The sequence below is a fragment of the Azospirillum sp. FG154 genome (genome assembly GCF_057809575.1).
In genome coordinates, this window is record NZ_JBMDKF010000001.1 from 168,151 (window position 1) to 279,832 (window position 111,682).

The 111,682-nt window shown below is 66.9% G+C and carries 109 protein-coding genes and 2 tRNA genes (2 of these 111 running past the window's edge); 52 read left to right on the forward strand and 59 right to left on the reverse strand.

Annotation, left to right across the window (positions count from 1 at the left end; translation table 11 throughout):
- The 3 genes in view from ptsP to ACODS4_RS00820 are tightly spaced (at most 41 nt apart) and all read right to left on the reverse strand, a layout consistent with a single transcriptional unit that may run on beyond the window.
- Positions 1-754, reverse strand: the start of a protein-coding gene (gene ptsP, locus ACODS4_RS00810; RefSeq protein WP_488859787.1) for a phosphoenolpyruvate--protein phosphotransferase. 1,514 nt of this gene lie to the left of the window's left edge; 754 of the gene's 2,268 nt are visible here — the first part of the coding sequence; the start codon lies at positions 752-754; its stop codon lies off the left edge, out of view.
- Positions 755-795: 41 nt separating this feature from the next.
- A complete protein-coding gene (locus ACODS4_RS00815; protein ID WP_488859788.1) occupies positions 796-1,899 on the reverse strand; it encodes an NAD(P)H-dependent flavin oxidoreductase in 1,104 nt (367 codons plus the stop codon).
- 37 nt (positions 1,900-1,936) lie between these two features.
- A complete protein-coding gene (locus ACODS4_RS00820; protein ID WP_488859789.1) occupies positions 1,937-3,172 on the reverse strand; it encodes an aspartate kinase in 1,236 nt (411 codons plus the stop codon).
- Positions 3,173-3,351: 179 nt separating this feature from the next.
- Here ACODS4_RS00820 and ubiG point away from each other — a divergent pair, with 179 nt between their 5' ends.
- Positions 3,352-4,170 carry a bifunctional 2-polyprenyl-6-hydroxyphenol methylase/3-demethylubiquinol 3-O-methyltransferase UbiG gene (ubiG, locus tag ACODS4_RS00825; protein ID WP_488859790.1) on the forward strand — a complete coding sequence of 273 codons (819 nt, stop codon included), beginning with the start codon at positions 3,352-3,354 and terminating at the stop codon, positions 4,168-4,170.
- Between the two features lie 480 nt (positions 4,171-4,650).
- Complete coding sequence (locus ACODS4_RS00830) at positions 4,651-6,339, forward strand: hypothetical protein (protein WP_488859791.1); 1,689 nt, start codon at positions 4,651-4,653, stop codon at positions 6,337-6,339.
- A gap of 18 nt (positions 6,340-6,357) precedes the next feature.
- Here ACODS4_RS00830 and ACODS4_RS00835 read toward each other — a convergent pair whose 3' ends face one another.
- Positions 6,358-7,269, reverse strand: coding sequence for a LysR substrate-binding domain-containing protein (locus ACODS4_RS00835; protein ID WP_488859792.1), 912 nt, complete (start codon positions 7,267-7,269; stop codon positions 6,358-6,360).
- Between the two features lie 134 nt (positions 7,270-7,403).
- Here ACODS4_RS00835 and ACODS4_RS00840 point away from each other — a divergent pair, with 134 nt between their 5' ends.
- Positions 7,404-8,258, forward strand: a complete 855-nt coding sequence (locus ACODS4_RS00840; RefSeq protein WP_488859793.1) for a dienelactone hydrolase family protein — start codon at positions 7,404-7,406, stop codon at positions 8,256-8,258.
- A 13-nt stretch (positions 8,259-8,271) separates the two neighbouring features.
- Here the strand turns inward: ACODS4_RS00840 and ACODS4_RS00845 are convergent, their stop codons facing one another.
- The 10 genes from ACODS4_RS00845 to ACODS4_RS00890 all read right to left on the reverse strand — a co-directional run bounded on the left by ACODS4_RS00845 (position 8,272) and on the right by ACODS4_RS00890 (position 16,276).
- Positions 8,272-8,817, reverse strand: a complete 546-nt coding sequence (locus ACODS4_RS00845; RefSeq protein ID WP_488859794.1) for a Uma2 family endonuclease — start codon at positions 8,815-8,817, stop codon at positions 8,272-8,274.
- Between the two features lie 109 nt (positions 8,818-8,926).
- Positions 8,927-9,385, reverse strand: a complete 459-nt coding sequence (gene ptsN / locus ACODS4_RS00850) for a PTS IIA-like nitrogen regulatory protein PtsN (RefSeq protein ID WP_119828840.1) — start codon at positions 9,383-9,385, stop codon at positions 8,927-8,929.
- 31 nt (positions 9,386-9,416) lie between these two features.
- Positions 9,417-10,004 (reverse strand): ribosome hibernation-promoting factor, HPF/YfiA family, encoded by a 588-nt coding sequence (gene hpf / locus ACODS4_RS00855; RefSeq protein WP_488859795.1) that lies wholly within the window; start codon positions 10,002-10,004, stop codon positions 9,417-9,419.
- Positions 10,005-10,130: 126 nt separating this feature from the next.
- Positions 10,131-11,765, reverse strand: coding sequence for an RNA polymerase factor sigma-54 (gene rpoN / locus ACODS4_RS00860; protein WP_488859796.1), 1,635 nt, complete (start codon positions 11,763-11,765; stop codon positions 10,131-10,133).
- 17 nt (positions 11,766-11,782) lie between these two features.
- The gene (gene lptB / locus ACODS4_RS00865) at positions 11,783-12,547 is read right to left on the reverse strand and encodes an LPS export ABC transporter ATP-binding protein (RefSeq protein WP_119828838.1); all 765 of its coding nucleotides are present in this window, start codon (positions 12,545-12,547) and stop codon (positions 11,783-11,785) included.
- Positions 12,544-13,464: an LptA/OstA family protein gene (locus ACODS4_RS00870; RefSeq protein ID WP_488860306.1), complete on the reverse strand. Its 921-nt coding sequence runs from the start codon at positions 13,462-13,464 to the stop codon at positions 12,544-12,546. The genes lptB and ACODS4_RS00870 overlap by 4 nt, the downstream gene beginning before the upstream one ends.
- Positions 13,464-14,156, reverse strand: a complete 693-nt coding sequence (gene lptC / locus ACODS4_RS00875) for an LPS export ABC transporter periplasmic protein LptC (protein ID WP_488859797.1) — start codon at positions 14,154-14,156, stop codon at positions 13,464-13,466. The genes ACODS4_RS00870 and lptC overlap by 1 nt, the downstream gene beginning before the upstream one ends.
- A gap of 25 nt (positions 14,157-14,181) precedes the next feature.
- Positions 14,182-15,273 (reverse strand): KpsF/GutQ family sugar-phosphate isomerase, encoded by a 1,092-nt coding sequence (locus ACODS4_RS00880; RefSeq protein WP_488859798.1) that lies wholly within the window; start codon positions 15,271-15,273, stop codon positions 14,182-14,184.
- A gap of 171 nt (positions 15,274-15,444) precedes the next feature.
- Positions 15,445-16,071, reverse strand: coding sequence for a ribonuclease D (locus ACODS4_RS00885; RefSeq protein ID WP_488859799.1), 627 nt, complete (start codon positions 16,069-16,071; stop codon positions 15,445-15,447).
- A gap of 118 nt (positions 16,072-16,189) precedes the next feature.
- Positions 16,190-16,276 (reverse strand) — tRNA-Leu (locus ACODS4_RS00890).
- A gap of 298 nt (positions 16,277-16,574) precedes the next feature.
- On the opposite strand from ACODS4_RS00890, the gene ACODS4_RS00895 reads away from it, so the two are divergent.
- A complete protein-coding gene (locus tag ACODS4_RS00895) occupies positions 16,575-17,546 on the forward strand; it encodes a complex I NDUFA9 subunit family protein (RefSeq protein ID WP_488859800.1) in 972 nt (323 codons plus the stop codon).
- An 86-nt stretch (positions 17,547-17,632) separates the two neighbouring features.
- On the opposite strand, the gene ACODS4_RS00900 is transcribed toward ACODS4_RS00895, so the two are convergent.
- Positions 17,633-18,433, reverse strand: a complete 801-nt coding sequence (locus tag ACODS4_RS00900; RefSeq protein ID WP_488859802.1) for an undecaprenyl-diphosphate phosphatase — start codon at positions 18,431-18,433, stop codon at positions 17,633-17,635.
- 374 nt (positions 18,434-18,807) lie between these two features.
- Here ACODS4_RS00900 and ACODS4_RS00905 point away from each other — a divergent pair, with 374 nt between their 5' ends.
- The 9 genes from ACODS4_RS00905 (at position 18,808) to htpG (ending at position 31,924) form a co-directional block, all read left to right on the forward strand.
- Positions 18,808-20,271, forward strand: coding sequence for an NAD(P)-dependent oxidoreductase (locus tag ACODS4_RS00905; protein ID WP_488859804.1), 1,464 nt, complete (start codon positions 18,808-18,810; stop codon positions 20,269-20,271).
- A gap of 7 nt (positions 20,272-20,278) precedes the next feature.
- The gene (locus ACODS4_RS00910) at positions 20,279-20,539 is read left to right on the forward strand and encodes a DUF4160 domain-containing protein (RefSeq protein ID WP_298377639.1); all 261 of its coding nucleotides are present in this window, start codon (positions 20,279-20,281) and stop codon (positions 20,537-20,539) included.
- A gap of 2 nt (positions 20,540-20,541) precedes the next feature.
- Positions 20,542-20,826, forward strand: coding sequence for a DUF2442 domain-containing protein (locus tag ACODS4_RS00915; protein WP_298377642.1), 285 nt, complete (start codon positions 20,542-20,544; stop codon positions 20,824-20,826).
- A 122-nt stretch (positions 20,827-20,948) separates the two neighbouring features.
- Positions 20,949-25,496, forward strand: a complete 4,548-nt coding sequence (gltB, locus tag ACODS4_RS00920) for a glutamate synthase large subunit (RefSeq protein WP_488859806.1) — start codon at positions 20,949-20,951, stop codon at positions 25,494-25,496.
- Between the two features lie 179 nt (positions 25,497-25,675).
- A complete protein-coding gene (locus ACODS4_RS00925; RefSeq protein WP_488859808.1) occupies positions 25,676-26,128 on the forward strand; it encodes a GNAT family N-acetyltransferase in 453 nt (150 codons plus the stop codon).
- A 78-nt stretch (positions 26,129-26,206) separates the two neighbouring features.
- A complete protein-coding gene (locus ACODS4_RS00930; protein WP_488859810.1) occupies positions 26,207-26,875 on the forward strand; it encodes a glutathione S-transferase family protein in 669 nt (222 codons plus the stop codon).
- 33 nt (positions 26,876-26,908) lie between these two features.
- Positions 26,909-28,135: an acyltransferase family protein gene (locus ACODS4_RS00935; protein WP_488859812.1), complete on the forward strand. Its 1,227-nt coding sequence runs from the start codon at positions 26,909-26,911 to the stop codon at positions 28,133-28,135.
- Positions 28,136-28,255: 120 nt separating this feature from the next.
- Positions 28,256-29,887, forward strand: coding sequence for a hypothetical protein (locus ACODS4_RS00940; protein ID WP_488859813.1), 1,632 nt, complete (start codon positions 28,256-28,258; stop codon positions 29,885-29,887).
- A 156-nt stretch (positions 29,888-30,043) separates the two neighbouring features.
- Positions 30,044-31,924 carry a molecular chaperone HtpG gene (gene htpG / locus ACODS4_RS00945; protein WP_488859815.1) on the forward strand — a complete coding sequence of 627 codons (1,881 nt, stop codon included), beginning with the start codon at positions 30,044-30,046 and terminating at the stop codon, positions 31,922-31,924.
- 53 nt (positions 31,925-31,977) lie between these two features.
- Here htpG and ACODS4_RS00950 read toward each other — a convergent pair whose 3' ends face one another.
- Positions 31,978-33,180 (reverse strand): sensor histidine kinase, encoded by a 1,203-nt coding sequence (locus tag ACODS4_RS00950; protein WP_488859817.1) that lies wholly within the window; start codon positions 33,178-33,180, stop codon positions 31,978-31,980.
- A gap of 289 nt (positions 33,181-33,469) precedes the next feature.
- Here ACODS4_RS00950 and ACODS4_RS00955 point away from each other — a divergent pair, with 289 nt between their 5' ends.
- The 3 genes from ACODS4_RS00955 to ACODS4_RS00965 all read left to right on the forward strand — a co-directional run bounded on the left by ACODS4_RS00955 (position 33,470) and on the right by ACODS4_RS00965 (position 35,108).
- On the forward strand, positions 33,470-33,904 hold the full coding sequence (locus ACODS4_RS00955) for a Fur family transcriptional regulator (RefSeq protein ID WP_488859819.1): 435 nt from the start codon (positions 33,470-33,472) through the stop codon (positions 33,902-33,904).
- 49 nt (positions 33,905-33,953) lie between these two features.
- Positions 33,954-34,649 carry an HAD family hydrolase gene (locus tag ACODS4_RS00960; protein ID WP_488859821.1) on the forward strand — a complete coding sequence of 232 codons (696 nt, stop codon included), beginning with the start codon at positions 33,954-33,956 and terminating at the stop codon, positions 34,647-34,649.
- Positions 34,650-34,712: 63 nt separating this feature from the next.
- Complete coding sequence (locus ACODS4_RS00965; protein WP_488859822.1) at positions 34,713-35,108, forward strand: response regulator; 396 nt, start codon at positions 34,713-34,715, stop codon at positions 35,106-35,108.
- A 3-nt stretch (positions 35,109-35,111) separates the two neighbouring features.
- Here the strand turns inward: ACODS4_RS00965 and sigJ are convergent, their stop codons facing one another.
- The 8 genes from sigJ to ACODS4_RS01005 form a co-directional block, all read right to left on the reverse strand.
- Positions 35,112-36,011: an RNA polymerase sigma factor SigJ gene (gene sigJ, locus ACODS4_RS00970; RefSeq protein WP_488859824.1), complete on the reverse strand. Its 900-nt coding sequence runs from the start codon at positions 36,009-36,011 to the stop codon at positions 35,112-35,114.
- A complete protein-coding gene (locus ACODS4_RS00975; protein ID WP_488859826.1) occupies positions 36,008-36,454 on the reverse strand; it encodes a carboxymuconolactone decarboxylase family protein in 447 nt (148 codons plus the stop codon). Before ACODS4_RS00975 ends, sigJ begins: the two co-directional genes overlap by 4 nt.
- A gap of 92 nt (positions 36,455-36,546) precedes the next feature.
- Positions 36,547-36,816, reverse strand: a complete 270-nt coding sequence (locus tag ACODS4_RS00980; RefSeq protein WP_488859828.1) for a hypothetical protein — start codon at positions 36,814-36,816, stop codon at positions 36,547-36,549.
- Positions 36,817-36,822: 6 nt separating this feature from the next.
- Positions 36,823-37,305: a hypothetical protein gene (locus ACODS4_RS00985; protein WP_488859830.1), complete on the reverse strand. Its 483-nt coding sequence runs from the start codon at positions 37,303-37,305 to the stop codon at positions 36,823-36,825.
- A gap of 31 nt (positions 37,306-37,336) precedes the next feature.
- Positions 37,337-38,125: a HesA/MoeB/ThiF family protein gene (locus ACODS4_RS00990; protein ID WP_488859832.1), complete on the reverse strand. Its 789-nt coding sequence runs from the start codon at positions 38,123-38,125 to the stop codon at positions 37,337-37,339.
- 69 nt (positions 38,126-38,194) lie between these two features.
- Positions 38,195-38,974 (reverse strand): hypothetical protein, encoded by a 780-nt coding sequence (locus ACODS4_RS00995; RefSeq protein WP_488859834.1) that lies wholly within the window; start codon positions 38,972-38,974, stop codon positions 38,195-38,197.
- A 233-nt stretch (positions 38,975-39,207) separates the two neighbouring features.
- Positions 39,208-40,167, reverse strand: coding sequence for a cysteine synthase A (cysK, locus tag ACODS4_RS01000; protein WP_488859836.1), 960 nt, complete (start codon positions 40,165-40,167; stop codon positions 39,208-39,210).
- 76 nt (positions 40,168-40,243) lie between these two features.
- A complete protein-coding gene (locus ACODS4_RS01005; RefSeq protein ID WP_085557233.1) occupies positions 40,244-40,699 on the reverse strand; it encodes an RrF2 family transcriptional regulator in 456 nt (151 codons plus the stop codon).
- A 324-nt stretch (positions 40,700-41,023) separates the two neighbouring features.
- On the opposite strand from ACODS4_RS01005, the gene ACODS4_RS01010 reads away from it, so the two are divergent.
- The gene (locus ACODS4_RS01010) at positions 41,024-41,965 is read left to right on the forward strand and encodes a pseudouridine-5'-phosphate glycosidase (protein ID WP_488859838.1); all 942 of its coding nucleotides are present in this window, start codon (positions 41,024-41,026) and stop codon (positions 41,963-41,965) included.
- Positions 41,966-42,067: 102 nt separating this feature from the next.
- A complete protein-coding gene (locus tag ACODS4_RS01015; RefSeq protein ID WP_488859840.1) occupies positions 42,068-42,436 on the forward strand; it encodes a hypothetical protein in 369 nt (122 codons plus the stop codon).
- Between the two features lie 85 nt (positions 42,437-42,521).
- On the opposite strand, the gene ACODS4_RS01020 is transcribed toward ACODS4_RS01015, so the two are convergent.
- The 12 genes from ACODS4_RS01020 to ACODS4_RS01075 all read right to left on the reverse strand — a co-directional run bounded on the left by ACODS4_RS01020 (position 42,522) and on the right by ACODS4_RS01075 (position 52,555).
- Positions 42,522-43,037 carry an invasion associated locus B family protein gene (locus ACODS4_RS01020; RefSeq protein ID WP_488859842.1) on the reverse strand — a complete coding sequence of 172 codons (516 nt, stop codon included), beginning with the start codon at positions 43,035-43,037 and terminating at the stop codon, positions 42,522-42,524.
- 95 nt (positions 43,038-43,132) lie between these two features.
- Entirely contained in the window at positions 43,133-43,990 is an 858-nt protein-coding gene (locus tag ACODS4_RS01025; RefSeq protein WP_488859844.1) for a pirin family protein, read from the reverse strand.
- A 146-nt stretch (positions 43,991-44,136) separates the two neighbouring features.
- Positions 44,137-44,787: a uracil phosphoribosyltransferase gene (gene upp, locus ACODS4_RS01030; protein WP_488859846.1), complete on the reverse strand. Its 651-nt coding sequence runs from the start codon at positions 44,785-44,787 to the stop codon at positions 44,137-44,139.
- A gap of 84 nt (positions 44,788-44,871) precedes the next feature.
- Complete coding sequence (locus tag ACODS4_RS01035; protein WP_488859848.1) at positions 44,872-45,783, reverse strand: diguanylate cyclase; 912 nt, start codon at positions 45,781-45,783, stop codon at positions 44,872-44,874.
- Between the two features lie 43 nt (positions 45,784-45,826).
- Positions 45,827-46,324, reverse strand: coding sequence for a DUF2165 family protein (locus ACODS4_RS01040; RefSeq protein WP_488859850.1), 498 nt, complete (start codon positions 46,322-46,324; stop codon positions 45,827-45,829).
- A 1-nt stretch (position 46,325) separates the two neighbouring features.
- Positions 46,326-46,970 carry a phosphoribosylanthranilate isomerase gene (locus ACODS4_RS01045; RefSeq protein ID WP_488859851.1) on the reverse strand — a complete coding sequence of 215 codons (645 nt, stop codon included), beginning with the start codon at positions 46,968-46,970 and terminating at the stop codon, positions 46,326-46,328.
- Positions 46,967-47,710 (reverse strand): orotidine-5'-phosphate decarboxylase, encoded by a 744-nt coding sequence (pyrF, locus tag ACODS4_RS01050; RefSeq protein WP_488859853.1) that lies wholly within the window; start codon positions 47,708-47,710, stop codon positions 46,967-46,969. The genes ACODS4_RS01045 and pyrF overlap by 4 nt, the downstream gene beginning before the upstream one ends.
- A gap of 339 nt (positions 47,711-48,049) precedes the next feature.
- Positions 48,050-49,006 (reverse strand): bifunctional Delta(1)-pyrroline-2-carboxylate/Delta(1)-piperideine-2-carboxylate reductase, encoded by a 957-nt coding sequence (gene lhpI, locus ACODS4_RS01055; protein WP_488859855.1) that lies wholly within the window; start codon positions 49,004-49,006, stop codon positions 48,050-48,052.
- A gap of 75 nt (positions 49,007-49,081) precedes the next feature.
- Positions 49,082-49,468, reverse strand: coding sequence for a lipopolysaccharide assembly protein LapA domain-containing protein (locus ACODS4_RS01060; RefSeq protein WP_488859856.1), 387 nt, complete (start codon positions 49,466-49,468; stop codon positions 49,082-49,084).
- A gap of 65 nt (positions 49,469-49,533) precedes the next feature.
- Positions 49,534-49,815, reverse strand: coding sequence for an integration host factor subunit beta (gene ihfB, locus ACODS4_RS01065; protein WP_119828808.1), 282 nt, complete (start codon positions 49,813-49,815; stop codon positions 49,534-49,536).
- Positions 49,816-50,302: 487 nt separating this feature from the next.
- Complete coding sequence (locus ACODS4_RS01070; RefSeq protein ID WP_488859858.1) at positions 50,303-51,583, reverse strand: pentapeptide repeat-containing protein; 1,281 nt, start codon at positions 51,581-51,583, stop codon at positions 50,303-50,305.
- Between the two features lie 6 nt (positions 51,584-51,589).
- Complete coding sequence (locus ACODS4_RS01075; protein ID WP_488859860.1) at positions 51,590-52,555, reverse strand: hypothetical protein; 966 nt, start codon at positions 52,553-52,555, stop codon at positions 51,590-51,592.
- A 247-nt stretch (positions 52,556-52,802) separates the two neighbouring features.
- Between ACODS4_RS01075 and ACODS4_RS01080 the strand changes: the two genes are divergently transcribed.
- Positions 52,803-53,909, forward strand: a complete 1,107-nt coding sequence (locus ACODS4_RS01080) for a Do family serine endopeptidase (protein WP_488859862.1) — start codon at positions 52,803-52,805, stop codon at positions 53,907-53,909.
- Between the two features lie 19 nt (positions 53,910-53,928).
- A complete protein-coding gene (locus ACODS4_RS01085) occupies positions 53,929-54,675 on the forward strand; it encodes a hypothetical protein (RefSeq protein ID WP_488859863.1) in 747 nt (248 codons plus the stop codon).
- Between the two features lie 17 nt (positions 54,676-54,692).
- Here the strand turns inward: ACODS4_RS01085 and ACODS4_RS01090 are convergent, their stop codons facing one another.
- Positions 54,693-54,959, reverse strand: a complete 267-nt coding sequence (locus ACODS4_RS01090) for a YMGG-like glycine zipper-containing protein (RefSeq protein ID WP_488859865.1) — start codon at positions 54,957-54,959, stop codon at positions 54,693-54,695.
- A 175-nt stretch (positions 54,960-55,134) separates the two neighbouring features.
- Positions 55,135-55,263 (reverse strand): hypothetical protein, encoded by a 129-nt coding sequence (locus ACODS4_RS01095; protein WP_488859867.1) that lies wholly within the window; start codon positions 55,261-55,263, stop codon positions 55,135-55,137.
- On the opposite strand from ACODS4_RS01095, the gene ACODS4_RS01100 reads away from it, so the two are divergent.
- Complete coding sequence (locus ACODS4_RS01100) at positions 55,262-55,642, forward strand: hypothetical protein (protein ID WP_488859869.1); 381 nt, start codon at positions 55,262-55,264, stop codon at positions 55,640-55,642. The two genes, ACODS4_RS01095 and ACODS4_RS01100, sit on opposite strands and share 2 nt — an antisense overlap.
- A gap of 205 nt (positions 55,643-55,847) precedes the next feature.
- A complete protein-coding gene (locus ACODS4_RS01105; RefSeq protein ID WP_488859871.1) occupies positions 55,848-56,057 on the forward strand; it encodes a hypothetical protein in 210 nt (69 codons plus the stop codon).
- 3 nt (positions 56,058-56,060) lie between these two features.
- On the opposite strand, the gene mtnA is transcribed toward ACODS4_RS01105, so the two are convergent.
- A complete protein-coding gene (gene mtnA, locus ACODS4_RS01110) occupies positions 56,061-57,152 on the reverse strand; it encodes an S-methyl-5-thioribose-1-phosphate isomerase (protein WP_488859873.1) in 1,092 nt (363 codons plus the stop codon).
- 215 nt (positions 57,153-57,367) lie between these two features.
- Here mtnA and ACODS4_RS01115 point away from each other — a divergent pair, with 215 nt between their 5' ends.
- From ACODS4_RS01115 to ACODS4_RS01130, 4 genes are read left to right on the forward strand one after another with little or no spacing between them, the layout of a single operon-like run.
- Positions 57,368-58,372 (forward strand): ABC transporter permease, encoded by a 1,005-nt coding sequence (locus tag ACODS4_RS01115; protein WP_488859874.1) that lies wholly within the window; start codon positions 57,368-57,370, stop codon positions 58,370-58,372.
- Positions 58,373-58,385: 13 nt separating this feature from the next.
- Complete coding sequence (gene nikC, locus ACODS4_RS01120) at positions 58,386-59,294, forward strand: nickel transporter permease (RefSeq protein WP_488859876.1); 909 nt, start codon at positions 58,386-58,388, stop codon at positions 59,292-59,294.
- A 4-nt stretch (positions 59,295-59,298) separates the two neighbouring features.
- Positions 59,299-60,180 carry an ABC transporter ATP-binding protein gene (locus ACODS4_RS01125; RefSeq protein ID WP_488859878.1) on the forward strand — a complete coding sequence of 294 codons (882 nt, stop codon included), beginning with the start codon at positions 59,299-59,301 and terminating at the stop codon, positions 60,178-60,180.
- Complete coding sequence (locus ACODS4_RS01130) at positions 60,177-60,953, forward strand: ABC transporter ATP-binding protein (RefSeq protein ID WP_488859880.1); 777 nt, start codon at positions 60,177-60,179, stop codon at positions 60,951-60,953. The genes ACODS4_RS01125 and ACODS4_RS01130 overlap by 4 nt, the downstream gene beginning before the upstream one ends.
- Before the next feature lie 4 nt (positions 60,954-60,957).
- Here ACODS4_RS01130 and ACODS4_RS01135 read toward each other — a convergent pair whose 3' ends face one another.
- On the reverse strand, positions 60,958-62,190 hold the full coding sequence (locus tag ACODS4_RS01135; protein WP_488859882.1) for an MFS transporter: 1,233 nt from the start codon (positions 62,188-62,190) through the stop codon (positions 60,958-60,960).
- A gap of 91 nt (positions 62,191-62,281) precedes the next feature.
- On the opposite strand from ACODS4_RS01135, the gene ACODS4_RS01140 reads away from it, so the two are divergent.
- A complete protein-coding gene (locus ACODS4_RS01140) occupies positions 62,282-63,211 on the forward strand; it encodes a LysR family transcriptional regulator (RefSeq protein ID WP_488859884.1) in 930 nt (309 codons plus the stop codon).
- Here ACODS4_RS01140 and ACODS4_RS01145 read toward each other — a convergent pair.
- From ACODS4_RS01145 to ACODS4_RS01175, 7 genes are all read right to left on the reverse strand, one after another.
- Positions 63,186-65,006, reverse strand: a complete 1,821-nt coding sequence (locus ACODS4_RS01145; protein ID WP_488859886.1) for a bifunctional diguanylate cyclase/phosphodiesterase — start codon at positions 65,004-65,006, stop codon at positions 63,186-63,188. The genes ACODS4_RS01140 and ACODS4_RS01145 overlap by 26 nt on opposite strands.
- Before the next feature lie 441 nt (positions 65,007-65,447).
- A complete protein-coding gene (locus ACODS4_RS01150) occupies positions 65,448-66,338 on the reverse strand; it encodes a glucosamine kinase nucleotide-binding domain-containing protein (RefSeq protein WP_488859888.1) in 891 nt (296 codons plus the stop codon).
- Positions 66,339-66,367: 29 nt separating this feature from the next.
- Positions 66,368-67,225 (reverse strand): D-hexose-6-phosphate mutarotase, encoded by an 858-nt coding sequence (locus ACODS4_RS01155; RefSeq protein ID WP_488859890.1) that lies wholly within the window; start codon positions 67,223-67,225, stop codon positions 66,368-66,370.
- A gap of 36 nt (positions 67,226-67,261) precedes the next feature.
- Positions 67,262-68,362: an ABC transporter ATP-binding protein gene (locus tag ACODS4_RS01160; protein ID WP_488859891.1), complete on the reverse strand. Its 1,101-nt coding sequence runs from the start codon at positions 68,360-68,362 to the stop codon at positions 67,262-67,264.
- 33 nt (positions 68,363-68,395) lie between these two features.
- Positions 68,396-69,241, reverse strand: a complete 846-nt coding sequence (locus ACODS4_RS01165) for a carbohydrate ABC transporter permease (RefSeq protein WP_119828792.1) — start codon at positions 69,239-69,241, stop codon at positions 68,396-68,398.
- An 11-nt stretch (positions 69,242-69,252) separates the two neighbouring features.
- A complete protein-coding gene (locus ACODS4_RS01170; RefSeq protein WP_488859893.1) occupies positions 69,253-70,182 on the reverse strand; it encodes a carbohydrate ABC transporter permease in 930 nt (309 codons plus the stop codon).
- A gap of 73 nt (positions 70,183-70,255) precedes the next feature.
- Positions 70,256-71,518 (reverse strand): ABC transporter substrate-binding protein, encoded by a 1,263-nt coding sequence (locus tag ACODS4_RS01175; protein WP_488859895.1) that lies wholly within the window; start codon positions 71,516-71,518, stop codon positions 70,256-70,258.
- A 364-nt stretch (positions 71,519-71,882) separates the two neighbouring features.
- On the opposite strand from ACODS4_RS01175, the gene ACODS4_RS01180 reads away from it, so the two are divergent.
- The 7 genes from ACODS4_RS01180 (at position 71,883) to ACODS4_RS01210 (ending at position 80,630) form a co-directional block, all read left to right on the forward strand.
- Entirely contained in the window at positions 71,883-72,767 is an 885-nt protein-coding gene (locus ACODS4_RS01180) for an N-acetylmuramic acid 6-phosphate etherase (protein ID WP_488859897.1), read from the forward strand.
- Positions 72,768-72,854: 87 nt separating this feature from the next.
- Complete coding sequence (locus ACODS4_RS01185; RefSeq protein ID WP_488859899.1) at positions 72,855-73,688, forward strand: GntR family transcriptional regulator; 834 nt, start codon at positions 72,855-72,857, stop codon at positions 73,686-73,688.
- Positions 73,685-74,731, forward strand: coding sequence for an SIS domain-containing protein (locus ACODS4_RS01190; RefSeq protein WP_488859901.1), 1,047 nt, complete (start codon positions 73,685-73,687; stop codon positions 74,729-74,731). The genes ACODS4_RS01185 and ACODS4_RS01190 overlap by 4 nt, the downstream gene beginning before the upstream one ends.
- A complete protein-coding gene (gene nagA / locus ACODS4_RS01195; RefSeq protein ID WP_488859903.1) occupies positions 74,731-75,903 on the forward strand; it encodes an N-acetylglucosamine-6-phosphate deacetylase in 1,173 nt (390 codons plus the stop codon). The genes ACODS4_RS01190 and nagA overlap by 1 nt, the downstream gene beginning before the upstream one ends.
- Positions 75,904-75,999: 96 nt before the next feature.
- Entirely contained in the window at positions 76,000-77,691 is a 1,692-nt protein-coding gene (locus ACODS4_RS01200) for a methyl-accepting chemotaxis protein (protein ID WP_488859905.1), read from the forward strand.
- 160 nt (positions 77,692-77,851) lie between these two features.
- Complete coding sequence (zwf, locus tag ACODS4_RS01205) at positions 77,852-79,342, forward strand: glucose-6-phosphate dehydrogenase (RefSeq protein WP_488859907.1); 1,491 nt, start codon at positions 77,852-77,854, stop codon at positions 79,340-79,342.
- A gap of 136 nt (positions 79,343-79,478) precedes the next feature.
- A complete protein-coding gene (locus ACODS4_RS01210) occupies positions 79,479-80,630 on the forward strand; it encodes a porin (RefSeq protein WP_488859909.1) in 1,152 nt (383 codons plus the stop codon).
- Between the two features lie 260 nt (positions 80,631-80,890).
- Here the strand turns inward: ACODS4_RS01210 and ACODS4_RS01215 are convergent, their stop codons facing one another.
- Positions 80,891-81,148, reverse strand: coding sequence for a hypothetical protein (locus ACODS4_RS01215; RefSeq protein WP_488859910.1), 258 nt, complete (start codon positions 81,146-81,148; stop codon positions 80,891-80,893).
- A 201-nt stretch (positions 81,149-81,349) separates the two neighbouring features.
- Between ACODS4_RS01215 and ACODS4_RS01220 the strand changes: the two genes are divergently transcribed.
- On the forward strand, positions 81,350-82,366 hold the full coding sequence (locus tag ACODS4_RS01220; protein WP_488859912.1) for a zinc-binding alcohol dehydrogenase family protein: 1,017 nt from the start codon (positions 81,350-81,352) through the stop codon (positions 82,364-82,366).
- Here ACODS4_RS01220 and ACODS4_RS01225 read toward each other — a convergent pair.
- Complete coding sequence (locus ACODS4_RS01225) at positions 82,363-83,292, reverse strand: LysR substrate-binding domain-containing protein (protein WP_488859914.1); 930 nt, start codon at positions 83,290-83,292, stop codon at positions 82,363-82,365. The genes ACODS4_RS01220 and ACODS4_RS01225 overlap by 4 nt on opposite strands.
- Before the next feature lie 132 nt (positions 83,293-83,424).
- Here ACODS4_RS01225 and ACODS4_RS01230 point away from each other — a divergent pair, with 132 nt between their 5' ends.
- Both ACODS4_RS01230 and ACODS4_RS01235 read left to right on the forward strand, forming a co-directional pair.
- Positions 83,425-83,943, forward strand: coding sequence for a substrate-binding domain-containing protein (locus ACODS4_RS01230; protein ID WP_488859916.1), 519 nt, complete (start codon positions 83,425-83,427; stop codon positions 83,941-83,943).
- 141 nt (positions 83,944-84,084) lie between these two features.
- Positions 84,085-86,625: an EAL domain-containing protein gene (locus tag ACODS4_RS01235; RefSeq protein ID WP_488859918.1), complete on the forward strand. Its 2,541-nt coding sequence runs from the start codon at positions 84,085-84,087 to the stop codon at positions 86,623-86,625.
- A gap of 19 nt (positions 86,626-86,644) precedes the next feature.
- Here ACODS4_RS01235 and ACODS4_RS01240 read toward each other — a convergent pair whose 3' ends face one another.
- The 3 genes from ACODS4_RS01240 to ACODS4_RS01250 form a co-directional block, all read right to left on the reverse strand.
- Entirely contained in the window at positions 86,645-88,213 is a 1,569-nt protein-coding gene (locus ACODS4_RS01240; protein ID WP_488859920.1) for a helicase HerA domain-containing protein, read from the reverse strand.
- Between the two features lie 160 nt (positions 88,214-88,373).
- The gene (locus tag ACODS4_RS01245; RefSeq protein WP_488859922.1) at positions 88,374-90,863 is read right to left on the reverse strand and encodes an ATP-binding protein; all 2,490 of its coding nucleotides are present in this window, start codon (positions 90,861-90,863) and stop codon (positions 88,374-88,376) included.
- Between the two features lie 183 nt (positions 90,864-91,046).
- A complete protein-coding gene (locus tag ACODS4_RS01250; protein ID WP_488859923.1) occupies positions 91,047-91,904 on the reverse strand; it encodes a phosphate/phosphite/phosphonate ABC transporter substrate-binding protein in 858 nt (285 codons plus the stop codon).
- A 343-nt stretch (positions 91,905-92,247) separates the two neighbouring features.
- Here ACODS4_RS01250 and ACODS4_RS01255 point away from each other — a divergent pair, with 343 nt between their 5' ends.
- A complete protein-coding gene (locus ACODS4_RS01255; protein ID WP_488859925.1) occupies positions 92,248-92,526 on the forward strand; it encodes a LysR family transcriptional regulator in 279 nt (92 codons plus the stop codon).
- Here the strand turns inward: ACODS4_RS01255 and ACODS4_RS01260 are convergent.
- Both ACODS4_RS01260 and ACODS4_RS01265 read right to left on the reverse strand, forming a co-directional pair.
- Positions 92,499-92,657: a DUF6538 domain-containing protein gene (locus ACODS4_RS01260; RefSeq protein ID WP_488860308.1), complete on the reverse strand. Its 159-nt coding sequence runs from the start codon at positions 92,655-92,657 to the stop codon at positions 92,499-92,501. The genes ACODS4_RS01255 and ACODS4_RS01260 overlap by 28 nt on opposite strands.
- A 31-nt stretch (positions 92,658-92,688) precedes the next feature.
- Positions 92,689-92,764: transfer RNA gene (locus tag ACODS4_RS01265), tRNA-Ala, on the reverse strand.
- Positions 92,765-93,218: 454 nt separating this feature from the next.
- Here ACODS4_RS01265 and ACODS4_RS01270 point away from each other — a divergent pair.
- The 5 genes from ACODS4_RS01270 to modD are packed head-to-tail and all read left to right on the forward strand — an operon-like array spanning position 93,219 to position 96,614.
- The gene (locus ACODS4_RS01270; RefSeq protein ID WP_488859926.1) at positions 93,219-93,503 is read left to right on the forward strand and encodes a YggT family protein; all 285 of its coding nucleotides are present in this window, start codon (positions 93,219-93,221) and stop codon (positions 93,501-93,503) included.
- Positions 93,503-93,826, forward strand: a complete 324-nt coding sequence (locus ACODS4_RS01275; RefSeq protein WP_488859928.1) for a DUF167 family protein — start codon at positions 93,503-93,505, stop codon at positions 93,824-93,826. Before ACODS4_RS01270 ends, ACODS4_RS01275 begins: the two co-directional genes overlap by 1 nt.
- A 14-nt stretch (positions 93,827-93,840) precedes the next feature.
- Positions 93,841-94,746, forward strand: coding sequence for a bifunctional methylenetetrahydrofolate dehydrogenase/methenyltetrahydrofolate cyclohydrolase FolD (gene folD / locus ACODS4_RS01280; RefSeq protein WP_488859930.1), 906 nt, complete (start codon positions 93,841-93,843; stop codon positions 94,744-94,746).
- Positions 94,743-95,735, forward strand: a complete 993-nt coding sequence (locus ACODS4_RS01285) for a magnesium transporter CorA family protein (protein ID WP_488859932.1) — start codon at positions 94,743-94,745, stop codon at positions 95,733-95,735. Before folD ends, ACODS4_RS01285 begins: the two co-directional genes overlap by 4 nt.
- Positions 95,736-95,786: 51 nt before the next feature.
- On the forward strand, positions 95,787-96,614 hold the full coding sequence (modD, locus tag ACODS4_RS01290; protein WP_488859934.1) for a ModD protein: 828 nt from the start codon (positions 95,787-95,789) through the stop codon (positions 96,612-96,614).
- Between the two features lie 137 nt (positions 96,615-96,751).
- Here modD and ACODS4_RS01295 read toward each other — a convergent pair whose 3' ends face one another.
- Entirely contained in the window at positions 96,752-98,569 is a 1,818-nt protein-coding gene (locus ACODS4_RS01295; RefSeq protein WP_488859936.1) for an extracellular solute-binding protein, read from the reverse strand.
- 149 nt (positions 98,570-98,718) lie between these two features.
- Here ACODS4_RS01295 and ppa point away from each other — a divergent pair, with 149 nt between their 5' ends.
- On the forward strand, positions 98,719-99,276 hold the full coding sequence (gene ppa, locus ACODS4_RS01300; RefSeq protein ID WP_488859938.1) for an inorganic diphosphatase: 558 nt from the start codon (positions 98,719-98,721) through the stop codon (positions 99,274-99,276).
- A gap of 91 nt (positions 99,277-99,367) precedes the next feature.
- Here the strand turns inward: ppa and ACODS4_RS01305 are convergent, their stop codons facing one another.
- Positions 99,368-100,930 (reverse strand): adenosine deaminase family protein, encoded by a 1,563-nt coding sequence (locus tag ACODS4_RS01305; protein ID WP_488859940.1) that lies wholly within the window; start codon positions 100,928-100,930, stop codon positions 99,368-99,370.
- A gap of 208 nt (positions 100,931-101,138) precedes the next feature.
- Here ACODS4_RS01305 and ACODS4_RS01310 point away from each other — a divergent pair, with 208 nt between their 5' ends.
- The 4 genes from ACODS4_RS01310 (at position 101,139) to ACODS4_RS01325 (ending at position 104,769) form a co-directional block, all read left to right on the forward strand.
- On the forward strand, positions 101,139-102,776 hold the full coding sequence (locus ACODS4_RS01310; RefSeq protein ID WP_488859942.1) for a tetratricopeptide repeat protein: 1,638 nt from the start codon (positions 101,139-101,141) through the stop codon (positions 102,774-102,776).
- 95 nt (positions 102,777-102,871) lie between these two features.
- Positions 102,872-103,153: a hypothetical protein gene (locus ACODS4_RS01315; protein WP_488859943.1), complete on the forward strand. Its 282-nt coding sequence runs from the start codon at positions 102,872-102,874 to the stop codon at positions 103,151-103,153.
- On the forward strand, positions 103,150-104,478 hold the full coding sequence (locus ACODS4_RS01320) for an MFS transporter (RefSeq protein WP_488859945.1): 1,329 nt from the start codon (positions 103,150-103,152) through the stop codon (positions 104,476-104,478). The genes ACODS4_RS01315 and ACODS4_RS01320 overlap by 4 nt, the downstream gene beginning before the upstream one ends.
- 72 nt (positions 104,479-104,550) lie before the next feature.
- Complete coding sequence (locus ACODS4_RS01325; protein ID WP_488859947.1) at positions 104,551-104,769, forward strand: hypothetical protein; 219 nt, start codon at positions 104,551-104,553, stop codon at positions 104,767-104,769.
- Positions 104,770-104,793: 24 nt separating this feature from the next.
- Here the strand turns inward: ACODS4_RS01325 and ACODS4_RS01330 are convergent, their stop codons facing one another.
- Positions 104,794-105,762 (reverse strand): SDR family NAD(P)-dependent oxidoreductase, encoded by a 969-nt coding sequence (locus ACODS4_RS01330; RefSeq protein WP_488859949.1) that lies wholly within the window; start codon positions 105,760-105,762, stop codon positions 104,794-104,796.
- Positions 105,763-105,861: 99 nt separating this feature from the next.
- On the opposite strand from ACODS4_RS01330, the gene ACODS4_RS01335 reads away from it, so the two are divergent.
- Entirely contained in the window at positions 105,862-106,773 is a 912-nt protein-coding gene (locus tag ACODS4_RS01335) for a LysR family transcriptional regulator (RefSeq protein WP_488859950.1), read from the forward strand.
- Between the two features lie 150 nt (positions 106,774-106,923).
- On the opposite strand, the gene ACODS4_RS01340 is transcribed toward ACODS4_RS01335, so the two are convergent.
- Positions 106,924-107,874: an L-lactate dehydrogenase gene (locus ACODS4_RS01340; protein WP_488859951.1), complete on the reverse strand. Its 951-nt coding sequence runs from the start codon at positions 107,872-107,874 to the stop codon at positions 106,924-106,926.
- Between the two features lie 291 nt (positions 107,875-108,165).
- Between ACODS4_RS01340 and ACODS4_RS01345 the strand changes: the two genes are divergently transcribed.
- On the forward strand, positions 108,166-110,865 hold the full coding sequence (locus ACODS4_RS01345; protein ID WP_488859953.1) for a bifunctional acetate--CoA ligase family protein/GNAT family N-acetyltransferase: 2,700 nt from the start codon (positions 108,166-108,168) through the stop codon (positions 110,863-110,865).
- A gap of 104 nt (positions 110,866-110,969) precedes the next feature.
- Positions 110,970-111,179, forward strand: a complete 210-nt coding sequence (locus ACODS4_RS01350) for a hypothetical protein (RefSeq protein ID WP_488859955.1) — start codon at positions 110,970-110,972, stop codon at positions 111,177-111,179.
- On the opposite strand, the gene ACODS4_RS01355 is transcribed toward ACODS4_RS01350, so the two are convergent.
- Positions 111,163-111,408 carry a DUF1289 domain-containing protein gene (locus ACODS4_RS01355; RefSeq protein ID WP_488859957.1) on the reverse strand — a complete coding sequence of 82 codons (246 nt, stop codon included), beginning with the start codon at positions 111,406-111,408 and terminating at the stop codon, positions 111,163-111,165. The two genes, ACODS4_RS01350 and ACODS4_RS01355, sit on opposite strands and share 17 nt — an antisense overlap.
- A gap of 131 nt (positions 111,409-111,539) precedes the next feature.
- On the opposite strand from ACODS4_RS01355, the gene ACODS4_RS01360 reads away from it, so the two are divergent.
- Positions 111,540-111,682: the 5' end (the start) of a hypothetical protein gene (locus ACODS4_RS01360; RefSeq protein WP_488859959.1), read on the forward strand. Its footprint extends 1,687 nt past the window's final position; only the first 143 of its 1,830 coding nucleotides appear in the window; it begins with the start codon at positions 111,540-111,542; the stop codon falls past the right edge of the window.

Consider the following 111,682-nt stretch of genomic DNA (forward strand, 5'->3'; position numbering starts at 1 on the left):
CGCGCGGCTCGCCCAAGCCCGCCAGCGTCGCCGCCTCCAACAGATCGTCGATGGCGCTGTGCATGGTGACGAGCGCGGCGTTGAAGCGCTCCAACTCCGCTTCGGCGTCTTCGGCGACCATCTGGCGGATGGTCAGTTGCGGGCGGTGGATCACCGCCAGCCCCATCGCCAGACCGGCGCTCATCGCCGTGCCGGACAGGCGGGCGGGCAGCAGCACCGGGTCGCCGGTGGTCGAGACCTCCGACGGGCTGACCAACTCGCTCTGGGCGACCAGCTCGGCCACCACCATGGCGATGGTCTGGAGGGTTTCGACCTCCTCCTCGACATAGCCCCGGCGGTCCTTGTGCTGGATCACCAGCACGCCGCGCACCTTGCTGCCGCGCAGAATCGGCACGCCCGCCAGCGACAGGAAGGGATCCTCGCCGGTTTCCGGGCGGTAGGCGAAGCTGGGGTGCGAGGGCGCGTTGTCGAGCGCCACCGGGCGGGCGTGGCTGGCGATGTAGCCGACGATGCCCTCGCCGACCCGCAGGCGGGTGTTGTGGACGGCGGTTTTGTTCAGACCCTCGGTCGAGAACAGCTCCAGCACCTCGCCCGCGCGCATGACGTAGCAGGAACAGACGTCGGCCCTCATCTCCGCCGCGATCAGCGAGACGATCTTGTCGAGCCGCTCCTGCCCGGTTCCCGACCCGGCCATGATGTCGCGCAGCGAGGCCAGCAAACGCCGCGACGAGGCGCCGTCGAATATCCCGCCCATGCTCTACCCTCCGGCTGCCGTGTCGAAGCCGCTGCCCATCGTCACACCGCTCCCAGAACCGAGGGCGAGGCCGCCGCCCGATCCGCCGCCCGATCCGGGACCGAAGAACTCAACGATGCCCCAACCCCATGGCGCCCCGCCAGCGCCGTTTCGGCCTGGGCGATCAATTCGGCCAGGATGTCGGCGACCGGCTGTTCGCGGGTGACGAGGCCGACGCTCTGCCCGGCCATCAGGGAACCGAACTCCACGTCGCCGTCGATCACCGCGCGGCGCAGCGCGCCCGCCCAGAAATGTTCGATCTCCAGCAAGCCTTCCTCGCGCGTCAACTCGCCGCCGTCGACGCGGGCGATCACCGTGCGCTGGAATTCCAGAAAGGCCGCGCTGCCCGCGTTGGCCAGCGCGCGCACCGGAATCACCGGGAATCGCGGGTCAAGCTGCACCGACGCCTGGGCGTCGCGGGCCGAGGCGCGGATGAAGGATTTCTTGAAATTGGGATGCGCGATGGATTCGGTGGCGCAGACGAAACGGGTGCCGACCTGCACCCCCGACGCGCCCAATTCCAGATAGGCGACGATCGCCTCGCCGCGCCCGATGCCGCCCGCGACGAACACCGGGGCCTCGCGCAGGTCGGGCAAAATCTCTTGCGCCAACACGGTGGTGGAGACCGGGCCGATGTGGCCGCCCGCCTCCGTCCCTTCGATCACCAGCGCGTCGGCGCCAAGCTTGACCATGCGCCGCCCGCTGGCCAGCGTCGGGGCGAAGGCCATGGCCTTGGCCCCGCCATCCTTGATGCGGGCCAGCGTGGCGCTGGACGGAAAGCCCCCGGCGATGACGACATGGCCGACCGCCTGTTCCCGACAGACGTCGAGCAGCCGGTCCAAAGCGGGGTGCATGTTGATGAGGTTCACGCCGAACGGCTTGTCGGTCAGCGCCTTGGTGGCCGCGATCTCCGCCGCCAGCGCGTCCGGCGGCATCGACCCGCAGGCCAACACCCCGAACCCGCCCGCGTTGGAAATCGCCGCCACCAGACGGCGTTCCGACACCCAGCTCATCGCCCCGCCCATCACGGCGGTGCGCGTGCCGAGAAAGGCGCAGCCGCGCGCCCAAAGCTGATCGAGCCGCGCCCGCGCCGTCGTTTCGGTCATGGCCGACTCAAATCCTCTCTCTTCCCCGACGCCGCGATCAGGCGGCGTCCAGGCCATAGGCGGTGTGCAGGGCGCGCAGCGCCAGCTCCGCATACTCCTCGGCGATCAGGACCGAGATCTTGATTTCCGAGGTGGAAATGACCTGAATGTTGATGCCCTTGTCCGCCAGCGCCTTGAACATGCGTTGGGCGACGCCCGCATGGCTGCGCATGCCGACGCCGATCACCGACACCTTGACGACGTTGGCGTCCGACATGATGCGCTTGCACTTCAGCGTCGCCTGCTCATCCTCCAGCACCTTGACGGCGCGGGCGATGTCGGCCTTGCCGACGGTGAAGGTCATGTCGGTGGACTTGCCGTCTTCCGACACGTTCTGAACGATCATGTCGACGTTGACGGCGGCGTCGGTCAGCGGGCCGAAGATGCTGGCGGCGACGCCGGGCTGATCGGCGACGCCGACCAAGGTGATCTTCGCCTCGTCGCGGCTGTAGGCGATGCCGCTCACAACTTCCTTTTCCACGATCTCGTCCTCGTCAACAACCAGGGTTCCGGGAAGCGCGCTGCCCGCAGCCGCCTCGAAGCTCGACAGCACCTGCACGCGCACGCGGTGGTTCATCGCCATCTCGACCGAGCGCGTCTGAAGCACCTTCGCGCCCTGCGAGGCCAGCTCCAACATCTCCTCATAGGTGATCTTGTCGAGCTTCTTGGCCTTGGTCACGATGCGCGGATCGGTGGTGTAGACGCCGTCCACGTCGGTGTAGATGTCGCAACGGTCGGCCTTGACCGCCGCCGCCAACGCCACCGCCGAGGTGTCGGAGCCGCCACGGCCCAGGGTGGCGATGCGTCCGTCCTTCGTCACGCCCTGGAATCCGGCGACCACGGCGACTTCGCCGGTCTGCATGGATTTTTCCATCTGGGTGGTGTCGATGGAGACGATGCGCGCCTTGCTGTGCGTGTCGTCGGCGTAGATCGGAATCTGCCAACCCGCCCAGGAGCGCGCCGGAATGCCGATGGACTGCAAGGCGATGGCCAGCAGACCGGAGGTCACTTGCTCGCCCGAGGCGACGACCGCGTCATATTCGCGGGCGTCGTGCAGCTTGTCGATGTCGTTGCAGTATTTGACGAGCTGGTTGGTCACGCCGGACATCGCCGACACGACGACGGCCACCTGATGGCCCGCCTTGACTTCCTGCTCCACCTTGCGAGCCACGTTTTTGATGCGGTCGATGTCGCCGACCGACGTGCCTCCGAATTTCAGGACGATCCGCGCCATACCTCACACCAATCTCTGGCCGCCCCCATCGCGCTGTCATGTCGCGTGGAAAAAGGCGGCGTGCGGCACCCCCGCTCTACCGTTGCCGGCGCGGGGCGGCGTATCCATACTCTCTCGCTCACAGCGAGGCAAGGTTGCCCCGCATGCCAACCGTCCCTCTGTTATGGAATTCTCAACCAATGACCGCGACCGCCGGAACCACGCCCACGACGCCCGCCCCCGCCGCCGTTCCGGGCGCCAGCGCGCCCGGCGCGCACAAGGTGGGCGCCAGCACGGTTGATCCGGCGGACGTCGCCCGCTTTTCCGCCATCGCCGCCGAATGGTGGGATCCGACCGGCAAATTCCGCCCGCTGCACCGGCTGAACCCGCTGCGCCTGACCTACATCCGCGACGCCGTGTGCCAACGTCTGGGCCGCGACCCGCTGGCCCCCAGCCCGCTGAAGGGGTTGCGGGTGGTGGACATCGGTTGCGGCGGCGGCCTGCTGTCCGAACCCTTCGCCCGCATGGGGGCGGAGGTGGTCGGGGTGGACGCGTCGGAGAAGAACATCAAGACCGCCGCAACCCACGCCGCCGAAAGCGGCGCGACGGTCGATTACCGCGCCACCACGGCGGAGGCGCTGGCGGCGTCGGGCGAGCGGTTCGACGTGGTGCTGGCGATGGAGGTGATCGAGCATGTCGCCGACGTCAACCTGTTCGTCCAATCCTGCGCCGACCTGCTGGCGCCGGGCGGCGTTCTGTTCCTGGCCACCCTGAACCGCACGCCGAAAAGCTTCGCCATGGCCATCGTCGGGGCGGAGTATGTCTTGCGCTGGCTGCCGCGCGGCACCCACAATTGGCGGCAATTCCTCCGCCCCTCCGAACTCTCCGCCGCCGTCCGCGCCCATGGCCTGGAGATGCGCCACCTGACCGGCGTGACCTACAACCCGCTGACCGACGAGTTCAAACTGAACGCGCGGGATTTGGGCGTGAATTACATGGGGTGGGCGGAGCGGGTGTGAGGGGGACGTTTGATCGGACGGGGCTTGCCCCCTCCCCAACCCTCCCCCGCTGACGCTGGAGAGGGAGCCTGAACCCTTGTCGGCCCGCTGCGGAGTTCCCTCTCCCGCGCCCGCGCGGGGGAGGGTTAGGGAGGGGGCCGCAGAGCGCGCGCCTTACATCGGAGATGACGAGTGGTTGTCGCGCGCGACCACCGCCGTGCACAGAGACGAGAAGAAACTCATTCAGAGTGGATCATTACTCATTGATTTGCTATTTTCTGACTATCACTTTGCGCCGTGACGCGCGCGCCGCCAAGGGTTGACGCGCGCCACAATCGCAAAGCCTGTGACGGCGATTGTGGCGGATGGTGCATGGCCAAAGAAATAACGCTGGAAAATCTTAAAAAGTTTAATGATTGGCTGAAAGACAAACCCGCCGCATGGTCGCACATTATTGCCATCCGCATTGCGCTGCGTATGCTGCCGATAATTGGCAGCGGAATGAAATTGGAAGAAAAGCCGCGCTGGAACGATCAGAGAGCCATTCTCATCTCCTCTGTTTTTCGGGCATGTTGTCTGTCATGGACTGTACATAAATTCCCGTCCCGTGATGTAATCGCCGCCGCCCGCGCCGCCGCCCGCACCGTCGGCGACGCCGCCGCCGACGACGCCGCCACCGCCTACGCCGCCATCGCCTACGCCGCCTACGCCGCCGCCGCCCGCGCCGATGACGCCTCCACCGCCGCCTACGCCGCCGGCATCGCCGCCGACGCCGCCTGCACCGCCGACGCCAGCATCTTGAAGCAAATTGCCCATGATGCTGCGTGGCTTGAAGCACAAGGCAAAGCCGACAACTCCCGCCACGCCGCAGGATTGGCGGAACAACCGCTCTGGCATGAAAATGCCCCGCAATCGCTTCAAGCGGATTGGCAGACCTTCAAAACCAGCCCCTTTGCCGCAGACAACCAATATCAACCTTGGATCCGATGGTATGAAGCGGTTGCGCCCTTTGACCCGCAAACTGCGCCCCGCGATCTGTTCAGCGACGACCTGACAAAGCGCATCGCCACCCAACCAAACGAGTGGTGGAAACGTCCCGCCCTGGAGATCAACACTGACATCGCGCGTTGGATGGGGGAGGAAGAACTTCGCCCAGCCATGCCGCCGCCCTTCCCTCCCGATCCCCGCGCCCAACTGACCGAAGCGCTGGACGCCCTCCCCGGCCAGCAGCCCGCCCCCTATCAGTTCGACTGGCGCGATGGGCGCATGGAGGTTTTGCCGCCGGACGCTCTGCCGGAAGACGGTGGGCTGGCGCAGGATTATTTGGACGAGACGCGCGAGAAGGCGGACAGCCTGCTCGACCATCTCGCCCGCAGCAACGTCGATCCCGACATCGCCCGCAAGGTCAGCAAGCTGCGGCAGGCTTTGACCGAACGCGCCGCCGACTTGCGCCCGGCGGTGGTGGATTCGCGCACCATCACCGTCGAACGCCTTCTCAAGAGGCTCGACAATCCGCAAGATGCGGCGGAATTGTCCTCCCGCATCCTGTCGGATTTGGACGACCTCGCCGAAACCGCCCGCCGCTTGTGCCAATGCTTGCCCGAACTGTGGCTGCGGGACGTGGAGTTGTTGGCGCGTGGCCTGACCACCGACAGCGCCGCTGCGCTGCTGAGCAACCTCAACGCGCTGCGCGATGGGATCAAGGACGCGGAGATCATCGGGCCGAACGTGCAAACCGCGTTCGACACCCTGTCCGAGGAAAGCGCCGAACCCGCCGACGAGGCGCTGAAAAAACGGCGAACCGCGACGTACGCCGTAACCGTTCGGAACTTCCTGAACGCTCTGCTGCGCGGCGGCAAAGGGGCATCATCAGCCATCGCCAACGAGTTGATTTGCTTTTCCCGAGGGGTGCGTGGCAATCTGCGATCTGAAGCTGAAAAACTTGCGGCAAAGGCAATCATCATTGGCACAGTAAGCGTTACAGGCGTTGCTGCGCTGTACGTGATGAATGTCGGCCCCATCCGTGAAATCGTCCGCGCCTTCCCAGAACTTGAACGGGTCGCCAACCTCTTGGACATGCTCCAAACTGGCGCCGCCGATGTCCCTCCCCCCAGCGCGCCGCCACCGCCGCCCACCCCACCCCGCACCGCGCGCCCCACATCCGAAAAAGGCCCCACCCGGCCCGCGTGATCGCACCGGCCCCCCCCCTCACGCCGGGCGGGACCAGCGGTCGGCGCGGGGCAGGCCGGTCAGCAGTTTTTGGAAGCGGCGGGCGTTTGGAGTGGGGGGAGCGGCGGCGGGCAGGACGCAGCAGCTTCGGTATTCCAGGGTCGGTTCAAACGGGCGCCAGCGCAGGGTTGGGTCGGCGTCGTCGGCCAGCGGGAAGGGGTTCATCACCGCCACGCCCAGCCCGGCGCGGACCAGTTCCAGGGCGGAAATCGCCGTGGAGGTTTCCGCCGCCAGCGGGCGTTCGACGCCCGCCTCGGCGAACAGCCGGTCGATCCGCGCGCGCATGGAATGGCGGCGCGTGAGCGCGATGGCGGGAACCTCCGCCAGATCGGCGGGCCGCAGCACCGGCGATTCCGCCAGCGGGTGGCCGGACGGCAGAACGCAGGCCAGGGCGGACAGGCGGAACGGCTCCAGCCGGACGCCGGAATGCAGCGGCGCGCTGTCGGTCACGCCCAGATCGGCCCGCCCCTCCGCCACCAGCGCGACGACGGCGTCGGAGCCGACCACCTCGACCTGAAGGACGACGTGGGGGTGGACGGCGCGGAAGCGGGCGGCGGCGCGGCTGAGCAGAGCCAGGGCGAAGGCGGGCGGCGCCGCCACCGTCAAGCGCCCCGCCGCCGGACCCGCCGCAAGGCCCGAGGCGACGCGGTCCAGCGCGTGGAACACGTCGTCCAACTCGTCGTTGATGGCCAGCGCCTCGGCGGTTGGGCGGATCAGGCGTCCGGCCCGCTCGAACAGCGGCACGCCCAGCCGCGCTTCCAACAACGCCAGCGCCCGGCTGACCGAGGATTGCGAACAGCCCAGCCGCAGGGCCGCCCCGGCGGTGGTGCCGTTGGCGATGGTCGCCCGCAGGGCTTCCAGTTCGACCAGGGTCGGGCGGCGGTGGCGCATCGGCGCGCTCCCGGCTGGTTTGCGGCGGTTGGCGGCTGGTTCAACAACAATAACGCATTGATTTTGGCGTTGTCGATGCGGTTCCAGCCAGGGATGCTGAGCGGCGGCGAAGCGTCATCGGAAGGAGCGTCATCATGCGGAGACTCGCGGTTGTCGGGTTGGTTGGGCTGGCCCTGTGGCTGGCGGGCGGGGTTCCGGCGGGGGCGCAGCAGCCCCAAGGCAAAATCCAGGGATCCGAATTGTCGCCCAGCCCCGACAATCTCGCCAGCACCTGGACCGGCGCCAGTCTGGTTCTGCCGCCCGCGCTGACCGGCGGGGCGCTGTGGCAAGGGCCGCTGCGCGACGCCCCGTCCGCCATCGGCGCGGCGGCGGCGGCGCGGTCGCCCCTGGTCATCCTGATGCACGGGTCCAGCGGCTTGGCCCCCTTCGTCGGCGAGCATCAACGCTGGCTGGCGGAGCGGCTGGGCTTGCCCTCCATCGCCCCCGACAGCCTGGCCATCCCCAACCGCCTGACCTACAGCTCCCCCATCGACGTCGCGGTGTATGAGCGGGTGCACAGCCTGCGTCTGGCCGAGTTGGAACACGCGCTGGCCCAGGCCAAGGCGCTGCCCTGGGTCGATCCGGCGCGGATCCTGATCGCCGGAACCAGCGAAGGCGCGGTTCCGGTCGCCCGGCTGAGCGATCCGCAGCCGCTGGCCCGCCTGATTTATTCCTGGAGCTGCGAAGCCAATTATTTCGTCGAGGCCCCGAAAACGGCCGTGCCAACCGACAGCCCGGTGTTGAGCGTGATCGCCACGCGCGACCCGTATTTCTCGCCGGAAAACCCGTGGAACGCCCCCTACGCCGTCAAGGGCACGTGCGGCGAGGCGCTGAAGGCGCACAAGGACGCGACGATCATCGCCCTGTCGTCCGACAAGCACACGATCCTGAACAGCCCGCAGTCCCGCGACGCCGCCGCCGCCTTCATCACGCGGGTGCTGGGGCGTTAGGCTTGCGGCGCGCTCAATCCTCGTAGAGCGCGGCCAACGGCAGGGAAAGGTCCAGCGCCGTCAGGACGACGTCGCCCTCCGTCACGATGTCGGCCGCCCAATGGAGACCGTCGCGGCGGTAAATCTCGACCCGGCGGTCGTCCTGCGCCACCAGAACGATTTCCCGCAGGCTGGGGATTTTCTGATAGTTGGCGCGCTTTTCCCGGCGGTCGACCGCTTCCGTGCTGTCGGACAGCACCTCGACGATCAGGACCGGGGCGTGGACCACGTAAGGATCGTCGTCGCCCGGATGGCAGGTGGCGACGACGTCCGGGTAATAATAGGCGTTCGCCGCCTCGACACGGACCTTCACGTCGTTGAGATAAGCGTCGCAACCCCGACGGAGCGCGGCTTGCCGGATGGCGTGGCCGAACCGCGCGACGATCTGCGCATGCCGTCGGCTGGCCCCGACCATGGCGAAGACCTCGCCATCGACATACTCGTGACGAATCTCCGCCCGCTGTTCGGCGGCCAGATACTCGTCTGGAGATATCCAAAACTTGCGGAGCGCGTTCGTCATGAACCGCAGTGTAACCCACGCCGGCGCCCCACGCCACCGCGCGCAAAGAAAAAGGCCGCGCGACGGATGCGGCGGCCCTTTGACGGAATTCCGGTGGGGAGAGCGCCCGCTAGGCGGCGGGGCTGGCCTCGTTCTGAGTCAGCAGGGCGAAAATCGCGTCGCCCGATTGCGCGCCGCGCAGCTTTTCGCACACGGCTTGATCGCGCAGCAGGCGCGACACGCGGGCCAGCGCCTTCAGATGGTCCGCGCCCGACTGGTCGGGGGCGAGAAGAAGGAAAATCAAATCGACCGGCTGCTCATCGATGGCGTCAAAATCGATGGGCCGTTCCAAACGGGCGAAGACGCCGTGAACGCGGTCGAGGCTGGACAGTTTGCCGTGGGGAATGGCGATGCCATGCCCCACGCCGGTCGTGCCCAGCCGCTCGCGATCCAAAAGGACGTCGAAAATCAGCCGTTCGGGCTGTCCGGTCAGCTCGGACGCTTTGCGCGCCAGCTCCTGCAAGGCCTGCTTTTTGTTGCCGGCCTTGAGGTGCGGGAGAATGGCGTGCGCCGTGATGAGATCGAGCATGACGCTTCGAGCCGGGGGTCAGCGCCTGGGGTCAGGCGCCGGCCTTCTCCGCCGGGTCGACCCAGCCGATGTTGCCGTCGGCGCGACGGTAGACCATGTTCAAGCGGCCATGCGCGCCGTTGTGGAACATCAGCGCCGGGGCCTGGGCCAGTTCAAGGCGCATCACCGCCTCGCTGACCGACAGGGTGGCGATGGTGGTTTCCATCTCGGCGACGACCATCGGCTGCGGGGCCGCGTCGGCCGGAGCCTCGTCCTGGTGATCCTCGGCCTCGGCTTCCAGGATCTGGTAGCGGGCGGGGATGACCTCGGCGGCGCCGTTTTCGCTGTGGTGGTCGCGCAGGCGGCTCTTGTAGCGGCGCAGGCGCTTGGCCAGCTTGTCGCACGCGGTGTCGAACGCCGGATACGGCTCCGTCGCGTCGGACGCGCTTTGCAGGACGATGCCACGGCCCACATGGACCTGGATGTCGGCCTTGTACAGATGCGCGTCCTTGGTCAGGACGACGTTCGCTTCGATCGGCTTGGTGAAGTACTTGCCGACCACGGCGTTCAGGCTGTCGGCCACATGGGTGCGCAGGGCGTCGCCCACGTCAAGCTGCTTGCCTTTGACGGTCAGTTGCATGTTGGAACGTTTCCAAAAAATTGGTCCGCTGGGGACGGTGTAAAGACGGCGGGCCGCCACGTGCGGGGCGGGACCATAGTGATGGATGTTGGGGCTGTCAACAAACCCCACAAATCCAAGGTCTGGCTACATGCGTGACATCTTGGCACGGCGTCTCTGCACCGATGACGGTATTTTCATAGCTTCACGATACTTCGCGACGGTCCTTCGCGCAATGTCGATCCCCTCCGCGCGGAGAATCTCGACAAGTTTATCGTCCGACAGAACGTCTTCGGCCTTTTCGGCGTCGATCATGGTTTTGATGCGGTGCCGAACCGCTTCTGCGGAATGAGCCGCCTGTCCATCGGCGCCCTGGATGGAGGAGGTGAAGAAATACTTCAGCTCGAACACGCCGCGCTGGGTCGCCATGAACTTGTTGGTCGTCACCCGGCTGACCGTGCTTTCGTGCATGCCGATGGCCTCGGCGATGTCGCGCAGGATCAACGGCTTCAGGTGCGAAACGCCGTGGATGAAAAAGGCGTCCTGCTGGCGGATGATCTCGCTGGCCACCTTCAGGATGGTGGTGGCGCGCTGGTGCAGCGATTTGACCAGCCAGTTGGCCGATTGGAATTTCTCGGTCAGATACTCCTTGTCGGCCTTGTTCTTGGCGACGTCGGAGATCTTGGCGAAATAGCGGTGGTTGACCAGCACGCGCGGCAGCGTGTCGGGGTTCAGGTCGATCAGCCAGCCGCCGCCGGGGTTGGCCCGCATCAGGATGTCGGGCGTCACCAACTGGGCTGGCGTGTGGTCGAACAGCATCGCCGGTTTCGGGTTCAGCTTGCGGATGTCCGACACCATGTCGGCGACATCCTCGGCGTCCACCCCGCAGACCTTCATGATGGCGGCGAGGTTGCGCGCGGCCAGCAGATCCAGATTGTCGAGCAGCGCCTCCATCGCCGGATCCAGCCGGTTCTTTTCGCGCAGTTGGATCGCCAGACATTCTTTCAGCGAGCGGGCGAAGATGCCCGCCGGGTCAAAGCGCTGACAGGCCGCCAGCACCCGTTCCACTCGCTCCACCGCGCAGCCAAGCTGTTCGGCCAGGATCCCGGCGTCGAAGCCGACCAGCCAGCCCGCCCCGTCCAGCATGTCGATCAGCGCCAGCCCGATGAGCTGGTCGCCATGATCGGGCAAATCAATCTTGAGCTGTTCGGTCAGATGCTCGCGCAGGCTCTTTTCGCCGGTCAGAGTCGCTTCCAGATTCGAGTCGTCGTCCTCGAAGCCGCTGCGCCCGCCGCGATCGTTGTAGGAGCCATAAACCTCGTTGCCGCCGTCCGAGCCGTCGGAAAAGCGGTCGTCGGCATAGACATTCTCGAAATCGGTGTCGAGCGGCGACTCCGACGGCAGCCCCATCGTGTCCGACGAGGTCATCTCCACCGTGTCGCGGGTCCGCCCATCGGACGGCGGCAGGCCCGGCCCGTCGTCGCGTCCGTTCAGGCTTTCGGCCAGCGTGCCGCCGAACTCCAGACCATCCCCCGAGCCATCGCCTGACCCGCCGCCCGGTCCGTCCAGACCGCCCGGAACCTCGCCGTTCGACACGGGGTCGCTGCCGCCGTCGGTCGGGCCGGTTTCCCGTTCCAGCAGGGGGTTCTGCTCGATCTCACGGTCCACGAAATCCGACAGCTCGATGTTCGACAGTTGCAGCAGCTTGATCGCCTGCTGCAACTGCGGCGTCATCACCAGGGTTTGAGCTTGTCGAAGATCGAGCCGTTGCGCGAGCGCCATGGGGGAGAAACCGAAGGCTAGAGGCTGAATCGGTCGCCGAGGTAGACCCGGCGCACATCCTCGTGCGCCACAATCTCCGCCGGCCCGCCTTCCATTAGTACCACACCATCGTGCAAGATGTATGCCCGATCCACAAGATCCAATGTCTCACGCACATTGTGATCGGTGATGAGCACGCCGATGCCCCGGTCGCGCAGATGCCCGACCAGCTCGCGGATGTCGTTGACGGCGATGGGGTCGATGCCCGCCAGCGGCTCGTCCAGCAGGATGAAATGCGGCTGACCGGCCAGCGCGCGGGCGATCTCCACGCGCCGACGCTCGCCGCCCGACAGGGCCAGCGCCGGGGCGCGGCGCAGATGGGTGACGGAGAATTCGGCCAGCAGCTCGTCCAGCATCGCCTCGCGGGCGTCGCGGTCGCTCTCCACCACCTCCAGCACCGAGCGGATGTTGTTCTCCACCGTCATGCCCCGGAAGATCGAGGCCTCTTGCGGCAGATAGCCGATGCCCAGACGGGCGCGGCGGTACATCGGCAGCGCCGTGATGTCCTGCCCATCCAGCGTGATGGAGCCGGAATCGGCGGCGATCAGGCCGGTTATCATGTAGAAGCAGGTCGTCTTGCCCGCCCCGTTGGGGCCAAGCAACCCCACCGCCTCGCCACGCTGGACGCTGATTGACACGTCGCGGACGACGGGCCGCTTCTTAAAGGATTTGCCGAGATGGTGGGCGATCAATCCCTCCCCCGGCGCAGGCGCGCTGGGGGCGTTGCGGGTCGGTTGGGTCACGGTTTTTTACCGTCTGCGGGCTTCGGGGGAGTCTTGCCGCCATCGGCGTCCGGCTTCTGCCCGGAAACCAGCAGGCCGTTGACCCGCCCGGCGCTGGGGCCGGCGATGACGCGGTTGACCTTGGTGGTCATGTTCATTTCGGCGGATTCGCCGTTGATCTGGTTTTCGCCGCGCGTGATCTTCACGTTGCCGATCAGCACCGCGACGTTGTCGGCGATCGAATAGACCAGCTTGTCCGACACCGCGACGTCGGTGGTGGTCGTCACCACGACGTTGCCCGACCCGTCGATGCGCTCCATCTGGGTCGAGCCGTCGGGCATCTTCTTGAGCTGGCCGATCAACACGTCGGCGCGCATGCGGTCATTGCCGCGCACCGCCACCGCGTCGCCGCGCGCCACCGTCAACTCGCGCGCCTCGTAATATTCCAGGCTGTCGCGGGCGGTGACGACGTCCTTGGTGGTGATGAGCTTCAGCGCCTTGCCGGTGACGACGGCGATTTGCCGGTCAATGTCATAGACGCCATGGTCGCCAAAGACCTGTTGGGTCGGGCTGACCACCCGCACCGATCCCTCGGCGACCAGTTGGAACACCTCGTTCCCCTTGCCGGGAACCTCGCGGTAATAGGCGGTCAGCACGTCGGCGAACACCGTCGATTCGCCGCGCTTGGCCGAGGCGTTGCCGCGCGCCACATAGGCGCGGACGTCCTGATGCCATTCGATGGCCTGATCGGCGTTGACCTCGACCGGCGTCTTGCCCGCCGCCATGCCCGGAAGCCCCTGGGCCAGAGCGGACCCGGCGGCGCCGACCAGCCCAGCCCCAAGACCCAAGACCAGCCCGGCGACGCGAAGAGCGCGCGCGAAACGATCCGGTTTGCCCCATCCGGCGGCGCCCGCCCCCGGTTTGCCCCATCCCTGCATCACCGCTTCGTTCCTCCCGGACGCTCTGCCGCCTGTACCTCGGCCTTGGACTGATTGAGGAAGACCACGGTTTTGCCATGGTCGGTCATGCGAAAGCCCTTGGCGTTGATCTCGCCCTGCGGCCCCTGCCCGACGACGTGGACGTTGCCCCAAGCGTCGCCCTTGCGAATGTCGGTTTCCGCCTCTTCCGTCGTGAACTCGCTGCCGTCGTCGCGCATGAAGCGGACATGGCCGCGCATCAGCAAGATGCCCGTCACCTGATTGTACCACCCCTTGTCCGAACGGATCGTCACCCAAGCGCCGCCGGTCTCCGTCAATTCGGCTTCCGGCAGGTCGAGCAGCACGATGTCGGGTTGATCGGCGGATTTGTCGGCCTGTTTGGCGACCAGGGAAAAGGGTTGGTTGTGCTCGTCCACGCTGAAATAGCGCGGCTTGAGCATTTCCGTCTGCCCCTTGTCGGCGGCGATGCGCGGGGTCGGCACGTTGTTCAAGGACGGCCATGCCGCCAGAACCGCGACCAGAGACAGGGCCGCGACCGGCAGGAAAAACTTCATTCCGGTGACGAAACGGCTGTACAGACGGCTGACCGGGCGGGTGTCGCGGCGGCGATGAACGCGCTTGGCGGCGGCCAGGACCGGGCCGACGCGTTCGGCGGCGTGGCGGTCGCCGGTCTGTGGGGCGTCGGTGGTCATGCGGGGGCCTTCCAGTTCCAGCGGCTCAGGCCGCGCCCATCCGCAGGCAATCGTGGATGTGCACGATCCCCAGCGGCCGGTCGGCCTCGATCACGAACAAGGTGGTGATCTGCTTCTCGTTCATCACCCGCAACGCTTCGACGATCAGCGCCTTGGGGCGGATCGTCTTGGGTCGGGGCGACATGATGCTGTCGGCGCGTTCGGCCAGCAGTTCGGGGGCGAGATGACGGCGCAGGTCGCCGTCGGTGATGATGCCGACCAGCGCCCCCGCCTCATCGGTGACGCCGACGCAGCCCAGCCGTTTGGCCGTCATCTCAAAGATGACGTCGGACAGCGGCGAATCAAGACGGCACAGCGGCAGCCCGTCGCCCTTGTGCATGACGTCCGTCACCTTCAGCAGCGCGCGGCCAAGCTGCCCGCCGGGGTGGAACTCGCGGAAATCAGCGGCGGAAAAGCCGCGACGCTCCAGCAAGGCCACCGCCAGCGCGTCGCCCAGCGCCAGCATCATGGTGGTCGAGGTGGTCGGCGCCAGCCCCAGCGGGCAGGCTTCCGGCGCCGCCGGCAAAATCAGCGCGACGTCCGACTGTTCGGCCAACGCCGAACTTTCCCGGCGCGTCATGCCGATGAGCGGAATGTCGAAACGGCGGGTGTAGGCGATGATGTCCGACAGCTCATGCGTGTCGCCGGAGTTGGACAGCGCCACCACCGCGTCGATCTTGGCGATCATGCCGAGATCGCCGTGGCTGGCCTCGCCAGGATGGACGAAGAAGGCCGGGGTGCCGGTCGAGGCCAGCGTCGCCGCGATCTTGCGGGCGACATGGCCCGATTTGCCCATGCCGGTGACGACCACCCGACCCTGGATGCCGGTGATGAGGTCAAGCGCCTGAAGAAACGCCCCGTTCAGCCCGTCGGCCAGCGCGGTCAAGGCCTCGGCCTCCGTTCGCAACACGCGGGCGGCGCAGGCGAGATCCTCGGCGGGGCCGCGCGGGCTGGCGCTCAGCGAGGCTTGGCCCGTGGACGCTTGGCCCGTGGACGCTTGGCTCGTGGGCGCTGGGACGGCAAGGCGGCTGGTCAAATCGGTGGTCAACTCCGCGACCTCATTCATCAGGCTGGTCATGGACGCGCAAGGCCTTCGGCAAAGGAACGCAGGCGGCGGACGCTGAGAACATCCCCAGCAAACTCCGCGCGGGCAGTATGCCCACCGTCGGGCGCTGGGTCAAACCCAGCCCCGAGCGATGCGTCGCCGCGCCCCCGCCCCTGCGCGCGAAGAGCAAAGGAACAGGTGGGGTCAGTGCGCCAAAATGTCCGGAATTTCCCAGCCGCCGAGATCCAACTCCCCGCGCGCGGGCAGGAAGTCGAAGCAGGCCTTGGCCAGATGGGTGCGGCCTTCGCGCGCCAGCATGACGTCCAGCTTGGCCTTCAGATCGTGCAGATGCAGAACGTCCGAGGCGGCGTATTTCATCTGTTCGGCGTTCAGCTCGTCCGCGCCCCAATCCGAGGATTGCTGCTGCTTGGACATGTCCACCCCCAGCAGATCCTTGCTCAAATCCTTCAGGCCATGCTTGTCGGTGAAGGTGCGGACCAGCTTCGAGGCCACCTTGGTGCAATAGACCGGCTGGCAGGTGACGCCCAGATAGGCCTTCATCACCGCCACGTCGAAGCGGGCGAAGTGGAACAGCTTGGTGACGTTCGGGTTGGTCAGCAGGCGCTTCAGGTTCGGCGCGTCATACTCGCCCTTGCGGAACTGGACCAGATGGGCGTCGCCCTCGCCGGTCGAGAGCTGGACCAGACACAGCCGGTCGCGGTGGGGGTTCAGCCCCATCGTCTCGGTGTCGATGGCGATGGCGTGGTCGCGCGCGGCGGCGGCGAGGTCAAGGCCGTCCGGCAGATCGCCGATGTGAAGATCAATGGACATGGTCGCTTCCCGGAAGGGTAAGGCCCCCGGCCACGGACCCTAGAAACGACGAACGCCGCTCTGCACGTCGCCTTCCAGAGAAGGCCTTGTGCATGCGGCGCAGCCGGGTAGTAAGAAATGGTGCCCAGGAGAAGACTCGAACTTCCACGACATTTCTGCCACAGGTACCTGAAACCTGCGCGTCTACCAATTCCGCCACCTGGGCTTCGGTGTTCGGTGTGGGCGGTTTTCTAATGGCCGGACCGGGATGCGTCAACATCTATTTTCAGCCGCGTCGCATTTTTCTGAATCGGCCTTGCGCGCCCCCCGCGACAATCGGTCCGCCCGCCGCCGCCCCGCCCCGTTTCTCCCCACTGGCGGGAGGGCTAGCGAGACGCCGGGGCTTTCGCTATAAGCATGCGCGGAATTCATGGCGCAGCAGGCTGGTTGGCGCGTGGGCGTGGTCCTGCGGTCCTCTTGTACGACGCCAAGTGTCAGACGCCATCAGCACGGGGAGACGGTCGATGTCCTTTCGCACTCAGGTTATCACGGTGTTCGGCGGCTCGGGCTTCATCGGTCGCCACCTGATCCGGCGGCTCGCCAAGACGGGGGCCATCGTCCGCATCGCCACCCGCAACCCCGGCAAGGCCGCCTTTCTGAAGACGGCGGGCGCGGTCGGCCAGATCGTTCCTTTCGCCACCGACGTGTCCAAGGATGAGTCGGTCGCCCGCGCCTTGCAGGGCGCCGACGTCGCCATCAATTTGATCGGCGTCCTTTATGAGCGGGGTCGCCAGACCTTCCAGGCCGCCCATGTCGACGCCGCCGGGCGCATCGCCCGTCTGGCCGCCGCCAACGGCGTTGGCCGCCTCGTGCAGATGTCGGCCTTGGGCGCCGACGCCAAGTCGCCGTCTTCCTACGCCCGCTCCAAGGCGGCGGGCGAGCAGGCCGTGCTGGCCGCCTTCCCCACCGCGACGATCCTGCGCCCCAGCGTCGTCTTTGGTCCCGAGGACGGCTTCTTCAACAAGTTCGGCGCGATGGCGCAGATCGCCCCGGCCCTGCCGCTGATCGGCGGCGGCAAGACCCGCTTCCAGCCGGTCTATGTGGGCGACGTCGCCGACGCCGTCATGGCGGCGCTCGACCTCGACGGCGCCAAGGGCCACACCTTTGAGCTGGGCGGCCCGCGCGCCTACAGCTTCAAAGAGCTGCTGGAACTGACCCTGAAGGAGGTTCACCGCAGCCGCTGCCTCGTCCCGGTTCCCTGGAGCGTCGCCGAAACGTTGGGCGGCATCCTGGAGAAGGTTCCGGTCCTGGCCCCGGCGCTGACCCGCGATCAGGTCGAACTGCTCAAGCGCGACAATGTGGCGTCGCCGACCGCCGCCGGTTTCGCCGATCTGGGAATCACCGCCCTGTCGTCCTGCGAGGTGATCGTCCCGACCTACCTCGCCCGCTTCATCGTCGGCGGCCGCAACCCGACGGTTCCGGGCGGCGCGCACTGAGGCTTGCCGCCCCTCCTCGCTCTCATGAAAAAGCCCCGGTCGCGCGACCGGGGCTTTTTCATTTCCGCGTTGGGTGAGAGGCCAGATCACAGATACAGCAGCGCCAGCATCGCCACGCCGACCACGATCCGATACCAGCCGAACGGCGCGAAGCCGTAGCGTCCGACGAAATCCACCAGCGTCTTGACCACCAGCGCCGCCGCGACGAAGGCGACGACGAAGCCGACCGCGATCAACAGCCCGCTGTCGACGCTCATCACCTTCCAATTCTTGTAAAGGTCATAGACCGTCGCCCCGGCCATGGTCGGCACCGCCAGGAAGAAGGAAAACTCAGCGGCCACCTTGCGGTCCACCCCCATCAGCAGCGCGCCGAGAATGCTCGCGCCCGACCGCGACACGCCGGGAATCAGCGCCAGACACTGGCACAGCCCGATTTTCAGCGCCAACGGAGCCGAAAAACTCTCGATCGCGTGGTGGCGCGCCGGGGGGATCACCCGTTCGACCAGCAAAATCGCGACGCCGCCGACGATCAGCGCCAAACTGACGACGGTCGGGTTGAACAGCACGCTCTTGATGTAGCCATGCAGCCCGGCCCCCAGCACCATGGCGGGTAGGAAGGCCAGCAGCACCGCCACGACGAAGCGGCGGGCGGCGGGGTCGTCCTTCAGCCCGGTGGCGACGCCCCACAGGCGGGAGAAATAGACGACGCAGATCGCCAGGATGGCGCCAAGCTGGATCACCACCTCGAACACCTTGCCGGGCGGACCGTTGAAGCCCAGCAACTCGTCCAGCAGGATCAGATGGCCGGTGGAGGAGACCGGCAGGAACTCGGTCACGCCTTCGACGAGGCCAAGCAGGATGGCGTCGAGATATTGATCGATCAGCATGCGGCAAATCGCCTTGAGAGCGGTGGGCGGGCTTGCGGCGGCTTATAGCAGGCCCAGGCAAACTTGGCGACCGCACGCCACTTTTCGACCCCTTTTGGTCATAGGTCCGATTTGGGACTAATTTTCTTTCAATTTTCACCGCCCACCGAGGAAACGCCCAACCTCACGCCCTCTTGCGTATGAAAAGGTCAACAAACGATACCTATCGTTTTTTTTGTGCTTCCGCCGCAGCGCGGTATGCGTTATATGACGATGACCCGCCCAAAGGCGGGTGTTCGGTTTCAACCCAACCGACGGCGCACCGGCATGCCCGACGCCGCCCGGTCAGGCGACCGCCCGCAAGCGCGAGGCGCCACGCAACAGGAGCAGAGGTCATGGCGAACCAAAAGATGTTGGGCTTCGTGCACACCGCGCAGGCGATGCCCGACAAACGCTCCGCCGGGGAGCGTCGCCAGGACTTCAACGAGATCTACGCCCGTTTCTCCACCGAACGCGCCGACGAACAGGCCAGCCGCTGCTCGCAATGCGGCGTTCCTTTCTGCCAGGTGCATTGCCCGGTTTCCAACAACATCCCGGATTGGCTGAAGCTGACCGCCGAAGGCCGCTTGGAAGAGGCTTACGAGGTCAGCCAGGCCACCAACAATTTCCCGGAAATCTGCGGCCGCATCTGCCCGCAGGATCGCCTGTGCGAAGGCAATTGCGTGATCGAGCAATCGACCCACGGCGCCGTCACCATCGGCTCGGTCGAGAAATACATCAACGACACCGCGTGGGAGCAAGGCTGGGTCAAGCCGCGCGCGCCCGCCCGTGAGAACGGCCAGTCGGTCGGCGTCATCGGCGCCGGCCCCGCTGGGCTGGCCGCCGCCGAGGAACTGCGCGCCAAGGGCTACGCCGTCCATGTCTATGACCGCCACGACCGCATGGGCGGCCTGCTGGTCTATGGCATTCCCGGCTTCAAGCTGGAAAAGGACGTGGTCGGTCGCCGGGTCAAGCTGCTGGCCGACGCGGGCGTCGTCTTCCACCCGAATTTCGAGGTTGGCCGCGACGCCAGCCTCGCCGACCTGCGCGCCAAGCACGTCGCCATCCTGATCGCCACCGGCGTCTACAAGGCCCGCGACATCAAGGCGCCGGGCTGCGGCCTGAAGAACATCGTGCCCGCGCTGGATTACCTGACCACCTCCAACAAGGTCGGCCTGGGCGACTCGGTGGCGGCGTATGAGGACGGCTCGCTGAACGCCAAGGGCAAGAAGGTGGTGGTTCTGGGCGGCGGCGACACCGCGATGGATTGCGTGCGCACGGCGATCCGGCAGGGCGCCACCTCCGTCAAGTGCCTCTACCGCCGCGACCGGAAGAACATGCCCGGCTCGCAACGCGAAGTGGCGCACGCCGAGGAAGAGGGCGTGGAGTTCGTCTGGCAGGTCGCCCCGGAAGGCTTCACCGGCAAGACTGAAGGGGGCGACGACGTCGTCACCGGCGTCCGCGCCGTCCGCATCCATCTGGGCGTGGCCGACGCCACGGGCCGCCAGACCCCGCAGGTGATCGAAGACTCGGAGTTCACCGAACCCGCCGATCTGGTCATCAAGGCGCTGGGCTTCGAGCCGGAGGATCTGCCGGACGCCTTCGGCTCGCCCGACCTGACGGTCACGCGCTGGGGCACGCTGCTGGTCGATCACCGCACCAAGATGACCAGCCTGGACGGCGTGTTCGGCGCGGGCGACATCGTGCGCGGCGCCTCGCTGGTGGTCTGGGCCATCCGCGACGGTCGCGACGCGGCGGAAGCCATGCACGCCTACGCGCAGACCGTGAAGGCGGAATCGCTGGCGCTCGCGGCGGAGTGATCCGGGGATGCCCACGGTCGCCTGGATCGCTGGCTTCGCCATTCTCTTCTATTATGATGACCATGGTGAACCGCACTTCCATGTCCGGGGCAAGGGCAGCGTCGCAAAAATCATGCTGGCGGATCTTTCCGTCGCTGATGTGAAAGGCGAGTTGCCCGCCAGGGAGTTGCGCGCGATCCGAAACTGGGCGCGCGCCCATCTCCCCGAACTGTATCGGGCATGGTCGCAAGCCCGTGCGCAGCGGCCCATCGACGGGATAGGAGGCTAACGATGTATTGGATCGAATCAGCGACTCCGAATCGGGACTTCACCGTCACCATCCGGTGGAAGCACGGCCCGACGACGACGGTTGATTTTGCGCCGAACATCGCCAAGGGCGGGGTCTGCGTGCCGATGGGCGATCCCGATTATTTTGTCGGCACGATGCAGGTTGACCCGGAAGGTTACTGCCTGGGGTGGCCGGACGAGGTGGATTTCAGCGCCGACAGCCTGTGGTACCGCACCCATCCCGAAGATCTCGAACGCGATTTTGGAGTGAGTTCGGCGGCGGAATGACCGCCTGTCCGAACAGCAAAGACAGCCTACCGCCGACCCCATGGACCGTTTGGATCCATGGCGACATCCCAAGGGGGCCATCCCCCCTCAGGTCAACGTCAAGACTGTGAAAGGGTCGTTCCATGACCACCGAGTTGAACCAGGGTGAGCAGTTCGTCGAAGAGTTCCGCGCCAACGCAGCGGCGCTGACCACTGCCAACGCCTACAACCCGGAGGATGAGCATGACGCCTGCGGCGTCGGCTTCATCGCCGCGATTGACGGCAAGCCCCGCCGTTCGGTGGTCGAAAAAGGCATCGAGGCGCTGAAGGCCGTCTGGCATCGCGGCGCGGTGGACGCCGACGGCAAGACCGGCGACGGCGCGGGCATCCACGTCCAGGTCCCGCAGAAGTTCTTCAAGGACCATGTGCGGATCATCGGCCACCGCGCGCCGGACAACAATCTGGCGGTCGGTCAGGTCTTCCTGCCGCGCGTCAGCCTGGACGCGCAGGAAGCCTGCCGCTGCGTCGTCGAAACCGAGATTCTGGCCTTCGGCTATTACATCTATGGCTGGCGTCAGGTGCCGATCAACGTCGACATCATCGGCGAGAAGGCCAACGCCACCCGGCCCGAGATCGAACAGATCATCATCGGCAACACCAAGGGCGTGTCGGACGAACAGTTCGAGCTGGACCTCTACATCATCCGCCGCCGCATCGAAAAGGCGGTGCGCGGGGAGCAGATCAACGATTTCTACATCTGCTCGCTGTCGGCGCGCTCGCTGATCTACAAGGGCATGTTCCTGGCCGAACAGCTCACCACCTTCTACCCCGATCTGACGGATGAGCGGTTCGAGTCGAGCTTCGCCATCTACCACCAGCGCTATTCGACCAACACCTTCCCGACCTGGCCGCTGGCCCAACCCTTCCGCATGCTCGCCCACAACGGCGAGATCAACACGCTCAAGGGCAACGTCAACTGGATGAAGGCGCACGAAACCCGCATGGAGCATGCGGCCTTCGGCCCCTACATGCAGGATCTCAAGCCCATCATCGGCGTCGGCCTGTCCGATTCGGGCGCCTTCGACTCGGTGTTCGAGGTGATGGTCCGCGCCGGTCGCACCGCGCCGATGGTCAAGATGATGCTGGTCCCGCAGGCGCTGACCAGCTCCAAGACCACGCCCGACAACCACAAGGCGCTGATCGCCTATTGCAACTCGGTGATGGAGCCGTGGGACGGCCCCGCCGCGCTGGCGATGACCGATGGCCGTTGGGTCGTCGGCGGCATGGACCGCAACGGTCTGCGCCCGATGCGCTACACCATCACCACCGACGGCCTCATCATCGGCGGGTCGGAAACCGGCATGGTGAAGATCGACGAGGCGCTGGTCATCGAAAAGGGCCGCCTGGGTCCGGGGGAAATGATCGCCGTCGATCTGGTGGCGGGCAAGCTCTACCACGACCGCGAACTGAAGGATCACCTGTCGGCGCAAAAGCCGTGGGGCCAGTGGGTCAAGAACACCACCCATCTGGACGAGCTGGTCAAGACCGCCTCGGAAAAGGGCGAGCCGTCGGAGCTGGACAAGGCCGAGCTGCGCAAGCGGCAGATGGCCTTTGGTCTGGCCATGGAAGACATGGAGTTGATCCTCCACCCGATGGCCGAGGACGGCAAGGAGGCCATCGGCTCGATGGGCGACGACAGCCCCATCGCCGTTCTGTCCGACAAATATCGCGGCCTGCATCACTTCTTCCGCCAGAACTTCTCCCAGGTCACGAATCCGCCCATCGACAGCTTGCGCGAACGCCGCGTGATGAGCCTGAAGACGCGGTTGGGCAATCTGGGCAACATCCTGGACGAGGATGAAACCCAGACCCGCCTGTTGCAGCTCGACAGCCCGGTTCTGACCACCGCCGAATTCCGCGCCATGCGCGCCTATATGGGCGACACGCTGGCGCAGATCGACGCCACCTTCCCGGTGGATGGCGGGCCGGACGCCCTGCGCGACGCCCTGCGCCGCATCCGTCTGGAGGCCGAAGACGCCGTGCGCGGCGGGGCCAGCCACGTCGTGCTGACCGACGAGGCGATGGGGCCGGAGCGCGCCGCCATCCCGGCGATCCTCGCCACCGCCGCCGTCCACACCCATCTGATCCGCAGCAACCTGCGCACCTTCACCTCGCTGAACGTCCGTTCGGCGGAGTGCCTGGACACGCATTATTTCGCGGTTCTGATCGGCGTCGGCGCCACCACGGTCAACGCCTATCTGGCGCAAGAAGCGGTGGCCGAACGTCACCGTCGCGGCCTGCTGGGGTCGTTGCCGCTGGAAAAGGCGATGGGCAACTTCAAGAAGTCCATCGACGACGGGCTGCTGAAGATCATGTCCAAGATGGGCATCTCGGTCATCAGCAGCTATCGCGGCGGCGGCAACTTCGAGGCCATCGGCCTGTCCCGCGCCCTGGTCGCCGAGCATTTCCCGGCGATGGTCAGCCGGATTTCCGGCATCGGCCTGACCGGCATCCAAAAGAAGGTGCTGGAGCAGCACAGCGTCGCCTATGACAATGAGGTCGTGGCCCTGCCGGTCGGCGGCTTCTACCGCTTCCGCAAGTCGGGCGACCGCCATGGCTGGGAAGGCGGCGTCATCCACACGCTGCAACAGGCCGTCACCAACGACAGCTACACCACCTTCAAGAAATATTCGGAGCAGGTGAACAACCGCCCGCCGATGCAGTTGCGCGACCTGCTGGAGTTCCGCTCCACCAAGGCCGCCGTGCCGGTGGACGAGGTCGAGAGCATCACCGCGATCCGCAAGCGCTTCATCACGCCGGGCATGTCGATGGGCGCCCTGTCGCCCGAGGCGCACGGCACGCTGAACGTCGCGATGAACCGCATCGGCGCCAAGTCCGACTCGGGCGAGGGCGGCGAGGATCCGGCGCGCTTCCGTCCCGACAAGAACGGCGACAACTGGAACTCCGCCATCAAGCAGGTGGCCTCGGGCCGCTTCGGCGTCACCGCCGAATATCTGAACCAGTGCCGCGAGCTGGAGATCAAGGTCGCCCAGGGCGCCAAGCCCGGCGAGGGCGGGCAGTTGCCCGGCTTCAAGGTGACGGAGATGATCGCCAAGCTGCGTCACGCCACCCCCGGCGTGATGCTCATCAGCCCGCCGCCGCACCACGACATCTATTCCATCGAGGATCTGGCTCAGCTCATCTATGACCTGAAGCAGATCAACCCGGATGCGAAAGTGACCGTGAAGCTGGTCAGTCGTTCCGGTATCGGAACGATTGCGGCGGGCGTGGCCAAGGCCAACGCCGACATCATTCTGATTTCCGGCCATTCCGGCGGCACCGGCGCCAGCCCGCAGACCTCGATCAAGTTCGCCGGTCTGCCCTGGGAAATGGGCCTGTCGGAAGTCCATCAGGTGCTGACGCTGAACCGTCTGCGCCACCGCGTGCGGCTGCGCACCGACGGTGGTCTGAAGACGGGCCGCGACATCGTCATCGCCGCCATGCTGGGCGCGGAAGAATACGGCATCGGAACGGCCAGCCTGATCGCCATGGGCTGCATCATGGTCCGCCAGTGCCATTCCAACACCTGCCCGGTCGGCGTCTGCGTGCAGGACGAGGCGCTGCGTCAGAAATTCGTCGGCTCGCCGGAGAAGGTCGTCAACCTCTTCACCTTCCTGGCCGAAGAGGTCCGCGAAATCCTGGCCAAGCTGGGCTTCCGCACCCTGAACGAAGTGATCGGCCGCACCGATCTGCTGCATCAGGTCAGCCGGGGCGCCGAGCATCTTGACGATCTCGACCTCAACCCGCTGCTGGCCCAGGTCGATCCCGGCGAGAACGCCCGCTACTGCACGCTCCAGGGCCGCAACGAGGTGCCGGACACGCTCGACGCCCGCATCGTCGCCGACGCCCGCCCGCTGTTCGAGGAGGGCGAGAAGATGCAGCTCGCCTACAACGCGCGGAACACGCAGCGCGCCATCGGCACGCGCCTGTCGTCGATGATTACCCGGAAGTTCGGCATGTTCGGGCTTCAGCCCGGCCACATCACCGTCCGTCTGCGCGGCACCGCCGGTCAGTCGCTGGGCGCCTTCGCGGTCCAGGGCATCAAGCTGGAGGTGATGGGCGACGCCAACGATTACGTCGGCAAGGGTCTGTCGGGCGGCATGATCGTCGTCCGTCCGCCGAGCAACAGCGCGCTGGAGTCGAACAAGAACACGATCATCGGCAACACGGTGCTGTACGGGGCCACGGCGGGCAAGCTGTTCGCCGCCGGTCAGGCCGGCGAACGCTTCGCGGTGCGCAACTCCGGCGCCACCGTGGTGGTCGAGGGTTGCGGGTCCAACGGCTGCGAGTACATGACCGGCGGCACGGCGGTCATCCTGGGCACGGTCGGCGACAATTTCGGCGCCGGCATGACCGGGGGCATGGCCTACATCTACGACGCCGACGATCAATTGCCGCTCTACATCAACGATGAAAGCGTCATCTTCCAGCGCGTCGAGGTCAGCCATTACGAAGCCCAGCTTCGCGGCCTGATCGAGGAGCATGTCGCCGAAACGCAAAGCCGCTTCGCCGCCGAAATCCTCAATGATTGGGACCGCGAACTGACCAAGTTCTGGCAGATCGTGCCGAAGGAGATGCTGAACCGCTTGGCCGTGCCGGTGACGCCGCCCAAGGCGATCCCTGCCGAATAAATCAAGTTTGAACGTCCGATCAAAGAACGGCGGCCCGGAGCGACACCGGGCCGCCGTTTCTTTTTGCTGATTCGCTTCATTTTCGACCAATGGACCGTTCCCCTCCGACCGGGTTCCAGATTAGTCTTGGAATCGTGCCTGGACGAACGAAGGCTGGGTTTGGAAACACAGGAGGGCGCATGCCAGCAGGCGACCGCTTTCGCATCACGATCCGCAAGGCGCGCGCCGACGACGCGCCACGCTGCGCCGAGATCTTCCTGCATGGCCGCCGCAACGCCTTTTCCTGGCACCCCGCCGACCGTTTCGGCCTGGATGATTATTACGACTGCGTTCAAGAGGACGCCGTTCTGGTCGCCGAAACGCCCGGCGGCGTCGTCGGCTTCGTCTCCATCGACGCGACGGCGGGCTTCATCCACAACCTGTTCATCGATGGGGCTTGGCACAACCGGGGCATCGGATCGGCTCTGCTGCGCGCGGCGGTGGAGCGGTTGCACGGGTCGGCCCTGTTGGCCTGCTCCGCGCGCAACGCGGCGGCCCGCGCCTTTTACGAGCATAAGGGCTGGACGCCGGTCCACCGGCCCTACGACCCGCCCGACCCCTTGGTGCTCTACCGGATGGAGCCGGTCGGTTAATTTTTCCCAAACAAGTCACGCCGCTTCCTCACGCGCGGGCTGTTTTCCCCTGCTGCGTTGCGTTAAAGTCCCGCCGCCATGAGGATCCTGCACCACCACCCCCTGCACGCCCTGTCGCGCGTCGCCCGCGTCATGCTCGCCGAGAAGGCCATCCCCTTCGAATCGGTGATCGAAAAGCCGTGGGAACGGCGCGACGAGTTCCTGCGCCTGACCCCCGCCGGAGACGTCCCGGTGCTGGTGGAGGAGGACGGCGTCGTCGTCGCTGGCGGCTGGGCGTTGATCGAATATCTGGAAGAGGCCTATCCCGACACCCCCTTGCTGCCGCGCGAGGTCGCCCGCCGGGCCGAGGTGCGGCGGATCGCCGACTGGTTCCTGTTTAAGTTCGAGCGTGAGGTGACGGAAAATCTGGTGGGTGAAAAGCTCATCAAACGGCTGTCCGGCCAGGGCCACCCCTTCGCCCCGGCGATTCGCGCCGGGTTGGCCAACATCCACTATCACCTCGACTACATCGCTTTTCTGTCGGAACGCCGCCCCTGGCTGGCCGGGCCGACCTTCTCGCTGGCCGACATCGCGGCGGCGGCCTCGCTCTCCTGCCTGGACTACATCGACAACGTGCCGTGGGACAAAAACCCGGAGGCCAAGGATTGGTACGCGCGCATCAAGTCGCGCCCCAGCTTCCGCGCCATTTTGGCCGACAACATCACCGGCTGCCCACCGCCCCGCCATTACGCCGATCTCGATTTTTGATCCGTCGATTCAAAACTCCTCTTCACAAACGCCGTGATCCTCAACCGCGCCAACGCAAGCTCATCCATCCTCCCTCATCACATTCCTGAGGTTGACGGGTTGCGCGCCTTCGCCATCCTCGGCGTGGTGTATGTCCACCTCACCTGGAACAGCCTCGGGCCGCTCGCGCCCAATTCGCCCATCGCCACTTGGTGGCTGCCTCTGCGGCTTGTTTTTGAAGGCGGTTGGCTCGGCGTCAATCTGCTGTTTTTCCTGTCCGGGTTGGTGCTCTATCTCCCTTACGCGCGGGGAGAACGGCGCATGTCGGGATGGTCGGACGCCTGGACGTTCATCCGCCGTCGGCTGCGTCGGTTGATGCCGCTCTACTACATCGTCGGCATCCTTGCTTTGGCCCTCGGCCCGCTGAAGCCGTTCGATCCCGCCAAATCGCGGAGTTGGATCGATCTGGCGACTTTTTTGACCGTGACCTTCAATGTCTCGCCCGCCACCTTCGTGCCACGTTACCTCTATCCCTTGTGGTCGTTGGGCGTCGAGATTTGGTTCAGTCTGCTGTTTCCTCTGCTCCTGCCGCTTTACCTCCGCCATCGGGCGCCTCTGGTGGCGACCGCCGTGCTGGCGACGTTGGGCCTGCGCTGGTGGGCTGAAATCCCGCAATCAAGCATCGCTTTGAATTGGATCGGCGACAGCCTGCCCGCCCGCCTGACCGATTTTCTGTTCGGCATGCTGGCGGCGGATTTGGCCTTGGCACGCTCCCGCCTGTTGAACCCGGTGAGTTTTCTGCTGTTTGGGGTTGGCGGCGTCTTTGCCGGACTGGCCGTGTGGCATTTCTGGTTCCTCAAAGCTCTGCCCGTCGAAGCCGCGATCATTCCCACTTTGCTGCTCGACCTTGGTTTTCTGTTTGGAGTCGGCTTTCTGCTGACCCATCGCACGCCGCTGAACGCGCTGCTTCGGCTTTGGCCGGTGCGAATCATCGGGGCCATGTGCTACAGCGTTTACCTGTGGCACGTTCCGCTGCTGGAGCGTCTTGTGCTGCTTCCATCTTACAGCTTTGCGGAGAAGCTCCAGGCCTTGCCGATCTTCATCGCCTTTCTTGTCGCCTTGTCCGCGCTCAGCTACCGCTTCATCGAATTTGGTCATCGCCCCGCGCGCGAGATTTTTTTGCTGCAACCCCGCGCCGCGCGCGCCGTGATGGAGCGCTCTCCCACGCAAAACGCGCCATGCGGCCAAGAACCGCCCACGGACAGCCATGCGCCGGGTTGACGGACGACAAACGCCACGCTCGGCGTCACCGACCAACGTCGAGGACCCGCGACGGAGGTGGACCCGCGCCGAGTATCAGGCTTAACTGTTTCAAACCATTCCCCAAGGGAGACACCCCCCATGCGCCGTCCGTCTGTCCGTCCTGTCGCGCCTGGCCTGTTGGCTGGCGGCCTGTTCGCGCTGGTCGCCGCCGCGTGGTCGCCCGCGCGGGCCGACGTGCCCGTGGTCGACGACGCGGGCGCCCGCGCGCTGGCCAGCACGCTGAAAAGCGGCCTGACCCGCTGGATGCCCCCCGCTGGCGACGACAGCGAGGGCATTGGCTTTGAGTGGGACGGCGAACCGACCGTCAAGGCCTCGGGCGACCATTACGACATCGCCCTGCCCCGTTTGGCGGCGGAAGGCGCCGACGGCGTGCGGATCGAGGTCGGCACGGTGCTGCTCAGCGTCACCCCGCGCGACGGCGGCCTGTTCGGCGTCAGCGTCACCCTGCCCAACAAAATCACCATCCAAAGCCTGGACGAGGAGGAGGAGGACTACAAGGACTCCGCCACCATCGCGCTGGGCCGCCAGACCTTCACCGGCACCTGGTCGGCTCCGCTGGAAACGCTGCTGACAATGGACGGCGCCGTCAACGACATCGCCGTCACCAGCCCGGACGGCAAGGGCGCCGTCACCATCGGCGCGGTGACGCTGAAACAGGATCTGAAGGCCGACGGTCCCACCACTTGGTCCGGCCCCTCGACCATCGCGGCCAGCAACATCGCCGCCCTGGACGAGAAAAAGCGTGAAGCCTTCAAGGTCGCCGGGCTGTCGGTGGAGAATGTCTACACCCGCGCCGACTTCACCAAAATCAGCGCCCTGCAAGCGATGGCGCAGCGCGTCACCGCCACCGGCAAGCCGCCCAACGTCGCGGAGGTTCTGCCGACCCTGCGCGGCGTCATCGGCGGCTTCACCAGCAGCATGAGCCTGACCGGCCTGAGCGGAAGCGACAGCGCCGACGGGTCCAAGGTCGATCTTGGCCAACTGACCTTCACCGGCGGCGTCACCGATCTCGATCAGGATTTTTCGACCATCAGTCTTGGCATGACGGCCCGTGATTTCGCCATCACCCCCTCGGTCGCGCCGACGGCCTTCACGCCGAAGACGGTCGAGTTCGGCCTGTCGGTGGCCAAGCTGCCGAACGCCGCGCTGTGGCAGGGTCTGAGCGATCTGGCGCTCGCCGCCGAGGCCGAGGAAAAAGCCAAGGGTCCCAAGGCCGCCAAGAAAGACGGCAAGGCCAAGGCCGCTCCGGCGCCCGCGACCCCGCTGGCCACCCCCGACGCGATCATCGCCAAAACGATGGCCGCCCTGGTCGAGGCCGGAGCCGAGTTGCGGCTCGACTCGCTGAAGGTGGAGGCTCCGGCCACCACCGCCACCGCCACCGGGGCGATGCGGGTCGCCGCCCAATCGGCTTTTGGCGTGACCGGCGCCACCACCATCCTGCTGAAGGGGCTGGACGCGGCGGCCAAGGCGATGCAGCCCGCCCCCGGCAAAAAGCCGGACAAGGACACCCAAGACGCGCTGGGCATGATCGCCATGCTTCAGGCCATGGGCCAAATCAGCAAGGACGAAAGCGGCGCCGAAATCCGCAGCTACAAGATCGAAATGACGGACAGCGGCCAGCTTCTGCTGAACGGCGCCGACATGGCCCCGCTGCTAGGCGGCGGCGAACCGGCGGCGCCCGCCGAGGCAGGCAAGAAGCCCAAGAAGTAAGCTTTTTCATCACGGCGCGTAACCACGCCGGGTTGAGGATCCCCCCTCAATCCGGCGTGTCTTTGCGCGCTTGCCCCTTGAACGGCGGGGCCGCTTTCACATATCTCCGCCGTTCCACAAAACCACCCACCACACGATACGGATGAAGGTGCCAACATGACCGAGGAACGGCTCAGTTTTCAGGCCGAGGTCAGCCGTCTGCTCGACATCGTCGCCCACTCGCTCTACAGCGAGAAGGAAGTCTTCCTGCGCGAACTGGTGTCCAACGCGTCCGACTCCTGCGACCGTCTGCGCTACGCCGCGCTGACCCAGCCCGAACTCTCGTCCGACGACCCCGATCTGAAGGTCCGCCTGCTGACCGACAAGGAGGCGCGGACCCTGACCGTCGTCGACAACGGCATCGGCATGAACCGCGAGGATCTGGTCGAAAATCTCGGCACCATCGCGCGGTCCGGCACCGCCGCCTTCATGAATTCCCTGAAGACGAACGGCGGCGACGGCAAGAAGGACGTCAACCTGATCGGCCAGTTCGGCGTCGGCTTCTATTCCGCCTTCATGGCCGCCGACCGGGTGGAGGTTCTGACCCGCAAGGCCGGGGAAAGCCAGGGCTGGCGTTGGCTGTCCGACGGCAAGGGCGAGTTCACCATCAGCCAGGTCGACAACCTGCCGCGCGGCGCCAAGATCATCCTGCATCTGCGCGAAGGGGATGACGAGTATCTGGAAGAGCACCGCCTGGGCGCCATCATCCGCAAATACTCCGACCACATCGCCATCCCGATCCTCTTCGGCGACGGCGAAGACGCCAAATCGCTGAACAGCGCGTCCGCCCTGTGGACCCGCTCCAAGAACGAGATCACGGCGGACCAGTACAAGGAATTCTACCACCATGTCGGCCACGCCTTCGACGATCCGTGGCTGACCCTGCATTGGCGGGCGGAAGGCGCGTTGGAATACACCAACCTGCTGTTCGTCCCCTCGGCCAAGCCGTTCGACCTGTTCGACCCCAAGCGCGCCCACCGGGTGAAGCTGTACGTCAAGCGCGTGTTCATCACCGACGCGGCGGAAGGCTTGATCCCGCCCTATCTGCGCTTCGTGCGCGGCGTGGTGGACAGCGAGGATCTGCCGCTGAACATCAGCCGCGAGATGCTCCAGCACAACCCGATGCTGGCCAAGATCCGCGCCGGCCTGACCCGCCGCATCCTGTCGGAGCTGAACAAGAAGGCCAAGGACGCCGAGAACGCCGCCGAATACGCGACCTTCTGGGAAAATTTCGGCGCCGTCCTGAAGGAAGGCCTGTACGAGGATTACGAACACCGCGACGAGTTGCTGAAGCTGCTGCGCTTCCGCACCACCGCCGGTGATGGTCTGGTCTCGCTCGACGAGTATGTCGCGCGGATGAAGGAAGGCCAGGACACCATCTTCACCATCTCCGGCGACGATGTGGACAGCCTGCTGCGCAGCCCGCAGTTGGAAGGCTTCAAGGCCAAGGGCGTCGAGGTTCTGCTGCTGACCGACCCGGTCGATGAATTCTGGGTGCCGTCGGTCGGCGTGTATGAGACCAAGCCCTTCAAGTCGGTGACGCGCGGCGGCGCCGATCTGGGCAAGATCCAAGGCGGCGCGGAGAAGCCGGAGGAAAAGGCCCCCGAAGGCGAGTTGGTCGATCTGCTGGCCCTGCTGAAGCTGACGCTGGGCGAGGCGGTGAAGGACGTCCGCAAGTCCGAACGCCTGACCAACAGCGCCGTCTGTCTGGTGTCCGACGACAACGACATGGACATGCACCTGGAACGCCTGCTCAAGCAGCACAAGCAGCTTGGGGCCGACGCCGCCGGGGCCAAGCGCATCCTGGAAATCAACCCGTCCCACCCGCTCATCAAGCGTCTGGCCGACCGGGCGAAGATCGAGGGCGCGGCGACGGCGCTGGAAGACGCCGCGTGGCTGCTGCTCGACCAGGCCCGCATCGTCGAAGGCGAAAGCCTGCCCGACCCCGCCGCCTTCGCCCGCCGTCTGGCGAGCGCGATGGAAAAGGGGCTGGCGTAACCCCCGTGCGTGGGGCGGTGGTTTCACCGCCGCCGTCCCACGCCGTTTTTGCTCTATCTCGGCTCCACCCGCGCCGCCGGGAAAACCAGGGCCATCGTCGTGCCACGGTCGGGCGTGCTGACCACGTCCAGACGCCCGCCATGCAGCTCGATCAAGCATTTGGTCAGCGGCAGGCCAAGCCCGGTGCCGACATGGCCCCGGCCCAGCGCGTTGTCGATCTGGCCCCATGGCTCCATCGCCTTGGCCAAATCCTCCCCCGACATGCCGATGCCGGTGTCGTGCACCGACAGCCACAAGGCGCCGTTTCCGGCGATGTGGCCGCCCACCGTCACCACCCCCTCGGGCGGGGTGAACTTCACCGCGTTGGACAGCAGATTCAGCAGCATCTGCCGCAGTTTGCGTTCGTCCGCCCGCAACGTCGGCAAGCTGGGCGGCACCGCGCTGACGATGCGCACGCCGTTGCGCGCCGCGCGTTCGGACAGCAGCCGCGCGCCGCTCGACGCGACCCGCGACACGTCGATCAAGACCTCGCTCAGTTCCAGCCGCATCGCCTCGGCCTTGGACAGATCCAACAGATCGTTGATGAGATCCATCAGATGCCGCCCGCTGTCGGCGATGTCGCGGGCGTATTCGCCGTACAACGGAATGGCGTGCGCGCCAAGCACCTCCTGCTCCAGGATTTCGGCAAAGCCCATCATCGCGTTCAACGGCGTGCGGATCTCGTGGCTCATGTTGGCGAGAAAGGCGCTCTTGGCTCGGTTGGCTTGGTCAGCCTGCCGTCTGGCCGCCTCCAACTGGCGAGCGCGCAGGTCGGACTGTTCGATGGACAGCAGCAGCAGATCGGCCACCGCGCCCAACCCGCGATAGATCCCATTCTCCACCACGATGAAGCTGCTTTGCGGCGTCGTCGGCTTCAGCCGAGCCAACCGCCGCCCGATTTCGCACAAGCCAAGGCCAGCTTCAATCAGCAGCGGAGCCGGATCCATCACCTGGGCGAGCGGCAACGCCGCCATCTCCGCCGACGCGGCGCGGCGCCCCATCACAGTGTGACGCTCGACCAAGCCGACCGGGCGACCGTCGCGCTCCACCACCGCCAGCGCCCACAGATCCGCCTTGCGGGAAAATCGGTCGCAGGCTTCGGCGCACAAACCGCCAACCCCAAGCGGAGCCACCGGCACGGCCAACCCGGCGGCGGTGTAAGCCGCCTCCTCGTCACCCTGGATCGGTGCGCCGTTGATCGAACGGGGGGGCGTCACTGAGGTCTTTGCCTCCTGATGAAGCGCGCCAACGACGCCGGACTGGTCGTCCCGACGTTTGCGCTTGTCAGAAACGGTAACAGCCGATTATGAGCAATTGGTTTCAAACTGTGTGTCAGACAAACTATACCCGACCACCCATCCATCCCCCAGTAAGGGCTGTCCCCCCTCCTGGACGTTCACGGTCCAGGTTTGAGAATTGGAACGAAACACAGTATGATGGTCGGGTATTCGAGAGGCTGCGCGCGTTGGAAAGACCGCCGCCCCCCGATCATCACAGGGGAATGTCATGCCGTCGCGCCTTGAAGAGCTGTGCGTTCAAAAGGGGTTGAAGATGACCGACCAGCGCCGCGTGATTTCACGCGTGCTGTCGGACGCCGCCGACCACCCGGATGTGGAGGAGGTGCATCGTCGCGCCGCCGCCATCGACCACCGCATCTCCATCGCCACGGTCTACCGGACGATGCGGCTGTTCGAGGAAGCCCATGTCATCGACCGGCTGGATTTCGGCGACGGGCGGGCGCGTTACGAAGGCACCCGCACCGACCATCACCATCATCTGATCGACGTCAACTCCGGCGAGGTGATCGAATTCACCAGCGAGGAGATGGAGCGGTTGAAGGAAACCGTCGCCCGCGAATTGGGCTATGACTTGATCGGCCACCGTCTGGAGCTGTACGGCGTCCCCCGCAACCGCCGAAGCGAATCAGGCGGCGGGGCGTAACCGCAAAACCGCTTGCCCTGCTCCGCCGCCACGCCTGATAACCAGGGCCATGCAGACCACCGCCGCGCCACGCCCGACCAACCCGCCGTCCGGCATCGACCACGACGCGCCCGGCGTGGCGTTTTTCGATTTCGACGGCACGCTCATTCACGGCGACAGCCTGCCGATGTTCGTCGGCGAGGTGATCGGACAACGGCGCGCCGCTCTGGCGCTGGCCGACGCCATCCGCTCCTGCCTGCACCGCCATGCGCGCGGGCGCGGGCCGGGCGTTGATTTTCCCGGATCGGTCAAGGCGGTCTATCTGAAACGCACCCTGCGCGGCGTGCCGCTGACCGACGCCCTAGCCGCCGCCGAGCGGATGATCCCCCGCATCCGCTGGCACACGCCGCTGGTGGAGATTTTGAAGACCCACCGCCGCCATGGCCGCCGCATCGTCGTCGCCACCGGGGCGCTGGACCTCTACATGCCCGCCCTGCTGCGCGGGTTGGAGGTGGATGATCTGCTGGCCACCGGCATGGAGGTGGAGAACGGCCTGTTGACCGGGCGGCTCAGCACCGGCAATTGCGTGCGGCATGACAAGGCTGACCGGGTGCGCGCCTGGCTTCACCACCACAACCCGGTCGGGGCCACCTGGGGCTACGGCAACCGCCCCAGCGACCTGCCGATGCTGGCGCTGATGCAGCGGGGCGAGGTGGTGACGATTGGCCGAGGCCGACGACGCCACTCGTCTGATTTACAACCATAACCCGTCCCCCTATCATCAAAACCTGATGAGCGGCCTTCGCAAACCAGGGTCGGAAGGAGAGGGATGGTGTTCAGCATCGATGCCGACATCCACGCGCCCGACACTGGCGGACGGCGCGCCCTGGTCGCCGACGACGACGACACCCAGCGCGAGGCGCTGACCCGCCATTTGACCCAACGGGGGTTTCGCGTTTCCCAAGCGCGCGACGGCATGGCCGCGCTGACCATCATCGGGGCCGAAGCGCCGCGAATCGCCCTGCTGCAACGCGGCCCGAACGGCGATGCGGGCGAACGCGCCGCCGCGTTGGCGGCGATGCTCTACCCGCACACCCGGATCATCGTCACCACCAACGCGGACGCGCCCGACGATGACGGGATGGAGGACGGGCCATTCCCCGTCCTACGCCGCCCGGTCAATCTTGACCAGTTGGACCGCTGTCTGGACGCGCTGACCACCTGACCCTTACGCCAAACGCGGCGACTCTTGCCCGACCGCCACATGCCCCAGCTTGTGCGGGTTGGACACCTGATAGAGCCGGAGGATGCGTCCGTCGGCGATCTCCATCCCCCACACCGCGTGGAAGCGCTCGCCGAAGGTGACGAGGAAGCCCGGCCCGCCATTCACCCGCACCGGGGTGAAGCCGTAGCTTTTGGCGCGCTTGCGCTGAACGCCCAGGATGAAGCGGGCGATGCGGTCCGGGCCGCGCAGCGGATTCAGCGCCGTCAGCACTAGGCCGCCGCCGTCGCTCAGCCACAGCGCGTCGTCGGCCAGAAGGGCGACGATGCCCGCGTAATCGCGCCGCTGGCTGGCCTCGGCGAAGGCGGCGGCCAGCTTGCGCCCGGCGGCGGGATCGGCGGTCGGCTCGGCGGAGTCGCTCATCCGGTCACGGGCGCGCCGCATGATCTGGCGGCAGGCCTCCGCTGATTTTCCGACAATGACGGCGATCTCGGCGTAATCGAGATCCATGGCCTCGCGCAGCACAAAGACGGCGCGCTGGTCCGGCCCCAGCCGTTCCAACAGCAGCATCATCGCGATGGGAACCGAATCGGCCTCGTCCGCTTCCGCCTCCCACGCGGTGACTTGCGGTTCGGGCAGCCACAACCCGTAATAACGTTCCCGCACCGCGCGCGCCGCGCGCAGCCGGTCCAGCGCCAGCCGGGTGACGATGGTGGTCAACAGCGCCGGGGCCGACCCGACGGAGGTCGAATCGACGGCGCTCCAACGCAGCCAAGCATCTTGCAACACATCGTCGGCCTCGGCCACCGCCCCCAGCAACCGATAGGCGAGCGCGCGAAGCCGCCCCCGCTCCTCAGCGAAAACCGAGAGCGGGGTTTGACCCAGGGCGTCAACCGGCCCGGTCACGCCGCCGCCGGAACGGCTTCGCGGAACTGGGCGATGCCGACGCGGTTCCAGGCGTTGATCGTCGCCACCGCCATGGTCAGGGCGGCGACCTGTTCGCGGCTGAAATGACGCCCCAACTCCGGGTGCAGATCATCGACGCGGTGGCTTTCGCTGCGGGTCAGGGCTTCCGCCCAGGCCAAGGCGGCGCGCTCGTCCGGGGTGAACAGGCTGGAGTCGGCCCAGTTGGGCAAAGCGGCCAGGCGTTCAGCGCTGTCGCCGTCGCGCAGGGCCTCTTCGCTGTGCTTGCCGATGCAGAAGACGCAGCCGTTGATCTGCGACACCCGCAGATCGATCAGATGCTTCAACCCGGCGGGCAGCGCCGACGCGCCCAGCGCGGCGGTGACGCCGCCCAGCGCCTTGTAGAGAGCGGGGGCGTCGGCGAGGATGGTGAAACGGGTTTCCATGATGGCGTCCGGTCCTTCAAGCGTTGCAATCGCCCTCAAGACGGGACAGACCCCGGAAACGTGACGCATGGCAGGGTTGCGTGAGCGCCGCGTCATCCCTCCAGCAACGCCGCCCCTTCGCGCAGAATGGCGATCTTGGCGGCGAAGCGCCCGGATCGGTCGCTCTCGCCGATCAGGCCGATCATGATGCCCAGCGCGTGAGCCACACGCGGGGCCAACCCCGGTTGGGCCGTCACCTGTTGGGCCAGCGCGGTCAGGTCATCCCGGTAGGGCCGCCCCTCAAACCCATCCGCCGCGATGGCCTCGAATTGGTTGGCGAGGTCGAGAATCGCGCGGCCATCATCCACCGGAAGCGTCGTCATGGATCGTCACACAAACAGCATGGCGCCGCCCTTCGGCGCCTCGTTGAGAAAGGTGACGACGCCGCCCGTCTTCACCGGCACATCGGGGCGCAAGGACACGCCGGACGGCAGGCCCAACGCGCGGATCCCCATTTCACACGCCATCACCGTCGCCCCCAGCGCCACGCAAGCCCCGAGCAGCTCCTCGAAACTGGCCAGCCCGTGGGTGGCGAAATAGCGGTCGCGCGCCACCGGCGTGCTGCCGTCGTCGGCGGGGTCCAGATCGTGCCAGCCCAGCACCCCCGGCTCATTCTCCTGCACCAGGGCGCGCAGGGCGCGGCCCGTGAAAAACAGGGTGACGGGCCGGTTGGTGGCGGCGGCGGCGCTGGCCATCACCAGCGCGTAATGCACGCGGTCGAATCCCCCGGCGAACAGAATGATCGACAGGCCGTCAGCGGCGGCGGATTGAGCGGTGTTCTCGGGCTGGGCGGTGTTTTTGGGCTGGGACATGAGGCGCCTCGCGTCGGACGTTGTCCGTCTCTCAATGGGCGGAAAGATCGTGAATTGTCGGATGATCGCCGCAAAGCGCGCAATCGGGATCCCGTTTCAGCGTGATGCGTTGATAGGACGCATAAAGCGTGTCCATCATCAACAGGCTGCCCGACAGGCTTTCGCCCAACCCCAGCAGCTCTTTCAACACTTCGGCGGCCTGAAGCGACCCGACGGTCCCCGCCAAGGCCCCCAACACCCCCCCTTCCGAACAGGACGGCACCAACCCACGCGGCGGCGGTTCGGGGAACAGGCAGCGGTAACAGGGGTGCGGCGCGCCCAGATGCGCCTTGAAGCTGGTCAATTGCCCGTCAAAGCGCAGGATCGCCGCCGAGACCAGCGTCTTTTTCGCCAGAAAACAGGCGTCGTTCAGCAAAAAGCGCGTGGCGAAATTGTCCGACCCGTCGGCCACAAGATCATAGCCGCCAATGAGATCAAGCGCGTTGTCGCGGGTCAGCCGCACCGGATGGGTTTCCACCCGCACATCGGGGTTGAGCGCCCGGATGCGGGCCGCCGCGCTGTCCACCTTCAACCGGCCAAGCGCGCTTTCGTCGTGAATGACCTGTCGTTGCAGGTTTGACAGATCGACGACGTCATCGTCGATGACGCCAAGGGTTCCCACCCCGGCGGCGGCCAGATACAGCAGCAGGGGCGCGCCCAGACCGCCGGCGCCGACCACCAGAACCTTGGAGCGCAAAAGCCGTTCCTGCCCTATTCCGCCAACTTCCGGCAGGATAATGTGGCGGGAATAGCGGTGAAGTTGGGTGTCGGTGAAGTCCATGCCCGACAGCATAGCGCAAGCGACAGGCCGCGCAACCCGCGCCCGCAGCCGGAACAGTTAAGGAGTCGATCAGGCCGAAGTCGAGGTGCTTGAGGCTTCCGACGCCCATTGCTTCAGGCGAACCTCGCGCTCCCGCAGGGTCTTGGAAATGGCGCTTTCTTCCGTGGTTCCCGACGCCTGCACCGTGGTGTCGCGCGGCACGAAATTGAACTGGAACGGCGTCGGCGACTTCAAACTCGACGGCGGAATGATGACGAGCTGATACTCGCCGGGGTCGATCTTGTAGGTCGGCTTCTTGAAAAAATCCACTTGGGCGTCGGGGTTCGAGGTGTCGCTGGACGCCACCACGTTGCCTTCCTTGCCCATCATCGCCCAGCGCGAGTTCGGCAGGGTGAAATTGGCGGTGAAGCTGCCGCCCTGCACCACATTGATCGTGTGCTTTTGAATGCCGGTGTCGCCGTTGCCCGGCGGTTGCGCCGTTCCGCTCATCACCGCGCCGCCAGCCGTCATCAGAACATTCTGTTTCTCGCTGACGTCCAGCGAATAGTCGCGCGGACCGGCGCTGCGGTTCGCCTGGGAAATCATCGCCGTGTAGGTGCCCGGCCCCAACCGCGCGCTGACGTCGGCGGCGTCCTGCTGCGATTTCAGATTGGCGACCACCTTGTTGGTGTTCGTGTCGACGATGTCGACGTTGGTGAAGCTGTTGTTGATCTTGAAATTGAATTCGCCGGGCTTGCTGACCGTGAAGGTCCGATAATCGGCGGAACTGCCGTTCGGGGCCAACTTCGTGGTCGTCCCCTTCAACTGCGAGAAGGCCGTCTGGGACAGGTTCGGTATGGACACGCTCATGGCGATCTCTCCCGATCAGCGAGCGACCGCATCCAACCCTCGACACGGTCGACGCGGCGAACGATGATTCAATTTACTAAAATGCGATCTATTTGTCAAACCAAGCGGCCCCGAAAGGCTCTGGCGCAATCATAGGGTATTTTGGGAAACGGCACAACGCCGCCAAAAGGTTGCCGCTCCGCCCGATGCGCAACCGCCCAAAGGGCGGAACGGCGGACGGAGCGGCGGGCGGCTTATTCCAGCCCTTCAAACAGGGCGGTGGACAGGTAACGTTCGGCGAAGGACGGCAGGATGACGACGATCAGCTTGCCTTCATTCTCCGGGCGGGCGCCCAGCTCCAGGGCGGCGGCCAACGCCGCGCCCGAGGAAATGCCGACCGGAACGCCTTCCAGACGGGCGACCTTGCGGGCGGTCTCGAAAGCGCGCTGGTTGGAAATGCGGACGACCTCGTCGATCAAATCCTTCTTCAGGATGTCCGGCACGAAACCGGCGCCGATGCCCTGGATCTTGTGCGGGCCGGGCATGCCGCCCGACAGAACCGGGCTGTCCTCCGGCTCCACCGCGACGACTCGGAAGCCGGGTTTGCGTTCTTTCAGAACCTCGCCGACGCCGGTCAAGGTGCCGCCGGTGCCGACGCCGGAAACCAGAATGTCGGCGGCGCCAGCGGTGTCAGCCCAGATTTCTTCCGCCGTGGTGGCGCGGTGAACCGCCGGGTTGGCGGTGTTCTTGAATTGCTGGAGCAGGTAGGCGTTCGGGTCGGCGGCGAGGATTTCCTCCGCCTTGCGGATCGCGCCCTTCATGCCCTCCGACGCCGGGGTCAGCACCAGCTCCGCGCCCAGCAGCTTGAGCATCTTGCGCCGTTCGACCGACATGCTTTCCGGCATGGTCAGGATCAGCTTGTAGCCCTTGGCGGCGGCGACGAAGGCCAGCGCGATGCCGGTGTTGCCCGAGGTCGGCTCGACCAGGGTGGTGCGGCCCGGCTGGATCACGCCAGCGGCTTCCGCCGCTTCGATCATGGCGTTGCCGATGCGGTCCTTGACGCTGGCCAGCGGGTTGAAGAATTCCAGCTTGCCGACGATCTGCGCCTTGACGCCCGCATCAGCGGCCAGACGTTGCAACCGCACCAACGGCGTCGCGCCGATGGTGTCGAGAACGCTGTCGTAAATCTTGCCGCGAAATTCGGGAGCAGCCATGATTTCACCTCTGTGATTTGTCGTATAAGCCGGTTCAACACGCCTGAACCGAATTTAAGCAGTCCGCCAGAGCGAATCAAATCGTAAAGTCGATGCGGTCTTCCGTTTCGCTCTCCACCCCAGCGGCCCGCGCGCGCATGCACAGGTCCTCGATGGTGATGGTGTCGAGCTGCTTCATCGTCTCTTCCTGAAGCTCCCCCCACAACGGGCGGACCACCTTATGGCCCAGGATCGAGCCTGCCGGCTCTTCGATCGGGTCGGTGGCGGTTTCCATGGAACGGACGACCTTGACGATCTCGCCCAGCGTGATCCGCCGCCGCTCGCGCGCCAAACGATACCCGCCGCGCGGTCCACGCACCCCGGCCAGCACGCCGTCACGGACAAGTTGCTGAAGCACCTGTTCCAAATAGCGTTTTGGGATTCCTTGGCGGCGTGTGATTTCCCCGGACTGCACCGGCTCGGTGCCCGCGTTGTAGGCGATGTCGAGAACCGCCTCGATGGCGAACATCAGCTTTTTGGAGATGCGGAGCATCACGACCACTCCTGAAAGATCCTAATGGGCGGATCCAGGCGCCGACGGCCCGGACTCGAAATCCGGCGTTTGGGGAGTATGCCGCAGCCTCTCCCCGTCCGGTCTGTTGGTTTGTCGCTTTTTACATCGGAAGGCCGGTAATTCACAAGCCGATTTGTCGCAGTCCCTTTGGAAATTCACAGCGCAATCACGCACAGCCCATTCGCGCTGTCAGCGTCGCTGAACTGTGAAACCAACCCCGCCCTGTCACGCAACCGCTTCGCGATGGAGCGGCGCCGATCAACCGCCTATCATGACGCGTCGCCGACCACCGGGATTGCCGCCATGCGCCGCCACCTGACCATCACGCCCGAAATTGCCGACGCGTTGGCCGAACGCCGCCCAGTGGTGGCCCTGGAATCAACCGTGATTTCCCATGGCATGCCCTATCCCAAAAACCTCGCCACCGCCCGCGCCCTGGAGGCGGAGGTGCGCGACTCGGGCGCGGTTCCCGCCACCATCGCGGTGATGGACGGGCGAATCCGCGTCGGGCTGGACGACGACGCGCTGGAACGGCTGGCGTCGGGCGGTTCGGCGGCGCGCAAGCTCAGCCGCCGGGATTTGCCCATCGCGTTGGCCACGGGCGCGTTGGGGGCCACCACGGTGGCGGCGACCATGATCGCGGCGCGGCTGGCCGGAATCGCCGTCTTCGCCACCGGCGGCGTCGGCGGCGTCCATCGTGGGGCCGAACGCAGCTTCGACATTTCCGCCGATCTCGACGAGTTGGCCCGCACGTCGGTCTGCGTGGTCTGCGCCGGGGCCAAATCCATTCTGGACCTGCCCAAGACGTTGGAGGTTCTGGAAACGCGCGGCGTGCCGGTTCTGGGTTATGAAACCGACGAATTCCCCGCCTTTTACAGCCGCCGCAGCGGTCTGCCCGTCGACCAACGCTGCGACAGCCCCGCCGAGGTCGCCGCCATTCTGCGCGCCAAATGGGATCTGGGGCTGGAGGGCGGCGTCCTGCTCGTCAACCCGATTCCCCAATCCGACGAACTCGACGCCGCCATGATGGAGCGGGCCATCGCCCAGGCGCTGGCCGACGCCGACGCGCAAGGCGTCACCGGCAAGGCCATCACCCCGCATCTGCTGGCGGCGCTGGACCGAATCACCCAGGGGCGCAGTCTGACCGCGAACATAGCCCTGATCCGCCACAACGCACGGGTGGCCGCCGCCGTCGCCATCGCGCTGTCCGCCAGAGAATCCGGTGACTCCCGCATGCCGCCTTAACAATCCGTTAACTGGCTTGGCATGAGTGTGGAATCATTCGACAGCGGAGGTTTGTTCATGCGCGGACCCAACAGCTCGGTTTTGGAGTCTCAGGCGGTTGCCGTGACCGACCAGACCGACGGCGCGGCGGCCTCAGCCGACGCGCAACCGGCGGCGCGGGTGGCCCGCATCCTGTGGGCGTCGCAAGCCGCCGCCCTGCGCGCGTCGCTGTCCTCGCGGGCGATTCACGACATTGAAAACGCCGTGACCTGCGACCTCGACAGCCTGGAGCTGCCGGAAGTCTATTTCACCTCGGTCGAGGTCGGCGGACGGGTGGTCACATGCGATCTCGACGCGTCGGGCACCGCCTCGATCTTCGGCCTGATTGACGCCAGCGAGTATGACGAGTTGGTCGAAGCGGCGGGCGACGAGGCTCTGTTGGGCGTCGATTGGGACGGCGTCTACGTCACTGCGGCGCGCACCCGGCATTGATGACAAACCGCGCCGCGACGCCGCGTTTTGATGGATAGGCTGTGAGTGGACGGCTGGCGAATGCCGTCCACTCACAGCGGTTCCCTTATTGAAGATTGCGCTGCATCTCTTCAAAATTCCGCGAGAAGCCGTTCAGCGGAAAATCAATGTCGCGCTTCCCCGCCCGCAAGAAATTGACGCGGACCAAAATCGACGAGCCATTGCGGAACTGATCGACGACCCGGCCCGACATGAAATTCGGGAACATGCACATGTTCAGCGTCGCGATGTGGGATTCAATGCGCGGTTGACGATCCACACGGATCGCGCAGGAATCGACCAATCCCTGGCTGGTCGTTAGAAACAGGTGAAAATCATTGCCGGTCGGAATGACGCTGAGCGCAATGAAACCCACATCTTTGCCGTCGTCAAACAGCCGGTAGATCATCAGGCGACAGACCTTGCTGTCGGTCATCCGGTCCACATCGCACTGATTCGTCCAAGTTCCTTCCGGCCCAAGCTCGGCGCCCGCCTTGGAGAAATCCACCGCGTTCGCGGGCTGGAGAAGGATCGCGGACATCATCGCCGCCACAAAACCGCCCAGAAGACCTCTCCAGCGCATCGCTCCGACCCCTTGCCGTCATTCCGGTTTCCGTGATGCCGCATGATAACCGTGGAACACCGGGGCGCAAGGCGTGTCTTGCCGCACGCCAAAGGTTAGCCGATCCGACCTTCCTCGTAATCGCGGAACGCCTGCATGACCTCTTCGCGCGTGTTCATCACGAACGGCCCGCCCCAGGCGATGGGTTCGCCCAGCGGACGCCCGGCCAGCAGCAGGAATCGCGCGCCCTGCGCGCCCGCCGTCGCCGCGATTCGCTCGCCCGCGCCCAGCACGATCACGCGCGGGCCGGTCAACGCCTCGCCATCATCGCCAACGCGCAAGCCCCCCTCGAACAGGACCAGACAGGCGGTGTGGCCGCTGGGAACGGGTTCCTCAAAGCTCTGTCCGGCGGGCAGGGTCACGTCGAAATAGCGGGCGTCGGTCGCCTCGGCCCGCACCGGCCCCGCCGTGCCGCGCGCGCTGTCTCCGGCGATCACCACGATTGTGACGCCGCCGTCACGCGACTCCACCGGGATTTGCGGAGCGGGAAACTCCTGGTAACGCGGCTCGCTCATCTTCAGCCGGGCTGGCAGATTGATCCACAATTGGAAGCCCTTCATCAGACCTTCGGTCTGTTCGGGCATTTCCGAATGGATCAGGCCGCGCCCGGCGGTCATCCATTGCACCCCGCCGGTTTCGATCACCCCCTCATGCCCCCGGCTGTCGGCGTGGCGCATCCGCCCGGCCAGCATGTAGGTGACGGTTTCAAAGCCGCGATGGGGATGGTCGGGGAATCCGGCCAGATAATCGGTCGGCTCGTCCGACCCGAACAGGTCGAGCATCAGAAAGGGATCGAGCGTGCGCAGGCGGGGCGTTCCCAGCATGCGCGTCATGTTCACCCCGGCCCCGTCGGAGGTGGGCATCCCCTCGACCGAGGCGATCACGGGGCGGATGGCGGGGACGGCGGCGGTCATGACGATCTCCTCAAAGCAAGCATCCGCCGAGAGGTAGCCGTTCGCGGCCCGTTCGGGAAGGGGGCCGCGTGGGGAAGAGTGTTGCGGCGAACGGGACAATGCGCGGCGCGGGGCCGCGCACGCCATCCTTACGTGGTTCCCTATCCTTACTTGGTGCCGAACATCCGGTCGCCCGCGTCGCCCAGACCGGGGACGATGTAGGCGTCCTCGTTCAGATGGCTGTCGAGCGCGGCGGTGAAGACCTTCACGTCCGGGTGCGTCTCGTGGAACCGGCGGACGCCCTCGGGCGCGGCGACCAGGGCCATGAAACGGATGTCGCCGTCCTCGACGCCGTGACGGTTCAGCACGTCGCAGGCGTGGGCGGCGGAATTGCCGGTCGCCAGCATCGGATCGACGACGATGAACAGACGCCCTTCGGCGGGCGGCAGCTTCACCAGATACTCGTGCGGCTGCTTGGTCTCATGGTCGCGGTAAAGGCCGATGTGGCCTTCGCGCGCCGACGGCACCAGTTCCAGCAGGCCCGCCGACATGCCAAGCCCGGCGCGCAGCACCGGCACCACCGCCAGCTTCTTGCCCAGGATCACCGGGGCGTCCATCGCCTGCAACGGCGTCTCGATCCGCTCCGTGGTCAGCGGCAAATCGCGGGTCAGCTCATAGCCCATCAGCAGCGAGATTTCGCGCAGCAGGGTGCGGAATCCGCCGGTCGAGCGCTGCTTGTCGCGCATCAGCGTCAGCTTGTGCTGAATCAGCGGGTGGTCGAGGATGAACAGGTTGGGGAAATTGGGTTCGATGCGCATGGGTCGGGTTCGCCGCTGGCTGGGATTGGCCGCGATCCTACTCCGCCCGCCCCCGTTCGGCCAAGATGCGGATGCGCCGGAGGCTCAGGCGCGCGGACGGGCCGGTTTCGTCGGCGCGGGGGCGGGACGGTCCACGCCATGACGGATCACCCGGTTGCGCCCGGCGTTCTTCGCCTGATAGAGCGCCCGGTCGGCGCGGATCAGCAGATCGTCGATGCTGGCGTCGTCATCGACCTCCACCAGCCCGAAAGACGCGGTGACGGGAATTTCCCGGCCATCGGCCAGCAGCACCGGCGACTCCATCAAATCCAGCCGCAGCCGGTCGATGACGGCGTAGCCCTCCTCCATCTCGGTTTCCTTCAGGCAGACGAGGAACTCCTCGCCCCCCATGCGGAAGGCTTCGTCAAAGCTGCGGACGCCCCGGCTGATGACGGCGGCGGTCGCGGCCAGCACGCGGTCGCCGATGTCGTGGCCATAGGTGTCGTTGATGGTTTTGAACTTGTCGATGTCGGCCAGCGCCAGACAAAAGGGCTGGCCGGTGCGGTGGAAGCGGTTGTGCTCGCGCTCCAGCGCCTCCATCATCCCGCGCCGGGTGCGCAGGCCGGTCAGCGGATCCAGGCCGGACGCGGCGGCGCCAAAGGCGCGCTCCATCCGGCGCAGATGCAGGACGAACTCCTCGAACCGACCGATGACCGCCTCATACTCCGCCTCGCTGGGGCTGTCGCCGGCCGACGCCTTCAGCAGCGCCAGCTTGGCTTGACGGTGCATCTGCTCGTGCAGGGTGGCGAGCTTCAGCACGGCGGGTTGATGCACCAGATCGTCGCGGTTGGCCGCCACGCACCAGGCGGCGAAGGCGGCGGGAGCCGAAGGCCGCTCGCCGCCTGCGCCGTCGCGGAAAAAGGCCGCGCGGTGCCATTGGCCAATCCAGCGCAGATGCTCGTCCAGCACCACGCCCAACAGTTCGGTCGCCGACAGGGAGGAAGTCGCGTCGCTCATCGCGTCATCCTACCCGAGGGCGCGGCGCAACGCCATGCGGCGATCACCGCGCTTCCGTCTCCGGCAACGCCACGAACAGCAAGACGACGCCTATCATGGTGAGGAAAAGATGGGCGCTGCGTTGGCCGTTCCAAATCTGGGATTGCCACATGGCGAACCACTCGCCCCCCATCGTGACGAAGCCGACGGCGTAGAGCAGAAACCCGGCGGTCAGCCCCAGCAAAGCCACCCCCTTCGCCGCGTCATACGCGCCGACCGACGCGGCGCGCGCCCGCCACAGACGCCACGCCCCGCCCCAGCACAGCGCCGCCGTCAGAATCTGCCAACCGATGATGAGCCAATAAGCGGCGTGGTGCAGCGCGGGCGCGGTGATCGCCCGCCCCATCAACGCCGGGCTTTGGAACGTGGTGTCCATCGACAGGACATGCTGCACAAAGGCGAAATTGCTGCCGTAATCGGCAATGTTGCCCCACGCCACCAGCGTGAAGAACAGCGCGACCCCGGCCACCAGCGACAGGCGCGACAGCCGGAGCGCGCTCATCTCACAGCCCGCCGAGGCTGGACAGGAAGGCGCGGATCAGGGCCGCGTCCTTGTGGCCCGGACGGTCTTCCACCCCCGACGAGACGTCCACCTCGGTCGCACCGGTGACGCGCACGGCTTCGGCCACATTCTCCGGCGTCAGCCCGCCCGACAGCATCCAGGGCTTCGACCAGCGGCGGCCCGCCAACAGGGTCCAATCAAAGGCGACGCCGTTGCCGCCGGGCAGCGCGCCGGTCTTGCTCGGCGGCTTGGCGTCGAACAGCAGGCGGTCGGCTGCTTCGGCGAGTTCGGCGGCGGCGGTCAGATCGTCCGGCCCGCCGATCTTGACCGCCTTCATCACCGGCATCCGGTAGCGCGCCTTGATCGCGACGATCCGGCGCGGGTTTTCCGAGCCGTGCAACTGGATGACGTCGAGCGGAACCTGACCGATCACATGCTCCAGAAAGGCGTCGTCGGGATCGACGAACAGCCCGACCGAGCGAACGCCGGTGGGAACCAGCCGCGCCAACTCCCCCGCCATCGCCGGGGCGACCGCGCGCGGGCTGGGCGGGTAGAAGACGAAGCCGACGTAACGCGCCCCGCCGGTGACGGCGGCGCGCAGGGTGTCCGGCTCGCTCAGGCCGCAGATTTTGACGGCGACGCTCATGCCGCGCCGCCAATCCCAGCGCCGCCAATGTCAGCGTCCGCGATCTCCGCCGCGATGCGGCGGGCGGCGGCGGCGGGATCGTCGCTGGCGGTGATCGGGCGGCCGATGACCAGATGATCGGCCCCGGCGGCCAGCGCCTGGGCGGGGGTGGTGAAGCGCTTTTGATCGTTGGCCGCCGCCCAAACCGGACGGATGCCCGGCACCATCAGAATGAAATCCGGCCCGCAGGCGGCGCGCAGGGCCACCACCTCGGCGGGGGAGCAGACGACGCCGTCCACGCCCGACTCCTTGGCCAGCCGGGCCAGCCGCGTCACTTGATCCGCCACCGGAACCGCTTGCCCGACCTTGGCCAGATCGCCGTCGTCCAGGCTGGTCAGCACGGTGACGGCGAGAATCTTCGGACGCTTCGCCCCGGCGCTGGCCGCCGCCTCCGCCGCCGCGCGCATCATCGCCGGGCCGCCGGAGCTGTGGATGGTCATGAAGGCGGGCGCCAACGGCAGCGCCGCGCGCACCCCGGCCCCAACCGTGTTGGGAATGTCGTGCAGCTTCAGATCCAGGAACAGCGGCGGGCCGTCTTCCCCCACCACCGCGCGGATGCCCGCCGGACCTTGGGCCGAAAAGAACTCCAACCCCAGCTTGATCCCGCCGACCGCCCCGTTCACCTGCGCGGCCAACCGGCGGGCGGCGTCAATCTCGGTGGTGTCGATGGAGCAGAAAATGCGCGAAACGGCGGACATCATGGGGCTGCGGTCTCCAAAACCCGAAACATCAAAAACGCTGGCACCCTAGCAAGGGCGACCCGAGAGCGCCAGAGCGGCGCGGAGAGTGCCGGGGGCGAGATTTTTTTGACACCGATGAACACAGATGAACACCGATAAAATATGATGCGCGCATCATTGCCGCAGACATCACAGGACACACTTCATTTATTATTAATAAAATTTTTACGAACCCAAAACGACACAGAACTCATAATAAAATAGAAATCATTTTTATCACCATTCATCAAGATAAAGAACTCATCGCCCTTCATCTGTGTTTATCTGTGTTCATCGGTGTCAAAAAATTCTCCCTCTCCCTCACCGGATCGAATCGTTGTGCAGCACCATCTCCACCGCCAACTGCGCGGCGCAGAGGTCTTCCAGCGCGGTTCCGACCGATTTGAACAGGGTGATCTGGTCGTAAAAGCGCCGCCCGGCCCGTTCGCCGCGCGTCAGGTCGAACAGGTCGCCCGCGATGTCGTCCGCCGTCAGCACGCCGTCGCGCAGGGGTTGGACGATGTCGCCCGCCTCCTGGCACGTCCCCTCGCGGGTGTCCACGAAGACGCGGGCGCGGCGGACGCACTCATCGTCGGCCTCGCGCATGTCCGGGGTCAAGCCGCCGATCAGGTCAAGATGCTGGCCGGGTTGCAGCCAGTCGCCTTTAATCAGCGGCTCGTTCGCCAACGTCGCGCAGGTGATGATGTGGGCGCCGCGCACGGCCCCCTCCAGATCGTCGGTCGCCTCGATCTTGAATTTCGGTCGGTGGAAACGCGAGACGACCCGCTTGGCCTTGTCCAGATTGCGGCCCCAGACCAGCACCTGCTTGATCCGGCGCACCGCCGTGTAGGCTTCGACCAGTTCCGGGGCCAACGCCCCCGTGCCGACCACCAACAAACGTTCGGCGTCGGGTTGCGCCAGATAGGACGCCGCCAACGCCGAGGCCGCCGCCGTGCGCCGCTTGGTCAGGGACGCGCCGTCGATCAAGGCCTGCGGCGTCCCGGTCTTGCCGTCCATCAGCAGATAGACGCCCTGCACGGCGGGCAAATCCTGCGCGCCATTGTCGGGGAACACGGTGACGATTTTGACGCCGATGGACTGGTTGACCTGCCACGCGGGCGTCAGCAGCAGCGTGGCGTCGTTTTGGCCGTAGGTTTCCACCCGATGCTGGCAGCGCGGCGGCGCGCTCACCCCCGCCCGGAAGGTCTGCCGCATCCGTTCGATCAGCATCGGGTAATGCAGAACGGATTTCAGTTCGGCGCCGGGGATGGTGCGCATCGGCGGGACTCCCGAAAACACGACGCCCGCCGGACCATCCGGCAGGCGGTCATCGGCGGGCGGGGGCGTCTGCGGTCAATGCACCGTCGGGGCGGACGGCGCGGCGGCGACCGGCAGGCCCGGGGCGCCAAGCGGCCCGGACACCGGGCGCGACAGTTCGGCCAGACGTTTTTCGGCGGCGATGGCGCGGGCCTGCGCCTCCTTCACCTCGCGCTCCAGAAACAGGACGCGGTTGCTTTCGCGCCGGGCGCGGCGGCGGTGGCGGCGCTGGCTGTTCCAAACGACGAAACCGCCCGCCAGAAACCCGGCCAGCAGGGCCAACAGCGCCGCCAGATACAGCGGCGCGTCCAGCGTGAAGGGCAGAGGCCACAACGACAGGGTCACGCCGTCACGGTTGGACACCGCGAACAGCACCGCGACCAGAGCGATGGGCAGGGTGACGATCCAGGACAGATAACGCAAAGCGACGATTCCTCAGAATTACGGACTCCCCAAGACCGCCGGGGAAAAACACCGGCGGAGAACGATCAATCCGTGTTCAACCGCTCCCGAAGCTGCTTGCCGGTCTTGAAGAAAGGGATGCATTTTTCGCCGACGTCAACCGATTCCCCAGTGCGTGGGTTGCGACCTGTGCGCGCGTCGCGCCGCTTGATCGAAAACGCCCCGAAGCCGCGCAGCTCCACCCGGTCGCCCCGAGCCAGCGCCTCGCTGATTTCGTCGAAGATGGTGCCGACGATCTTTTCGATGTCGCGCTGGTACAGGTGCGGATTGCGCTCCGCCAAGCGTTGGATCAGTTCCGACTTGGTCATGGCCGTTGACGTTTCCCCCTTCTGCGCGGGGCGCGTTGGAGGGTGCGCGCCGCTTGGAAAAAGCGTGCCACCACGCCCCCACCCCGTCAAGCTAAGCCGTTCTGACGAAACATCTTTCAACCCCGCCCACACCAAGCCGCGTCACGCGGGACGCAAGTAACGCCGTTCCACCGCGATGAGTTGCAACTTTCGGGCAAAAAATTTCCCAATGAATGCGTAATTTAGACGCCGAACTTTCTCCGCAGACCATTGATCTGGAAAAATAAAATCGCCGAACGTCACCCTAGGAATTTTAATGATCGGACCCTATGCGCGATTTTTCGGCAAAACCGCCTTTCATGTCTATGCGCCGATTGTCGCGCCCGGCTCCATCGCCATTGGAGCGTGACTTTGGTTTGACGCGCGTTGAGCGTTCATCCGACGAACGTTGATCGCATTCAGGAAGCGCCGCAAAGCGCCGTCATCGGCAAAACGATCAACGCCGCGTCTACATCGCCGCTCCCAGCCGGGTTCCTTCCAGAATGGCGTCGTCGAGCACCGTCGAACTCCGGTCGCAGCCGGTCAGGTCGGCCATGGTCAGATCGCTGCCCTTCATGTTGGCGCCCAACAGCGACGCCCCGGCCAACCGCGCCCGCACCAGCGAGGCGCGCATCACCTTGGCCCCGGCGCTGACCAGCAGCATGCCCAGATTGGCGTTGTCGAGCTGGCAATCGATCAGGATCGCCCGGTCCAGCTTGACGCCGCGCAGATCGGCGCTGCGCAGATCGGCGCTGCGCAGGTCGGCCCCGTCGAATTGCGCGGCCTGGAGCTGGGCGCCGTTCAGCCGGGCGTTGCGCAGCTTGGCCCCGGTCCCTTTGGCCAACGTCATGATCTTGCCCGACAGATCGGCCCCTTCCAGATTGAGGCCGGTCAGGTCCAACTGGCTGCCCTGCTTGCCGCTGGTGCCCAGCCAGATCATGTGCTGCTTGAGCATGGTGTCGAGTTGATCGGCGGGCAGCGCCGGCATTTCGGCGGCGACCGCCGCCTCTTCCTCGACATCCGGTTCCGGGGCGGCGCCCGCGTTCATTTTGGCGGCGCGGCGGGCGTCCTCGTCGGTGCGGATCGCCTGTTGCATCCGCTCGTCGTCGATCTGCGTGCCGGTCAGGATGGCCCCGCGCAGATCCGACCCGTTCAGATCCGCTCCGCGCAGATCCGCGCCCGTGAAGTTGGAGCCGCGCAGGTCGGTGCGGTCCAGCCGCGCGCCCGACAGCTTGGTGTTGGTGAAGTCGGCGGCCTGGGCGAAGCTGCCCGACAGGCGCGCGCGCGCCATGTTGGCGTTGGTCAACCGGGCCGACGCCATGTCCGCCGGGCCGGGATCGAAGCCGACGACCTTCATCTCCCCGTCGCTGTTGCGGTTGTAGACGCTGCCGTCGCGCAGATCGACCTCCACCATGGTGGCGCCGTCCAACTGCGCGCCGCGCACGTTGGCCCCGCGCATGTCGGTGCGAATCAGCCGCGCCTCGTTCAGGTTGGCCCCGCGCAGGTCGGCGCCGTAGAGATCGGCGTGGTCCAGCAGCGTTCCCACCAGTTTGGCGTCGCGCAGAATGACGCCGGACATGTGCGCCCCGGTCAGATTACGCCCCGACAGATTCAAGCCCGACAGGTCAAAAAAGGGCAGATTGGCCCGTGCGCCGTTCGGGCGCCCTTCCAGGAAACGCAGGTGCCGCTCACAGACTCGGTCGAGCTGCTCTTGGGACAATCGGATGCGGGATTTGCCGTCTTGCGCCATCAGCGGTCACGCGAACAGGGCGTCGATGTCGGACTGGGAAATCTCCGCGCCGCCGCCGGTTGGTTCCGGCGGCGGGGGCGGGGGCGGGGGCGGAGGGGCGGCCTTTTTCTTGGCTGGGGGAGGCGGTGGTGGCGGCGGCGGGGGAGGAGGGGGCGGCGGCGAGACCTCGAAGGCTGGTTCGGCCCGCTCCATCGCGCTGGGGAAGCTGTCGAACAGGGCGTCGATGGCGTCCTGGCTGACCTCCGGCCCGCCAAGCTGGGGACCGTTGAGCAAATGCGCGTCGGGGCGGGTGTCGCCGCTCTTGCGGTGCGAGGTGACGTCGTCGCCGACGCCCTGCCCAGCCCCGGCCAATCGTTCAACGCCCCAAATCTCGATCATCGTGTTCACGCGCTCTTCGATGTAGCGCAGCGTGTTCACGACCTTGGTGGTGCGTTGGCCGGTGATGTCCTGGAACGAGCAGGCGGTCATCACCTCGATGCACCACGCCTCGATCGCGTCGATCTGTTCGGCCAGATCGGGATCGTCGCGCGGGATCGACATGGTGATTTCCTGAATCTTCTCGGTCGCGTTCAGGATATCGGTGGTCGCGCGCTCCGTCGCCGCGACAATTTCGTCCAATTCGCTGGTCGCCGCCTCGATCCGGTTCGATCCGGTGTCGGTCGCCTTCAGGGCGGCGATGTCGCTGCGCGCCTCGCGCACCACTTGGGTGATGGCGGTCAATTCCTGCTGGAAGCGCTGATCGCCGCCCGCCGGACCGGCCAGCCCCAGCGGGGCCGAAGGCGTCGCGCCGCTCAGACGGTTCACCTGATTTTCCAACTGGCCGACCAGCCGCTGGAAATCATCCGACGCCACGACGCGGGTGCGCCGGTCGCGCATGCGCAGAAAGGCCCGGCCCCGCGACGATTGCGACAGGGCCTCTTCCATCTGCAAATAATCTTGCTCGGTCAGTTCCAGGAGTGGCCCGCCGCTCATCCCATCCATCCGCCCAGCCTTACGCCCACCCGAAGGTCATAATCGCCACCTTACCCTGAGAAAGCCCCCAGGGCAAAGCGGTCCAACACGTATGTCTCCCCCCGCGCGCAATCCAGCCCGCGCCCATTCAGTTCCATGATCGGCGTTTCAGTCCGCCGCCCGCCTCGGCTATGATGGCGGGAACGGGCTTGAACACGCTTTCTTTTTCTCCCAAATCAGCCCGGTTGACAACGGAGAGGGCGGACCCATGACGGCGAAGGCGGCGAAGATGGCGACGAAAACGGCGGCGGCGGTTGGGATCGCCGCGTGGCTGACCGCCGGGGCGGTTGTGGGCGGTTTCAGTCTTCCGGCGACGGCGGCCCTGCCCGTCGGCGCCACCGGCGTCCACACCATCGCGCCGATGCTGGAGCAGGTGACGCCCGCCGTCGTCAACATCTCGGTCCTGTCGCGGGCGCCGCAGGCGGAAAACCCGCTGCTGCGCGATCCGCTGTTCCGCCGCTTCTTCAACATCCCCGACCAGCCCCAGGCCCGCCCGCAGATGAGCGCCGGGTCGGGGGTGATCGTCGACGCCGCGCGCGGCTACGTCATCACCAACAACCATGTGGTGGAAAACGCGCAGGAGATCGCCGTCACCCTGAAGGACCGCCGCCGCCTGCGCGCCAAGCTGATCGGGCGCGACGCCGCCACCGACATCGCCCTGCTGAAGATCGAGGCGAAGGGGTTGAGCGCGCTGACCATGGGCGATTCGGACCGGCTGAAGGTCGGCGATTTCGCCGTGGCCATCGGCAACCCCTTTGGCCTGGGCCAGACGGTGACGTCGGGCATCATTTCGGCGCTGGGGCGCAGCGGCCTGAAGATCGAGGGGTATGAGGATTTCATCCAGACCGACGCCTCGATCAACCCCGGCAATTCCGGCGGCGCGCTGGTCAATTTCAACGGCGAGCTGATCGGCATCAACACCGCCATCATCGGCCCGGCGGGCGGGTCGGTCGGCATCGGTTTCGCCGTGCCGGTCAGCATCGTCCGCTCGGTGGTCGATCAATTGAGCGAGTTCGGCGAGGTGCGGCGCGGGCGGTTGGGCGTCGCCATCCAGGATCTGACGCCCGATCTGGCCGACAGCCTGAATCTGGTCGGCGACGAAGGCGCGCTGATCGCCAAGATCGAGCCGGGATCGCCCGCCGACGGCGGCGGCCTGCGCAGCGGCGACGTGGTGATCGCCGTCGATGGCCGTCCGGTGCGCAGCGCCACCGATTTCCGCAACCGCATCGGCCTGCTGCGCGTCGGCACGCCGGTGAACGTCACCGTGGTCCGCAACGGCGCGCAAAAATCGCTGACCGTGCGCACGGCGAAGTAAAGAATGCTACCCTAGCGGCATGACCCGTCCGATCAACCAACGCCGCGCCGCCGCGCCGCCGGTCGCCAAATCCCCCGCGCAGCGCCAGCGTGAAATCGCCACGCTGCTGATGCGGCTCGACGCCATGCTCAAGCAATCGAACGAGCAGGCGACGGCGGCGCGCGAACGGGTGTCGATCGGCGGGTTGACGCGCTACCGCCGGTTCAGCCGCCGGGTCCGCGATTTCTTCGCCCTGGCCGCCGTCGCCCAAGAGCGGCTCGACGCCGCGCCGGAGGAGATGGAGGATCTGATCGACGCGATGACCACCGCGCTGGAGCGTTTGCACACGCGCATGGTCGTCGTCTTCGTCGAGGGCACGGTCGCCTTTTTCGCCGCCTACGCGCGGGTGAAGGCGCTGCCCATCGGCGCGCATGAAATGTGCGGGGTGGAGCTGCGCGGCGTCGTCGAGATCCGCAAATTCCTCGACGATCCGCTCTATGACGGGGAGCGCGGCGTCGCCCTGCGCGCCCAGGCCGACCGCATCATCGGCTTGATCCGCATCGTCATGGACCGCATCCCGCCATTGCCCGATTTTGGCGACGCGCCCAGCATCGGCCCGAAGGGGACGGTGAACAGCCCGCTGAAAGGCCCCGGCGCGGGCGTTCCGCGCCCGGCGGGCCGTCCACAGAGCATGCCGCCGCCGCGTGAAGCGCCCCCGCCTCCGCCGCCGGAAGTCCGCTCCCTCAGCCTCGACCAATTTGAGGATGAGGAGGACGACGAGGGCTGAGTCGGGCTGGTTCTGGCTCAACGGCCCTGGTGGCCGCTGGGGGTGCTGAGCGCGCCCACCGCCGCGCCTGCGGCGCCACCCAACAGACCGCCATAAATCGCGCTGCCGCCGGTCACGGCGCCGATCACGGCGCCGCCCGCCGCGCCAATTCCGCCGCCGACCAGCGCGTTGTTCTCCCGGCGGTTCAGATTGGCGCAACCCGACAGCGCGCCCGCCGCCATCACCAGAACCACCAAGCCCGTGGCCGTGCGGCCCATCGCGGCGCGTTGTGTCGTCATGGTCATGCGATCTCTCCTCTGTTTGCGCGCGCCATCGAAAAGAAGAAGACGCGCGTCTTGGTGAGATATCTGGGAAGCCGTGGCGGCAAACGCCTGTGACCTTTCCGGGACCGTTTTTTTGCCCCAACCGACGACCGAAACAATTCGGCTTCCGATCAGACATGCAAAAAGCGAATAGCTTTCACAACGCATTGTTCATATTCGCAATCCATAACGTTCCCGCCAACTCGTTCGTCAGCCCATCAAACACCGCCCCGTCCGCTTTATCGCTGACGCGCTGGCGGACAAGAAACTCAGGGATGCCCACCATGCCTTTCGCCGCCCGTCCGACGCCGCTGTTGTCGGCCGCCCCGTGCAGCCCCAGCGAACGCCGCGAGCGCAGCCCGCTTGCCCCTCGGCCCGGTCTGGACGGCGTTCCGACCTTCGAGCGTGACGCGCAGGCCCATCCCCCAGGCGCGAGCCACCGCCCGGCTCCGGTTCCTCCCCCCAGCGCCCCCATGGGGCAGATCATCGAAATGGCGGCGACCGGCCTGTGGGTCATCAAGCGGCGCGGCGTTCTGCTCGACATCGATGGATGCAATCACTGGGACAGCCCCGCCGCCCTCGCCGACGCCGCCAAATCGCACGGCGTTCCACTGTCGGACATCGTGATCCACACCGGGGCGATCCACACCGGGGCGATCCCCTGACGCCACGACGCCACGCGACCACCGGGGCGCCGGTGGCGTGGACATTATGGCGCACGCCGCGACGTTCGCCTTGCCGATCAAACCGTTGCGCCGCCGTCACAACTCACGCATTATGCGCGGCTTGATCGATCAACTGTATGGTTGATTCGCCGTTTTCCCTCCTTGCCAGGATGGTGACGGACCAATCGCCAGCCGCGCGCGGGACATGGAAGACATCGACCGCCAACGGACGTTGGAATATTTTGAACGGTTGGGGAAAGACCGCGTTCGCCTTTACGCCGCCATCGACTGCGAGCGTTTTTTGGGCGGTTGGCAGGTCCGCGAGCTGGCCGACCAATGGCTGGCCAGTCAGGATGGCGACGACCGCGCCCGCCCGCTGTGGCGGCGCCTGCTGCGCCGCCAGCGCCAGAGTTGACCGTCAGCGCCGTTCGGGAAACAGGCTGAGCAGCCCTTCGCGACTCGCCGCGCACACCCCGCGTTCGGTGACAAGCCCCGTGACCAGCCGGGCCGGAGTCACGTCGAAGCCGTAATTCGCCACCGGGCTGCCGTCGGGCGTCACCATGATGGTTTCCGTCCGCCCGTCGGCGGTCAGGCCGGTCAGATGCGTGACCTCGCGCCCGTCGCGCTCCTCAATGGGGATTTCGCGCAGGCCGTCGCTCATGCCCCAATCGATGGTCGGCGACGGCAGGCCGACGTAAAAGGGCACGCCATTGTCAAAGGCGGCCAGCGCCTTCAGATAGGTGCCGATCTTGTTGCAGACGTCGCCGGTCGCGGTTGTCCGATCCGTGCCGACGATGCACAGATCGACCTTGCCATGCTGCATCAGATGCCCGCCGACATTGTCGGCGATCACCGTGTGCGGCACGCCGTGGCGGTTCAGCTCCCACGCCGTCAGGCTGGCCCCCTGGTTGCGCGGGCGGGTTTCGTCCACCCAGACATGCAGCGGGATCCCCTGCTCGAACGCCGCGTAGACCGGGGCCAGCGCGGTTCCCCAATCGACCGTCGCCAGCCAACCGGCGTTGCAATGGGTCAGCACCTGCACCGGCTCGCCCGCCCCCTTGCGCTGGGTCGCCGCGCGGATCAGTCCCGCGCCGTGCTGGCCGATGGCGTGGTTGATGGCGACGTCCTCGTCGGCGACCGCCGCCGCCTCGACAGCCGCCGCCGCCGCGCGGAACTCCTCGGGCGCGCCCGTCAGATGGTCGCGCAGCCGGTCCAGCGCCCAGCGCAGATTGACCGCCGTCGGGCGGGTCGCCAGCAGCGTGGCGCAGGCCCGCTCCAGCCCGGCGTCGGACGGATCCGCGCGCATCGCCAGCGCCACGCCATGGGCCGCCGTCGCCCCGATCAACGGCGCGCCGCGCACCAGCATGGCGCGGATGGCGTGGGCGGCGTCCTCCAGGCTGGTCAGGTGAACGACGGCGAAGTCGTGCGGCAAGCGGGTCTGGTCGATGATGGCGACCGCGCCATCCTCCGTCGGCCAAATGGTCCGATAGGCCGCGCCGTCGATCCGCATGTCCCCGCCCTCCCCCGCAATCCAGCGCCGATTCCGGCGTCCGCTGATTGGCCCACCATAGGCGCGGGCGGCGGCGGGTTCAATGCGGGGGAGCGCGGCGGCGGCGTCGCCACGCAAAATTGCACAAACAATGTAAGGCTTTGCAGAACGGGCCGAGTGTGGTTGCCTGTGAAACTCAGTCGCTGACGACGCCACAGTATGGAGCGCCCCCGCGCATGGTGAAACGCTGTCTCGGCCTGATCGCCTCGGTCGCCGTGACCCTGCTCGGCCTGTTGCTGGTCACGTTTCTGATTGGCCGCGTCGTTCCCATCGACCCGGTTCTGGCCATCGTCGGCGACCGCGCCACCGCCGACACCTACAGCCGTTTGCGGATGGAGCTTGGCCTCGACCTGCCGCTGTGGCGGCAGTTCCTGCGCTACCTCGCCGCCGTGGCGCAGGGCGATCTCGGGCAATCCGTCCTCACCTCCCGCCCGGTGCTGGAGGATGTGTTGCGGGTGTTCCCGGCGACGCTGGAACTGGCGACGGTCGCCGTCGTCATCGGGGCGGCGCTGGGGGTTCCCGCCGGGGTGCTGGCCGCCACCCATCGCGGCAGTCTGGCCGACCATGCGATCCGCCTGCTGGGGCTGGTCGGCCATTCCGTGCCGATCTTCTGGCTGGGGCTGATGGGGCTGCTGCTGTTTTACGCCAAACTGGATTGGGTTCCGGGTCCGGGCCGCGTCGACGTCTTTTACGAGGGGCTGGTCGAGGCGAAGACCGGAATCCTGACCTTGGACGCCCTGTTGGCCGGGGAAACCGACGTGTTTTGGAACGCCCTGCATCATCTGGCCTTGCCGTCGGTGATTCTGGGCCTCTACAGCGTCGCCTACATCGCGCGGATGACGCGCAGCTTCATGCTCGACCAGTTGCGCCAGGAATACATCACCACCGCGCGGGTCAAGGGCCTGTCGGAGGCGCGGGTGGTCTGGCGCCACGCGCTGGGCAACATCGCCGTGCCGCTCATCACCGTCATCGCCCTGTCCTACGCCACGCTGCTGGAGGGATCGGTCTTGACGGAAACCGTGTTCGCCTGGCCGGGCCTGGGCCTGTACATCACCAATTCGCTGCTCAGCGCCGACATGAACGCGGTGCTGGGCGGCACGCTGGTCGTCGGCTCCGTCTTCATCGGGCTGAACCTGCTGTCCGATCTGCTGTACCGCCTGCTGGACCCCCGTGCGAGATAAGGCCGCCGTGACGATGAGCGACGCTTCCCCCCCATGGCGCGCGTGGCTGACCACCGACACGCCGCAATCCCGCCTGCAAGCCCGTCTGGGCCGCGCCTGGACCGGCTGGCGGACCTTCCGCCGCAACCGGCTGGCGATGGCCGGGCTGCTGATCGTTCTGGCCCTGGTCGTGGTGGCGGCGCTCGCCCCGCTGCTGGCCCCGCATCACCCCTATGAGCAGGATCTCGCCAACCGGCTGCTGGCGCCGGGGCCGGGCCATTGGCTGGGGACCGACAGCTTCGGGCGCGACATCCTGTCCCGCCTGCTCCACGGCGCGCGGCTGACCTTGATGATCGTCGCCCTGGTCGCCGTGACCGCGCCGGTGGTCGGGCTGTTGATCGGCACGGTGGCCGGGTATCTGGGCGGCTGGACCGACGCGGCGCTGATGCGCGTCACCGACATTTTCCTGGCCTTCCCCAAGCTGATTCTGGCCTTGGCCTTCGTCGCCGCGCTTGGCCCCGGCATCGAAAACGCGGTGATCGCCATCGCCATCACCTCCTGGCCGCCCTACGCGCGCATCGCGCGGGCGGAAACCCTGACCGTGCGCCACGCCGATTTCATCAGCGCCGCCCGGCTGCAAGGGGCGTCCAGCCTGCGCATCATTCTGGGCCACATCATGCCGCTGTGCGTCGCCTCGCTGGTCGTGCGGGTGACGCTGGACATGGCGGGGGTGATCCTGACCGCCGCCGGGCTGGGCTTTCTGGGCTTGGGCGCGCAGCCGCCGCTGCCGGAATGGGGGGCGATGATCGCCGCCGGGCGGCAGAACGTGTTGGAACAATGGTGGGTCGCCGCCATGCCGGGCTTCGCCATCTTCGTCGTCAGCCTTGGATTCAACCTGCTGGGCGACGGCCTGCGCGACGTTCTGGATCCGAAGGGGGATTGAGGCGATGAGCGACCAACCGCTGTTGGAGGTCTCCAACCTCCGCGTCGCCTTCCCCACCCGCCAGGGCGCGACCGAGGCGGTGCGCGGAGTCTCCTTCACCCTGGGCCGGGAAAAGCTGGGCATCGTCGGCGAATCCGGCTCCGGCAAGTCGATGACCGGACGGTCGATCCTGCGTCTGGTCCCGCCGCCGGGAATCGTCACCGCCGACCGGCTGGCCTTTCGCGGCGAGGATTTGTTGAACGCCTCGGAACAGCGGCTGCGCGCCATCCGGGGCAGCGGCGTCGCCATGGTGATGCAGGATCCGAAATTCTCGCTGAACCCGGTGATGACGGTGGGCCGCCAGATCGCCGAAGCCTATCGGGTCCACAGCAAGGCCAGCGCGCGCGAGGCCAAGCGCCGCGCCCTGGAGATGCTGGAGGCGGTGCGCATCCGCGATCCCGAACGGGTCTATGACCGCTACCCGCACGAGGTGTCGGGCGGCATGGGCCAGCGGATCATGATCGCCATGATGCTGATCCCCAACCCCGCCCTGCTGATCGCCGACGAACCGACCTCGGCGTTGGACGTCACCGTGCAAATGCAGATTCTGGCGATCCTGGACGATCTGTGCGGCCAGCGCGGCATGGGCATGATCTTCGTCAGCCATGATCTGAACCTCGTCGCGTCCTTTTGCGACCGCATCCTCATCATGTACGCCGGGCGGGTGGTGGAAAGCTGCCCGGCGTCGGAACTGCGCGACGCCCAGCATCCTTACACGCGCGGGCTGCTCGACAGCCTGCCCCGACTGGACGATCCGCGCCGCGATCTGCCGGTGCTGACCCGCGATCCGGCTTGGCTGACCGACGACGCGCCGCTGGGGAGCGCGCCGATGAGGAACGCACGATGATCCGCGTTGAAGACCTCCGCGTCGCCTTCGGCCAGGACGCGAACCGCGTGACCGCCGTGGACGGCGTGTCGCTGAGCGTGCGCGAGGGCGAATGCTTTGGGCTGGTCGGCGAATCGGGGTCCGGCAAATCCACCGTGCTGCGCGCGGTCAGCGGCCTAAACCACGACTGGACCGGGCGGGTGTCGGTCGCCGGGGCCGATCAGTCGCCGCGCCGGGCCAAGGGCTTTTTCAAAACCTGCCAGATGGTGTTCCAGGATCCCTACGGCGCGCTCCACCCCCGCCATTCGGTGGACCGCATCCTCGCCGAACCCGTCGCCATCCACGGCTTGGACGATCCCGACGGGCGGATCGACCGGGCGCTGCGCGAGGTCGGGCTTGGCCCGTCCTTCCGCTTCCGCTACCCGCATCAATTGTCGGGCGGCCAGCGCCAGCGCGTCGCCATCGCCCGCGCCCTGATTCTGGAGCCGCGCGTCCTGCTGCTGGACGAGCCGACCTCGGCGCTCGACGTGTCGGTGCAGGCGGAGATCCTGAATCTGCTGCGCCGCCTGCGCGCCGCCCATGGCCTGACCATGGTTCTGGTCAGCCACAATCTGGCGGTCGTCGCCAATCTGTGCGACCGGCTGGCGGTGATGAACCGGGGACGGCTGGTGGAGGAGCTGACGGTGGACGCCCTGCGCCACGGCGACGCCCGCCAGCCCTACACCCAACAATTGCTGCGGGCCAGCCAGGGCTATGACCGCGCGACGGCGGACAGCTTCCGCGACTTCGCCTGACGGGTCACGCCGCGCGGTCCGTCGCGGTGAGCAGCGCCGCCAGGGCGGCGGCGACCGCGCCCGCCGCAAAGACCGACGCGTAGCCCCACGCCCCAACCAGAAGCCCGGCGCCGGGGGCCGACAGGGCGATGGCCAGATCGAAGAAGGCGACGTAAGCGCCCAGCGCCACCCCGCGATTTTGCGGCGGAACCCGCTTCACCGCCTCCACCCCCAACGACGGGAAAACCAGCGAGAAGCCAAGCCCGGTGATCGCCGCGCCCGCCACCGCGACGTCCGGCGTCGCCGCCGTCGCGATCACCGCCTGCCCGACCAATTCCACCAGCAGGGAGCCGATGGCGACCCGGCGTCCGCCCAACCGATCCGGCAGACCGCCCGCCACCAGACGGGTGGCGATGTAGGCCGCCCCGAAGGCGCTCAGGGCCAGCCCGGCGCCGTCCCACCCCCGCGCGGCGAACAGCAGCGGCGCGAAGGCGGCCAGCATGGTGAAACCGACGCTGGACAGCGCCAGCCCCAGACCGGGACGGGCGATTGTCCCCATCACCGCCGTGAAGGGCATCCGCACCCCGGCGGCGGGGGCCACCGGCGGCACGAAGACCGCGACCAACAGCCCGACCAGCGGGGCCAACGCCGCCGCGACCGCCACCAACGCGAAGCCGCCCAGCCCATGGACCAAGGGAGCCAAGGGGAGCAAAGGAAGCTTGACCGACAGCAGCGCCCCGCCGACCGGCGCGCCGAGCGCCAGCGCGCCATACATGGCGATGCCGTTCCAGGCCATCACCTTGCCGGAATTCTGCGGCCCGACCACGCCGATGGCCCAGGACAGCGCCCCGGTGACGAGCAGGCTTTCGCCCAGCCCCAGGGCGACCCGCCCCAGCAGCAGAACCGCCAGCCCGACGCCGGTCGGAACCACCGTCGACAGGCCGTAGCACAGCCCCGCCAGGGCCGAGATCGCCAACCCGCGCAGCACCGCGCGCTTGGGGCCGCGCGTGTCGGACAGCACGCCCGCGTGACGGCGGGTCAACAGGGTGGCCACCGATTGCAGCCCGATCACCACCCCGACCATGACCGCGCCCAACCCCAACGCGCCATGGGCGTGCAGCGGCAGAGCGGTCAAGGGAAGACCGATGGCGAGAAAACCAAAGAACACGATGAACACGAACGGCGACAACCGGACCAGCGCCGACGCGGCGGCGGGCGCGGAAGGCGCGGCGGGACGGGAGGCGAGCGAGTCGCTCATGATGAAAGCCTTATCGATGGAGTGAGACAGACCCCATCCTTCGTCCGGCTCAGGCATGATTTACAGTGCAATGATCTGACTTTATAAGTGCGTGAAACGCAATCCGTGGGGCGCGCCGATGGACATGGGCCTGCTGCTGGCGCTCGACGCGCTGTTGACCGAGGGCAGCGTGACGCGGGCGGCGGAACGGATGAATCTCAGCGCCCCGGCGATGAGCCGCACCCTGACCCGCATCCGCGACACCGTCGGCGACCCGATCCTGGTCCGCGCCGGACGCCGCATGGTCCCCACCCCGCGCGCGGAGGCGATGCGCGCGCGGGTTCACGCCCTGGTGGCGGAGGCCCACGACCTGCTGCGCCCCGACGCGCTGGACCGGGCGACGCTGACCCGCCGCTTCACCATCCGCATGGGGTTTTCCGGGGCGCTGGCCGCGCCCTTGTTGACCGCGCTGCGGCGCGAGGCCCCCGCCGTCACCCTGCGCTTTGTCGGCGAGGGCGAGGAAAAGGCCGAGGATCTGCGCGATGGTCGGGTCGATCTCGACATCGGGGTGATCGGGCCGATGGGGCCGGAACTGCGCGTGCAGACGCTTTACCGCGAGGGCTTCGTCGGGGTGGCGCGGGTTGGTCATCCGCTGCTCGACGGGCCGTTGACCGCCGCCCGCTACGCCGCCTGCGCCCACGCCAGCGCGTCGCGGCGCGGACGGGCGCGCGGCCCGATCGACGCGGCGTTGGAGGCTTTGGGACTGTCGCGGCAAGTCGATCTGGTGGCGCCGGGGGCCGACGACGCGCTGTTCGCCGCCGCGCAATCCGATCTGATCGCCGCCGTGCCGGACAGCGCGGCGCGCCGGGCCATCGCGCTGGGGCTGGCTGTGGCGCGCTTTCCGTTGCCGGTCGAAACGCCGCCGATCACCATCGCGCAGGCCTGGCATCCCCGGCAGCAGGGCGACCCGGCCCATCGTTTCTTACGCGAAACGACCCTCGCGGTGGCTCAGCGCCTCACCGCGCTCCCGACAGGCGGATGACGCACAGCTTGTCCGCCGCGCTCTTGGCGTGGGTTTTGTTGTCGGCGATGGTGGCGTTGATGGCGTCGGGCGTCAGGCTGTGCGGGCCGGGGGCGATGGCGACCACCACGCCGCTGACCGACAGCAACGGATAGGACCGCATGGCCCCGTAACGATCCTTGGCCATGAAGCTTCCCGCCTCGCGCGTCGCCGCGTCGTAGAGGCTTTCGGCGTCGGAGCGGAATTGCGCCACCAGCTCGACCAGCCGGGCCAACACCTCCGCCTCGTCGCCGCCGCTGACGCCCAGGAAGAAATCATCGCCGCCGATGTGCCCGACGAAGCATTCGCCGGGCGCCGCCGCCGCCCAGGCCTTCAGCCGCTCGCTGAACATCAGAATGGCGCGGTCGCCCTGGCGGAAGCCGAAATTGTCGTTGAACGGCTTGAAATTGTCGAAATCCAGATAGGCCAGCGCGTGGGACCGCGCGCCGTCGGTCAACGCCTCTTCGATGTGGCGGACGATGGCGGCGTTGCCGGGCAGCCGGGTCAACGGGTTCTGGTCGGTCGCCATGGCGAGGTTGCGTTCATGGACCAGCCGCAGCAGCGCGCTGCTCGACAGCACCCCGGCGTAGGCCCCGCCCTCGACGATGACGATGCCGTCGTCGGCGGAATCGGCGGAGAAGGCCTCGATCACCCGATCCAGCGGGGTGGAGATGTCGCAGACCGGCATCTTGATGACCAGATCGTCCAGCCGGTCGCCCAAGCCCCGGTTGCGCAGCAATTCGCCGCCGAAGCGGGAATAGACGAAGCGCTTCAAATCGCGCTCGCGGATCAGGCCGAGCGGGCGGTCATGTTCGTCCACGATGGGGGCGATGGAGGCGCTGCCGTCGCCCTTGAAGTAATCCAGCAAGTCGGTCTTGCGCGCGGTGACGCGCAGCGGCGGCAGGCGTTCGATCACCTCCGACAGGCGGCGGTGCGCCTCGCTCGGCTGGCGGCGGTCCTTGGCGTTGAGATCCTCGACGACGGCGTAGCTGGTCGGCAGCGCGCCGACGTCCAGACGCGGGCGGGAAATCAGGAATCCTTGGGCGAAATCGCAGCCAAGATCGCGGCAGACGTAAAACTCGCTGGCCGTCTCCACCCCTTCGGCGACGATCTGGATGCCCAGCGCGTGGGCGTGGCCGATCACCGCCGCGACCAGCGCCCGCTTGCGCGCGTCGCTGTCGATGTTGCGGATGAAATACTCGTCAAGCTTCACGTAATCGGGCCGCGCCTCGTACAGCAGGCGCAAGCCCGCGTAGCCGACGCCGAAATCATCGATGGCGATGCCCAACCCGCCCTGCCGATACTGCTCGATGGCCCCTTCGACGGCGACGCCGGGCGGGGTGGAGCGCCGTTCGGAGATCTCCAGGACGATTCCGCCCTGCCGCCGTCCGCCGCCGTCGCGCGGCAGCCAGGGCGAATCCGGCTTGCCGACCAGACGGGCGTCGAGATTCAAGAACAGTTTGGCCTCAGTCCAACCGGCCAAGGCGCGGTAGGACGTCACCGCCTTGGCGTGCAGCGCCGATTCCACCGCCCCCAGCACCACCACCCCCGCCGCGTCGGCGGCGTCGAGCAGGGCCGTGGCGTCGGCGAAGGGCGTGCGGTCAAAGCCGCGCAGCAGCGCCTCGTACCCGTGGCAACGCCCGCTGCGCAGTTGAACGATGGGTTGAAAGGCGTAGGTCAGGGCCGCCACCACCGGCGCCCAATCGAACAGCGGCTTGGACGCGGAATCGCCGACGCCGCCCGCCAGGGCGGGCCGCCCGTCCGTCTTTTCGTCCATTGATAGCAAGGTCATTGAAAGACCGCCGCCCGCTGTGTTGCGCGCGCCCGTCGCGCGCCGAAACCCGATGGCTCAAGATCTGGTTGTAGCAGACCATCTTTGCGGTTTCGTGACTCACGGGCAGGCTTTTCAGCCTTTTCGCCGGGACAACCCGCTTGCCTTTTGCGGGTAAGCTTCTCTATCCCTGGCTGCGACGTGCGGAGCGGGGCGGCGGAATGGCCGCCGCCCGCGCCACAGGTCAAACGAAGGAGAGCGGGGATGATAAAGATCCTCAAACTCCTGGTTCTTATCCTGCAACTGATCAAAGAGATCCTTGATCGGATGCTGTAAGAACCGGGCCATGGGGGATGCGGTCGCGAGCCGCATCCCCTTGGTCCCTTCCATTATGGGAAGGAAACCGCCGATGGCAAGACCGCTTGCGTGATTTTGCCGCGCGCAACCCTACGCCGCAACCTCGACCTCCGCCGGGGCGCGGCCCGAGGCCAGCAGATAGGCTCCGGTCATCGCGTCGGCCAGCGGTTCGGCGATGGGACGGCCCAGCCGTTCGACCAGGAACGGCCACAAGGGCACGGCCAGACCGCCGGAGAAATAGAGCGTGTCGGTCTCTTCCAGCTTCAGCGCGCGGGCCAGGGCGACCAGATGATCGACCGCGCGGTCGCGGATGCCCAGCGCCACCGGATCGCCCGCGTCCGCCGCCGCCAGCACGAAGGGCGTCAGGCTGGCCATCCGTTCCGGGTTGGGGTTGGCCAGGATGTCGTCGAGCGACTCCGACCCGCAGATGGTGGCGATCAGCGATTCGGCGAGCGGCCAGGGCGGGGCCACCGTGTCCTTGACCTCCAGCGCGTGGCGGAAGGCTTCCAACCCGATCCAGGCCCCGCCGCCGCGATCCCCGACCGTCCAGCCCCAACCGTCGCGGGAAAAATTCGTTCCGTCGGGCAGCAGACGGCGCGCCGTCACCCCGGTCCCCACCGCCACCATGCCGCAAGGTTTTCCCGCGCCCGCGCCGATCAACGCGGCGTAGCCGTCGTTGATCGGCAGGATGCGGCCAAAGGGCGGGCAGGCGGCGACAAAGGCGGCGCGGGAGCGCATCACGTTCAACCCCGCCGACCCGATGGCCAGCGTGATCCCCGCCCGATCCTCCGGGTCATGCCCGGCGTCGGCGGCGCAGCGCCGCCACAGCGCCATGACGCTGGCGACGGCGCGGGCGCAGTCGGTGTTGGGGTTGCAGGGGCCATCGACGGCGCTGGCCAGCGTCACGCCGTCGGCGTCGGTCAGGCGGCCACGGCTGCGCGTACCGCCGCCATCGACACAAAAATAGACAGCGGACGTCATGGGAACCACGTCTCCTCACACAGGCTGCGTCATGAAAGCGGAAGCGCCCGCAGGGTCTGCGTCCCGCTCCAGCGTTGGTTGGGGGCAAGGGACACAGACGCGCCGACCGCCGCCGCCTCCACGCAGACGAAACGGCGGTGGCCGTCCGGCGGCAGGGCGGGCAGTTGGTCGGTCGCGGCGGGCTTCCACACCACGGCGTCGCGGAAACCGCTCTGTTCGATCCGCAGGACGGACGCCGCCCGCTCCAGCGTGATCGGGCGTTCGGCGTTCAAGAAAATCCGGTCAATGGGGGCGTCGAGCGAAATCGGCGCGTCGCCCGCGCGCAAACGGCGGTCGCCGTCGGCGCTGTCGATCAGCTCCAACCCGGCCAAGCCCGACACCCGGTCGGTCACGTCGGCCCTCAGATAGCTGTGCAACGCGGTGGTGAAGGCGAAGGCCTCCTCCCCCACGTTCGTGACGTCCAGGCGGATCGACAGATGGTCGTTGTCAAAGCGCGCGGTCAGCTCCAAACGGAAGCGATGCGGCCAGACCGCCAGCGTGTCCGGCGAGTCGGAAAAAATCAACGTCACCCAACCGCAGCCGTCCGCCTCGTCCAGTCCCTGCCCGGCCACGCTCCACCGGGCGGCGCGGACGAAGCCGTGCTTGGGCAGGGGGCCACGGGCGGCGAATTGCGGGAAGATCACCGGCACGCCGCCGCGAATGGCGTCCGTCGCCGCCCACGGGTTGGTCGGGCTGAGATAGAGCCGCTCCGCCCCATCCGCCCCCCACCATTGGCAGATGGTCCCGCCCTGCGGCGAAAAGGCCAACCGCGCGCCGTCGCGGGCGGTGACGACGTGAACGGGAACGGCCTCGCCGCCCAGGGACTCAAGCGGAACAGGGATGGTCATGGCGCGCTGGTCCTTTGCGAAGGCCCGGAGGATCGCTCAGGCGACCCGCGCGGCGACGGGCTGGGGGGCGGCGTCCGGCCCCTCGGCGATCCGCAAGCCGCTTTCCGCGTCGAACAGATGCAGATTGCCCGGACGCAGCCGCAACGTCACCGGCTGGTCGATGAGCCACCCATGGTCGGGGTGTTCATGAACGGTGACGACCGTGCCATCGGTCAGACGGACGCGCAAGAAACTCTCCGCCCCCAGATACTCCGACCCGATCAGCGTTCCCGCCAACCCGTCGTTCCCGGCGGGCAGCACCTCGAAACCGTTCGGGCGGATCCCGGCGGTGACGGCCCCGTTCGCGGCGGCTGTGCAGGGCAGACGCCCCGACCCGGCCAGCGTCAACACCCCGCCAGCCGCTGCCCCCGGAACCATGTTCATGCCGGGCGAGCCGATGAAGGTGGCGACGAAGGCGTTGGCCGGGCGGCGGTAGAGGTCGGACGGCGTGCCGATCTGCTGCACGATGCCGCCGTTCATCACGATGATGCGGTCGGCCAGCGTCATCGCTTCGACCTGATCGTGGGTGACGTAGACCATGGTCGCGCCCAGCCGCCGGTGCAGATCGGCGATTTCCGCCCGCACCTGGTTGCGCAGAGCGGCGTCCAGGTTGGACAGCGGCTCGTCGAACAGAAAGACCTCGGGATGGCGGACGATGGCGCGGCCAATGGCGACGCGCTGGCGCTGCCCGCCCGACAATTCGCCGGGGCGGCGCTTCAGGAAGGGTTCCAGCGCCAGGATGCGCACGGCCTCGGCCACCCGCTCAGCGATCAGCGACGCGGCGGTGCGGGCCTGCTTCAGCCCCAGCGTCAGGTTGCCTTCCACGGTCAGGTGCGGGTACAGGGCGTAGCTCTGGAACACCATGGCGATGCCGCGCTTGGACGGCGGCAGGTTGCTGACGTCGCGCCCGCCGATCCGCACCGTGCCGGTGGACTGGTCGCTCAGGCCCGCGATGATGCGCAGCAGGGTGGATTTGCCGCAGCCCGACGGGCCGACGATGACGATGAATTCGCCGTCGGCGACGTCGAGATCGACGGTCTTCAGAACCTCGACGGCGCCGAAGCGCTTGGAAATGCCTTCGAGAACGAGTTTGCCCATGGTTTCCTCTCAAATCCCGCGTCGAGCGTTCGTTCACTTCACCGCGCCAGCGGTGATGCCCCGGATCAACTGGCGGGAAAACATCAGATACAGGATCAGCATCGGCACGATGGCCAGGGTCAGGGCCGCCAGGACGGCGTTCCAATCCGTGATGAACTGACCGATGAAGGATTGCGCGCCCAAGGTCATCGTCCGCGTGCTTTCGCCCGGCGCCAGCACCAGCGGGAACCACAGATCGTTCCAGATCGGCACCATGGTGAAGACCGCGATGGTGGCGATGGCCGGGCGCACCACCGGCAGAACCAGCCGGAACAGGATGGTGTATTCCGACAAGCCATCGACGCGCGCCGCGTTCTTCAGATCGTCGGACACCTGCCGCATGAACTCCGACATCACGAAGACCGCCATCGGCAGGCCTTGGGCCGTGTAGACCAGGATCAGCGCGAACAGCGTGTTGGCCAGCCCCAGCGAGACCATCATCTTGAGAATGCCGACCGTGCCGAGCCGGATCGGCACCATGATGCCCATCACCAGGAACAGGCCGATCAGGCGGTTGCCGGGAAAGCGGTATTCCGACAGGGCGAAGGCCGCCATCGCGCCGAACAGGATGATGAAGAACAGCGCGCAAACCGTGACGATCAGGCTGTTCTGAAAATAATGCAGGATGTCGCCGCGCTTCAGAACCGTGTCGTAGCCGATCAGGGTGATCGTCTCGAAGCTGGGCAGGGCCAGCGGCGCGCCGAAGATCTCCTTGCGCGGTTTGAAGGAGTTCATCACCACCAGCAGCGTCGGCGCCAGCGCCAGCAGGGTGAAGCCGATGAGAACCAGATGGGCGGCCAGGGTGGAGATCTGGAAACGGCGCGCAATCGTCTGCGTCATGGCCGGAGTCCTTACATTTGATAATAGGCAAGCCGACGCTGCACGCCATAGAGATAGACGCAGACGCCGCACAGGATGATGAGAAACATGGCCCCGGCGATGGTCGCCCCCATGAAGGGGTCGCCGGATTGCAACTGGTTGCCGAAGAAGGTGCGGTACAGCAGCGTTCCCAGAATGTCGGTGGAGAAATTCGGCCCGGCCAGCGCGCCTTGGCTCACATAAATCAGATCAAAGGCGTTGAAATTGCCGACGAAGGTCAGGATCGACACCACGCCGATGGACGGCCAGATCAGCGGCAGCTTGATTTTGAAGAACTGGGTGATCCCCGTCACCCCGTCGCAGGAGGCCGCTTCCAGCAGTTCGTCGGGGATGGCGATCATCGCGGCGTAGATCAGCATCATCGGCAGACCGATGAATTGCCAGACCGAAATCAGCGCCAGCGTGACGAGCGCGGTGTCGGGCTGGCCCAGCCACGGCCCGAACCAGGATCCCAGGCCGACCGACCCCAGCAGCGTCTTCGACACGCCCCAGGCCGGGCTGAGGATCAATTTCCAGACGAAGCCGACGATGACGAAGGACAGCATGGTCGGCAAAAACAGCGCCGTGCGGTAGAACTCGCGCCCCGGCAGCTTGCCCAGCGACAGCAGCGCCGCCAGCAGAACGCCGATGGGGTTCTGGACCAGCATGTGGATGATGAAGAACAGCGTGTTGTTCCACAACGCGTTCCAGAACGGCCCCTGCCAATAGCTGTCGGTCAGCAGGGTGGTGTAATTGGCCAGACCGACGAACACCGCCTCGCCGTCCGGCCCCTTGCCGTAGAGCGAGAGGCGCAGGCTGTCGAAGACCGGCAGCAGCATGATGACCGTGTAGATGAGAATCGCGGGCGCCAGCAACACCCCAATGTGCCAGCGGATTGGTTTGCGCTGTGCCGACGTCGCCACGGCAGACCCTTTCGATCGGAGGAGTCCGGGCCGCGCGAAGGCGGCCCGGATGACGGTCAATGATGGGAACGGCTTACTTCTGCTGCGGCTTGTACCAGTTGGCCAGAGCGGCCTGGAGACGCTCCGCCGCCTTTTCCGGGGTTTCACTGCCGTTGATGACGTTGGCCGACGCGCCCCAGGTGGCGTCTTCCAGGTTCGGCTTCGCGCCGCGCGACAGAATCTGATAGGTCGAGCGGATGGTGGATTTGCAGCCGTTGCGCCAGCCGACGAAGGTCTGCGCCAACGGATCCTCGACCGCCACCGGCGCGGTTTGCAGGCTGAAGAAGCCCGGCAGCGCGTTGGCGTAAATCTTGGCGAAGTCCGGGGTCGTGACCCAGGTCAGGAATTTTTTGGCGGCCTCCTGATTCTTGCTCTTGGTGTTCACGCCCATCGCGATGTCGGGATGGTCGGAGATGTAGCAGGTGTCGCCGACCTTGCGGACCGGCGGCGGGAAGGCGCCCATCTTGAAGGTGGCCTGGGCGTTGAAGCCCGAGATTTCCCACGACCCGCCGGGATAGATCGCCGCGCGGCCCAGCGTGAAGATGTTCTGGCTGTCGGCGTAGGATTGCGCCTTGTAGCCGTCGCCCAGATAGGGACCCCATTTGGCCAGCGTGCGCAGGGTTTCCAGCCAGCCGCCTTCCGACAGCTTTTGCGTTCCCTGGATGACGGCGTTGCGGCCCTCTTCACCCTTCCAATAATTCGGGCCGATGTTCTGATAGCCGGTGGTCGCCGCTTCCCACTGGTCGGCGGTGCCCATGGCCATCGGAACGTAGGTTCCGTCCTTCTTGATCTTGTCGAGCGCGGCGAACAGCTCGTCTTCGGTCTTCGGCTCCTTCAGGCCCAGCTTGTCGAAGGCTTCCTTGTTGTAGATGAAGCCATGCAGCACGGAGGCCATCGGCACGCAGAAATTGGTCTTGCCGTCGTCGGTGCTCCAGGCCAGCTTGGCGGCGGCGCTGAAGTTGTTCATGCCGGGCAGATCGTTCAGCGGAGCCAGACGGCCCTTGGTGAACTGCTCCAACGAGGCGTCGAACGGGCGGCAGGTGACGATGTCGCCGGCGGTGCCGGATTCCAGCTTGGCGTTCAGGGCGGCGTTGTATTCCTTCGGCGCGGTCGGCGCGAACGTCACCTTGATGTCGGGGTGGGTCTTTTCAAAGGCGGGGATGATCTTGTCCTGCCAGATGGCCAGATCGTCGGCGCGCCAGCTTTCAATCACCAGAGTGCTCGCCGCCTGGGCCATCGGCGCCCAGCTTGCGCACACCGCCACCACCGCAGCCGACATTGTCAAAGCGCGCTTCATCGTTCGTACCCTTCCGTCTGAAATGTTCGATTGAGCCGGTTGTTCAGGACCCATCGGCCTGTTCGCCGACACGCCGTCCCGGCCACGTCGGCTGCACTAGGACGATACCAAAACAATACCAAAAGGAAACCATTTTTTTGCCCATCAATAATTTTTGCGATGGGAGACGCCCTTTTGGGCCGCTTTCATCCTCCGATTTACGCTTGAATCTCCTATAAAAATCATAAAATTCAGACTTATAAGGAAAATTGCGCCGCCTTTGAAACAAGCGAAATCACCAACAATCAAGCCTGTTGACAGTCCAAAAAATTGGTCCTAAACATAAGACCAATCAGATACCAATGATCCAGCAGGGGCTACCCATATGCGCACCGAGGCGATCTCCCCACGTTATTCCACGCTCGATCAGTGGAAACCGCAGGAGGTCGTCCAGGCGCTGTGGGCCAGCCAATCCCACGCGGTGGCGGCCTGCCTGCCGGTTCTGCCGACGCTGGTCGCGGCGGTGGAGGCGGCGGCGGCGCGGCTGAAGCGCGGCGGGCGGCTGTTCTATGTCGGGGCCGGATCGGCGGGCGCGATGGCGGCGGTGGACGGGATTGAGCTGCGGGCGACCTTCGGCTTCCCTGCGGCCCGCACCGTCATTCTGTTGGCGAGCGGCCTGGATTTCTCGCGCGGCATGCCGGGCGGGCATGAGGACGATTACGACGCCGGACGCCTGCGGATGCTCGATTACGGCTGCGACGACAAGGACGTGGTGATCGGCGTGTCGGCCAGCGGGGCCAGCGTTTTCACCACCAGCGCGGTGCAGGAAGGCCGGGCGCGCGGCGCGCTGACCATCGGCCTGTCCAGCGTCGCCCACAGCCCGCTGATCCAGTCGGTGGAGCATCCGCTCGTCACCGACACCGGCGAGGAGGTGATCGCCGGTTCCACCCGGCTGGGGGCCGGAACCGCGCAAAAGGTGGTGTTGAACCTGTTTTCGACGGCGCTGATGGTCCGTTGCGGGGCCGTCCACGGCAACATGATGGTCAATCTGCGCCCGGAAAACGACAAGGAACGTCAGCGGGCCATTGCCATCATTCAACAAATAACCGATTGCAAGGACACGCAGGCGGAAGCCGCCCTGGCGGAAGCCGGGGACGCCAAGCACGCCGTCCTGCTGGTCAGCGGCATGAGTCTGGAACAGGCCAAGGCGGCGCTTGCGCGGTCGGGCGGCGTTCTCGGCCCGGCCCTGGCCGAGGCGCACCGCCGATGAAAGTCCGTTCTTTGAGCCTCCGTTCTCTGAGCGCCCGTTTCGTCGGTTTGGCGCCCGTCGCCTGTTTGGTCTTATGGAGTCGCCGCCATGCGTAGCCCCGCCCGGAACGCCGCAACTGTCGCCGCCCCCGCCGCCGTCGAGCCGCTGTTCGACAATCAGGCCGTCTCGTCGGCACGGGCGCTGCCGCTCTACATGCAGTTGGCCCAGCATCTGCGCCAGCTCATCATGGGCGGCGCGATCAACGATCAGGACGCCCTGCCCGCCGAACGCGAGTTGGCCGAACGCTTCAGCGTGTCGCGCGTCACCGTGCGCAAGGCGTTGCAATCACTGACCGACGAAGGGCTGCTGCAACAGCGCCAGGGGGCCGGAACCTTCGTCAGCGCCCCGCCGCGCGTCGAACAGCCGCTGTCGGTTCTGACCAGCTTCACCGAGGACATGCAGTCGCGCGGCCTGACCGCCGGGTCGGTCTGGCTCGACCGCACCACCGGAACGGCGTCGTCGGACGAGGCCTTGATCCTTGGCCTGTCGCTGGGCGAGCGGGTCAGCCGGTTGCGCCGCATCCGCTTGGCCAACGGCGTTCCCATGGCGATTGAAAATTCCGTGGTGCCCAGCCGCTTTCTGCCCGACCCCGGCGCGGTCAGCGGGTCGCTCTACGACGTGTTGCGGGCGCGCGGCCACATCCCGCACCGGGCGCTCCAGCGCTTGAGCGCCACCTCTTTGACCGAAGACCAGGCCCGGCTGCTGGACACCCAGCCCGGCAGCCCGGCGCTGCACATCGAACGCCGCACCTTCCTGCCCACCGGCGGCATGGTGGAGCTGGTGCGATCCTCCTACCGGGGAGACGCCTACGACTTCGTCGTGGAGCTGCAACTCTCCGCCCCTTCCATACCCAGCCGACACGACAGCGAGGCCGGTTCATGACGTCCTTCACCCTTTCCGGATCCGACCCGCGCATGGCCTTCGAGGCCGCCGAGGCCGCCGACGCCATCGCCCGTCTGATCGCCCACGCGACCCCCGCCTTGGCCGAATTGGGCGAGCGCCTGCGGGCCTCGCCGCCCCCCGTCGTCGTCACCTGCGCGCGCGGCAGCTCCGACCACGCCAGCCTCTACGGCAAATATTTGATCGAAACCCATCTGGACGTTCCGGTGGCCTCGGTCGGCCCGTCCATCGCCTCGATCTACGACCGTCAGCTTCGCGTCAAAGGCGCGCTGTTCATCGTGGCGTCCCAGTCGGGGCGCAGCCCGGATCTGCTCAGTCTGACCCGCTCGGCGCGGGCGGCGGGGGCCATCGTCCTGGGCTTCGTCAACGACATGGACTCGCCGCTGCCGGGCCTGTGCGATCTGTGCGTGCCGTTGTCGGCGGGGCCGGAGTTGAGCGTCGCCGCGACCAAATCCTGCCTCGCCGCCATGGCGTCCTTCCTGCTTCTCGCCGCGCAGTGGAGCCAGAACCCGGCGCTGCTGACCGAGGTCGCCGCCCTGCCCGACACGCTGCGCCAGGCCGCCACGTTGGATTGGCACACGCCCTTGCAAACCCTGACCGGCGTCAACGATCTGTACATCGTCGGGCGCGGCGCCGGCTTCGGCGTCGCCAACGAGATGGCGCTGAAGTGCAAGGAAACCTCCCGCCTGCACGCCGAGGCGGTCAGCGCCGCCGAGGTGCTGCATGGTCCCCTCGCTCTGGTCGGCCCGGGCTTCCCGGTCCTGGCCCTGTCCCAGCCCGACGCCTCGGCGGACACGACGCGGCACATCGTCGAACGCATCGTCGGGCTGGGCGGGCCGGTTCTCACCACCCTGCCGGACGTCGCGGGCGGCGTCACGTTGCCGACCGTTCCCGACGTCGGCCCGGCGACGGCGCCGCTGGCCGCCCTGCAAAGCTTCTACATGGCCATCGGGCGCGTCGCCCGCGAACGCGGCCTGGATCCCGACGCCCCCGCCAACCTGCGCAAAGTCACGGAGACGATCTGATGGCCGACCTGCTGCGGGGCGCGCGGCTGCTGCTCGACGACGCCATCGTCGAGGGCTGCGACCTGCTGATCGACCAGGGCCGAATCGCCGCCGTCGGGCCGGGATTGGACGCTGCCGGCGCCGCCCTGACGATTCTGCCGCCGGGCAGCCTGCTGGCGCCGGGCTTCATCGACGTGCAGGTGAACGGCGGCGGCGGCGTTCTGTTCAACGACGCGCCGACGCCGACCGGCGTGCGGACCATCGCCGCCGCCCACCGCCGCTACGGAACGACCGGCCTGTTGCCGACGATCATCACCGACGCGCCCGAACTTCTGCGCCAGGCCGCCGACGCGGTGGTCGCCGCCCGGAAAACCCCCGGCAGCGGCGTTCTGGGCGTCCATTTCGAAGGGCCGTTCATCAGCCCGCAGCGGCCCGGCGTGCATGACCCGCGCTTCATCCGCCCGCCGACCCCTGAGGATTTGGATTTCCTGACCGATTTGGCGGCGAATCCGGCGGTTGGCCGCGTGCTGCTGACGCTGGCCCCGGAAACGCTGGACGGCGCGGTTCTGGAGCGTCTGGCCGCCAGCGGGATTCTGCTGTCGGCGGGCCATTCGGCGGCGGACTGGCGGCAGACCACCGACGCGCTGGCCCATGGCGTGCGCGGCTTCACCCATCTGTTCAACGCCATGCCGCCGCTGACGGCGCGGGCGCCGGGGCTGATCGCGGCGGCGCTGCTCGACCCCGACAGTTGGTGCGGCGTGATCGTCGATGGGATTCACGTCCATCCCGCCACCTTGCGCCTCGCGCTGGCCGCCAAGCCGTTGAACCGGATGATGCTGGTGACGGACGCGATGATGGCGACCGGCACGGACGTGAGCGAATTCACCCTTCAGGGCCGCCGCATCCTGCGCCGCAACGGGCGGCTGGAAACCGAAGACGGCACGCTGGCCGGGGCGGACATCGACATGGTCGGGGCGGTGCGCGCCTGCCGTGACCTGCTCGGCCTGCCGTTGGAAAGCGCGCTGGCGATGGCGTCGCGCCATCCGGCGGAGTTCCTTGGCCTGGGCGACCGTCTGGGCCGCATCGCGCCGGGCCATCAGGCCGATCTGGTTCTGCTGACCCCCGAGATTCAGGTTCTGGGAACCTGGGTCGAGGGCGCGTGGCGGGCCGCCGACGCGACCGACGCCCTCTAAAAGCTCCCACCCTCCCCCCACAACCGACGCGCCGTTCCTCCGCCGGACCTCTGGTCTCCGGCGGCGACGGGCGGTCATGACCCGAAGGGTTCCGCCATGCTGGCCAATCTTCGCATGAGAGGAAAAGTCATCATCATCGTCGCGGCGATGGCGCTGCTGTGCGGCGTCGTCGGCGGAATCGGCGTGGTGGGGATGACCGAGATCGGATCGGCGGCGGAGCGCATCGCGCTGTCCGGCGACGTCATCAAGACCGGCGCGCGGCTCAGCACCAATCTGGTCGCGATGAACCGGGCGGAGCACCGGATGGGCATGAACCCGGCGGAAACCACCGAAGCCGCGCAAGCCTTGCAGGACGCCAGCCGCCAATTCGCCCAGCGGGTCGCCCTGCTGAACGGCATGGTCGCGGCGGAGCACAAGGACGCGCTGGCCGCGATCACCGCCGCCCACCGCGCCTATATGGGCCAAGCCCTGCAAACCATGCAGTTGGCCCGCAAGGCCAAGGACTCCCGCCGGGAGGAGGATCGCGCGACGCTGGTCGCCACCGTCCAGAAATCAACCGAGCTGGTGAGCGAGCTGGACCGCAAGATCAAGAGCTTCACCGACGCGCTCGACACCGAGGGCGTCCGGATCAACGACGCGGCGGCGGAGCAGCGCCAAACCTTGACGATCGCGATGGCGGCGGTGGCGGTCGGCGGCATCCTGTTGAGCACGCTGTTCGGCCTGATCGTCGCCAAGCTGGGCTTGACCAACCCGGTGCGGGCCATCGTCGGCGACCTGATGCGGCTGGCCGACGGGACGCTGGACATCACGCTGTTCGGCGCGGGACGCAAGGACGAGCTGGGCGACATCGCCCGCGCTTCGGCGGTGTTGCAAGACGCGGCGCTGACCGCCCGGCGTCTGGCCGCCGAACAGGAGGGCGAGCGGCTGGCCCGCGAGGCCCGCGCCCGGACCATCGAACAGCTCGCCCAATCCTTTGACGCGGCGGTGTCCGACAAGCTGCACGGCATGGCCGACGCCGCCGCCCAGATGGCCGAGGTCGCCCACGCGCTGGCCCACAGCGTGGCGGTCGGCACGGAAAAGGCCGCCACCGTCACCTCGGCCACCGCCCAAGTGTCGGGCTGCGTCCAGACCGTGGCGGCGTCCGCCGAGCAGTTGAGCGCCTCAATCAGCGAAATCGGCCGTCAGATCGGCCAATCGACCCGCAGCACCCGCGTCGCCATCGACGAGGTGACGCAGGCCAGCGCGGCGATTTCCAGCGTGGTCGAACGGTCGGTCTGCATCGGCGAGGTGGTCGGCGTCATCACCAACATCACCTCGCAGATCAACCGGCTGGCCTTGAACGCCACCATCGAGGCGGCGCGCGCCGGAAACGCCGGCAAGGGCTTCGCCGTCGTCGCCACCGAGGTGAAGACCCTGGCCCAGCAGACCGCCAAGGCGACCGACGACATCATCCAGCAGATCGCCGCCTTGCAAGGCGCGACCGAAGGATCGGTGGCCGTCATCGCCCGCGTCGTCCAGCGCATCGACGAGATCGACCATGTCGCCGGCGCCATCGCGGCGGCGGTCGAACAGCAATCCGCCGCCACGTCGGACATCGCGCGCGCCATTCAAACCACGGCGCTCGGCACGCAGGAGGCGGCGGTCAGCATCGCCAGCGTCAGCGCGGCGTCCGCCGAAAACGGCGCGGCGGCGGGGCGGGTCCTGTCCTCCTCGCAAGCCCTGTCGAACGAAACCAACCGCATGAAGGCCGAAGTCGTCGCCTTCCTGCGCGACCTGAAGGCCGCCTGAACGACCGCATCCCAGCGGACCTGACCCGCGACCCCGGCGCTCCCTCCTGCTGACTCAATCCGCCCGTCGCCAGCCGCCCGTCGCTGGCGCGGGAAACGCCCCCTCCTTGCCTTCACCCTTTTGACGACGCCGGTCCGACCGGCGCCGCTGGACCCCGCTCATGTCCTCACCGTCCTCCCACATCTCGGCCTTCGATTATGTCGTGTTCGGCGGAACCGGCGATCTGGCCATGCGCAAGCTGCTGCCCGCGCTGTTTCACCGCGAACTGGACGGCCAGTTGCCGCCCGAGGGGCGCGTCATCGCCGCCGCGCGTGGCGCGATGAGCGACGACGCCTACCGCGCCCAGGTGTGGGAGGCGTTGAGCCGGCATGTCGGCGACCGCCTGACCGACGACGCCTGGACCGCCTTCGCCCGCCGCCTGTCCTATGCGCAGGTGGACGCCCGCAGCGGCGAGGGCTGGGGCGCGCTGGGCGCGACGCTGGACCAGCGCCCCGACCATGTGCGGGTGTTCTATCTGGCGACCGCGCCCGATCTGTTCGGCCCGATCAGCCAGCGCCTACATGATCTGGGCGCCGTCACCCCGCGTTCGCGCGTCGTGCTGGAAAAGCCGCTGGGCCATGATCTGGCCTCGGCCCGCCGCATCAACGACGAGGTTGGGCGGGTCTTCGCCGAATCCCAGATTTTCCGCATCGACCATTATCTGGGCAAGGAGACGGTCCAGAATCTGCTGGCCCTGCGCTTCGCCAATTCCCTGTTCGAGCCGCTGTGGTCCAGCGCCTGGATCGACCATGTGCAAATCACGGTGGCCGAAACCGTCGGGGTGGAGAATCGCGGCGGCTATTACGACGGCTCCGGCGCGTTGCGCGACATGGTGCAGAACCATCTGTTGCAGCTTCTCTGCCTGGTCGCCATGGCCCCGCCCGCCACGCTGGACCGCGACGCCGTGCGCGACGAGAAGCTGAAGATCCTGCGCGCGCTCGCCCCCATCGAAAACGCCGACGTCGAGACTCTGACCGTGCGCGGCCAATACCGGGCGGGGGCCATCGATGGTCAGCCGGCGCCGGGCTATCTGTCCGAACCGCTGGTCGCCGCCGACAGCGCCACCGAAACCTTCGTCGCCCTGAAGACCGAGATCCGCGATTGGCGGTGGGCGGGCGTGCCCTTCTACCTGCGCAGCGGCAAGCGGTTGGGGGCCAAGCTTTCGGAAATCGTCATCGCCTTCAAGCCGATCCCCCACAGCATCTTCCCCGGCGGCGGCGGCGCGGTCGCGCCGAACCGGCTGGTCGTGCGGCTGCAACCCGACGAGCACATCCGTCTGCATCTGATGACCAAGGAGCCAGGACCGGGCGGCATGCGGCTGCGCGAGGCGGCGCTGAATCTCAGCTTCGCCGAGACCTTCAAGAGCCGCTTCCCCGACGCGTACGAGCGGCTGTTGATGGACGTCGCGCGCGGCAACCCGACCCTGTTCATGCGCCGCGACGAAGTGGAAGCGGCCTGGTCCTGGGCCGAGCCGATCCTGAACGCCTGGGCGCGCGACCCGCGCCGCCCGCACCCCTACACCGCCGGAACCTGGGGACCGTCCGCCGCCATCGCCTTGATCGAACGCGACGGGCGGACCTGGATCGACGACCACGACCGACCGGGCGGGTGACGCGCCCCGCCCCACGCAAACACCACCCAATCAAAAGAACATCGCGCCGGTCCACCGACCAAAGACGCGGTCACGAAACAGCCCGTCGCGGCTGTGGCAGGAAACACACTGCGCTTCATCCATGGAGGAACACTGTATGTCACGTCTGGTTCTTTTGAGCGGCGTCGCCGCCGTCGCCTTCACCGCCGCCGCTCCGGCTGCCGCTCAATCGAAGTCAAAGTTCGACATCACGATCGGCGGCGACGCCTATTTCGAGGCTGGCCACACCAGCCAAGATCGCGACGCCAACCTGCGCTCCACCGAATTCCGCAACCGTCTGCGTCTGACCGTCACCCCCATCGCCAAGGCCGACAATGGCCTGGAATATGGCGCCCGCCTGCGTCTGCGCGCGGTCAACAACAACCGCGCCACCGACGCTGACCGGGCCTTCATCTTTGTGAATGGCGGTTTCGGCACGGTCCAGATGGGGCAGGTCAACGGCCTGTCGGACGAATACGCCATCATCGCCCCGTCCGATTGGGGAACCGGCGGCGTGGACGGGTCGTTTTTGGCCTACATCGGCTCCAGCTTTGACAACGCCCCGGCTGGGGCGGGCAGCCTGCGCGCCATGAACTCCGGCAACACGGCCACCCGGATCAATTATCTGACCCCGAAATTCTCCGGATTCCAACTGGGCCTCAGCTATCAGCCGACCACCGACAGCAACCTGACCAGCATCGACCGCAGCAAGACGGCGGCGCCAACCGCCAGCGGCATGTTGGCCGGCGCGTTCACCGACGTCGTCGAGGTTGGCGGAAATTACGCGGGCGTTTTCAGCGATGTGAGCCTGGGCGCCAGCCTCTACTACACCGCCGGCAAGGCGAAGGACGCCTCGACAGGCGGCGGGCGCTATGAAAACCTGTCGTCAACGATGGCCGGTCTGTCCGTCGGTTACGCCGGTCTGAAGGTCGCGGGCAGCTACGCTTGGTCGGGACAGAGCGGTTACGCCACGCGCTCCAGCACCCCGACGGCGATCAGCCGGGAAAACCAGACGGTCTTGACCGTCGGCGCCCAATACACCTTTGGCGCGACCACGCTCGGCGTCGGTTATTTGAACGCCAAGGACGCCGGCAGCCTCGCCGTCGCGGGCAAGAACTCCTTCCAGCAATACATCGTCGGCGCCAAATACGTGATCGCGCCGGGTCTCTCGGTCGGCGGCGAATACAACCATTTCAAGCTGAACTCTGACGTCGCCGCCAACAAGGACAAGGGCGACGTGGTTCTGCTGACCACCAATCTGGCCTTCTGAACAAAAGCCGTTTGCGGATCGACCGGCCTGTTTCGAGACGTGGGCCGGTTGTTGCGGCGGTTCAGGTTGACGCCCGCAGGCTTTGTCGGCCAAGGGCGTCGGCCTGGATCGCATCCATGAGCGTGACGGCTCATGAACGTCTCTTCCTGGTGTTGTCCTCCAACCTCTCGCAATCTCCTGGGGAGAGGTTCACTTGAAAGCCGGGCGCCGATCGCGTCCGGCTTCTTTTTTGCGGCGCTCATCCATGTCCGCGACGTTCGTCAACGGGACCGATCATCCGACCGCCCCCAACCGGGCCGGTGGTGACGCTCCCACGAGCGGCCATATCCATAGCGCGGGCGCTCATAGACCACGACGGGCGGCGCCCGGTAATAGGGCGGGGCCACCACAACCGGCGGGCGGTAGGCCGGATATTCCGAATAATAGCCGCCATGATGGTGGACGCAGCCCGCCAGCGTGAACAGCAGAGCGGACAGGGCGGCGAAGCGAAGGACGGTGCGGACAGGAATGGCGCGCATGGCGGTGGACCTGAAAAGCGGTGTGTGTTTCTGCAAACACGCTGGGCGCGCGATTATTCCCACCGGAAACAGATTCACGACTCACCCTTCATTCATCGCAAATTCGTATTGATAAAAGAAAAACTATGAATTTTTGAAATCATAGCTTCCAGGGCAAGCTGCGCGGCGTCACCACCTCATGTCAAAAAGGGCGATCCCATCATGAAGGCCATCGGCTACCGCGCGTCCCTGCCCATCGGCAACCCCGACTCCTTGATCGACGTCACGCTCGACACCCCGGCTCCTGCCGGGCGCGACCTGCTGGTGCGGGTCGCCGCCATCTCCGTCAACCCGGTGGACGTCAAGCTGCGCGCCAACGCCGCGCCCGCCGACGGCGCCTTGCGGGTGTTGGGCTTCGACGCCGCCGGAATCGTCGAAGCGGTCGGGCCGGACGTCACCCTGTTCCAACCCGGCGACGCCGTGTTCTACGCCGGGGCCATCGACCGTCCTGGCGCCAACAGCGAGTTTCATGTGGTGGACGAGCGCATCGTCGGCCTCAAGCCCAAGAGCTTGAGCGACGCCGAGGCCGCCGCCCTGCCGCTGACCGCGATCACCGCCTGGGAAATGCTGTTCGACCGGCTGGGGCTGAGCCGTGGCGAGACGGCGGAAAGCGGGCGGTCGCTGTTGATCGTCGGCGGGGCGGGCGGCGTCGGCTCCATCGCCGTGCAATTGGCCCGGCGGTTGACCGGAATCCGCGTCATCGCCACCGCCTCCCGCCCGGAAACGGCGGCTTGGGCGCGGGAGATGGGCGCGCATGACGTGATCGACCATTCCGGCTCGATCCCCGACCAAATCCGCGCGCTGGGCTTGAACGGGGTGGATTGCGTGTTCGTCACCACCGGCACGGACCAGCATTTCACCGCGCTGGCCGAGATCGTCGCCCCGCAGGGCCGCATCGGCCTGATCGACGATCCCGGCCTGATCGACGTCCGCCTGCTGAAGCGGAAATCCGTGTCCCTGCATTGGGAGATGATGTTCGCCCGCTCCCTGTTCCAGACCGCCGACATGGCCGCCCAACACGCGCTGCTGACGGAGGTGTCGCGGCTGGTCGATGACGGGACCTTGCGCACGACGCTGACCGAAACGCTGGGCCGGATCGACGCCGAAACCCTGCGGCGCGCCCACGCCCTGATCGAAACCGGCAAGGCGCGCGGCAAGATCGTGCTGGCGGGCTTTTAGGCCGCGTCCAGCGACCGAGGAACCGACGACAGGGGAGCGGGCGACGGCGCCGGGCGGTTGGTCCGACGCATCGCCGCCAGGCTGTCCAGGATGAAGCCGACCAGCGGTTCGGCCAGACGGCGGTTGCGCGGGGTTTCCCCGAAAATGGCCATGTCGACCTCGCCCAACTCGGGCAACCCATCCTCGACGCCCAACCGCCGCGCGTCGTCGGGGACCGAGGATTCGCTGAGCGCCGCCACCCCCAACCCGGCCCGCACGGCGGCCTGGACCCCCAGGACGCTGCCGCTGGTGTAGACGATCCGCCAGGACCGCCCGATCTCGCCCAGCGCCGACACGCCGCGATTGCGGAACACGCAGGGCGCGGGCAAGACGCAGAGCGGCAGCGGCGCGGCGGGGTCGATCTCCAACGTCGGGGCGGCGACCCAGCGCATCGGTTCGCGCCAGATCACCCGCCCGCGCGTTTCCCCGGCGTCGCGGCGGGAAATCACCAGATCCAGATCGCCCGACTCCAGCCCCGTCACCAGATCGTCGCACATGCCCACCCGCACGTCGATGCGCAGGCGCGGGTAAATCTTGGCGAATTGCGTCAACACGCGCGGCAGGTGATCGGACAGGAAATAGTCGGCCACGCCCAGCCGCAACTCCCCCTCCGCCGCCGGTTCGTGGAACCGGCGCACGGTTTCGTCGTTCAACGCCAGCAGGCGGCGGGCGTAGCCCAGCAGCAACTCGCCGTCGTGGGTGAGCGCCAGCGACCGGCTCGTCCGCGCGAACACCCGGCGGCCCAGCGTGTCCTCCAGCTTCTTGATCTTGACGCTGATCGCCGATTGGGTGCGGCCCAGCCGATCCGCCGCCGCCGTGAAGCCCCCCGCCTCGGCCACCGTCACGAAGGCGCGCAGGGCGTCGATGTCCAGATCGGGAATCGCCATGCCCAAACATTCCTGAAACAAATTGATGACACGCATCCTATCGCGCAATCGCATGAATGGCGAGTCCTTCCCAAAAACACCGCGCGTGCTACCGTGGTGATTCCTGATCCTCTTCCGCTGGACGTCGCGACCATGACCAACCGATGGATGTCGGCCTCCCTGCTGGCGACGGCGCTGCTGGCGTCCGCCTGCCAATTCCCCGCCTTTGACAACAGCCCGCCGCGCCCGAAGACCACCACCACCCCCATCGCCCCCACCACCACGCGGCCGCCGCCCGAGGCGCGCGGCGTCTGGCTGGTCGGCAGCCCGGCCTTGCGCGGCGCGGTTCAAAACGCGGCGGCCAAGTTCGACGGCGGCCCCGACGCCAAGCCCCACCTGACCGCCAAGGGAACCACCGCCGGTTTCCGCGCCTTCTGCGCCGGGGTCGGGCTGGACCATCCCGACATCGTCGCCGCCGACCGTCCCATCAGCCCGGCGGAACGCAAAGCCTGCCAGACCAAGGGCGTGACGCTCACCGCCTACAATCTGGGGCCGAAGCAAATCCTGTATGTGAAGGACGCCAACATGGTGGCCGTGCCGGGCGTCCGCCCCTTCGTCGACAGTTGGAGCCTGCCGGGCCAGCCGGTCAGCGACGCCCTCACCGGGAGTTGATGACAGGAGCGTTGACGCGCGCGACAGCCTGGGGCAGGAACGTGTGAGGGTGGAACGCTGGTCTGCGGTTTGACCGGCGACGCCCCCCCCCTGGGCGCCACGGCATGGCGCGGCACGGAAAGATTCGGCGCGATGACAAGCATGGCGATGACGCAGGTCCACCCGAAGCGCGCCCGGCGTCGGACAATGACGTTGCGCGCGCTGGCCAACCTGATGGTTGGCGGGCTGGTGATCGTTCTGGCGGTGATGGCCCTCATCGGCGGTCTGCTGCTGAACGGCATCCGCGACGTTGAGGACAGTTGGAACGCCTATGATCTGGGGGCGGCCACCAAATCCGACGCGCTGTCGGAACTGCGCTCCTACCTTGGCGCGGGCGGGGTGGTCGATCTGTTCCACGAGTTTCAGGTGATGGGGCCGCGCGGCGCGCGGGCCGAGGTTGAACGGGCGGTGTCCCTGGCGCGCGCCAATCTGGAAACCTACCGCTACACCGCCGCCACCACGGCGGAGGAAGAGCGCGCGATCTCCGTCATCGCCGAAACGTTGGACGCCGTCGCCGCCCGCCTGCCCGACGTCGAAGCCGCGCAAGCCGCCCACCAGCTCACCCACATCCTGTTGCGCGACACCGCCGTCGATTTCAGTCCGACGGTGGAGGCGTTGCGCGTTCTGGACGGACAGATCAGCCGGGATCGCGCCGCGCTGGGCGCCACCAACCGCGCCGTCATCGCTCGCCAACAAACCATTCTGGCCATCGGCGGCAGCGTGGCGGCGGCGCTGCTCGCCCTGCTGGCCATCCTGCTGGTCGGCCTGACCCACCGCCGCGTTCTGACGCCGCTGGCCCGGCTGGTCGAAGAATCGCGACAGCTCGCCCGGCGGCAATTGGATCAACCCTTTGTCTGGACCCGGCGGGACGAGCTGGGCCAGCTTGGCCGTACGCTGGAGGACAGCCGTTCGGCGCTCGCCTCCCTGTTTTCGGCCATCGAGGAAAAGACGCAACGGCTGATTGACAGCGAACAGCGTTACGCCATGGCCGCCGCCGCCACCAACGATGGGCTGTGGGATTGGGATCTGGTCAGCGGCGGCGTCTACGCCTCCGCCCGCCTGCACCAGATGCTGGGGTTGGCCGACGGCGCGCTGGGCGGCTCCTTCGACCGCTTCATGGAATTCGTCCACCCCGACGACGCGGCGCGGGTCCGCAATCTTTGGCGCAAGGCCATTGTGGACGCCGAACACACCATCTTCGACATGGAGTTCCGCACCCGCCTGGCCTCCGGCGCCGAAGGTTGGATGCTGGTGCGCGGCGTGGTGGAGCGCGACGGCGCCGGGCGCGCCGTCCGCATCGTCGGTTCGGCCACCGACATCACCCGCCGCAAGGCGGCGGAGCAGGCGCTGATCCATCAGGCGACCCATGATTATCTGACCGGCCTGCCCAACCGCGCCTATCTGATCGACTGGCTGCGCGCGGCGATGGGGAGCGGAGGCGAGGCGCGGCGCGGCGTCGCCCTGCTGTTCCTGGATCTGGACGGATTCAAGGTCATCAATGATTCGTTGGGGCACGCCATCGGCGACCGGCTGTTGATCGCGGTGGGCCAGCGCATCGCCGATCATCTTGGCCCGAATGAGTTCGCCGTCCGGCTGGGCGGCGACGAGTTCGTCGTCGTCACCACCGGCGAAGAGGCCGCCCTGGCCGACGCCGAGCGGTTGGAACAGGCGCTGACCACCCCCTTCCGCATCGGCGACATGGAGCTGCGCACCTCGGCCAGCATCGGCGTCGCCATCGACGACGGTCTGGCCGCCGATCCGGTCAGCCTGCTGCGCGACGCCGACATCGCGCTGTACCGCGCCAAGGAGCATGGCCGGTCACGGACGGAGGTCTTCACCACCGCCCTGCGCGACGCCATCCTGATCCGCCACCGCCTGCAAACCGACCTGACCCGCGCCATTGAGGCGCGGGAGGTCTTTTTGCTCTACCAGCCCATCGTGACGATGGCGGACGGACGGTTGACCGGCTTTGAGGCGTTGGTGCGCTGGCGCCACCCGGAACTGGGCCTGATCGGCCCCGACCGTTTCATCCCCATCGCCGAGGAAACCGGCCAGATCCTGCCGCTTGGCCGCTTTGTCCTGGAAGAGGCCGTCAGCAGCCTGAAGCGCTGGCGCGCCCAATCCGGCCTGCCGATCACCGTCAACGTCAACCTGTCGGCCCGCCAGATGTGGGACGCCGCCTATGTCGAGGACATGCTGACTTGGTTGGCCGAAACGGGCGTCGAAGGGCTGAAGATCGAGGTGACGGAAAGCATGACGATGAGCGACCCCGACCGCGCGCTCGCCATCCTGGGGCGCTTCCATGATCTGGGGATCCCCCTGTGCATGGATGATTTCGGCACCGGCTATTCCTCGCTCTCCTACCTTGGCCGCTTCCCCTTCGACGTGTTGAAGATCGACAAGAGCTTCGTCCGCGATCTCGCCCCGGACTCGGGCCGGGCGCGGCTGGTGCGCGGCATCGTCAACCTCGCCCATGACCTGGGCCTCGACGTGGTTGGCGAGGGGGTGGAGACGGCGGCGGAACAGGCCATCCTGACCGGGCTGGGTTGCGACTACGCCCAAGGCTACCTCTTCGCCCGCCCCTTGCCAGCCGACGACGCGGAATCCTGGGTGCGCCGCGCGGCGGCGGTCGGAACAGCCTGAGCCTTGGTGAAGACCTTCGTCAGCCCGCCGCGAACAGATCGCCTTCGACGGGGGCGTCGGCCCAACCATCGGCGTTGGCATCGGCGTTGGGATCGCCCAACGCGGTTTCCCAGCCCAGCGCGGGCAGGGTGATCGCCCGGGTGTTGCCCAAGCCGCTGCGCGCGGCGATGAAGCCACGCTGTTCCATGTAGGTCAGCAAGCGCCGCCCACGCCCCTTGGACCGACTGCCGCAGGCCCGCGCCACGTCGGCGTCCGACGGGCAGGGCGCATGATCCAGCGCGGCGCGGGCCAGCAGCAGAAACACCGGCTGGATGTCCTCCGCCAGCGTCGCGGCGACGCCGGTCGCCCGCTCCCACGCCGGATCGTCGCCGGTTCCAGCCCCCGCCCGCGCGGCGCTCAGCTTGCGGCGGAAGGCGGGCAACGCCAGCCGGTCGCCCTCCACCCCCTGCCCCCGGCAGCGGACGAGAAAATCCTGATAGAGCACGGCGATGGAACGGTAGGCGGCCTCCGGGTCGGCCAGGACGGCGCGCAGGATCTCCTCATAGAGCGCCTCGCGCTCAGCGATCTGCTCCGCCGTTTCCTCCGGTTCGGGGATGGGCAACGGCAACAGGTCCTCCGCCTCGTCCGCCAAGGTCGGCGGCGGCGCGGCGGCGCGGCCACGGGCCAGTTGCGCCATCAGATCGGCGCTGGCCGAGGTCGAGGGGCGGCGAACCGGGAAGCGCGGCGGTTCGGCCTCCGTCGCCGTGAAAATCAGATCGCGGGCGTCTTCGGTCGGGGTGGTCGGCGGCGGCATCAGGGTCGGGCTGCCGGTGCGCCCCTGGGTTTCCACCGCGCCGATGCGCAGCGGCAGCGGGCGGCGCGACAAAGCGGGGCCAAGGGCGATGAAATGGCCGCGCTCCAAATCGCGGAACATCTCGGCCTGCCGCCGCTCCATCCCCAAAAGGTCGGACGCGCGCGCCATGTCGATGTCGAGAAAGGTGCGGCCCATCAGAAAGTTCGACGCTTCCGCCGCGACGTTCTTGGCCAGCTTGGCCAAGCGCTGGGTGGCGATCACCCCGGCCAGCCCGCGCTTGCGGCCCCGGCACATCAGGTTGGTCATCGCGCCCAGCGACACCTTGCGCGCCTCGTCCGACACCTCGCCAGCGGCGGACGGGGCGAAGAGCTGCGCCTCGTCCACCACCACCAGCATCGGGTACCAGAAATCGCGGTCGGCGTCGAACAGCCCGCCAAGGAAGGCGGCGGCGGCCCGCATCTGCATCTCGGAATCCAGCCCCTCCAGATTGAGGACGACCGAGACGCGGTGCTGACGCACCCGCGCGGCCACCGCCTGAAGCGCCGATTCGGTGTGTTCGTCGGCCTCGACCACGACATGGCCGAAGCGCTCGGCCAGCGTGACGAAATCGCCTTCCGGGTCGATGATCGCCTGCTGGACCCACGGGGCGCTCTGTTCGATCAGGCGGCGCAGCAGATGCGATTTGCCGGAACCGGAATTGCCCTGGACCAGCAGACGGGTGGCCAGCAACTCCTCCAGATCGAGCGTCGCGGCGGTTCCCGTGTTCGTCCGCCCCATGTCGATGCCGACCTTCATGCCCAACGCTCCCTGACCGTCCCGAACCTGGACCTTATCCTCGAAGCGCCGTTCTATAGCGCACCCGATGGGTCGGCGGCGAGCCTGTCGATGGCGGGGCAGAGCTTCGCTTGGGTTCAGCGGCGCGAGGGCGGCGACGCAAGCGGCCTCACGGCCAGCCTCACGAGCGATCCCGCGCCTTTTGCAGCGCCGCCGCCATGGCCGCGAACAACAGCTTGGGCCGGATCGGCTTGGTGGCGAGCGCGTCCATCCCCGCCTCGGCGCAGGTCTTCCAGGTGGCGGTGGAGGCGTGGGCGGTGAAGGCGACCACCGGCAGCGCGCCCTGCGGCGGCGGCAATGCGCGGATGTGGCGCGTCGCCGTCAGCCCGTCCATTTCCGGCATCTGCACGTCCATCAGCACCAGATCGAAGGGGCGCTTCATCACCGCCTCGATCGCCTCGATCCCGTTGGTGGCGAAGGCGACCGTGTGCCCTTCGCGCGTCAGCATGGCGGCGGCGACGTCGCGGTTCACCGCGTTGTCGTCGACCACCAGAACACGCAGCGGCGGCGCCCCCGAATCCGCCGCCAGCGACGGCGACGGCGTCAGCAGCCTCCCGACCGTTTCACCAGGACGACACGCGATGGTGAAGGTGAAGACGCTGCCCTGTCCGGGCGCGCTTTCCACCCGGATGGTTCCGCCCAGCAGCTCGCACAGATCCTTGCAGATCGCCAACCCCAGCCCGGTTCCCCCAAAACGGCGGGTGATGGTGTTGTCGGCCTGGGTGAAGCGTTGGAACAGGGTTCGCCCCGCCTCCGGCGCGATGCCGATGCCGGTGTCCTCGACCTCGAACTCCATCAGAAAACGCCCGTCCGGCGCATCGGCCAAACGCCGCGCCCGTAGGGCGACATGGCCGCTGGTCGTGAATTTGATGGCGTTGCCGACCAGATTGAACAGGATCTGCCGCAGCCGCGCCGGATCGGTGACGATGCTGGATGGAACCGACGGCAACATCCGGCAGCTCAGGGCCAGCCCCTTTTCCTTCGCTTTGCCCCGCAGAAGTTGGGTGACGGATTCGCAAATGGCTTCCGGGTCGCAATTTTCCTCCGCGACCTCAAGGCGTCCGGCTTCCAGTTTTGAGAAGTCCAGCACGTCGTCGAGAATGCGCAACAGCGCCTCCGCCGACTGACGCGCGACCGCCACCTTGTCGCGCTGGTCCAACGCCAGCTCCTCATACTCCAGCAGCGTCAGCATCCCCAGCACCCCGTTCATCGGCGTGCGGATCTCGTGGCTGATCGTGGTCAGGAATTCCGATTTGGCCCGGCTGCCCGCCTCGGCCATCTCCTTGGCGTTCTGAAGATTCTCCTCAAACTTCTTGCGCTCGCTGATGTCGCGGATGATGCCGATCACCTGTGGAACGCCAACCACGCCCAAGTCGCCCAGCGCCAGTTCGATGGGGAATTCGTCGCCGTCGCCACGTCGGCCAATCTCTTCCTGGCTGCGGCCATGCGCGCCGGGCTCCGAGGTCGTCAGAAGAGGACGTTGATCCGCGCCAGCGGCGCGGCTGACCACCAGATCGTCCAAACGGGCGCCGACCAGCGCGTCGCGGTCCGCCGCGAAGATCTCCATGGTGGCCCGGTTGACGTCCAGAATGATTCCGGTCTGATCGGCGATCACCACCCCCTCGCCCACCGCGTCCAGAATGGCTTTCAAATGCCGCCGCGCCAGTTCCTGGGATTCGCGGTAAGTGGTCCGCAGCTCCTCCTCCGCCAGCTTCTGGGCGCTGATGTCCACGTCGATGCAGATCCATTTTTCAATGGTCCGGGCGCTGTCGTAGATCGGCACCACCGTCCGGCTCAACCACAGCGGGCTGCCATCGCCGCGCGCGGTGCGAATGGCCCCGCGCCAGATTTCATCCGATGGAACGAACAGCGTGTCCCCATTGGGCAGCGCATGCCCCACCGCTCGCTCACGCTCGATGCCGACGGTGTCGCAATAGAGATCATTGACCACATTGATTCGCCCCTGCGCGTCGATTTCGCTGACGATGGCGGTCTGATCCAGAGCGTTCTTGTGCTGGACCAGCGCGTCCATCAGGGCGTCGATGCGCTGACCGAACTGGTTGCGCAGGCTGGCCGCCGTGCGGTTGACCATTTCGATGGCTTGACGGATTTCCAACGGCGCGTCTTGCGTCAACTGGGCCTGAGCGTCCAACTCGCCAACCCGGATCCGCTCTTCCAAGGATTTCAGGTCGCTGAGGTTGGTCAGCCAGCGCATCAGCAGCACGCGCACCACCGTCAGCCCGATCACCAGACTGGCCAAGGCCAGTTCCAGCGCCGCCCTGGTCAAGGCCCACAGCTCTTCCGCCGCCGCCGCGACGTCGAAGGAGAGCCGCAGAACGCCGTAATCCTGGCCGCCTGCGGCGATGACCCGATTCACATCGTACAACCGCTCGGCAAGAAGCGCGGTCAACCAACCTGGAACATACCCCTTTGCCTGGCTGTCCCCGCCGATGCTGATGGTGGCCCCCGACAGATCGATGAAGGAGGCCCGATCAAAAGGAGTCTGCGTGACCACCGTTTCCAGCATGCGCTTCACCGTGTCGTAATCGCCGATGATGACGCTTTCCTGAATGGTGCGCGCCATCACCTCGATCAAAACGCCCGCCGTCATCTGGACATCATCCAAACGCTGATAAAGATGATAGCGGTAAAACAAAAACAACCCAACGCCCAGAGCCATCAAAAGAACAGCCGCGTACAACAAGAACAAGCGCGTTCCGAGAGATTGCGGCAGAATTTTCAAGAAAACGCCCCCACGCCCAATGGAATTTTATGTTCGTCCATGACGGCGACGTCACTTCACAAAATTTGGTGATGTGCGATGGAAGTTGATGTAGGAGGTGTAATCATCCTCTGAAGCGGGAATGAAATTCTGAAAAGGTGTGAGCTTCACCGTTTCAGACACCTTTTTGATGATCGCGGCGCCCGCCGGATCGCTCGCCATTCCCAGAAAGGCGTCGGTTACGGCTTTGACGTCCGCCGACGGCACCGACGGGGAGACCATCAACGCCAAATCATTGAAGGGTTCGGACGTCCACAACACCCGAAAGGCTTTGTTTTCCCGCCGCGCATAGCCGTCGACAAGTTGGGAATTGACGCCAACCGCCTGCGCTTTTCCGCTGAAAAGCTGGGCGAAGGCGCCATCATGATTGCCGCCAAAGACCACCTTGACCGGGATCTTTTGTTCCAGAAGATGGGCGTATGTGACCTTATAGGCGATGAAGGCCTCATTTCCCGGAAAAACAACCTCTTTGTCGGCGAGTTGCCCCAGATCCGTGATGGGAGAATCCGCCGCTGTCAGAATTTGACCATAAACCGCCGGATAATCCCGCCGAACAAGCAGCTTCCACCCCATCTGACGACGATTTTCATTGAACAGATGGTTGGTGAAGGCGAACTCAACCTCTTTGGCCAAAACAAAACTGGTCGTGTCCGCCGAGGTCCGGCCTATCTTCAAAGACAGCTTCACCCCGGACCGTGATGAAACATACTGTATGATCGGATTCCAATAAGACGCCGTAAGCTCAATTCCAAATTGATTGACCGGCGAGAATTTATAAACTTTTTCATCACTCGCCCACGCCGTCGTCGTCAACGCCATGTGCGATGCGATGAAAACGACAATGAGGCGCGCCCATCGAGTCAGCGTCATCGTTTCCTCTGTTTTCAAGACACAGCCAAAACCAGACGCAACCTTAATTCATTTCGCCTCCTTGAAAAATTGAGGTCAACCCGCAGACTCCAACTCCAGCGATCCCCCCTGATCGTGAAACGCGCAAGCCTCCGACACTCATGATCGCAGCAGCCCGTCGGCCCGGGAGAAGCCCACCGACGCCGGGCGTTCGCTTCTGTCGGAGTTTCCGCGCAAAGACTGTTTTCCAAATCCACCCCAGACGCGAAGGTTGAAACGATGGCGAATTCGCGGACAACGCCATTGCCGCCATAGTCGCGGTCGGCCTCTGCCGACCGTGGCCGTCATACAGGGCGCCTCGCGCATGTCCGTGAAGCTGGATTTTCGCCGCCTCCGTTATTTCGTCACCGTCTGCGAACTTGGCAGTTTTTCCAGGGCCAGCGAAGTTCTGAACGTCGCGCAGTCGGCGCTCAGCCAGAATGTGAGCCATGCTGGAGGAGGATCTGGGAGGCCAGCTTCTGGTCCGGCACCCCCGTGGCGTCAGCCGAACCGAGATTTCCGGCAGCGAGGCCTGTCTCGCAAAAGGCGGCGGTCAGCGCGTCGGCTGAACTCGAATCAAATTTTCAGAGACCGGCTGATGTGAGAGCGCTCAAGCCGTTGTTGGACGCTGGCGGGCGCCCTGACCCGAAGGCGCCATACAGTCCCGCGCAGCCGCAGGACGTGTGCGACGTCGTTGCGCCGCAGGATGGGTTCGACGCCCCGTGAGGGACGAATTTCCGAACCAGATCAATGTCTTGGGGGAAATTGGTGGAGCCGAGGAGGATCGAACTCCCGACCTACGCATTGCGAACGCGTCGCTCTCCCAGCTGAGCTACGGCCCCACACACGGCACAAACGCGGCTTGCGTTCGGCGTGGCGCGGTTATTGTCCATTCGAGGGGGGACTGTCAAGCGATTGATTCAAGAAAATGTCGCGCCCTCGCGTCGGCCCGGACGGCGGCCTCCGCCCCGTCGATTTTGCGCGGGCGCGGCGCGGGCATGGCGCTCAGGGCAATCGCTTGAACCATCGAAGGCTGAATAAGCCCCTCTCCCCTCGCGGGAGAGGGGGTGGGGTGAGGGGGAAAGGGAACCTCCCCGGTCCCGTTGGGCCGGGCCGCACCCCTCATCCCAACCCTTGTCCCACAAGGGGAGAAGGGCTTTCGTGGATGTGAAAGCGTTCAAGCGATTGCCCTGGCATGGCGCTGGACAGCTTTGCGCCCCGTGGGTAGGGTGCGGCCAAACGCTGGCGCCCGCCTTGGGGCCGCCGCCGGACAACCGACAAAGGAGCAGGCCCGGCATGATCGCGCTGTATGTGCTCATCAACACCATCCTGGACCTCTTCTTCTGGGTCCTGATCCTCTCGGCGGTGCTGAGCTGGCTGGTGACGTTCAACGTCATCAACACCCGCAACCGCGCGGTCTACGTCATCGGCGATTTCCTCTACCGCGCGACGGAGCCGGTGCTGCGCCCGATCCGCAACGTCCTGCCCAACATGGGCGGGCTGGATCTGTCGCCCATCGTCGTTCTGCTGGGGATTTCCTTCATCCAGAACCTGATGGCGCAATACTGGCCGCGCTTCTGATGGCTGGCCCGCTGGAGCCGGCGGCCGACGGCCTGCGTTTGACCTTGCGGGTGACGCCCAAAGCGTCCCGCAACGCCATCGTCGGGCTGGTTGACACGGCCGACGGCGGGCGCGTTCTGAAGGTGACGGTCACGACCGTGCCGGAAAACGGCAAGGCGAACGAGGCGGTCGTCAAGCTGCTGGCCAAGGCGTGGAAACTGCCGAAAACCAGCCTGACGGTGGTGGCCGGGGCGACCGACCGCAACAAGATCATCCATGTGGCCGGCGATCCGGCGGCGTTGACGCCCCGCCTGACGGCCTTGATTGACGGCGTTTCAGAGTGAGTGTGGAGGCGACCATGGCGGACGCAAAGATCATCGACGGCAAGGCTTTCGCGGCCGGTCTCAGGGCGCGGGTGGCCGACGGCGTCGCCGCGCTGAAGGCCAGCCACGGCGTCACCCCCGGTCTGGCCGTGGTGCTGGTCGGCGAGGATCCGGCCAGTCAGGTCTATGTGAAGTCCAAGGAACGGGCGCTGGTCGAGCTGGGGATGAACTCCTTCGACCATCACGAATCCGCCGACATGGCCGAAGCCGACCTGCTGGCCCTGATCGACCGGCTGAACGCCGATCCGGCGGTGCATGGGATTCTGGTGCAGTTGCCGCTGCCCAAGCACATCGACACGCAAAAGATTCTGGCCCGCATCGTCCCGGAAAAGGACGCCGACGGCTTCCACGTCGTCAACGCCGGTCTGCTCGCCACCGGGCAGCCGGGGGCCATCGTGCCCTGCACGCCGCTGGGCAGCCTGCTGCTGATCCGCGACACGCTGGGCCGCGACCTGAAGGGCAAGCGGGCGCTGGTGCTGGGCCGGTCCAACATCGTCGGCAAGCCGATGGCGCATCTGCTGCTTCAGGCCGACTGCACGGTGACTCTGGCCCATTCGCGCACCGTCGATCTGGCCGAGGAATGCCGCCGCGCCGACATTCTGGTCGCCGCCGTCGGTCGGCCCGAAATGGTGCGCGGCGATTGGATCAAGCCGGGCGCGACCGTCATCGACGTCGGCATCAACCGGGTTCCCGCCGCCGAAGCGGGCAAGACCCGGCTGGTCGGCGACGTCGCTTTCGCCGAAGCGGTGAAGGTCGCGGGCGCCATCACCCCGGTGCCGGGCGGCGTCGGGCCGATGACCATCGCTTGCCTGATGCTGAACACGCTGGCCGCCGCCTGCCGCGCGGCGGGCGCCCCGGTCCCCGCCGAGGCGGCGCTGTGATAACCGTCCACGCCCGCGTCGAGGGCCGCGTCGTCCGCCAGCCTTTGGCGCTGGACGAACCGCTGCCCCCCGACGCGGTGTGGATCGACCTGCTGCGCCCGGACGAGGCGGAGCGCGCCCATGTCGGCGCGCTGACCGGCTGCGACCTGCCGACCCGCGCCGAAATGAAAGAGATCGAGGCGTCGAGCCAGCTCTACACCGAGGGCGAGGGCGTCTACATGACCTCCTCGATCATCTCGCGCGCCACCTCGCCGCACCCGGAACAGGGCGAGCTGACCTTCGTTCTGACGCCGCGCCACCTCATCACCCTGCGCTACACCGAACCGCTGCCGGTCATCACCTTCGCCGCCCGCTGCACGCGCCAGCCCGAATTGCTGGCCACCGGCGAAAGCGCGCTGTTCGGCCTGCTCGACGCCGTGATCGACCGGGTGGCCGACGTGCTGGAGCTGGTCGGCGGGCGCATCGACGAATTGTCGGCCCGGATTTTCGACGATTCGCTGGACAGCGGCGGCTTCGGCAAGGCGGCCAAGAAGCCCGACGAGTTGCAGGACGTGCTGCGCGGCATCGGGCGGGCGGGCGATCTGACCCACAAGGTGCGCGACAGTCTGGCCGGTCTGGACCGTCTGGTGGTGTTTTTGACCTCGGTCAGCGGCGGGCGTTTGACCAAAGAGCAGAAAACCGCGCTGAAAACGATGACGCGCGATTTGCGATCGCTGAACGAGCACGCCGGGTTCCTGGCGCATGAGGCGAATTTCCTGCTCGACGCCACGCTGGGCCTCATCAACATCGAACAGAACGCCATCATCAAGATTTTCTCGGTCGTCGCCGTGGCCCTGATGCCGCCGACGCTGATCGCGTCCGCCTATGGCATGAATTTCAAACACATGCCGGAATTGGACTGGGAATATGGCTATCCCATGGCCATTCTGCTGATGGTTCTGTCGGCGGTCGGGCCGCTTTGGTATTTCCGGCGGCGCGGCTGGCTGTGACGGGGTTTCGCCGGACGGGACCGCGCCGACTGTAGAAGGGGGAAACCGCCGATGATCGTCCTGTCCGATTCCGCGCTCGACGCGCTGCTGGCCCAGGATGTTCCTTACGGCGACCTCACCACCGACTCCCTGGAAATCGCCGACCAACCCGCCCGGATGAGCTTCGCCGCGCGCGCCGCCATGGTGCTGGCGGGCAGCGAGGAAGCCGCCCGTCTGGTCGAAAAGGCGGGCGGACGGGTGACGCGGGTCAGCCCCAGCGGAACCCGCCTGGAGGCCGGGGCGGTCTTTCTGGAGGCCGACGGCCCCGCCGGAGCCTTGCATCGGGCGTGGAAGGTGGCGCAGACGCTGACCGAATACGCGTCCGGCATCGCCAGCCGCGCCCGGCGGATCGTGGACGCCGCCCCCGGCGTCACCGTGGCCTGCACCCGCAAGAATTTCCCCGGCGCCAAGGATCTCAGCGTCAAGGCGGCGATCGCCGGGGGCGCGGTGACGCACCGTCTCGGCCTTTCGGAAACCCTGCTGGTCTTCCCCGAACACCGCGCCTTCCTGCCCGGCCCGCCCGAGGAATGGATCGCCGCCCTGCGCCGCAAGGCCCCAGAAAAGAAGATCGTGGTGGAGGCCGGATCGGTCGAGGAGGCCGTCGCCCTGGCCAAGGCCGGGGCCGACGTCATCCAGTTGGAAAAGCTGCCGCCCGAGGCCGCCGCCGCCGTGATCGCCGCCACCCGCGCCTTGACCCCGCCGCCGATGGTCGCCCCGGCGGGCGGCGTCACCGAAGCCAACGCCGCCGCCTACGCCGCCGCCGGATGCCGGTTGCTGGTGACGTCCGCCCCCTTCTTCGGCCCACCCGCCGACGTCAAGGTGACGCTGCGCCCGGCGTGAGGCTTTCCCCCTCCCCAACCCTCCCCCGCTTGGCAGCGGGAGAGGGAGTCTTGATCCTTGTCAGCGCACGGCGGAGTTCCCTCTCCCGCGTCAGCGGGGGAGGGCTAGGGAGGGGGCAAACATGGACGCTCCCCACCCTAACGCGGATCCGCCACCCACCAGCTTTCGATCAAGGGGCCGTAGAGCGGGGTGACGGCGGGGCGGCGCAGGCGGGACCAATGGGCCAGACGGTCCACCGGGCTGTAGAACAGCGGGACCATGTAGTGCCCCCACAGCAGCACGCGGTCGAGCGCCCGCACCCGCGCCACCAGATCGGCGCGCGTCGTCGCTTCGGCGATGGAATGGGCGATGGCGTCCACCACCGGGTCGCGGATGCCCGCCAGATTGCGGCTGCCCTCCTGCTCCGCCGCGTCGGATCCGTAATAATAAAGCTGCTCGTTGCCCGGCGACAGGCTGGACGCCCACCAGCGCAGCACCATGTCGAAATCGAAACGATCCAACCGGGCCTGGAATTGGGCGCTGTCCACCGCGCGGACGCGGGCGGCGATTCCCAACCCGTCGAGCGAACGGGCGAATTCCAACGCCACCCGTTCCTCCGTCGGGTCCGACAGCAGAATTTCAAAGGCGAAGGGGCGGCCCGCCGCGTCGGTGAGGCGACCGTCGCGGATCGTCCATCCGGCCTCGGCCAGCAGGCTCAGCGCGGCGCGGCGGTTGGCCCGCCCGCCCGCCGGGCCATTGCCGTCGGTGACGGGCAAGGCGAAGGGCTGGGTGAACAAGGCGGGCGGCAGCCGGTCGCGGAAGGGGGCCAGCGCGGCCAACTCCGCCCCCTGCGGCAACCCTTGGGCGGCCAGTTCGGAATTCGGGTAATAGCTGGCGGCGCGGGTCAGCGCGCCGTGGAACAGGGTTCGCCCAATCCAGGCGAAATCGGTGGCCATGCCCAGAGCCTGCCGGACCCGGACGTCGGCGAACAGCGGGCGGCGGGTGTTGAAGATCAGGCCGCGCGCCGCGTCGGGGCGCTGGTGCGCCAACTCCTCCCGCTCGATCCGTCCGTCGCGCAGAGCCGGGCTGTCATAGCCGGTCGCCCATTTCGCCGGGTCGCTTTCGCGGCGGACGTCGCCGTCCCCGGCCTTGAACGCCTCCAACGCCACCGAATCGTCGCGGTAATAGACGAAATCCAGCCGATCCGCGTTGAATTGGCCCCGGCGAATCGGCAAATCCCGGCCCCAATAATCGGGAACCCGCTCGTAGGTGACGCGGCGGCCCGCGTCGACGCTCGCCACCCGGTAGGGGCCGCTGCCCAGAATCGGCTCCAGCGTCGTGCGGTCGAACGGCTTGTCGGCCCACCAGACCTTGCTGTGAATCGGCATCAGCCCCATCAGCAGCGGCATTTCGCGATCAATCCCGCCGTCCGCGTTGGGGGCGAAGGCGAAGCGGACGGTGCGCGGGTCCAGCGCCTCGGCCTTGGTCACTTTGGCGTAGAACAGCCGCCGGTTGGGCGTGCCGTGGACGCGCTGGGTCTCCAGCGAAAACAGGACGTCGTCCGCCGTCACCGGGGAACCATCGTGCCAGCGCGCCGCTGGGTTGATGTGGAAGGTGATGGCGGAGCGGTCCGTCGCCACCGCCAGCCGATCCGCCAGCAGGCCATAGAGCGAAAAGGGTTCGTCCCACGAGCGGGTCAGCAGCGTCTCGAACGTGTAGCCCAACCCTTGGGCCGGAACGCCCTTGACGATGTGCGGGTTCAGCGTGTCGAAGCCGCCGGTCACGGCCTGCCGGATGGTTCCGCCCTTGGGCGCGTCGGGGTTGACGTAGGGCAGCGCGGCGAAATCCGGCGGCAACCGCAAATCGCCGTGCATGGCGATCCCGTGGGTCGCCGCGTCGGGCGGAGCCGGAAGGGTCTGAGCGTGGGCCGTTGGACCGACCAGCAGCGCCAGCGCGATGAGGAGGGGGCGAATCATGCCGATAGGGTTGCCCCTTTGCCGCACCCGCGCAAGAGTGCCTTGGCCTTGGGCGCGCTTGCGCCTAAACTCCGCCCCCGGCGGCGTCGGTGCGGCATCGGCGCCCAATAAAAACGTGCCCTGTTACGCCAGTCGAAGGACGAGAGAAGATGGATCTGAGCAAGGTTGCCGTGGGCAAGAACCCGCCCTGGGATGTCAACGTCGTCATCGAAATTCCCGTCGGCGGTGATCCGGTGAAGTACGAAGTCGACAAGGAATCGGGCGCGATGTTCGTCGACCGTTTCCTGCACACCGCGATGTATTACCCCTGCAACTACGGCTTCATCCCGCACACCCTGTCGGGCGACGGCGATCCCGTGGACGTCTGCGTCGTTGGCCGCGTTCCGGTCATCCCCGGCGCGATCCTGCGCTCGCGTCCCATCGGCGTCCTGTACATGGAAGACGAGGGCGGCGAGGACGAAAAGCTGTTGGCCGTTCCGGTGGACAAGCTGCACCCGTTCTACACCGACGTGAAGAACTACACCGACCTGCCGACGATTCTCACCGAGCAGATCGCCCACTTCTTCGAGCATTACAAGGATCTCGAAAAGAACAAGTGGGTGAAGATTCTGGGCTGGGGCGACGCCGAAGCCGCCGCCAAGAAGATCGAAGAGGGCTTGGCCCGCGCCGCCGAAGCCAACAAGGGCAAGCCGGGCGTCATCGTTTAATCCTGGGTTTGATCCTGGCCATGTGACGGAACAGGGGGCCGCAACCCGCAGCCCCCTGTTCTCCACGTCAGAGTTTTATAAGCTCAAAGCGTTAGAGTTTTCCCTCCGCGACCTCGCGGTCGAAACGCCGGAAGGCGTCTTCCAGCCTCCATTGCAGCCGCGCCTTTTCGCTGCGGTCCAACAGCGTCTGGCACGCCACCGACGCGCTTTCCCCAACCACGCAGCCGTTCGACGTCCACAGGCTGTCGCCGGGCAGGAAGCTGTGCTCCAGGCTGGCGCGGGCCAGACGCACCAGATCGCCATAGCCCAGGCCGAACTCGGTCACGCCGCGTTCCAGCTCGTTGGTCAGGTCGATGCGGCTCACGCCCTCGTCGTCGGTCGAGAGCACCGTCGGCACGCCCGCCGCGCGGTAGAGCGGGAAGGGGTGGTTCTTGCCCGCCACGCCCAGAATCACGTCGTTGCTGGTCAGGTTGATTTCCACCGCCACCTTGCGCGCCGCCATCAGGCGCAGCAGGCCCTGCGGGTCATCCTCAAACATCAGATCGACGCCATGGCCAATGCGCTTGGCCCCGGCGACCTCCACCGCCTTGCGGATGTGGTTGCGCAGTTCTTCCGGCGGCACCAGACCCAGCGTCAGCTCGCCCGCGTGCAGGGCGACGTTGACGTCGGGGAAACGGCGGCGCGTCTCGGCGATCATCCGCATGTGCAGGTCGTAATCGGCCAGCGCCACCGGGTTGTCCTCCGGCGCGACGAAATTCAGGCCGACGACGCGCGGCTCCTGCGCCGCCAGCATGGCGTTGAACAGGGTGACGGCGAAGGCGGGGCTGGGCGCCTGCGTGCGGGACACCTGCTGGATGTAGCGCACCGACACGCCGCAGCCGGGCTTGGCCGCCGGAGTGCCGCAGCCCAGCAGCGCACGCATCCGCGCTTCCGCCGCGTCGATGTCCTGTTTGGCCTGCGGAATCAGGGCGGGCAGACCGGCGGCGGTCAGCCGGTCGGCCATTTGGGGCAGGTCGCCGGTCCAGGGCGTCGCCTTGCCGATGTTGGCGGCGGCCCAGGTCTGGAAGGAGACCATCAGTTCGACATGCTGTTCGCCCTGGCGTCCGGCGCGGTCCACCACCTCGGCCAACAGATCGCCGGTCGAGCCGGTCGCCGGGCTGAAACGCCCGAAGGTGGCGAAAAACTGGTCGTGCAGGCTGTAGCCGGAGATCGGCAGCGCGTCGCGGGTGGACAGCGCGTCGAGCGCGACGGGGTAGAGCACGCTGTCGGCGATGACCACGCCAGCCGATGGCTGCGGGCTGTCCTTGGTCGTTCCGCAGGGCTTCTCCTTGGTCGGGGCGACCAGCGCTTTGGCGGCGCGGTCAAAGCACAGATTCGCCGCCTGGGCCAGCCGCAGATAGGTTTCCGCGTAAACCGCCCCAGTCAGGTGGCTGTGCAGATCGGCCCCCTTGGGCATGCGGTAGAGAAAGGCGCGCAGTTCCGGCGGGCTGTTGCGCGCCACCTCGAACCGCCGGGCCGCCGCCGAGTCGGCGGCGACGGCGGGCTGAGCGTCGCCGCCGACTCCGGTGGTGGGGCCGGGCGCCATCGTGGCGCAACCGGCCAACAACAACGCCGCCAGCGCCGGAGCGGCCAGCGTTGAAAACACGCGCGTCATGGGTTTGTCCTCCCGCAATCATCCATTGCGCGAATCCTGACCCACATAATCGCCCTGACGCAATCCACGACCGCGAATCGACGGCAATTGTGCAAAATACCAAGGGTTTGACGGCTTCGGCGGGTTGCATTGAAAGACTGTAGCGACCACGCGTTTCCCGCTATGGTGCCGTCATCTTTTCGTGTTCCCGCCGACCGGAGCCGCCGCGATGACCGACACGCCCGCCCCCACCCTGCTCGACGCGGCCCGCCTGTTTCGGGCCAACGACCTGCCGGGCGCCGAGGCGATGTGCCGCGCGCTGCTCGCCATCGACCCGCACAACGCGCAGGCCGTCCATCTGCTGGGGCTGGTCGCCGCCCACACCGGCCACCCGGACGACGCGCTGGCCCTGTTCGGCGAGGCCATCGCCGAATTGGACAGCGACGCCTCGTTCCACAACAGCCGGGGCAGTCTGCTGTTTCAGCTTGGCCGGACGGCGGAGGCGGAGGAATCCTTCCGCGCCGGGTTGGCGGTCAACGCCAAACTCCCGGAACTGCACGGCAATCTCGGCAACGCGCTGAAGGTTTTGGGGCGGCTGGAGGAAGCGGTCGAAAGTTTCCGCGCCGCGCTGGCGCTGAAGGACAACGCCCCGGAGATGCATCATTTCCTAGCCGCCGCCTTGCGCGAGTTGGGCCAGTTGGAGGCGGCGGAGGAGCATTTCGGCAAGGCGCTGGACCTCGCCCCCGATTATTTGGAGGCGCATTACAGCCTGGCGGAGTTGCTCGCCACCCAAGGGCGCCTGGAAAAGGCCGAGGAATCCTTTCGCACCGTGCTGACCGCCGCGCCGCGCTTCGTTCCGGCCCAGATCGGTCTGGCCCACGCGCTGCAAAGCCTGGATCGCGCGTCGGAGGCCATCGACGCCATCGAGGCGGCGCGCGAACAGGCCCCCGATCATCCAATGATCCAGTTCACCCGCCGCCTGATCTACTCCAGCGCGGTGCCGGGCTGGCATCTGCCGATGATTAACGATTTCGAGCGCAACGAGGCCTACAAGCAATCGCTGGAACGCGCGGTGACGCCCGATTCGCTGGTGCTGGAGATCGGCACCGGATCGGGCATCGTCGCCATGATGGCCGCCCGCGCCGGAGCCAAACAGGTCGTCACCTGCGAAGTCAACCCGATCCTGGCCCGCGTCGCCAAGGAAACCGTCGCCAACAACGGCTACGCCGACCGCATCACCGTCGTGCCGCGCCTGTCCACCCAATTGACGGTGGGCGAGGGCGGCGATCTGCCGGAAAAGGCCGACGTCTTCGTCTCGGAACTCATCAACATCGGCATGCTGGCCCCGCGCATGCTGTCGGTGCTGCAACACGCCCGCACCCATCTGGTGAAGCCGGGCGGCGCCATCATCCCGCGCGCCTCGACCGTCTACGCCATGCTGATCGAAACGCCGGAGCTGGCCCGCATCAACCCGGTGAACCGGATCGACGGTTTCGACATGTCCAGCTTCGACGTCTTCCGCTCCCCCGGTTATCAACAGCTCGATCTGGCCGCCGACGCGCACAGCGCGCTGTCGGACAGCTTCACCGCGCTGGATTTCGACTTCACCCGCAACATGCCCGAAGAGGGCGAGCGGGAAATCGAAGTCACGGTGACGAAGGAGGGAACCTGCCACGGCGTCGCCTTCTGGTTCGACCTCGTCATGGACGAGGCGGTGGTCTACAAATCGGAAAGCCTGTCGCGGACCAACCATTGGAAACAGGCGATGACCTTCCTGGAATCGCCGATCAAGGTCCGGCCCGGCGACCGTCTGACCGTGATCGCCCGTTACGACAACAACCAGATCTCGTTCGGCATCGGCGGCTGAGCGCGGCGGGCGCCAAACCCGCGCGTCCACAGCCTGTGATTGGATTCGGCGCTGGATTTGGATATTGTGGTCGAACGCATTCAGGAGTGTTCACAATGGGCAACGACGCGCGTCTCGACCGGATGGAACATGACATCGCCACGCTGAAACAGGATGTGGCGGAGTTGAAAACCGACGTGTCCGGCTTGAAGTCCGACGTCTCCGGTCTGAAAAACGATGTCGGCGGGCTGAAACAGAGCATGACCGAGGTCAAAGGCGTGCTGTCCCAAATCCAACAGCTCATGGCCCGCATCGACGGGCGGATGGACGAGCAGCGGGCCACCATCAACGCCCTGATCCCCACCCGGATCGCTGCGGTTCCACCTGCGGCGGAATGACGCCGCCGACACCCCAGCCGTCCCACCCGACGGCGCTGGACCGCCGGGCCGTCGCGTCCTGGTGCCTGTATGATTGGGCGAATTCCGCCTACAACACCATCATCACCACCTTCATCTTTTCCGTCTATTTCGCCCGTGGCGTGGTTGGCGATCCGGTCGCCGGAACCGCGCGGTGGAGCGCGGCGATGACCGTCGCCGGGGTCGCCATCGCCGTGCTCAGCCCGCTGTTGGGGGCCATCGCCGACCGGCATGGGCGGCGCAAGCCCTGGATGGCGCTGTTCACCGGGATCACCGTGGCGCTCAGCGCAGCGTTGTGGTGGGTGCGGCCCGATCCGGCGGACGCGCTGTTCGCCCTGGTCTGCGTCGTCGTCGCCACCGTCTCCTTTGAATTGGCGAACGTCTTCTACAACGCCAGCCTGCCCGCTCTGGTCCCGCCGCGCCTGTTGGGGCGGGTGTCGGGCTGGGGCTGGGGCATTGGCTATTTCGGCGGGCTGGTCTGTCTGGTCGTCGCGCTCTTCGGCTTCGTGAAGGCCGAAGCGCCGCTGTTCGGCCTGTTCGGGCTGAGTTGGGACCCGTGGGGGCCGCAGGCCAACATCCGCGCCACGGCGCTGCTGGTCGCCCTGTGGTACGGGCTGTTCGCCCTGCCCTATGTCCTGTGGGTTCCCGACGAGCCGCCCAATGGCCGCTCTCTGGTCCAGGCGACGCGGGAGGGGGTGGCCATGCTGGGCCGCACCCTGCGCCACGCCGGACAACACCGGCAGGCGGCGCGTTTCCTGATCGCCAGCGCCTTTTACCGCGACGGCATCAACACCATCACCGCCTTTGGCGGGCTGTTCGCCGCCGGGACCTTCGGCATGAGCTTTGAGGAGATCGTCCTCTTCGCCATCGCCTTGAACGTCGTGGCCGGGTTCGGGGCCATCGGATTCGCCTGGATGGACGACCGGGCGGGGGCCAAGCCGGTGATTCTCGCCGCGCTGGCGGGGATGCTTCTGTTCGGCCTGCCGCTGCTGCTGGTGTCGGACAAGCTGTGGTTCTGGCTGTTGGCGCTGGGGCTTGGCGCCTTTTTCGGCCCGGCCCAGGCGGCGGGGCGGTCGATGATGGCGCGGCTGTCGCCGCCCGGCATGACCGGCGAGATGTTCGGCCTTTATGGGCTGACCGGGCGCTTTGTCGGCTTCTTCGGCCCGCTGCTGTTCGGGTTGGCGACGGAGGCCTTCGCCAGCCAGCGCGCGGGCATGGGCGCCGTTCTCGCTTTCTTTGTCATCGGTTTCGGGCTTATGCTGGGGGTGCGTGAACCGGCCCTGCCGCGTCAGAACGCCGCAAACTGAGAGATTTTCCGGTCCAACGCTGTTACCTTCGCGTTTGCTGCGACGCACAATGTCGAGCCGAGGGACCGGATCATGCTGCACATCAAAGACATCGAGGCGTTCGCCCGCATCAATGAGGCGTTGAACGCCGATGCGGACAGCGCCGTCACGGAAGAATCCGCCGCCACCATCCACCCCGCGATGCTGCTGGCGATGGTCGCCACCGGACGCCTGCCCATGTCGGCCCTGCCCAAGCCCACGGAACCGACCGCCGCCCCCACCCTGTTTCCCTGGCGGCGCCCCGGCTCCTAACGCCCAGCGTCACGCGCCCGACACTCACGCGCCCGGCAGACAGCCCAACCCGACCAGGGTCCGCCGCACCGCCTCGTCCAGCCCGGTGCGAGGTTCTTCGCCGAGAAAGGCGACCAGTCGGCGGTTGTCCAACCGCACCGGCTGTTCCCACAGATAGCGCATCTCCGCCAATTCACGGAACAGCGGAACAAAGGGCGCGGCCAGCCGCAGCAGCGGCCAGGGAAAGCGCCGAATCGGCAGCGCCAGGTCGCCGACCGCCCGCGCGACAGCCGCCGCCATGGCGGCGCCGTCGGCGTCCCAAAAGCCTTCAACATGGAAGGTCGCCGCGTCGTCCAATTGGTCGGCCCGCTCCAACAGGCGGATCGCCGTCTCCGCCACGTCGGGCAGATAGGCCCATTGATGGCCGACTCCGGGGCGGCCCGGCTGCATAATGCGCGTCACCGGACGGCCCGGCTTGACCAACCCTTGCGCAAACCAGGTGTTGCCGGAACGTGGGCCAAAGAAATCGCCCGCGCGCAGGATCAACAGCTTGGCCCCCCGCTCCACCGCCTTGCGCAGGCGGCGTTCCATCTCCACCCGGATCGCGCCCTTGCGGGTGACGGGGTTTTGCGGCGCGTCCTCCCCCACCAGCGGAAAGGCGTCGGGGCCGTAATTGTAGACGGTGCCGGGTAGAAAAATCCGCGCGCCCTGCGCCGTGGCGGCGGCGATGCTGGCGTCCACCATCGGCAAGACCAGTTGCCCCCAGTTGCGATAGCCCGGCGGATTCACCGCGTGAACGATCAACGAGACCCCTTCGGCGGCGGCGGTGACGTCGGCGGCGCGCATGGCGTCGCCGTTGATCCAGGTGAAACCATCGTCCGAGGCGCAATGCCGGGCCGGGTTGCGGTGCAGGGCGCGCACCCGCCAGCCCGCCGCAACCAACCGCCGCGCCATTTCCCCGCCAATTCCGCCGGTCGCCCCCAAAACCAGCGCCGTTTTTTGATCCGTGGTCATCCTGCCTCTCCGTCGGTCCTGCTGTGATCGGCCGTCAGGATGACAGGACCGGGGATGAAGGAAATTGTCGAACGGAGTGGAGTTGCTATACTGAAATCGATGAACCCGGAACCGCCCAGTTGGGATCTCTACCGCAGCTTTCTGGCGGTGTTGCGCGACGGCTCGCTGTCGGCGGCGGCGCGCTCGCTTGGCTTGACGCAACCGACGCTGGCCCGGCACGTCGCCGCCTTGGAAGAGGCGGTTGGCGGCGCGCTGTTCACCCGCTCCCCGCGCGGGTTGGAGCCGACCGAGGCGGCGCTGGCGCTGAAACCGCAAGCCCTGTCGCTGGAGGCCACGGCGGCGGCGCTGTGGCGGACCGCCTCGGGTTTGGGCGACGCCGTGCGCGGCCCGGTGCGGGTGACGGCCAGCGAGATCGTCGGCGCCCGCGTCCTGCCGCCCATCCTCGCCAACTTGCGCGCCCGTCACCCGGAGTTGGTGATCGAGCTGGTCCTGTCCAACAGCCTGGACAATCTGCTGCAACGCGACGCCGACGTCGCCGTCCGCATGGTGGAGCCGGACCAGCAGGCGCTGGTCGTCCGCAAAATCGGCTCCATCGCCCTGGGGCTGCACGCCCATCGGGCGTATCTGGAGCGCCAGGGCGCGCCAGTCGATTTGGCCGATCTGGCCCGCCACAGCGTGATCGGCTATGACCGGCCAAGCCCGGCGATCCGCGCCATGGCCCGGCGGGTTCCGGGCTTTCTGGAAACGCCCTTCGCCCTGCGCACGGACAGCGATCTGGCCCAGCTCGCCGCCATCGAGGCCGGATTCGGCGTCGGCATCTGCCAAATCCCCTTGGCCCGCCGCAATCCGGCGCTGGTCCGGCTGCTGCCCGACGCGCTGGAGCTGTCGATGGGCGTCTGGGTCGCCATGCACGAGGATTTGCGCTCAACCCCCCGCTGCCGCGCCGTGTTCGACGGGCTGGTCCAGGGGTTGAGCGCCTATGTGGCGGAGGTTCCACATTCCGGCGCTTGAGTCGGTTTCAACCTGTTGATTCGGCGGCGCCCCGCCCCCTCCCCGACCCTCCCCCGCTCACGCGGGAGAGGGAGACAGACGCCTTATCGGCCCGCTGCGGAGTTCCCTCTCCCGCGAAGCGGGGGAGGGTTAGGGAGGGGGAAAAGGCGCTTAAGCCCCCCACCCCATGCGCCGTTCCACCCCGTCGGCGGCTTCCTTCAGGATGGCGGCGCTGTGGCGGAGCGCGGCTTCTTCATCGGGGGCGAGATCGGGCAGGATGGTGTCGATCACCCCGCGCGCGCCGATGACGCGGGGCAGCGACAACACCACGTCGGGAACCCCGACCACCTGTTCGTTCAACACGGCGCAGGTCGCCACCAGCTTTTCATCCCCGGCGATGGCGGCGACCAGACGGGCCAGCCCGCCGCCGATGCCGAAGGCGGTGTGGCCCTTGCCCGCGATGATGTGGTAGGCGGCGCGGCGCACCCCCTCGTCAACCGCCGCCCGGTCCTCGGCGGTCAGGGGGCGGCCAAGCTGGGCGGCGGCGCGGTGGACCGGAACCCCGGCGACGGTCGCGCCCGACCACAGCAGCACCTCTGAATCGCCATGCTCGCCGACGACATGGGCGTGGACGGATTTCGGCGTCACCCCCAGACGCGCGCCCAGCAGAGCGCGGAAGCGCGCGGTGTCGAGAACCGTGCCGGAACCGATGACCCGATGCGGCGGCAGGCCGCTGATGCGGGTGGCGATCTGGGTCATCACGTCCACCGGGTTGGTGGCGACCAGCAGCACCGCGTCGGGGGCGGCGGCCAGCACGGCGGGAATCACCTCGGCGAAGACCCGCGCGTTGCGTTCCAACAGATCGAGTCGGGTTTCCCCCGGCTTTTGCCCGACCCCCGCCGACAGCACGACCACCCCGGCCCCCTCCAGCGCGGCGTACGGACCGGCATGGACGGCGACCGCGTGGGTGAAGGGGATCGCGTGCGCGATGTCCTGCGCCTGGGATTGGGCCAGCGCGGCGTTGGCGTCCACCAGGACGATTTCGCTCGCCGCGCCGGTCGTCACCATGGCGAAGGCGGCGGCGGCGCCGACAAAGCCCGCCCCGACGATGCCAACCTTCATGTCCGCTTCCTCCCCTGCCTGTTTTTCTGACGCGCGCCCGGCCACCCTGCGCCCCCAGCCTGCGACCGGCGGCGACGGCGCGCAAGCCCACAGGCCGTGCGGCGGATCTTTCACCACCAAACTTTCCGCAGGGCGCGACGAATCGTCCCCTTGTCCAATGGTCATACCAGCCCGTAATGTTGCGACGCAGCAAAATGGATGAAATCGCCAGCCTGCGCTGTTCGTCACAAAAACCGTCGCCGACGCGGGCTATTCTGCGCCGACGCGGCTACCCTCGCACCGGATCCGGTCATGACCGTTCGCAACCTCGACAAGCTGTTCAAGCCCGCCTCCATCGCGTTGATCGGGGCCAGCCGCAAGCCGGGCACGGTGGGGGCGGTGGTCGCCCGCAACCTGTTCCAGGCCGGGTTCGACGGGCCGGTGATGCCGGTCAACGCCACCGAACGCTCGGTCGAAGGCGTCCTGACCTACAAGACGGTGGACAGCCTGCCGATCACCCCCGATCTGGCGGTGATCTGCACGCCCCCCGCCAGCGTCGCGGCGACCATCGACGCGCTGGGCAAGCGCGGCACCAAGGCCGCCATCGTCATGACCAGCGGCATGACCGCCGAGCAGACGCAGGCGATGCTCGACGCCGCCAAGCCCTATCTGATGCGGGTTCTGGGGCCGAACAGCCTGGGGGCGATGGTTCCCGGACGCGGCATGAACGCCAGCTTCGGCCCGGTGGCCCCGAAAAAGGGCGACGTCGCGCTGGTGGCGCAATCGTCGATGGTCGTCACCTCGATCGCCGATTGGGCGACCTCGCGCGGGATCGGCTTTTCGCATCTGGTGTCGCTGGGCGACCGGGGCGACGTCGATTTCGGCGATCTGCTGGATTATCTGGCGTCCGACGTCACCGTCCGCGCCATCCTGCTCTACATCGAGAGCATCAGCCACGCCCGCAAATTCATGTCGGCGGCGCGCTCCGCCGCCCGGCAAAAGCCGATCATCGTCATCAAGGCCGGACGGTCGGACGAGGCGCAAGAGGCCGCCGCGTCCCACACCGGGGCGCTGGCGGTGTCCGACGCCGTCTATGACGCCGTGTTCCGCCGCGCGGGCGTCCTGCGGGTGAATGATCTGGCCGAACTGTTCGACGCCGCCGGAACGCTGGGCACCGGCGTGCCGATCACCGGCGACCGGCTGGCCATTCTGACCAACGGCGGCGGCATGGGGGTGATGGCGACCGACAAGCTGATCCACGCGGGCGGACGACTCGCCAGCCTGTCATCGGACGCGCAAGAGGCGATCACGGCGGCGCTGGGCGCGATTCCCGGCGGCGGCCCGCGCGGCAACCCGCTGCTGGTCGGGGCCGACGCCACGCCCAAACGCTACGCCGACGCGCTGAACGCGCTGATGCAGGACACCAGCAACGACGCGGTGCTGGTTCTGCACTGCCCGTCCGCCCTGACCGACAGCGCCGCCATCGCGCAGGCGGTGACGGACACCGTCGTGGCCAACAAGTCGCGCCGCCACCCGGTGCTGACCAGTTGGATCGGCGACGAATCGGCGGCGGACGCCCGCAAGCTGTTCGCGGCCAACCGCATCCCGACCTATGACGGCCCGTCCAACGCGGTGCGCGCCTTCCTGCATCTGGTGCGCTACCGGCGCAGCCAGGATTTGCTGATGCAGACGCCGCCGTCGGTCGCCGACGAGTTCCAGCCCGACGGCATCGCCGTCAACCGGGTGATCTCGCGCGCCATCGCCGAAAAGCGCGATTGGCTCAGCGAGTATGAGGCCAAGCGCGTGTTGGCCGCCTACGGCATCCCGGTGGTGGACACCCGCGTCGCCGAAACGCCGGAGGAGGCCGCCACCGCCGCCAAGATCATCGGCGGCCCCATCGCCCTGAAAATCCTGTCGCACGACATCACCCACAAATCCGACGTCGGCGGCGTCGCCCTGGGCCTGACCAGCCCGGAGGAGGTGCGCGCGGCGGCGGACGCGATGCTGGAGCGGGTGCGCGAGCACGCCCCCGACGCCCGGATCGAGGGCTTCACCGTTCAGGAAATGGCGGTGCGCCCCGACGCCTACGAGCTGATCGTCGGCATGACCGAGAATGAGCTGTTCGGCCCGGTCCTGCTGTTCGGCGAGGGCGGCATCGGCGTGGAGGTGGTGGAGGATTGCGCGCTGGCCCTGCCGCCGCTGAACATGCGGCTGGCCAGCGACCTGATGAGCCGCACCCGCATCTGGAAGCAGTTGCAGGGCTACCGCTCGCGCGCCGCCGTCGATCTCGACGCGGTGGCGCTGACGCTGAACAAGGTGTCGCAGCTCATCGTCGATTTCCCGGAAATCGCCGAGTTGGACATCAACCCGCTGCTGGCCGATTCCGAGGGCGTGTTGGCGCTCGACGCCCGCATCAAGGTCGGGGTTCCCGCTTTGTCCGGGGCCAAGCGGCTGGCGATCCGCCCCTACCCCAAGGCGCTGGAAGACCGCATCACCATCAAGGATGGCCGCCAGTTCTTCGTCCGCCCGATCCTGCCGGAAGACGAACCGCTGGTGCATCAACTGGTGGAAAACCAGACGGCGGAGGATCTGCGCCTGCGCTTCTTCGCGCCGCTGAAACGGCTGTCGCACCAGGCGGCGGCGCGGCTGACCCAAATTGATTACGACCGCGAAATGGGGTTGATCGCCATCGGTCCCGATCCCGACACCGGCGACACCATCATGTTCGGCGTCGTCCGCATCAACGCCGACCCCGACAATCTGCGCGCCGAATACGCCGTGATGGTGCGGTCGGACATGAAGGGCCAGGGGTTGGGCTACATCCTGATGAACAAGATTCTGGATTACGCCCGCTCGCGCGGCATCAAAGAGGTTTATGGCGAGGTTCTGCGCGAAAACACCAACATGCTGGGCATGTGCCGCGCCCTGGGCTTCGTCCGCAAAGAGAACATGGACGAGCCGGGCGTGGTCGAGGTGCGGATCGAGTTGGGCGGCGGGCTGGCGGCGGAATAAGCGCTGGATGAAGGCGGGTCGGTGTTGCGCCGCAGCATTCCGGGGGCGTAACGTTGGAACCAGCGGCGACGCCGCCCCCTTTCATCGTTTCGAGGACGCAACCAATGGCCGCCGACGATCTCATCACCCAAGGCGCCTTTGCGCTGTATCAGGCGGAAAATCAGCACCGCATCACGGAATTCGCCAAATCGGCGAACGCCGACGCCGCCATCGCCGCCGACTTCAACGATTACAAGCAGCGCTATCTGCGCAAGTTCCAGGACCTGCACGCCAGCCTGACCCGTCTGGGCCTGACCATCACCCGCGCCGCGTAACCTTCGGTCGCCACCAGGACGGCGTTGGCCGCGCCGCCCGCCGACGCTCGGCGTTGTCCAGCACGGCGCGGCGGTCGGCGCCGTCCAACCGGCTCCAGTCGCGAATCTCGTCCAGGCTGCGGAAGCACCCCAGACAGACGTCGGCGTCGTCCAGCGTGCAATGACGCACGCAGGGCGACGGCACGGGCTGATCGTCGTCGGGAATCGGGGCTTCAGAAATCGGGGCCATGGTCTTGATTCGCTTGTTCCGACTCTGCACTATGAGGCCAGCCGCCGCCGCGCCGCAAGCCGGACGCACGCGCCGCCAACCGACGGAAACGGTTGGGAAAGCCGGGATCGCGCGCGTATACTGCGGCCATCATGGCCCGCATGCTGTTCCTTCGCGACATCGATTCCGACGTGCAACTGCGTTGCTGCGCCTGTGGGCACAGCGGCCTGTTGCCCCGCGCCATGCTGGTGCGCCGTTTCGGCCAGAGCTATCCGGTTCTGTCCATCGCGCCGCA

Excerpts from the sequence above, each read along its gene's own strand:
- ACODS4_RS00815 (WP_488859788.1), bottom strand. The coding sequence starts at position 1,899 with ATGACCGAAACGACGGCGCGGGCGCGGCTCGATCAGCTTTGGGCGCGC.
- ACODS4_RS00820 (WP_488859789.1), bottom strand. The coding sequence starts at position 3,172 with ATGGCGCGGATCGTCCTGAAATTCGGAGGCACGTCGGTCGGCGACATC.
- ubiG (WP_488859790.1), top strand. The coding sequence starts at position 3,352 with ATGACCGCGACCGCCGGAACCACGCCCACGACGCCCGCCCCCGCCGCC.
- ACODS4_RS00830 (WP_488859791.1), top strand. The coding sequence starts at position 4,651 with ATGAAATTGGAAGAAAAGCCGCGCTGGAACGATCAGAGAGCCATTCTC.
- ACODS4_RS00835 (WP_488859792.1), bottom strand. The coding sequence starts at position 7,269 with ATGCGCCACCGCCGCCCGACCCTGGTCGAACTGGAAGCCCTGCGGGCG.
- ACODS4_RS00840 (WP_488859793.1), top strand. The coding sequence starts at position 7,404 with ATGCGGAGACTCGCGGTTGTCGGGTTGGTTGGGCTGGCCCTGTGGCTG.
- ACODS4_RS00845 (WP_488859794.1), bottom strand. The coding sequence starts at position 8,817 with ATGACGAACGCGCTCCGCAAGTTTTGGATATCTCCAGACGAGTATCTG.
- ptsN (WP_119828840.1), bottom strand. The coding sequence starts at position 9,385 with ATGCTCGATCTCATCACGGCGCACGCCATTCTCCCGCACCTCAAGGCC.
- hpf (WP_488859795.1), bottom strand. The coding sequence starts at position 10,004 with ATGCAACTGACCGTCAAAGGCAAGCAGCTTGACGTGGGCGACGCCCTG.
- rpoN (WP_488859796.1), bottom strand. The coding sequence starts at position 11,765 with ATGGCGCTCGCGCAACGGCTCGATCTTCGACAAGCTCAAACCCTGGTG.
- ACODS4_RS00870 (WP_488860306.1), bottom strand. The coding sequence starts at position 13,464 with ATGCAGGGATGGGGCAAACCGGGGGCGGGCGCCGCCGGATGGGGCAAA.
- lptC (WP_488859797.1), bottom strand. The coding sequence starts at position 14,156 with ATGACCACCGACGCCCCACAGACCGGCGACCGCCACGCCGCCGAACGC.
- ACODS4_RS00880 (WP_488859798.1), bottom strand. The coding sequence starts at position 15,273 with ATGACCAGCCTGATGAATGAGGTCGCGGAGTTGACCACCGATTTGACC.
- ACODS4_RS00885 (WP_488859799.1), bottom strand. The coding sequence starts at position 16,071 with ATGTCCATTGATCTTCACATCGGCGATCTGCCGGACGGCCTTGACCTC.
- ACODS4_RS00895 (WP_488859800.1), top strand. The coding sequence starts at position 16,575 with ATGTCCTTTCGCACTCAGGTTATCACGGTGTTCGGCGGCTCGGGCTTC.
- ACODS4_RS00900 (WP_488859802.1), bottom strand. The coding sequence starts at position 18,433 with ATGCTGATCGATCAATATCTCGACGCCATCCTGCTTGGCCTCGTCGAA.
- ACODS4_RS00905 (WP_488859804.1), top strand. The coding sequence starts at position 18,808 with ATGGCGAACCAAAAGATGTTGGGCTTCGTGCACACCGCGCAGGCGATG.
- ACODS4_RS00910 (WP_298377639.1), top strand. The coding sequence starts at position 20,279 with ATGCCCACGGTCGCCTGGATCGCTGGCTTCGCCATTCTCTTCTATTAT.
- ACODS4_RS00915 (WP_298377642.1), top strand. The coding sequence starts at position 20,542 with ATGTATTGGATCGAATCAGCGACTCCGAATCGGGACTTCACCGTCACC.
- gltB (WP_488859806.1), top strand. The coding sequence starts at position 20,949 with ATGACCACCGAGTTGAACCAGGGTGAGCAGTTCGTCGAAGAGTTCCGC.
- ACODS4_RS00925 (WP_488859808.1), top strand. The coding sequence starts at position 25,676 with ATGCCAGCAGGCGACCGCTTTCGCATCACGATCCGCAAGGCGCGCGCC.
- ACODS4_RS00930 (WP_488859810.1), top strand. The coding sequence starts at position 26,207 with ATGAGGATCCTGCACCACCACCCCCTGCACGCCCTGTCGCGCGTCGCC.
- ACODS4_RS00940 (WP_488859813.1), top strand. The coding sequence starts at position 28,256 with ATGCGCCGTCCGTCTGTCCGTCCTGTCGCGCCTGGCCTGTTGGCTGGC.
- htpG (WP_488859815.1), top strand. The coding sequence starts at position 30,044 with ATGACCGAGGAACGGCTCAGTTTTCAGGCCGAGGTCAGCCGTCTGCTC.
- ACODS4_RS00955 (WP_488859819.1), top strand. The coding sequence starts at position 33,470 with ATGCCGTCGCGCCTTGAAGAGCTGTGCGTTCAAAAGGGGTTGAAGATG.
- ACODS4_RS00960 (WP_488859821.1), top strand. The coding sequence starts at position 33,954 with ATGCAGACCACCGCCGCGCCACGCCCGACCAACCCGCCGTCCGGCATC.
- ACODS4_RS00965 (WP_488859822.1), top strand. The coding sequence starts at position 34,713 with ATGGTGTTCAGCATCGATGCCGACATCCACGCGCCCGACACTGGCGGA.
- ACODS4_RS00975 (WP_488859826.1), bottom strand. The coding sequence starts at position 36,454 with ATGGAAACCCGTTTCACCATCCTCGCCGACGCCCCCGCTCTCTACAAG.
- ACODS4_RS00980 (WP_488859828.1), bottom strand. The coding sequence starts at position 36,816 with ATGACGACGCTTCCGGTGGATGATGGCCGCGCGATTCTCGACCTCGCC.
- ACODS4_RS00985 (WP_488859830.1), bottom strand. The coding sequence starts at position 37,305 with ATGTCCCAGCCCAAAAACACCGCCCAGCCCGAGAACACCGCTCAATCC.
- ACODS4_RS00990 (WP_488859832.1), bottom strand. The coding sequence starts at position 38,125 with ATGGACTTCACCGACACCCAACTTCACCGCTATTCCCGCCACATTATC.
- ACODS4_RS00995 (WP_488859834.1), bottom strand. The coding sequence starts at position 38,974 with ATGAGCGTGTCCATACCGAACCTGTCCCAGACGGCCTTCTCGCAGTTG.
- cysK (WP_488859836.1), bottom strand. The coding sequence starts at position 40,167 with ATGGCTGCTCCCGAATTTCGCGGCAAGATTTACGACAGCGTTCTCGAC.
- ACODS4_RS01005 (WP_085557233.1), bottom strand. The coding sequence starts at position 40,699 with ATGCTCCGCATCTCCAAAAAGCTGATGTTCGCCATCGAGGCGGTTCTC.
- ACODS4_RS01010 (WP_488859838.1), top strand. The coding sequence starts at position 41,024 with ATGCGCCGCCACCTGACCATCACGCCCGAAATTGCCGACGCGTTGGCC.
- ACODS4_RS01020 (WP_488859842.1), bottom strand. The coding sequence starts at position 43,037 with ATGCGCTGGAGAGGTCTTCTGGGCGGTTTTGTGGCGGCGATGATGTCC.
- ACODS4_RS01025 (WP_488859844.1), bottom strand. The coding sequence starts at position 43,990 with ATGACCGCCGCCGTCCCCGCCATCCGCCCCGTGATCGCCTCGGTCGAG.
- upp (WP_488859846.1), bottom strand. The coding sequence starts at position 44,787 with ATGCGCATCGAACCCAATTTCCCCAACCTGTTCATCCTCGACCACCCG.
- ACODS4_RS01035 (WP_488859848.1), bottom strand. The coding sequence starts at position 45,783 with ATGAGCGACGCGACTTCCTCCCTGTCGGCGACCGAACTGTTGGGCGTG.
- ACODS4_RS01040 (WP_488859850.1), bottom strand. The coding sequence starts at position 46,324 with ATGAGCGCGCTCCGGCTGTCGCGCCTGTCGCTGGTGGCCGGGGTCGCG.
- ACODS4_RS01045 (WP_488859851.1), bottom strand. The coding sequence starts at position 46,970 with ATGAGCGTCGCCGTCAAAATCTGCGGCCTGAGCGAGCCGGACACCCTG.
- pyrF (WP_488859853.1), bottom strand. The coding sequence starts at position 47,710 with ATGATGTCCGCCGTTTCGCGCATTTTCTGCTCCATCGACACCACCGAG.
- lhpI (WP_488859855.1), bottom strand. The coding sequence starts at position 49,006 with ATGCGCACCATCCCCGGCGCCGAACTGAAATCCGTTCTGCATTACCCG.
- ihfB (WP_119828808.1), bottom strand. The coding sequence starts at position 49,815 with ATGACCAAGTCGGAACTGATCCAACGCTTGGCGGAGCGCAATCCGCAC.
- ACODS4_RS01070 (WP_488859858.1), bottom strand. The coding sequence starts at position 51,583 with ATGGCGCAAGACGGCAAATCCCGCATCCGATTGTCCCAAGAGCAGCTC.
- ACODS4_RS01075 (WP_488859860.1), bottom strand. The coding sequence starts at position 52,555 with ATGAGCGGCGGGCCACTCCTGGAACTGACCGAGCAAGATTATTTGCAG.
- ACODS4_RS01080 (WP_488859862.1), top strand. The coding sequence starts at position 52,803 with ATGACGGCGAAGGCGGCGAAGATGGCGACGAAAACGGCGGCGGCGGTT.
- ACODS4_RS01085 (WP_488859863.1), top strand. The coding sequence starts at position 53,929 with ATGACCCGTCCGATCAACCAACGCCGCGCCGCCGCGCCGCCGGTCGCC.
- ACODS4_RS01090 (WP_488859865.1), bottom strand. The coding sequence starts at position 54,959 with ATGACCATGACGACACAACGCGCCGCGATGGGCCGCACGGCCACGGGC.
- ACODS4_RS01100 (WP_488859869.1), top strand. The coding sequence starts at position 55,262 with ATGCCTTTCGCCGCCCGTCCGACGCCGCTGTTGTCGGCCGCCCCGTGC.
- ACODS4_RS01095 (WP_488859867.1), bottom strand. The coding sequence starts at position 55,263 with ATGGTGGGCATCCCTGAGTTTCTTGTCCGCCAGCGCGTCAGCGATAAA.
- ACODS4_RS01105 (WP_488859871.1), top strand. The coding sequence starts at position 55,848 with ATGGAAGACATCGACCGCCAACGGACGTTGGAATATTTTGAACGGTTG.
- mtnA (WP_488859873.1), bottom strand. The coding sequence starts at position 57,152 with ATGCGGATCGACGGCGCGGCCTATCGGACCATTTGGCCGACGGAGGAT.
- ACODS4_RS01115 (WP_488859874.1), top strand. The coding sequence starts at position 57,368 with ATGGTGAAACGCTGTCTCGGCCTGATCGCCTCGGTCGCCGTGACCCTG.
- nikC (WP_488859876.1), top strand. The coding sequence starts at position 58,386 with ATGAGCGACGCTTCCCCCCCATGGCGCGCGTGGCTGACCACCGACACG.
- ACODS4_RS01125 (WP_488859878.1), top strand. The coding sequence starts at position 59,299 with ATGAGCGACCAACCGCTGTTGGAGGTCTCCAACCTCCGCGTCGCCTTC.
- ACODS4_RS01130 (WP_488859880.1), top strand. The coding sequence starts at position 60,177 with ATGATCCGCGTTGAAGACCTCCGCGTCGCCTTCGGCCAGGACGCGAAC.
- ACODS4_RS01135 (WP_488859882.1), bottom strand. The coding sequence starts at position 62,190 with ATGAGCGACTCGCTCGCCTCCCGTCCCGCCGCGCCTTCCGCGCCCGCC.
- ACODS4_RS01145 (WP_488859886.1), bottom strand. The coding sequence starts at position 65,006 with ATGGACGAAAAGACGGACGGGCGGCCCGCCCTGGCGGGCGGCGTCGGC.
- ACODS4_RS01150 (WP_488859888.1), bottom strand. The coding sequence starts at position 66,338 with ATGACGTCCGCTGTCTATTTTTGTGTCGATGGCGGCGGTACGCGCAGC.
- ACODS4_RS01155 (WP_488859890.1), bottom strand. The coding sequence starts at position 67,225 with ATGACCATCCCTGTTCCGCTTGAGTCCCTGGGCGGCGAGGCCGTTCCC.
- ACODS4_RS01160 (WP_488859891.1), bottom strand. The coding sequence starts at position 68,362 with ATGGGCAAACTCGTTCTCGAAGGCATTTCCAAGCGCTTCGGCGCCGTC.
- ACODS4_RS01165 (WP_119828792.1), bottom strand. The coding sequence starts at position 69,241 with ATGACGCAGACGATTGCGCGCCGTTTCCAGATCTCCACCCTGGCCGCC.
- ACODS4_RS01175 (WP_488859895.1), bottom strand. The coding sequence starts at position 71,518 with ATGAAGCGCGCTTTGACAATGTCGGCTGCGGTGGTGGCGGTGTGCGCA.
- ACODS4_RS01180 (WP_488859897.1), top strand. The coding sequence starts at position 71,883 with ATGCGCACCGAGGCGATCTCCCCACGTTATTCCACGCTCGATCAGTGG.
- ACODS4_RS01185 (WP_488859899.1), top strand. The coding sequence starts at position 72,855 with ATGCGTAGCCCCGCCCGGAACGCCGCAACTGTCGCCGCCCCCGCCGCC.
- ACODS4_RS01190 (WP_488859901.1), top strand. The coding sequence starts at position 73,685 with ATGACGTCCTTCACCCTTTCCGGATCCGACCCGCGCATGGCCTTCGAG.
- nagA (WP_488859903.1), top strand. The coding sequence starts at position 74,731 with ATGGCCGACCTGCTGCGGGGCGCGCGGCTGCTGCTCGACGACGCCATC.
- ACODS4_RS01200 (WP_488859905.1), top strand. The coding sequence starts at position 76,000 with ATGCTGGCCAATCTTCGCATGAGAGGAAAAGTCATCATCATCGTCGCG.
- zwf (WP_488859907.1), top strand. The coding sequence starts at position 77,852 with ATGTCCTCACCGTCCTCCCACATCTCGGCCTTCGATTATGTCGTGTTC.
- ACODS4_RS01210 (WP_488859909.1), top strand. The coding sequence starts at position 79,479 with ATGTCACGTCTGGTTCTTTTGAGCGGCGTCGCCGCCGTCGCCTTCACC.
- ACODS4_RS01215 (WP_488859910.1), bottom strand. The coding sequence starts at position 81,148 with ATGCGCGCCATTCCTGTCCGCACCGTCCTTCGCTTCGCCGCCCTGTCC.
- ACODS4_RS01220 (WP_488859912.1), top strand. The coding sequence starts at position 81,350 with ATGAAGGCCATCGGCTACCGCGCGTCCCTGCCCATCGGCAACCCCGAC.
- ACODS4_RS01225 (WP_488859914.1), bottom strand. The coding sequence starts at position 83,292 with ATGGCGATTCCCGATCTGGACATCGACGCCCTGCGCGCCTTCGTGACG.
- ACODS4_RS01230 (WP_488859916.1), top strand. The coding sequence starts at position 83,425 with ATGACCAACCGATGGATGTCGGCCTCCCTGCTGGCGACGGCGCTGCTG.
- ACODS4_RS01235 (WP_488859918.1), top strand. The coding sequence starts at position 84,085 with ATGGCGATGACGCAGGTCCACCCGAAGCGCGCCCGGCGTCGGACAATG.
- ACODS4_RS01240 (WP_488859920.1), bottom strand. The coding sequence starts at position 88,213 with ATGAAGGTCGGCATCGACATGGGGCGGACGAACACGGGAACCGCCGCG.
- ACODS4_RS01245 (WP_488859922.1), bottom strand. The coding sequence starts at position 90,863 with ATGACGGCGGGCGTTTTGATCGAGGTGATGGCGCGCACCATTCAGGAA.
- ACODS4_RS01250 (WP_488859923.1), bottom strand. The coding sequence starts at position 91,904 with ATGACGCTGACTCGATGGGCGCGCCTCATTGTCGTTTTCATCGCATCG.
- ACODS4_RS01255 (WP_488859925.1), top strand. The coding sequence starts at position 92,248 with ATGTCCGTGAAGCTGGATTTTCGCCGCCTCCGTTATTTCGTCACCGTC.
- ACODS4_RS01270 (WP_488859926.1), top strand. The coding sequence starts at position 93,219 with ATGATCGCGCTGTATGTGCTCATCAACACCATCCTGGACCTCTTCTTC.
- ACODS4_RS01275 (WP_488859928.1), top strand. The coding sequence starts at position 93,503 with ATGGCTGGCCCGCTGGAGCCGGCGGCCGACGGCCTGCGTTTGACCTTG.
- folD (WP_488859930.1), top strand. The coding sequence starts at position 93,841 with ATGGCGGACGCAAAGATCATCGACGGCAAGGCTTTCGCGGCCGGTCTC.
- modD (WP_488859934.1), top strand. The coding sequence starts at position 95,787 with ATGATCGTCCTGTCCGATTCCGCGCTCGACGCGCTGCTGGCCCAGGAT.
- ACODS4_RS01295 (WP_488859936.1), bottom strand. The coding sequence starts at position 98,569 with ATGATTCGCCCCCTCCTCATCGCGCTGGCGCTGCTGGTCGGTCCAACG.
- ppa (WP_488859938.1), top strand. The coding sequence starts at position 98,719 with ATGGATCTGAGCAAGGTTGCCGTGGGCAAGAACCCGCCCTGGGATGTC.
- ACODS4_RS01305 (WP_488859940.1), bottom strand. The coding sequence starts at position 100,930 with ATGACGCGCGTGTTTTCAACGCTGGCCGCTCCGGCGCTGGCGGCGTTG.
- ACODS4_RS01310 (WP_488859942.1), top strand. The coding sequence starts at position 101,139 with ATGACCGACACGCCCGCCCCCACCCTGCTCGACGCGGCCCGCCTGTTT.
- ACODS4_RS01315 (WP_488859943.1), top strand. The coding sequence starts at position 102,872 with ATGGGCAACGACGCGCGTCTCGACCGGATGGAACATGACATCGCCACG.
- ACODS4_RS01320 (WP_488859945.1), top strand. The coding sequence starts at position 103,150 with ATGACGCCGCCGACACCCCAGCCGTCCCACCCGACGGCGCTGGACCGC.
- ACODS4_RS01325 (WP_488859947.1), top strand. The coding sequence starts at position 104,551 with ATGCTGCACATCAAAGACATCGAGGCGTTCGCCCGCATCAATGAGGCG.
- ACODS4_RS01330 (WP_488859949.1), bottom strand. The coding sequence starts at position 105,762 with ATGACCACGGATCAAAAAACGGCGCTGGTTTTGGGGGCGACCGGCGGA.
- ACODS4_RS01335 (WP_488859950.1), top strand. The coding sequence starts at position 105,862 with ATGAACCCGGAACCGCCCAGTTGGGATCTCTACCGCAGCTTTCTGGCG.
- ACODS4_RS01340 (WP_488859951.1), bottom strand. The coding sequence starts at position 107,874 with ATGAAGGTTGGCATCGTCGGGGCGGGCTTTGTCGGCGCCGCCGCCGCC.
- ACODS4_RS01345 (WP_488859953.1), top strand. The coding sequence starts at position 108,166 with ATGACCGTTCGCAACCTCGACAAGCTGTTCAAGCCCGCCTCCATCGCG.
- ACODS4_RS01350 (WP_488859955.1), top strand. The coding sequence starts at position 110,970 with ATGGCCGCCGACGATCTCATCACCCAAGGCGCCTTTGCGCTGTATCAG.
- ACODS4_RS01355 (WP_488859957.1), bottom strand. The coding sequence starts at position 111,408 with ATGGCCCCGATTTCTGAAGCCCCGATTCCCGACGACGATCAGCCCGTG.